Source organism: Streptomyces sp. NPDC020597 (genome assembly GCF_044335095.1).
Lineage (GTDB): Bacteria > Actinomycetota > Actinomycetes > Streptomycetales > Streptomycetaceae > Streptomyces.
Map to the genome: position 1 here is coordinate 1 of NZ_JBIRUL010000006.1, position 115343 is coordinate 115343.

At 70.9% G+C, this 115343-nt stretch carries 87 protein-coding genes and 6 pseudogenes; 39 read left to right on the top strand and 54 right to left on the bottom strand.

The features are described from left to right. The 6 genes and pseudogenes from ACH4ZA_RS12530 to ACH4ZA_RS12555 form a co-directional block, all read right to left on the bottom strand. Positions 1-110: pseudogene (locus ACH4ZA_RS12530) on the bottom strand (IS5/IS1182 family transposase); the annotation flags it as partial. Between the two features lie 318 nt (positions 111-428). Continuing rightward, a pseudogene (locus tag ACH4ZA_RS12535) lies at positions 429-1010 on the bottom strand (3'-5' exonuclease); the annotation flags it as partial. A gap of 104 nt (positions 1011-1114) precedes the next feature. Next, a complete protein-coding gene (locus ACH4ZA_RS12540) occupies positions 1115-2965 on the bottom strand; it encodes a DUF262 domain-containing protein (RefSeq protein ID WP_398429304.1) in 1851 nt (616 codons plus the stop codon). Between the two features lie 88 nt (positions 2966-3053). After that, positions 3054-3506 carry a hypothetical protein gene (locus ACH4ZA_RS12545; protein ID WP_398429305.1) on the bottom strand — a complete coding sequence of 151 codons (453 nt, stop codon included), beginning with the start codon at positions 3504-3506 and terminating at the stop codon, positions 3054-3056. Between the two features lie 15 nt (positions 3507-3521). Further along, entirely contained in the window at positions 3522-5162 is a 1641-nt protein-coding gene (locus ACH4ZA_RS12550) for a restriction endonuclease fold toxin-2 domain-containing protein (RefSeq protein ID WP_398429307.1), read from the bottom strand. Between the two features lie 232 nt (positions 5163-5394). After that, the gene (locus ACH4ZA_RS12555; protein WP_334492662.1) at positions 5395-5706 is read right to left on the bottom strand and encodes a hypothetical protein; all 312 of its coding nucleotides are present in this window, start codon (positions 5704-5706) and stop codon (positions 5395-5397) included. Between the two features lie 201 nt (positions 5707-5907). Between ACH4ZA_RS12555 and ACH4ZA_RS12560 the strand changes: the two genes are divergently transcribed. Continuing rightward, positions 5908-6291: a hypothetical protein gene (locus tag ACH4ZA_RS12560; RefSeq protein ID WP_398429526.1), complete on the top strand. Its 384-nt coding sequence runs from the start codon at positions 5908-5910 to the stop codon at positions 6289-6291. Positions 6292-6395: 104 nt separating this feature from the next. Here ACH4ZA_RS12560 and ACH4ZA_RS12565 read toward each other — a convergent pair whose 3' ends face one another. Then, positions 6396-7859 (bottom strand): amino acid permease, encoded by a 1464-nt coding sequence (locus ACH4ZA_RS12565; protein ID WP_334492660.1) that lies wholly within the window; start codon positions 7857-7859, stop codon positions 6396-6398. Positions 7860-8057: 198 nt separating this feature from the next. Between ACH4ZA_RS12565 and ACH4ZA_RS12570 the strand changes: the two genes are divergently transcribed. After that, entirely contained in the window at positions 8058-8756 is a 699-nt protein-coding gene (locus tag ACH4ZA_RS12570; protein WP_398429310.1) for a FadR/GntR family transcriptional regulator, read from the top strand. Between the two features lie 47 nt (positions 8757-8803). After that, complete coding sequence (locus tag ACH4ZA_RS12575) at positions 8804-10276, top strand: APC family permease (RefSeq protein ID WP_398429311.1); 1473 nt, start codon at positions 8804-8806, stop codon at positions 10274-10276. Between the two features lie 67 nt (positions 10277-10343). Here ACH4ZA_RS12575 and ACH4ZA_RS12580 read toward each other — a convergent pair whose 3' ends face one another. The 5 genes from ACH4ZA_RS12580 to ACH4ZA_RS12600 form a co-directional block, all read right to left on the bottom strand. Beyond that, on the bottom strand, positions 10344-12548 hold the full coding sequence (locus ACH4ZA_RS12580; RefSeq protein WP_398429312.1) for a bifunctional serine/threonine-protein kinase/ABC transporter substrate-binding protein: 2205 nt from the start codon (positions 12546-12548) through the stop codon (positions 10344-10346). Next, a complete protein-coding gene (locus ACH4ZA_RS12585) occupies positions 12548-14989 on the bottom strand; it encodes a bifunctional serine/threonine-protein kinase/ABC transporter substrate-binding protein (protein ID WP_398429313.1) in 2442 nt (813 codons plus the stop codon). The genes ACH4ZA_RS12580 and ACH4ZA_RS12585 overlap by 1 nt, the downstream gene beginning before the upstream one ends. Beyond that, the gene (locus tag ACH4ZA_RS12590; protein WP_398429314.1) at positions 14989-15825 is read right to left on the bottom strand and encodes a hypothetical protein; all 837 of its coding nucleotides are present in this window, start codon (positions 15823-15825) and stop codon (positions 14989-14991) included. The genes ACH4ZA_RS12585 and ACH4ZA_RS12590 overlap by 1 nt, the downstream gene beginning before the upstream one ends. Before the next feature lie 158 nt (positions 15826-15983). Further along, complete coding sequence (locus tag ACH4ZA_RS12595) at positions 15984-16400, bottom strand: MazG-like family protein (RefSeq protein ID WP_398429316.1); 417 nt, start codon at positions 16398-16400, stop codon at positions 15984-15986. A 148-nt stretch (positions 16401-16548) separates the two neighbouring features. Further along, a complete protein-coding gene (locus tag ACH4ZA_RS12600; RefSeq protein ID WP_057583229.1) occupies positions 16549-17094 on the bottom strand; it encodes a DoxX family membrane protein in 546 nt (181 codons plus the stop codon). 162 nt (positions 17095-17256) lie between these two features. Here ACH4ZA_RS12600 and ACH4ZA_RS12605 point away from each other — a divergent pair, with 162 nt between their 5' ends. Together ACH4ZA_RS12605 and ACH4ZA_RS12610 are read left to right on the top strand one after the other, a co-directional pair. Continuing rightward, complete coding sequence (locus ACH4ZA_RS12605) at positions 17257-17583, top strand: nuclear transport factor 2 family protein (RefSeq protein WP_334454986.1); 327 nt, start codon at positions 17257-17259, stop codon at positions 17581-17583. 96 nt (positions 17584-17679) lie between these two features. Further along, complete coding sequence (locus ACH4ZA_RS12610; RefSeq protein WP_398429318.1) at positions 17680-18936, top strand: D-alanyl-D-alanine carboxypeptidase family protein; 1257 nt, start codon at positions 17680-17682, stop codon at positions 18934-18936. A gap of 296 nt (positions 18937-19232) precedes the next feature. On the opposite strand, the gene ACH4ZA_RS12615 is transcribed toward ACH4ZA_RS12610, so the two are convergent. Together ACH4ZA_RS12615 and ACH4ZA_RS12620 are read right to left on the bottom strand one after the other, a co-directional pair. After that, positions 19233-19991 carry an SDR family oxidoreductase gene (locus ACH4ZA_RS12615; protein WP_057583231.1) on the bottom strand — a complete coding sequence of 253 codons (759 nt, stop codon included), beginning with the start codon at positions 19989-19991 and terminating at the stop codon, positions 19233-19235. A 146-nt stretch (positions 19992-20137) separates the two neighbouring features. Continuing rightward, positions 20138-23317 (bottom strand): DNRLRE domain-containing protein, encoded by a 3180-nt coding sequence (locus tag ACH4ZA_RS12620; protein ID WP_398429320.1) that lies wholly within the window; start codon positions 23315-23317, stop codon positions 20138-20140. Positions 23318-23892: 575 nt separating this feature from the next. Between ACH4ZA_RS12620 and ACH4ZA_RS12625 the strand changes: the two genes are divergently transcribed. Then, entirely contained in the window at positions 23893-31650 is a 7758-nt protein-coding gene (locus ACH4ZA_RS12625) for a polymorphic toxin-type HINT domain-containing protein (protein WP_398429321.1), read from the top strand. A 92-nt stretch (positions 31651-31742) separates the two neighbouring features. Here the strand turns inward: ACH4ZA_RS12625 and ACH4ZA_RS12630 are convergent, their stop codons facing one another. Next, the gene (locus tag ACH4ZA_RS12630; protein ID WP_398429323.1) at positions 31743-32228 is read right to left on the bottom strand and encodes a DUF5959 family protein; all 486 of its coding nucleotides are present in this window, start codon (positions 32226-32228) and stop codon (positions 31743-31745) included. Between the two features lie 86 nt (positions 32229-32314). Between ACH4ZA_RS12630 and ACH4ZA_RS12635 the strand changes: the two are divergent. Continuing rightward, positions 32315-32653, top strand: a pseudogene (locus ACH4ZA_RS12635) (polymorphic toxin-type HINT domain-containing protein); the annotation flags it as partial. A 374-nt stretch (positions 32654-33027) separates the two neighbouring features. On the opposite strand, the gene ACH4ZA_RS12640 reads toward ACH4ZA_RS12635, so the two are convergent. Beyond that, the gene (locus ACH4ZA_RS12640; protein WP_398429516.1) at positions 33028-33390 is read right to left on the bottom strand and encodes a small ribosomal subunit Rsm22 family protein; all 363 of its coding nucleotides are present in this window, start codon (positions 33388-33390) and stop codon (positions 33028-33030) included. Positions 33391-33416: 26 nt separating this feature from the next. Between ACH4ZA_RS12640 and ACH4ZA_RS12645 the strand changes: the two are divergent. Both ACH4ZA_RS12645 and ACH4ZA_RS12650 read left to right on the top strand, forming a co-directional pair. Continuing rightward, a pseudogene (locus tag ACH4ZA_RS12645) lies at positions 33417-33797 on the top strand (hypothetical protein); the annotation flags it as partial. Positions 33798-33849: 52 nt separating this feature from the next. Continuing rightward, the gene (locus ACH4ZA_RS12650; RefSeq protein ID WP_319279239.1) at positions 33850-34116 is read left to right on the top strand and encodes a hypothetical protein; all 267 of its coding nucleotides are present in this window, start codon (positions 33850-33852) and stop codon (positions 34114-34116) included. A gap of 592 nt (positions 34117-34708) precedes the next feature. Here ACH4ZA_RS12650 and ACH4ZA_RS12655 read toward each other — a convergent pair. The 4 genes from ACH4ZA_RS12655 to ACH4ZA_RS12670 form a co-directional block, all read right to left on the bottom strand. Further along, positions 34709-35188, bottom strand: a complete 480-nt coding sequence (locus ACH4ZA_RS12655) for a hypothetical protein (protein WP_398429324.1) — start codon at positions 35186-35188, stop codon at positions 34709-34711. Between the two features lie 575 nt (positions 35189-35763). Beyond that, positions 35764-36753: a small ribosomal subunit Rsm22 family protein gene (locus ACH4ZA_RS12660; RefSeq protein WP_398429325.1), complete on the bottom strand. Its 990-nt coding sequence runs from the start codon at positions 36751-36753 to the stop codon at positions 35764-35766. A gap of 143 nt (positions 36754-36896) precedes the next feature. Next, a complete protein-coding gene (locus ACH4ZA_RS12665) occupies positions 36897-38057 on the bottom strand; it encodes a serine hydrolase domain-containing protein (protein WP_398429326.1) in 1161 nt (386 codons plus the stop codon). Beyond that, positions 38018-39292 carry a multidrug effflux MFS transporter gene (locus ACH4ZA_RS12670; protein ID WP_319279245.1) on the bottom strand — a complete coding sequence of 425 codons (1275 nt, stop codon included), beginning with the start codon at positions 39290-39292 and terminating at the stop codon, positions 38018-38020. Before ACH4ZA_RS12670 ends, ACH4ZA_RS12665 begins: the two co-directional genes overlap by 40 nt. Before the next feature lie 87 nt (positions 39293-39379). Here ACH4ZA_RS12670 and ACH4ZA_RS12675 point away from each other — a divergent pair, with 87 nt between their 5' ends. The 3 genes from ACH4ZA_RS12675 to ACH4ZA_RS12685 all read left to right on the top strand — a co-directional run bounded on the left by ACH4ZA_RS12675 (position 39380) and on the right by ACH4ZA_RS12685 (position 42060). Continuing rightward, on the top strand, positions 39380-40381 hold the full coding sequence (locus tag ACH4ZA_RS12675; RefSeq protein WP_398429328.1) for a Gfo/Idh/MocA family protein: 1002 nt from the start codon (positions 39380-39382) through the stop codon (positions 40379-40381). A 178-nt stretch (positions 40382-40559) separates the two neighbouring features. Further along, positions 40560-41192 carry a TetR/AcrR family transcriptional regulator gene (locus tag ACH4ZA_RS12680; protein WP_398429330.1) on the top strand — a complete coding sequence of 211 codons (633 nt, stop codon included), beginning with the start codon at positions 40560-40562 and terminating at the stop codon, positions 41190-41192. 130 nt (positions 41193-41322) lie between these two features. Next, complete coding sequence (locus ACH4ZA_RS12685) at positions 41323-42060, top strand: bifunctional DNA primase/polymerase (protein WP_398429331.1); 738 nt, start codon at positions 41323-41325, stop codon at positions 42058-42060. A 57-nt stretch (positions 42061-42117) separates the two neighbouring features. Here ACH4ZA_RS12685 and ACH4ZA_RS12690 read toward each other — a convergent pair whose 3' ends face one another. Genes ACH4ZA_RS12690 through efeO form a run of 4 tightly spaced genes read right to left on the bottom strand, consistent with a single transcriptional unit; the run spans position 42118 to position 46397 of the window. Then, entirely contained in the window at positions 42118-43143 is a 1026-nt protein-coding gene (locus ACH4ZA_RS12690) for a hypothetical protein (RefSeq protein WP_319279249.1), read from the bottom strand. After that, positions 43079-43975: an iron uptake transporter permease EfeU gene (efeU, locus tag ACH4ZA_RS12695; protein ID WP_319279250.1), complete on the bottom strand. Its 897-nt coding sequence runs from the start codon at positions 43973-43975 to the stop codon at positions 43079-43081. The genes ACH4ZA_RS12690 and efeU overlap by 65 nt, the downstream gene beginning before the upstream one ends. Positions 43976-43977: 2 nt before the next feature. Then, on the bottom strand, positions 43978-45231 hold the full coding sequence (efeB, locus tag ACH4ZA_RS12700; protein WP_398429332.1) for an iron uptake transporter deferrochelatase/peroxidase subunit: 1254 nt from the start codon (positions 45229-45231) through the stop codon (positions 43978-43980). Positions 45232-45257: 26 nt separating this feature from the next. Then, on the bottom strand, positions 45258-46397 hold the full coding sequence (gene efeO, locus ACH4ZA_RS12705; protein WP_398429334.1) for an iron uptake system protein EfeO: 1140 nt from the start codon (positions 46395-46397) through the stop codon (positions 45258-45260). A 257-nt stretch (positions 46398-46654) separates the two neighbouring features. On the opposite strand from efeO, the gene ACH4ZA_RS12710 reads away from it, so the two are divergent. Continuing rightward, on the top strand, positions 46655-47299 hold the full coding sequence (locus ACH4ZA_RS12710) for a PhzF family phenazine biosynthesis protein (protein WP_319279253.1): 645 nt from the start codon (positions 46655-46657) through the stop codon (positions 47297-47299). Between the two features lie 105 nt (positions 47300-47404). Continuing rightward, a complete protein-coding gene (locus ACH4ZA_RS12715; protein WP_319279254.1) occupies positions 47405-47611 on the top strand; it encodes a hypothetical protein in 207 nt (68 codons plus the stop codon). Positions 47612-47690: 79 nt separating this feature from the next. Here the strand turns inward: ACH4ZA_RS12715 and ACH4ZA_RS12720 are convergent, their stop codons facing one another. Then, on the bottom strand, positions 47691-48338 hold the full coding sequence (locus tag ACH4ZA_RS12720; RefSeq protein WP_398429336.1) for a heme oxygenase (biliverdin-producing): 648 nt from the start codon (positions 48336-48338) through the stop codon (positions 47691-47693). Between the two features lie 145 nt (positions 48339-48483). Further along, positions 48484-49341: a type I methionyl aminopeptidase gene (map, locus tag ACH4ZA_RS12725; RefSeq protein WP_319279258.1), complete on the bottom strand. Its 858-nt coding sequence runs from the start codon at positions 49339-49341 to the stop codon at positions 48484-48486. Between the two features lie 57 nt (positions 49342-49398). Between map and ACH4ZA_RS12730 the strand changes: the two genes are divergently transcribed. Beyond that, positions 49399-49632, top strand: a complete 234-nt coding sequence (locus ACH4ZA_RS12730) for a hypothetical protein (protein WP_319279259.1) — start codon at positions 49399-49401, stop codon at positions 49630-49632. Positions 49633-49903: 271 nt separating this feature from the next. Here the strand turns inward: ACH4ZA_RS12730 and ACH4ZA_RS12735 are convergent, their stop codons facing one another. Further along, positions 49904-50500, bottom strand: coding sequence for a hypothetical protein (locus ACH4ZA_RS12735; protein ID WP_319279260.1), 597 nt, complete (start codon positions 50498-50500; stop codon positions 49904-49906). Between the two features lie 102 nt (positions 50501-50602). On the opposite strand from ACH4ZA_RS12735, the gene npdG reads away from it, so the two are divergent. Next, the gene (gene npdG, locus ACH4ZA_RS12740) at positions 50603-51331 is read left to right on the top strand and encodes an NADPH-dependent F420 reductase (protein WP_319279261.1); all 729 of its coding nucleotides are present in this window, start codon (positions 50603-50605) and stop codon (positions 51329-51331) included. 117 nt (positions 51332-51448) lie between these two features. After that, positions 51449-51667 carry a hypothetical protein gene (locus tag ACH4ZA_RS12745; protein ID WP_319279263.1) on the top strand — a complete coding sequence of 73 codons (219 nt, stop codon included), beginning with the start codon at positions 51449-51451 and terminating at the stop codon, positions 51665-51667. On the opposite strand, the gene ACH4ZA_RS12750 is transcribed toward ACH4ZA_RS12745, so the two are convergent. Continuing rightward, complete coding sequence (locus ACH4ZA_RS12750; RefSeq protein WP_319279264.1) at positions 51657-52457, bottom strand: site-2 protease family protein; 801 nt, start codon at positions 52455-52457, stop codon at positions 51657-51659. The genes ACH4ZA_RS12745 and ACH4ZA_RS12750 overlap by 11 nt on opposite strands. Positions 52458-52644: 187 nt before the next feature. Between ACH4ZA_RS12750 and ACH4ZA_RS12755 the strand changes: the two genes are divergently transcribed. Continuing rightward, positions 52645-56544: an AfsR/SARP family transcriptional regulator gene (locus ACH4ZA_RS12755; RefSeq protein ID WP_398429338.1), complete on the top strand. Its 3900-nt coding sequence runs from the start codon at positions 52645-52647 to the stop codon at positions 56542-56544. A gap of 66 nt (positions 56545-56610) precedes the next feature. Here the strand turns inward: ACH4ZA_RS12755 and ACH4ZA_RS12760 are convergent, their stop codons facing one another. The 3 genes from ACH4ZA_RS12760 to panB form a co-directional block, all read right to left on the bottom strand. Beyond that, the gene (locus ACH4ZA_RS12760) at positions 56611-57429 is read right to left on the bottom strand and encodes an ABC transporter permease (protein WP_319279266.1); all 819 of its coding nucleotides are present in this window, start codon (positions 57427-57429) and stop codon (positions 56611-56613) included. Continuing rightward, a complete protein-coding gene (locus tag ACH4ZA_RS12765) occupies positions 57426-58454 on the bottom strand; it encodes an ATP-binding cassette domain-containing protein (RefSeq protein ID WP_398429339.1) in 1029 nt (342 codons plus the stop codon). The genes ACH4ZA_RS12760 and ACH4ZA_RS12765 overlap by 4 nt, the downstream gene beginning before the upstream one ends. 219 nt (positions 58455-58673) lie before the next feature. Then, positions 58674-59549 (bottom strand): 3-methyl-2-oxobutanoate hydroxymethyltransferase, encoded by an 876-nt coding sequence (panB, locus tag ACH4ZA_RS12770; RefSeq protein ID WP_319279270.1) that lies wholly within the window; start codon positions 59547-59549, stop codon positions 58674-58676. 180 nt (positions 59550-59729) lie between these two features. On the opposite strand from panB, the gene ACH4ZA_RS12775 reads away from it, so the two are divergent. From ACH4ZA_RS12775 to ACH4ZA_RS12795, 5 genes are all read left to right on the top strand, one after another. Continuing rightward, positions 59730-61322, top strand: coding sequence for an MFS transporter (locus ACH4ZA_RS12775; RefSeq protein ID WP_319279272.1), 1593 nt, complete (start codon positions 59730-59732; stop codon positions 61320-61322). A gap of 97 nt (positions 61323-61419) precedes the next feature. Beyond that, positions 61420-62046, top strand: a complete 627-nt coding sequence (locus ACH4ZA_RS12780; RefSeq protein WP_319279274.1) for a TetR/AcrR family transcriptional regulator — start codon at positions 61420-61422, stop codon at positions 62044-62046. A 180-nt stretch (positions 62047-62226) separates the two neighbouring features. Next, entirely contained in the window at positions 62227-63288 is a 1062-nt protein-coding gene (locus ACH4ZA_RS12785; RefSeq protein ID WP_319279276.1) for an endonuclease/exonuclease/phosphatase family protein, read from the top strand. 108 nt (positions 63289-63396) lie between these two features. Continuing rightward, positions 63397-64620, top strand: coding sequence for an MFS transporter (locus ACH4ZA_RS12790; RefSeq protein ID WP_398429341.1), 1224 nt, complete (start codon positions 63397-63399; stop codon positions 64618-64620). A gap of 217 nt (positions 64621-64837) precedes the next feature. After that, positions 64838-65446 carry a DJ-1/PfpI family protein gene (locus ACH4ZA_RS12795; protein WP_319279278.1) on the top strand — a complete coding sequence of 203 codons (609 nt, stop codon included), beginning with the start codon at positions 64838-64840 and terminating at the stop codon, positions 65444-65446. A 63-nt stretch (positions 65447-65509) separates the two neighbouring features. Here ACH4ZA_RS12795 and ACH4ZA_RS12800 read toward each other — a convergent pair whose 3' ends face one another. From ACH4ZA_RS12800 to ACH4ZA_RS12815, 4 genes are all read right to left on the bottom strand, one after another. Further along, positions 65510-67264, bottom strand: coding sequence for an NAD+ synthase (locus tag ACH4ZA_RS12800; protein WP_398429342.1), 1755 nt, complete (start codon positions 67262-67264; stop codon positions 65510-65512). A gap of 103 nt (positions 67265-67367) precedes the next feature. Next, positions 67368-69311: a protease pro-enzyme activation domain-containing protein gene (locus ACH4ZA_RS12805; protein ID WP_398429343.1), complete on the bottom strand. Its 1944-nt coding sequence runs from the start codon at positions 69309-69311 to the stop codon at positions 67368-67370. A 422-nt stretch (positions 69312-69733) separates the two neighbouring features. Then, positions 69734-70333: a DUF305 domain-containing protein gene (locus ACH4ZA_RS12810; RefSeq protein ID WP_319279281.1), complete on the bottom strand. Its 600-nt coding sequence runs from the start codon at positions 70331-70333 to the stop codon at positions 69734-69736. Between the two features lie 11 nt (positions 70334-70344). Continuing rightward, the gene (locus tag ACH4ZA_RS12815; protein ID WP_319279282.1) at positions 70345-71007 is read right to left on the bottom strand and encodes a DUF3105 domain-containing protein; all 663 of its coding nucleotides are present in this window, start codon (positions 71005-71007) and stop codon (positions 70345-70347) included. A 142-nt stretch (positions 71008-71149) separates the two neighbouring features. Between ACH4ZA_RS12815 and ACH4ZA_RS12820 the strand changes: the two genes are divergently transcribed. After that, positions 71150-71596, top strand: coding sequence for an RrF2 family transcriptional regulator (locus tag ACH4ZA_RS12820; RefSeq protein WP_398429344.1), 447 nt, complete (start codon positions 71150-71152; stop codon positions 71594-71596). A 65-nt stretch (positions 71597-71661) separates the two neighbouring features. Here ACH4ZA_RS12820 and ACH4ZA_RS12825 read toward each other — a convergent pair whose 3' ends face one another. After that, the gene (locus ACH4ZA_RS12825) at positions 71662-72882 is read right to left on the bottom strand and encodes a globin domain-containing protein (RefSeq protein ID WP_398429345.1); all 1221 of its coding nucleotides are present in this window, start codon (positions 72880-72882) and stop codon (positions 71662-71664) included. Between the two features lie 323 nt (positions 72883-73205). On the opposite strand from ACH4ZA_RS12825, the gene ACH4ZA_RS12830 reads away from it, so the two are divergent. Further along, positions 73206-74567: a glutamine synthetase family protein gene (locus ACH4ZA_RS12830; protein WP_057583457.1), complete on the top strand. Its 1362-nt coding sequence runs from the start codon at positions 73206-73208 to the stop codon at positions 74565-74567. Positions 74568-74797: 230 nt separating this feature from the next. On the opposite strand, the gene ACH4ZA_RS12835 is transcribed toward ACH4ZA_RS12830, so the two are convergent. After that, positions 74798-77569, bottom strand: a complete 2772-nt coding sequence (locus ACH4ZA_RS12835) for a DEAD/DEAH box helicase (RefSeq protein ID WP_398429346.1) — start codon at positions 77567-77569, stop codon at positions 74798-74800. 275 nt (positions 77570-77844) lie between these two features. Here ACH4ZA_RS12835 and ACH4ZA_RS12840 point away from each other — a divergent pair, with 275 nt between their 5' ends. Then, on the top strand, positions 77845-79050 hold the full coding sequence (locus ACH4ZA_RS12840; RefSeq protein ID WP_398429348.1) for a hypothetical protein: 1206 nt from the start codon (positions 77845-77847) through the stop codon (positions 79048-79050). Between the two features lie 150 nt (positions 79051-79200). Next, positions 79201-79287, top strand: a pseudogene (locus ACH4ZA_RS12845) (glutamine synthetase); the annotation flags it as partial. Positions 79288-79438: 151 nt separating this feature from the next. On the opposite strand, the gene ACH4ZA_RS12850 reads toward ACH4ZA_RS12845, so the two are convergent. Further along, entirely contained in the window at positions 79439-79873 is a 435-nt protein-coding gene (locus ACH4ZA_RS12850) for a VOC family protein (RefSeq protein ID WP_319279289.1), read from the bottom strand. A gap of 152 nt (positions 79874-80025) precedes the next feature. On the opposite strand from ACH4ZA_RS12850, the gene ACH4ZA_RS12855 reads away from it, so the two are divergent. Beyond that, complete coding sequence (locus ACH4ZA_RS12855; RefSeq protein ID WP_398429349.1) at positions 80026-83022, top strand: bifunctional [glutamine synthetase] adenylyltransferase/[glutamine synthetase]-adenylyl-L-tyrosine phosphorylase; 2997 nt, start codon at positions 80026-80028, stop codon at positions 83020-83022. A gap of 415 nt (positions 83023-83437) precedes the next feature. Here the strand turns inward: ACH4ZA_RS12855 and ACH4ZA_RS12860 are convergent. Both ACH4ZA_RS12860 and ACH4ZA_RS12865 read right to left on the bottom strand, forming a co-directional pair. After that, positions 83438-84280: pseudogene (locus tag ACH4ZA_RS12860) on the bottom strand (phosphatase PAP2 family protein); the annotation flags it as partial. A 285-nt stretch (positions 84281-84565) separates the two neighbouring features. After that, positions 84566-85600 carry a LacI family DNA-binding transcriptional regulator gene (locus tag ACH4ZA_RS12865; RefSeq protein WP_319279295.1) on the bottom strand — a complete coding sequence of 345 codons (1035 nt, stop codon included), beginning with the start codon at positions 85598-85600 and terminating at the stop codon, positions 84566-84568. 401 nt (positions 85601-86001) lie between these two features. Between ACH4ZA_RS12865 and ACH4ZA_RS12870 the strand changes: the two genes are divergently transcribed. From ACH4ZA_RS12870 to ACH4ZA_RS12905, 8 genes are all read left to right on the top strand, one after another. Further along, entirely contained in the window at positions 86002-87276 is a 1275-nt protein-coding gene (locus ACH4ZA_RS12870; RefSeq protein WP_319279296.1) for an extracellular solute-binding protein, read from the top strand. A gap of 123 nt (positions 87277-87399) precedes the next feature. Further along, positions 87400-88404, top strand: a complete 1005-nt coding sequence (locus ACH4ZA_RS12875; protein ID WP_319279298.1) for a sugar ABC transporter permease — start codon at positions 87400-87402, stop codon at positions 88402-88404. Between the two features lie 13 nt (positions 88405-88417). Then, positions 88418-89326, top strand: a complete 909-nt coding sequence (locus ACH4ZA_RS12880) for an ABC transporter permease subunit (RefSeq protein WP_319279300.1) — start codon at positions 88418-88420, stop codon at positions 89324-89326. A 155-nt stretch (positions 89327-89481) separates the two neighbouring features. Beyond that, a complete protein-coding gene (locus tag ACH4ZA_RS12885) occupies positions 89482-91221 on the top strand; it encodes a glycoside hydrolase family 13 protein (protein ID WP_398429351.1) in 1740 nt (579 codons plus the stop codon). A gap of 96 nt (positions 91222-91317) precedes the next feature. Further along, complete coding sequence (locus ACH4ZA_RS12890; protein WP_398429353.1) at positions 91318-91509, top strand: hypothetical protein; 192 nt, start codon at positions 91318-91320, stop codon at positions 91507-91509. Between the two features lie 109 nt (positions 91510-91618). Next, complete coding sequence (locus tag ACH4ZA_RS12895; protein ID WP_398429355.1) at positions 91619-93010, top strand: alpha-amylase family protein; 1392 nt, start codon at positions 91619-91621, stop codon at positions 93008-93010. Positions 93011-93116: 106 nt separating this feature from the next. Continuing rightward, the gene (gene pulA, locus ACH4ZA_RS12900; RefSeq protein WP_398429356.1) at positions 93117-98528 is read left to right on the top strand and encodes a pullulanase-type alpha-1,6-glucosidase; all 5412 of its coding nucleotides are present in this window, start codon (positions 93117-93119) and stop codon (positions 98526-98528) included. 190 nt (positions 98529-98718) lie between these two features. Next, the gene (locus tag ACH4ZA_RS12905; RefSeq protein WP_319279307.1) at positions 98719-99081 is read left to right on the top strand and encodes an isomerase; all 363 of its coding nucleotides are present in this window, start codon (positions 98719-98721) and stop codon (positions 99079-99081) included. A gap of 4 nt (positions 99082-99085) precedes the next feature. Here the strand turns inward: ACH4ZA_RS12905 and ACH4ZA_RS12910 are convergent, their stop codons facing one another. Beyond that, complete coding sequence (locus ACH4ZA_RS12910) at positions 99086-99775, bottom strand: TetR/AcrR family transcriptional regulator (protein ID WP_319279309.1); 690 nt, start codon at positions 99773-99775, stop codon at positions 99086-99088. A gap of 141 nt (positions 99776-99916) precedes the next feature. Further along, on the bottom strand, positions 99917-101848 hold the full coding sequence (locus ACH4ZA_RS12915) for a hypothetical protein (protein WP_398429358.1): 1932 nt from the start codon (positions 101846-101848) through the stop codon (positions 99917-99919). Between the two features lie 133 nt (positions 101849-101981). Between ACH4ZA_RS12915 and ACH4ZA_RS12920 the strand changes: the two genes are divergently transcribed. Continuing rightward, positions 101982-102410 (top strand): hypothetical protein, encoded by a 429-nt coding sequence (locus ACH4ZA_RS12920; RefSeq protein WP_057583313.1) that lies wholly within the window; start codon positions 101982-101984, stop codon positions 102408-102410. A 126-nt stretch (positions 102411-102536) separates the two neighbouring features. On the opposite strand, the gene ACH4ZA_RS12925 is transcribed toward ACH4ZA_RS12920, so the two are convergent. From ACH4ZA_RS12925 to ACH4ZA_RS12965, 9 genes are all read right to left on the bottom strand, one after another. Beyond that, the gene (locus ACH4ZA_RS12925; RefSeq protein ID WP_398429360.1) at positions 102537-104123 is read right to left on the bottom strand and encodes a DUF1996 domain-containing protein; all 1587 of its coding nucleotides are present in this window, start codon (positions 104121-104123) and stop codon (positions 102537-102539) included. A 176-nt stretch (positions 104124-104299) separates the two neighbouring features. Further along, positions 104300-104956: a response regulator transcription factor gene (locus ACH4ZA_RS12930; RefSeq protein WP_319279316.1), complete on the bottom strand. Its 657-nt coding sequence runs from the start codon at positions 104954-104956 to the stop codon at positions 104300-104302. Then, positions 104941-106227, bottom strand: a complete 1287-nt coding sequence (locus tag ACH4ZA_RS12935) for a sensor histidine kinase (RefSeq protein WP_398429362.1) — start codon at positions 106225-106227, stop codon at positions 104941-104943. The genes ACH4ZA_RS12930 and ACH4ZA_RS12935 overlap by 16 nt, the downstream gene beginning before the upstream one ends. Positions 106228-106279: 52 nt before the next feature. Then, a complete protein-coding gene (locus tag ACH4ZA_RS12940; RefSeq protein ID WP_398429364.1) occupies positions 106280-107320 on the bottom strand; it encodes an NAD-dependent epimerase/dehydratase family protein in 1041 nt (346 codons plus the stop codon). Between the two features lie 66 nt (positions 107321-107386). Beyond that, positions 107387-107986 carry a winged helix-turn-helix domain-containing protein gene (locus ACH4ZA_RS12945; RefSeq protein WP_398429366.1) on the bottom strand — a complete coding sequence of 200 codons (600 nt, stop codon included), beginning with the start codon at positions 107984-107986 and terminating at the stop codon, positions 107387-107389. Positions 107987-108069: 83 nt separating this feature from the next. After that, positions 108070-108192: a hypothetical protein gene (locus ACH4ZA_RS12950; RefSeq protein WP_266728206.1), complete on the bottom strand. Its 123-nt coding sequence runs from the start codon at positions 108190-108192 to the stop codon at positions 108070-108072. Between the two features lie 165 nt (positions 108193-108357). Next, complete coding sequence (gene glnII / locus ACH4ZA_RS12955; RefSeq protein WP_319279323.1) at positions 108358-109389, bottom strand: glutamine synthetase; 1032 nt, start codon at positions 109387-109389, stop codon at positions 108358-108360. Between the two features lie 393 nt (positions 109390-109782). Further along, the gene (locus ACH4ZA_RS12960; protein WP_319279324.1) at positions 109783-110508 is read right to left on the bottom strand and encodes a hypothetical protein; all 726 of its coding nucleotides are present in this window, start codon (positions 110506-110508) and stop codon (positions 109783-109785) included. A 157-nt stretch (positions 110509-110665) separates the two neighbouring features. Beyond that, positions 110666-111025, bottom strand: a complete 360-nt coding sequence (locus tag ACH4ZA_RS12965; RefSeq protein WP_319279326.1) for an arsenate reductase family protein — start codon at positions 111023-111025, stop codon at positions 110666-110668. Between the two features lie 284 nt (positions 111026-111309). Between ACH4ZA_RS12965 and ACH4ZA_RS12970 the strand changes: the two genes are divergently transcribed. Further along, positions 111310-111624: a hypothetical protein gene (locus tag ACH4ZA_RS12970; protein WP_319279327.1), complete on the top strand. Its 315-nt coding sequence runs from the start codon at positions 111310-111312 to the stop codon at positions 111622-111624. Positions 111625-111817: 193 nt separating this feature from the next. Here ACH4ZA_RS12970 and ACH4ZA_RS12975 read toward each other — a convergent pair whose 3' ends face one another. Further along, positions 111818-113002 carry a winged helix DNA-binding domain-containing protein gene (locus tag ACH4ZA_RS12975; protein WP_398429368.1) on the bottom strand — a complete coding sequence of 395 codons (1185 nt, stop codon included), beginning with the start codon at positions 113000-113002 and terminating at the stop codon, positions 111818-111820. A gap of 288 nt (positions 113003-113290) precedes the next feature. Between ACH4ZA_RS12975 and ACH4ZA_RS12980 the strand changes: the two genes are divergently transcribed. Next, on the top strand, positions 113291-113575 hold the full coding sequence (locus tag ACH4ZA_RS12980) for a hypothetical protein (RefSeq protein ID WP_319279330.1): 285 nt from the start codon (positions 113291-113293) through the stop codon (positions 113573-113575). A 51-nt stretch (positions 113576-113626) separates the two neighbouring features. Here the strand turns inward: ACH4ZA_RS12980 and ACH4ZA_RS12985 are convergent, their stop codons facing one another. Then, the gene (locus ACH4ZA_RS12985) at positions 113627-114241 is read right to left on the bottom strand and encodes a hypothetical protein (protein WP_319279331.1); all 615 of its coding nucleotides are present in this window, start codon (positions 114239-114241) and stop codon (positions 113627-113629) included. Positions 114242-114246: 5 nt separating this feature from the next. Then, complete coding sequence (htpX, locus tag ACH4ZA_RS12990; RefSeq protein ID WP_398429371.1) at positions 114247-115167, bottom strand: zinc metalloprotease HtpX; 921 nt, start codon at positions 115165-115167, stop codon at positions 114247-114249. Positions 115168-115343 lie beyond the last annotated feature (176 nt).

Consider the following 115343-nt stretch of genomic DNA (forward strand, 5'->3'; position numbering starts at 1 on the left):
GTGTCCTGCGTTCCGCCACCCTGTGGCCGCACCTTCGACGGAGGGATCAGCGGCTTCGCGATCTCCCACAGCCCGTCCGGAACAATCCAACTCCAGGTTCCCCGCCCCATGCCGAGTTCAACGACGCCTCACCACATAGGACACCGTCTAAGTAGAGGGTCAGGATCCTTTTTTCTCAGGTCGCAGGGCTGAGGGTGAAGAGGGCCCGGCCTGTTCAGCACAAGCGGGCAGTTCCGCCCAGGCGTCGGGCCCTGGAGCACTCCCCCGAGCGGCGGTGGCCGTCGGCCCCCGGAAGCCCAGGACGAGGGGACTGCTGCTCAGCGCAGTCCGAGTGGCCACGAAAGATGATCGCAGCCAGGAGCTCTCGGCCCCGCGCCCCGCAAGATCCACGACCGTGAATTGCCGAACATGCCACGCGAGGTGTCTCCTCAGGCGAGAAGACGTTGCAGGAACGGGCTCGGATTGCCGTGCCAGAAGATGTCGAGACTGTCCCGTGCCCGGGTCGCCGCTACGAAAAGCAGGGAACGCGCCCGCTGTTCCTCCCTGCGGTAGCGGGCAGGGTCCGCCTGGCGGAGCTGGTTGACCTGCTCGCGAGGGACCAGGCCGTCGCTGACCCTGGCGATGATCATGCGCTGGTACTCCAGCCCTTTGAAACGGAACATGGTCCCGATGTGGATCCCGGGCTCGCCCCGGGCACCGTCGGCGCCGATCTCCAAGGCTCGGATGCCGTGTTCCCCCAACGTGCTTCCCAGTTCGCTCGCCATGCGGTTGGTGGGGACACAGATGGCGATCTGCTCGTGCGCGATCCGTTCGTCCGGATCGGCGTCCCAGGCCAGGATGTGCGCGGCGATCGCCTCACGTTCCGACTGCCAGTCCGAGGACGGGTGCATGCCGGGCGTACCGCCGCTGAGCACGGAACGGTACCCGGCGAGCGTCTCCGAACTGCCGTCGAGGTCGTCGTAGGTCTCCTCGCCGAGTACCTCCAGTGCGGAGCGCAGGATCTGTCGCGTCGGGTCCGGCCGGTGAAAGACGGCGAATCGGGTGGATGACAAGCTAGCCGATCAGGCCGACCGACAGGCCGGAACCTCCTGGCCGAACCCGTGGAACGCCCACGTCACCTGTTGTCGAGCTCCAGCGTCACCGGGGCGGCGAGCAGCTGGTCTGCCAGCGGCCAGATACTCAGAGCCAACGATGCGAGATGGGCGCCTCGTGCGCTGATGCGATGCTCGTTCCAGGCAGAGGCCCAACCGTTGATCTCGGCGGTCGGCGGCGGATTGAGCAGTGTGCCGTGGGTGAGTCGAAGGAGGCTGTGCTCGCCGAGCCACTTCCGTTTGTCGTCCCAGGCCATGTTGCCCAGCGCGGGATTCAGGCGGGCTGTGACCAGGGTCAGGTTGCCGAGGGTGTGAACCAGTTCGTCGCGGTCGGCGCCCTCGGAGGGATCGTCTTCGAGGGGAGGCCAGTTGTCGCGCCAGCTCTGCGGCATGACGTGCTCAATGGTCAGCTTCGCCCCGAGCTGCTCGCCGACAGGGACGGTGAGCTGCTCGGTGTGGTCCGTACGCAGCTCGTCCTCCAGCGCTTCGAGGAGGATGCGGACGCGGTGGCGGTAGAGGCGGGTGTAGATGGGGTCTTGTTCCAGTGCGGTACGGAACTCCGTGTCCGTGGGCCACTGGCGGTGATGGCCCTGCATGGCTGAGAGCGCCTTGATGATCACCTCGTCCGCGTGCTCGGGCTGTCGGGACGCGGCTGTGACGAGGTCACGGAAGACGTTGTTGTAGTCGCGGCTGCTCAGGTTGAGGATCGCCCGGCGGACGAGGTAGCTGTCGATCGCCCGGATGGCACGGTGCCGCCGCTCCGCCGGCAGTACGGCGTCGTCGAGGCCGTACAGGAAAAGGAGCAGGGGCATCGGGGTGGAGGTCTGCATGACCTTCATCCGGTAGAGGAAACGGCCCTCGACGCCGTGCAATGGGTGCTGGTCGATCCGGTCGTAGATCTCGGCATACCGCGCGAGTTCGGCGAAGACGTCCTCGCTGGGAGCGCTGGCCGATGTCAGCCAGTGCTCGAACTCCTTGAACAGAGAGGAAGCGGTGAACTCGCGCCCTGTGCGCATCGTGAGCCAGTAGGTCAGGAAGACGTCGAGACGGCTGCGTGTGATGCGGCCGGTCGTCTGCTCGGTGCGCCACTCGTCCTGGTCGAAAGGTGCCCAGTATGCCTTGTAGAGCCGGTCGACATCCGCTCCGGATTGTTCGGCGTTGCGGAACAGCAGGTTCTTGATCAGATCCGCATGTTCCAGAGGCGTACCGCGGCTGTTGAGTGTCTCGAAGACGACCTGCGCGTCGTCGTGCTCCTCCAGGTCGATGATGACCAGACGCAGTTGCTCTCGCATCGTCTGTACGAGCGTTCCGAGGCGTTCGTGCGGCTCAGGACATTCCGCCAGCCATGCGTCGATCTCCTGCTGAAAGTAGGCGACAGCCCCAGCGAGACGGCCGTCTCCTCCTTCTCCGAGCATCACGGAGCGGAACTCGTTGCGGTCGGCGTTGGTGGGCCACACTTTGTAGCGATGGTCCGGATGCCGGCCGCTGTCGAACAGGTCCTCGTCGTTCTCCAGGAACTTGCTCAGCAGTCGCACCGACCTCTCGTGGTCGAGTACCGTCGCCGACAGCCGGGCCGCGAACAGAAACAGCTGAAGTGTCGTCAGCCGCTGCTGGCCGTCGATGACCTGCCGGGTCTCCAGGTTCGACGATAGGTAGGGCGTCTCGTCGAAGACCACCGCGCCCAGAAAATGCGGCGCCACCGTGTCACCGGTCTGCGCGGCCCGTTCGGCCCGCTCGACGGTGCGGCGAATGTCCTCCCACAGGGCTGCCCAATTGTCGTCCCTGGTCCATACGTACGGCCGCTGGAACAGGGGCACCGTGTACCGGATATCCCTGCCGAAGATGCGCCGCAGATCGACGGTGTCCGCTCTCATGGCCCCCCACATCACTCGCGTCCTACGTCACGGTATCGATCTTCGGGCCCGGTCTCAGGCCGTCGGGGGCTTTTCCTTGGAAAGTCCGTCAAGCGCCGGCTGTGGCCAGGTGGCTGCGCAGTACAGTCGCGATCTCCGCGGCGTCGCCCGTCGACGGGACCGCCCAGGGTGTCTCGTCACCGTTCTCCATCACGAAGCTGCTCAGGAATCGCACACTCGCCGGGGACGGAACGTACGAGTCGCGGAGCCAGTGGGCGAACAAGGCGGCCGTGTCGGCGGTCACGTCGATGATGCTGACGTGGGCGTAGTCCAGAGTCGGCATGGCGGCCGTACCCGTCACGAAGACCTCCGGCGCCACCTCGATCTCGAAGTCCAGGACAGGCACATCGCGGAGACCGGAGGTGTTCGTCTCCAGGAAGGCATCGGGGAAAGCCCGCTCCAGCGCATCCCTGAACGTATCCAGGCTCGCCTGCCATGCGGCTGGAGTGTCCTCGGGGGGTGCGAAGACGAAGTTCGACCGCAAGGTGTGCTCGACTGTCACAGAAGTCCTTCACTCTCAGGGCACGTACCGCGCGGACCCGGTGACGCCGTTCATGGCGATCATCGACTCCCAGTAGGCCGCGTTGTCCTTGCCGTTGGTCACGATCTCAAGGCCGCGGATCTCCGAGTTCGCCGGGTTGGCCATCGCGCTCTTGTACCGGCGCAGCTCCGACTCGTCACTCCGGTACATGCCGTCGATCAGCGGGTCCCACTTCGGCTTCCCTTGGTCATCCACCTTCACGGGCTTGGCGAGTGTCTCGTTGACGCGCTCGATACTGCGAAAGCTGCGCTTCGCGCAGTCCGGGTCGCGGACGTGTTTCGCCTCGACGAGGTAGCCGTCGACGGGGCGTATCCCGTCCACCATGAGCCCCTGTTTGCGACCGGCCAGCGGCACCTCGCGCTCCGGGTATCCGGACACGCGCAGTTGATAGGCGTTGTCGGGGTTCGTGGGGCCGCCGCCGCCGGCGAAGCCCCCCGTGTTGAGAGAGTTCAGCCAGGTACGGAATGGTGGCTGCTCTCCCGGTGTGAGCAGACGGGTCGTGCCGGGCGCCGGAAAGATGGGGTCCTGCCCGGGGATGGAGGGGTCGACCCTGTTTATCGCGGGAAGGATGGCCGGCGCCTGGCCGTGGAAGGAGGCGACGACCAGCGGCACGGGTACGGGAACAGGCACCGGAAGAAGGGGCGGCACGGGAAGTCCGGGAGGCGCATCCGACCCCTGGGGGAGTTTGACTCGCTTCTCGGAAGAGTCCAGGGCATGGGCGACGTCGCCGAGCTGGTGGATCCAGGGATCGCCGAGCACCGCGTCGAGGAGCCCTCCGTCGTCGCCGTTACCGCCGAACATCGGCTGGTCCCACGGCATCTCGACGTGGAAAGGGTCCAGATCGTTCTGGGTGATCTTCCGCTTCGCCGCCTCGACGTGATCCGCGTACCGGTCACAGGCCTTGGCGAGCTGGTTGCACGCCGCCACGAGGTTGGCGACCAACGTCTCGTCAGGCTGGGCGCGCTCGGGTGGTTCCGCGAAGCCGACGAACCCTCGGAAGTAGGCGCGGAACGCGTCCGCGGCCTCCCCGGAATGAGCCTGGTCGGCCGTGTGTGCGTACGCCTGGGCGTCTTCCAGGAAGCGCACCATCATCTTCCCGCCCGCGCGCCAGGACGCGGCGACGTCCCGCAGTTTCTCCGGCGAGCCGCGGAAGCGGTCGCTCATGCCGGCTGGGGCGTACTGGTCGTACCAAGCGGTGTCGCCGACGGCTTCCGGCAGCTCCTGCCCCAGCCCGAGGAAACTCTCGGTGCAGTCTGCTCCGGGGTCGCCCATGCCGGCGGTCAGGTCCACCTGTTTGTTCAGAATCGAGGAGGCGATCCGACTCTCGCGTGCCATGAACTCGCGGGCGTTACGCATCAGGCCCTTGCCGGTCTCGCCCATCACGTAGGCGCTGAAGCCCATCTTGTCGAGCGTGGTGGAGGCGGCCGACTTGTACACGGCGGCGAACGCCCGCCCGGCGTCGTCGTCCCCGGCCATGCCGCGCTGCCGGTCGAGTTCGTGGAAGAGGGCGACAGTGGTGTCCCGCGTCCCTACCATGACCGTGCCCACCATTCCCATGGACGCCTTGATCATGCCCTCGGCCATGACCTTCAGGTCCAGCGGCAGTCCCACGCTCATCTCCGTCCGGTCCGGTGAACAGGCCCGTGAACACGAGCAACTGACCACCAGTTCTATCGCACGGATGTGCCTTCTGATGCGCGGCCCCTTGTGGTGCGCGACCAACCTGACGACGGACCGCGTCGTTCAGGAAACCGTCGCCTCCATGTACTGGCGACGCGGTGGAACGTGCCGTCGCGCTTTCAGTACGACGGCTGCATCGGAAGTCGCCGGGCCGGCCTGTGACCGGCCTCTAACCGCCCACGACCCACCGTGCCCCCGCGACCGTGCTCAGCAGCAGGGACGGGAGTAGCCACCACCAAGGCAGGGCTCTGCGCGCCGACGGCGACAGCCACAGGGCCGCGGCGGTTCCGGCTGCCGCGATGGTGAGGACGCAGGCCAGGACGATTCCGGCGTACGCGTCGTCGTCCCAGGGGCCGGACGGCGTGATGGTCAGCGCGGTCCAGCAGAAGTACGCGGCGACGAGGGTGAGCAGGGTGAGGGGGACGGCGAGGACCAGACGAAGGCAGCCGCGGTCGCCGTCCGCGGGGGAATGGGTGGTCATCAGTGCAGTGCGTTCCTTGCGTCGTTCAGATCGTTCGCGAACCCGCGCCCGTAGGCCTGGGCGTTGTCGGTCTGTTGTACCGCGCGGCAAGGCCTTGATGCCGTCCCGGGGGCGACCGCTGACCACCAACGGAACAGGCCCCCGGCAGGACGGCAGCTCAGGTTCTAGCGATCGTCGCAACACCCCAGTTCAAGGGGTGCGATGTTCGAGATCCGGCGGACCCGGACGGTGGCTCAGGGCCGCAGGAAGCTGACCCGTGAGCGGGAGGAATACTTCCGGCTCGTGCAGCAAGGCGAGTTACGCGGAGGCGGCCAAGGCCGTTGGCATCAACCTCCGTACGGGAAAGCGATGGCGCAACGGCCGGAACCCCTCCGGCGGCAGAAGGCGGCAGCACCGGCCAGACCGGTTCTGCCGCCTTCTGGTGCGTCCCGGTACCTGCGGGAAGCCGACCCGATCTACATAGCCGACCGGCTCCTTGAGAAGGCGACGATTCGCGCGATCGCCGCCCAGCTCAACGGCCGACCACGCAAAACGCTCGGCTGGGAAACCCCAGCCGAGCGTCTGCATAAACTGCTCGCCGTCTGACACAACCGATCATGTGTTGCGACGATCCCTGGAAACCGCCCAGTCCGGCGAGGGCCTGAACCAAAGAGGACGAGTCCCGGTGTCTGGTGTCCGGGTTCGGTCAGTCAGGACAGGGGAGTCTTGCCGGCGGTCTCCTGTGCCTCGGTCCTGCCCGACAGGCGTGCGCGTACCACCGCGAAGAGCACCACGCCCGCGGCCACCGCCGTCGACAGGACCACCTGGTCGCGGCCGCCGCCGTCGGCCGTGTCGGTGAGCATGTAGCCGAGGACGAAGGTGATCAGGGCGATGGTCGCCCAGGTCAGGTAGGGGTAGAGCCACATCCGGACGACCAGCTTCTCCGGGGACTCCCGCTCGATGATCTTCCGCATCCGCAGCTGGGAGAAGCAGATCACCAGCCAGACGAACAGGGCGATCGCGCCGGAGGAGTTGAGCAGGAACTGGAAGACCGTGTCGGGCCAGAGGTAGTTGAAGGCGACGGCGACGAAGCCGAAGACCACCGAGGCGAGGATGGCCGCGCGGGGCACGCCGCGGCCCGTGGTCTGTCCGAAGGCGGCCGGGGCGTCGCTTCGGCGTCCCAGCGAGAAGGCCATGCGCGAGGCGGTGTACAGGCCCGAGTTGAGGCAGGACAGCACCGACGTCAGCACGATGGTGTTCATGATCTGCGCGGCGTGCGGGATGCCGATGGAGCTCAGGGCGGCGACGTACGAGCCGTCCTTGAGGATCGCCGGGTCGTCCCAGCGCAGCAGTGACACCACGATCAGGATCGAGCCCAGGTAGAACACCGCGATCCGCCAGATCACGCTGTTGGTGGCCTTGGTGACGGCGGCTCGCGGGTCGGCGGTCTCGCCCGCGGCCAGGGTGACGATCTCGCTGCCCATGAAGGAGAAGACGACCATCAGGACGCCGGTGAGGATCGCGCCGGGGCCGTTGGGGAGGAAGCCGCCGTGTGCGGTGAGGTTGGAGAAGCCGCTCGCCGGGTGGTCCGAGCCGGGCAGCAGCCCGAAGATCGCCAGGCCGCCGAGCGCGATGAACGCGGCGATGGCGACGACCTTGATGCCGGCGAACCAGAACTCGAACTCGCCGTAGGAGCTGACCGAGACCAGGTTGGTGGCCGTCAGGACGATCATGACGATCAGGGCCCAGCCCCACTGCGGCACCGCGGGGACCCAGCCGGCCAGGATCTTCGCCCCGGCCGTCGCCTCGACGGCGAGCACCACGACCCAGAAGAACCAGTACAGCCAGCCGATGGTGAAGCCGGCCCAGCGGCCCAGCGCGCGGTCCGCGTAGGCCGAGAACGAGCCGGAGGTGGGGTTCGCGGCGGCCATCTCGCCGAGCATGCGCATCACGAGGACGACGAGGACGCCGACGAGCGCGTACGAGATGAGGATGCCGGGGCCGGCGGCGGCGATGCCGGAGCCGGAGCCGACGAACAGGCCGGCGCCGATGACACCGCCGATCGCGATCATCGACAGGTGGCGGTTCTTGAGTCCGGCCTGAAGGCCGCCGGAGCCGCCGGAGTCCGGACCGCCGGACTCGGCGGGAGGGGTTTTGGGGACGGTTGTGGTCATCTCGACATCCATGGGGAGGGTACGGACAGGGAGGACGGACCAGGAGCGTCTGGAAATTAGTTCAGTACGATCGAAAAACACAAGACTTGTTTAACTGTTCACCTTGCTCTATTTTTCGTGCAGCGCGGAACCCTCTCTTCCGGGAGCCCTCTGTGGACCACACCGTGACCCCGCTCGCCAGGCCGTTAAGGTGGCGCCGTGGTGAATGCACCGGGCAAGTTCGGCCCCTACAGCGGCTGGGACACACGCGTCCTGGCCGGCCGGGGCCCCACAGGAGCGGAGCTCGTCCGGTCCCGGATCGCCCTGCGGGTGCGGCTGAGGTCCGTCTCGCCGGGGGACCGGCTGCCGGACGCGGGGGTCCTCGCCGAGGAGCTCGGGATCAGTGAGATCACCGTGCGCCGCGCACTGGAGGTCATGTGCCAGGACGGCCTGCTCGACCGCCGTCGGGGCCGGGCCGGAGGCACCTTCGTCGCGGCCGAGTGGGACGCGGTCGTCGCCGTGATGTACGACGCCGACGAGGCGGCCGCGCTGGACTCCTTCCATCTGCTGCTCGAGTGCGGGCTCGTCGCGCACACCGTGGGCGAGCTGCCCGACGGCCGGCTCGACGGGCTGCGGGCGCTGGTCGAGGAGATGGACGCGCCCGGCGACCCGGCCCGGCTGCTCGAACTGGAGACCCGCTTCCACCTCGACCTCGCCGAGACGCTCGGCGGCGCCGGGATCAGGGAGTTCGCCGCCGACCTGCTCGGCAAGCAGTGCCTGCTGGGGCCCGCGCCGGACCCCGCGGTCGTACGGGCCCGCAACCGCTGCCACCTGGACCTGCTCGACGAACTCGGCCGCGGCGCGATGGACCCGGCGGTACGAGCCGTGAAGGCACACCGGCACGCCGAACCGCACTGACCGCACAGAGCCGAACCGAACCGACCTCTCGGAAGGGAGTTGCCGCCATGACCGAGTCCGGATCAGCCGGGCCGTCGCCGACGTCGGGCCCCGCCGACGGCACGCCCCAGCGGCTGCGCGGCGGCGTCCTCGGCATGGCGGACATCGCCGCGGCCACGATGGCCAACGTCGGCCCGGCCATGAGCTTCTTCTTCGGCTTCGCCTTCCTCGCCACCACGGCGGGCGTGGCCTCCCCGCTGACCATCATGGCGGCGGGCGCGGCGGTCGCCCTGTTCGGCAACACGCTGGCCGAGTTCTCCCGGGCGCACCCCTCGGCGGGCAGCTTCACCACCTTCGTGGGCAAGACCTTCGGGCCGGTCAGCGCCGTGACCACGGCGCTGCTCGCCGGACTCGGCTACATCATCGCGATGGCCTCCGTCATCGCGATCTCCGGCGGGTTCATGCAGATCACCCTGAACCACTACACCGGCGTCGACCTGCCGTGGATCATCTGGACGGTGCTGCTGACCGGCCTGTCGGTGGTGCTGATGCTGCGCGGGATCGTGGTCTCCACCAAGTGGGCCGGCTACTTCTTCGTCGTCGAGATGCTCGTCCTGGTCGTCGTCTCGGTCGCCGCGCTCGTCGAGCACCGCGGCGACCTCTCCGCCGCCCCGTTCCTGCCCTCCCACCTCACCCACGGCGTCAAGGGGCTCGCGGCGGGCTTCCCGCTGGCGGTGTACCTGTTCATCGGCTGGGAGAACTCGGCGGCGCTGGCCGAGGAGACGGAGAACCCGCGGCGCAACGTCGGCCGCGCCGTGTTCTCGTCCGTCGCGATCATGACGGTGAGCTACATCCTCTTCGCCTACGCCACCGTCACCGGCTTCGGCTACGACGTCCAGCGGCTCGGGGACTCCCGCATCCCCTTCATCGACGTCGCCCAGCACACGCTCGGGGCGCTCGCCGTCCTCGCCTACGTCGGCGGCCTGACCTCCACCCTCGGCGCGCTGATCGCCGGCATCAACTCCCAGTCCAGGCTGGTGTTCAACGCGGGGCGCGAGGGGTTGCTCCCGTCCTTCTTCGGTTACGTGCACCCCACGCGCCGCACACCGAACAACGCGATCGTCACCTTCGCCGCGACCGCGCTGCTGATCATCGTCGGCTGGGGTCTGGGGCATGTGCTCGGGGCCGAAGGCGGTCAGATGAACCCGGTGGTGTTCTTCGCCGAGTCGTCGACCCTGGGCGCCATCCTGATCCTGCTGGTCTACCTCGCGTCCAACATCGCGCTGCCGCTGTACTACCGCAGGTACCGTCCGCAGGAGTTCCGGATCGTGCGGCACGTGGTGCTGCCCGCGGCGGGCGCCCTCGCCGTGCTGGTCCCGCTGTACTACCTCGCCAAGCCGGGACAGCCCGCCCCGTACAGCTGGTTCCCGTACGCGGCGCTGGCCACCCTCGTCGCGGCCGTCTGCTACGCGACGCTCCTGGTCCGGCGCGACCCGGGCCTGGCCGACCGGGTGGGCTCGGTCGTCGCCGACGAGGAGTGAGCGCCGCGTCGACGGCCGCCCCCTGCCCCCTCGTCCGGTCCGGCGGGAGGGTGAGGGGTGCCCCCGGTCACGACACCGCCGCCTCCTTGTACTGCCCGAGGTAGTGGAACGCGCCGCCCGCGACCTCGTAGAGGAACATCGCGTCGTCGTTGTAGCCGTGCGACGGGCGGTAGGCGACGGTACGGGTGATCCCGGTGTGCTTGACCTCTTGCAGGCGGTGGGCGATCGCGACGCGCTCCCGCAGGGCTGCGCCGTCCTGCGCGCAGGACGCCGCCAGGAACATCACGGCGTCGTAGGCCTCGGCCGCGTACCAGCCCGGGGCGGCGCCGAACCGGGTGCGGTAGGCGGCGGAGAAGGCGCGGGCGGACGGGCGGATGGTGGGGTCGGTGAACGAGGTCGCGAAGACCCAGCCGGCCGCGGCCGCCCCGGCGGCGGCGAGGAATCCGGGGCCGAAGGCCTGTTCCGTCGCCATGCGGGCGCCGGTGAACCCGGCCGCCTTCAGGGCGGAGGCCAGTCCCGCGGTCCGTGCCGCGTCGCCCGTGCACACGACCGCGTCCGCCCCCGCGGCCAGCACCGACGCGGCCAGCGCCTTGTAGTCGATCCTCCCGGCGGGGACGCTGGTCAGCGTTGCCTGCCGGCGCGCGCTCCGCAGTCCCTTCTGGGTCAGGTCGCACAACTTCCAGGCGGTGTCGCCCTGCGCCCGGTCGTCCACCAGGAACACCTTGCGCGCGTCGACGTGGTTGCTGAGGTAGCGGACGCAGGGGGCGGCGAGGAGCGTCCTTTCGACGTGCAGCGCCGCGTGGGAGCGGAACTGGCTGTAGCCGATCGACCTGCCGTCGAGACCGACGTCCACCGAGACGGTGACCACCGGCATCGTCGCCTTGGTGTACGCGGCCTCGGTGCTCAGGAAGCACGCGTCACTGGTGGGCCCCAGAACCGCGAGGACGCCGGCGTCCTTCACCAGCCGCCCGGCCAGGCTCGCGGCCCGGGTCGGGTCGCCGCCGTCGTCGTACGGGACCAGCTTCAGGCGAAGGGGACGGACGCTCTGGGCGTTGACCTGCTCGACGGCCAGCCGGGCCCCGTTGAGCTGGGCGTTCCCGCTGTCCTTCGCGGGTCCGGTCAGGTCGCCCTGGAACGCGACGACCAGTTCGGGACGCGGGCGCGCCACAGGCGGCGTCGGCGTACCGCGGCGGGTGCTCCACCACCAGGCTCCACCGCCACCGGCCGCCAGGACCCCGGCCGTCGATCCGAGGCGCAGGAAGCTGCGACGGCGGATTCCGGGCGCGACGGACGGTGCTGTCCTGACGGCTGTCATCGTCGCGGCGTCCGGGGACACCGTGCTCGCCGGCGCGGACACCTGGGTCGGCTCGACGGCGTCGAGGGCGAGCACGGCGGCGGACCGGTCGCTGATCAGGCGGGCGACCGGCTCGGGCAGCCACCCCGCCTTCCCGCCCGGGCCGGGTCCGACGCCCGCCTCGAGTTCCGCTCGCAGGCGGGCGAGGTCGGGGCGGTCGGCCGGGTCCTTGTGCAGGCAGGATGTCAGCAGGGGCGCCAGGGCGTCCGGGAACGCGGCCGGGTCCGGCTCCTCGTAGACCGTGCGCAGCAGCACGCCCGCCGCCCCGCCGTCGCCGAAGGGCCGCACCCCGGTCGCGGCGAACGCGAGCACGCACGCCAGTGAGAACACGTCGCTGGGCGGGCCGATCTCCCCGCCGCGCGCCCTTGCCTGCTCGGGCGAGAGGAAGCCGGGCGAGCCGACGATGACGCCGCTGGAGGTGAGCGCCGTGGCCTCGGGGGCGCGGGCGATGCCGAAGTCGATGAGCCGCGGCCCGTCCGGGGCCAGCAGCACGTTGCCCGGCTTCACGTCACGGTGCACGAGCCCCGCCGCGTGGACCGCTTCGAGGGCTTCGGCGAGCCGGATCCCCAGGACCCGCACGGAGGCGACGGACAGCGGCCCGAAGACCTCCACCGTCTCGGAGAGCGACGGGCCCGGCACGTACGACGTCGCCAGCCACGGCGTCTCCGCGTCGGCGTCGGCGTCCAGCAGCGGCACCACCCAGGGGCTGTGCACCTGCCGGGCGGCCTGCGCCTCGCGGCGGAACCGGGCCCGGAAGCCGGGCTCCTCCGCGTATGCGGCACGCACCGTCTTGACCGCGGCGACCGCCCCGCCCGGTGCGCGGGCCAGGAAGACGACGCCCATGCCGCCGACGCCCAGCCGTCGCAACAGTCGGTAGCGGCCGAGCCGGGACGGGTCGCCGGTGCGCAGCGGCTCCATCAGACGGTGAGCGGCGCGGGGCCGTCGTACACGAAGCCGCCCTTCTCGACCCGCCAGAGGAAGCCGCCGGTGCCGTCGATGGCCATCAGGCCGGACCTGGCCAACTGGGGGGTGGTCAGATCGAAGCCGAACTGCTTGGTGATGCCCTGGTACTTCCCCGTCAGCACGGCTTCATGGAGGTTCTCCCGGGTGCGGCTCTTCGCCGGCAGCCCGGACAGGGCCTTCAGCAGCATCCCGGTCACGTCGTAGGACTCCGCCGCGTACCGGGGCGGCGCCTCCTTGAAGCGCGTGCGGTAGGCGGTCGCGAACTTCGCCGCCTCGGGCTTGCGGGTCGCGTCGATGACCGGAGCCACCATCGCCCAGCCCTCGGCGTCCTGCTGAGCCGCGGTCAGGAACCGGGCGTCGAGCAGCGCCGGGCCGGACACCCGCGCTCCCTGGAAGGACCGTTGCCGCAAAGCCGCGGCGATCAGTGCCCCCCTGTCGGGCAGTCCGGCGAAGAACACGGAGTCGGCGCCGGCCGAGAGCACCGCGTCCACCACGTTGCCGAAGTCGTCGCGCATCGCGCTGACCACCTCCGGCACGGCGGGCAGCTGTGCGTTGTTGAGCTGCGTGCTGAGGGACGTGGCGAGGTCCGTCCCGTAGTTACCGGCCGGACGGTCGACGACGAGGCCGACCTTGCGTGAACGGCCGGTGCCGCGAAGGTAGTTGCTCATGTACAGGGCGAGCACCGAGTCGGGCAGCCGACCGAGCAGGAACGAGCTGAAACCCTGGATGACGAGGCTCATGCTGCCAGGGGACACGGCGACGGCAGGCAGCCCCCGGGCGGCGTACTTCCCGAGCGCCGCCTGCGCCGTGGCGTCGGTGGTGGGACCGACCACGGCGAGGACCGACGGGTCGGCCGCGAGTTCCGCGGCGAGCCGGGTCGAGGTCGCCGGGTCGCCCTTGTCGTCGACGGCCCTGACCTTCACGGTGAAGGGGGCGTCGCCGCGCGCGTTGAACTCCGCGACGGCCAACCGCAGTCCGCGCTCCTGCGCCCGGCCCGTCGCCTGCTGCGGGCCGCTGAGGTCGCCGTGCAGCGCGAAGGTGTGCACGGGTCGCCGTGCGGCGGCGGGCGTGGCGCTCTTCGCGTCGTCGTCCCGGGTGGCCGCCCACCAGGCGGTGCCGCCCGCGCCCGCCGCGACCGCCACGGCTGTACCGGCGAGCAGCAGGAAGCGGCGTCGGCCGGGCGGGCGGGCGTCCTGCGGCCCGGGCGTCGAGACCGTCCTGTCGCCGGTGACCTGGCCGGGGGGTGTGTCCTGCACGTCGGCGGCGGGGTCCGGCAGGCCTTCCGGCGCCTCGCCGGACCGTGCCGGGGAGGACGCTGTGACCTGGGTGTGCTCGATGTCCGGCAGCGCGAGCGCGGCGGCCGACCGCTCGGCGATCAGCCTGGTGACCGGCTCGGGCAGCCATCCCGAAGCCCGCTCGTCCTCCGGCTCGTCCTGCGGCTCGGGCTTCCGCTCTCCCTGCGGCGCCCTTTGCAGGGCGATCCGCGGGTCGCTCGGGGGTCCACCCTGCGGGTCGCCGTCGGAGTCGTCCCGGGGGTCGCCGTCGGAGTCGTCCCGCGGGTCACCGGGCGGCCCGTCCTGCGGTTCGCTTCCGGTCGTCAGCCGGCGCACCAGCTCCGCGGCGTCCGGACGCCGGGCCGGGTCCTTCTCCAGGCAGGCTTCCACCACTTCGCGCAGCGCCGCCGGGATCCCGTCCAGGTCCGCCGGGTCGTGCGCCGCCCGGTACAGCAGGGCGTCCACCGCTCCGGTGCCGAACGGCGCACGGCCGGTCGCCGCGAACGCCAGGACGCAGCCGAGGGAGAACACGTCGCTCGCCGGGCCGATGTCGTCGCCACCGGGGCCCGTGGCCTGCTCGGGCGAGAGATAGCCGGGGGTGCCGACGACCAGGCCGGTCGCGGTGAGCGCCGTGTCCTCCGGCGCGCGGGCGATGCCGAAGTCGATGAGACGGGGTCCGTCGTGGGCGATCAGCACATTGCCCGGCTTCAGGTCCCGGTGCACCAGTCCCGCCCGGTGCACCTCGCCCAGCGCCTCGGCCAGCCGCGCGCCGAGCAGCCGCACCCCGGCCTCCGACAGCGGACCGTACCCGGACACTGCCTCGCCCAGCGACGGACCCGGCACGAACGCCGTCGCCAGCCAGGGCGCCTCGGCGTCCGCGTCGGCGTCCACCAGCGGCACCGCCCAGGGGCTGTCGACCCGCCGGGCGACCTCCACCTCGCGGCGGAACCGCTCCTTGAAGCCCGGTTCCTCGGCGTACTCGGCGAGCAGGACCTTCAGCGCCACCAGCGCGCCGCCCGGCGTGCGCGCCAGGTACACCACGCCCATGCCGCCGGCGCCGAGCCGGCCGAGCAGACGGTGGTCCGCGATGTGCGCGGGGTCGGAAGAACGCAGCGGTTCCATCAGCTCTTCCCTCCGAGCTCGGACTCCACGCGGCTGAGCATCGTGGTGGTGCCGTGCGACGCGTACTGCACCAACTCGTCGGGCTTGTATCCCGTGGCGCCCATCACCGACACAGCCACGGTGACCGTGCCGAGCCGGGTGACGAACCAGCGGTACGTCTGCGCGCTCGCTCCCGTGACGTAGGAGCCGATTTCGACCACCTGGTCGTCGGAGTAGGTGTTGCTGCCCTGGCCGTAGGGGCTGGCGTTCGACAGGAGCCCGGATATCTGCTCGTCGGTGCGGACCTGCTGCACCGGGCAGCGCAACGGCTCTTCCAGGGTGGTGGACAACTGCTGGTCGGCGTCGCGGACCGTGGCGTGCACGGTGATCGCCGCGGTCACCTTCAACGTTCCCTTGCCGCCGGCGCCCGGCAGTTCGCTGTAGCGGGACAGCGAGGCCAGGACGGTCTTCGGGAGAGGCCGACGCTGCCAGCGGCACTGCGTGTCCAGCACGGCGACCGTGCGGGGGGTGCTCGCGGCGGGCTGCTGAGCCCGGAAGCCGTCGCCCCAGGCCTGCGGCTGCAACACGACCGCCTGCGCCAGTCGCTCGGCCTGACGCCCCGTCCGGGGCACCTTGGCGGGGTCCGCCGCGAACGGGGTCGGCGTGGCCGCACTCCCGCCCGCCGAGGAGGCGGACGCGGTGGCAGAGGGCGAACCGGACACGGCCGGCGCCGAGGGGCTCGGTTCGGCCGCCTTGCCGTCCCCGGAGCCGCAGCCCGCGAGCAATGCCGCGGCCGCGGCCGCCGACGCCGTGGCTCTCAGCCAAGTCGACCTGCGTCTGCCCGTGTTGTCGTCCATGCCCGCCCCTCCGCCTGAGCGCCCCCGCTTCGCGTGCGGTGATCGTACAGAGGTACGCGATACGCGGGCGGGCGGTTCCGTGAACGGAGTCCGGCCTTGGTAACGGGCTCGCCCGTGACGGCGGCGGAGAGCCGACAGAAGGCGCGACGCCTCCGTGGTCACGCCGGCCGGTCGCCCGCGCCGCCGAGGGACCGTTCCGCCACTCGCGCCAGATGAGCCGCGAACACCGCCGGGGCCTCCGGCGTCAGGGTGCGCAGCGCGACCAGCGCAGTGATGATCACGTCGCACAGCTCACCCTGGACGTCGTCCCAGGTGTGGGTGACGCCCTTGCGCCGGTTCTGCCCGGTCGCGCCGATGACCGCCTCGGCGACCTCGCCGACCTCCTCCGACAGCTTCAGCACGCGCAGCAGCAGCCCGTCGAGGCCGTCGTGCACGCGCCCGGCGTCCAGCCAGGCACGGAGGGCGTCGACGGTGGCCCAGAGTTCGGCGGCTTCGCCGGTATGCGAGGGCGGGGAGGCGGGATCCCGCCGGGGCGCGGGTCCGGGCTGGGGGCGGGGCGGCGGCTCGGTGCTCATGGGCGCAGCCTCTCAGGCCGTGGCCGTGGCCGTGGCCGTGCCGTTGCCCACGTCTGAGCGCTGCCGCTGCCGGTGCCGCTGCCGGTGCCGGTACCAGTGCCAGTACCGATGCCGGTGTCGTGGCAGATGCACCTTTCCGGACAGGGCGCTACTCCTCGAACAGCGCCTCCTGCTCGCCCTCCTCCCGCTTGCGCAGCCGCTGGTTGCGCAGGCCCACGACGACCGCGGTGACCGCCGCCGTCACGCCGAGCGCCGCCGGGACCATCCAGCTGCGGTCGACGGTGTGCCCGAGGGCGTGGTCGAGGGAGAGGCGGCCCGGGCCGGTGACGGCGAGGCCCGCGGCGGCCAGGCCCAGGGAGGCGGCGTGCTCGTAGCCGCCGCTCGTCGCGAAGAAGCCGTTGGGGGTATGGACGGCGGACGCACCGGCCATCGCGCCCGCGGCCGCAGCGCCGGCCGCCGGGGTGGCGAGGCCCAGCGCCAGCAGCGTGCCGCCGCCGGCCTCCGCGAGGCCCGCCGCGGTGGCGCTCGCCTTGCCGGGCGCGTAGCCGACGGACTCCATGAACTGGCCGGTCCCTTCCAGGCCGTGTCCGCCGAACCAGCCGAACAGCTTCTGCGCGCCGTGCGCCGCCAGGACTCCGCCGGTGCCCAGCCGGAGCAGCAGCAGGCCGAGGTCACGTCGCTCGTAACAGGTCACGGTGTCTCCCTGAGGGGGAAGCGGGAACAACGACAGGAACACCCCCACGCGTTTCCACCGTCGCACCTCTCACACCCGTCCGGCCCGTCCTGCACGCCGTTCGGGTGGCGGGGCCCGGACCCCGGGTGGCGGGGCCCGGACCGCGGTGTGAGTGTGGCCCGTATGGCGATTCAGATCGACAGACTCAGCGACCCGGCGGTCCGGGCTTTCGTCGCCGCCGTCAACGCCCATGACGAGGAGGCCTTCCGCCGCCTCCTCACGCCCGACGCGACCATGTCGGACGACGGCTCCGACCGCGACCTCGGTGAGTGGGTGGACCGGGAGATCTTCTCCTCGCACGGGCACCTGGACGTCACCAGGGAGTCGGACGGCGGCCGCGCTCTCGTCGCCGACTACCGCAACGACACCTGGGGCGAGATGCGGACCCGGTGGAGCTTCGTCGTCGCGGACGACGGCCGCATCTCCCGGTTCGAGACCGGCCAGGCGTAGCAGGCGCGGGACGCGGGAACTCCGCGTCCCCCGGGCGAAGGAGCGTGTGGGGACTCGGGGTGCGTGGGGGGCCGAGAATGCGTGTACGGTCCCGCAGTGCACGCATTCTCGGGCCCCTCCCCGCACCAGCCTCCGCAGCACCAGCCCTCGCAGCGGTCCCCGCACAAGCCTGCGCACCAGCCGTCAGCCCCGCCGTCGGCCGCGCCCTTCTCCCGGCGTTCCCTGCTGGCGGCAGCGGCTGCCGCGCCCCTCGCAGCCGCGCCGATCCTCGCCGCGCCGGCAGCCGCGGCGACGCGCGGTGTGGTCGGCGGGGCCCGGCTGGCCGCAGGCGGCGTCCAGGCCGGCGCGGGGGCCGCCGCACTGCCGAGGAAGCTGACGGCCCGCGCCTGGCTGGTCGCCGACCACGACAGCGGCGAGGTGCTCGCCGCGTACCGCGCGCACCTGCGTCTCGCACCCGCGTCCACGCTGAAGATGCTGTTCGCGGACACCCTGCTGGACCGGTTCCCGCGCACCGAGCGGCGCACCGTGACCGACGCGGACCTGGCCGGCGTCCCGTCCGGCTCCAGCCTCGTCGGCCTCCGGGCCGGCGTCACGTACACCGTCGAACAGCTGTGGCTGGGCGTCTTCCTGCGCTCGGGCAACGACGCCGTGCAGGTGCTCGCCCGGATGAACGGCGGGGTCGCGAAGACGGTCGCCGAGATGCAGGCGAGGGCGGCCGACCTCCAGGCGCTGGACACCCACGTCGTCAGCCCCGACGGGTACGACCAGCCGGGCCAGTTGTCCTCCGCCTACGACCTCGCCCTGTTCGCCCGGCACGGCCTGCGCGACGCCGGCTTCCGCGCCTACTGCGCCACCAGGACCGCCCGCTTCCCGGACGAAGGCGGGCGGACCCGCGTGATCGAGAACACCGACCGGCTGCTGTCGGGCTCCTCCGGGGTGACGCCGTACCCGGGTCTGATCGGCGTGAAGAACGGCTTCACCAGCAACGCGGGCAACACCTTCGCCGGCGCCGCGACCCGGGCCGGCCGCACGCTGATCGTCACCGTGCTGCATCCCGAGAGCGGCCACAACGCCGTCTACGAGGAGACGGCCGCACTGCTCGACTGGGGCTTCGCACAGGGGAGTTCGGCGCGGCCCGTGGGGACGCTCGTCGAGGCGTCGAGCGAGGGCGGGAAGAAGGCGACGGCCGCGGCGGCACCGCCGTATCCAGGGGTGCGGCAGGCCTCGTCGGCGGGCGGCGGGCCGAACGGGTGGGGGATGCTCGGCGGGGCCGGAGGAGCGGTGGCGCTCGCGGTGGGCGGGGCCTACGCCCTGCGCAGACGCCGCACCCGGCAGGCCGCGCAGGACAGTTGACGGTGTGGCAGCCGTCCCACGGCACCGGTGCGTACCTCGCGGTCCCGGCGAGGTCCACCCCCACCCGGTGCCATGGGACGGCTGCCCTCCCCCCTCGGGATGGCTCGTCGGTCCTTCGGTCCTTCGGTCCTTCTGCCCTGCGGTCCTTCGGCGCGGAATCCTCGTGCACCAAGTGTGAAGTTTCCGTGCAGAAGAGTTGAGCATAGGTCCGCCACCGGCCGCAATGGTGCGGACCGAGGAATTCCGATTGTGCAGGTTGAGGAGTTGACGATCCGTGGGGCGGCGTCCGGCGCCGCTCAGCCCCGTCCCACGTAGGGCATCGCCGTCGCGAGCACCGTCGCGAACTGCACGTTGGCCTCCAGCGGCAGCTCCGCCATGTGCCGCACCGTGCGGGCCACGTCGGCGACGTCCATCACCGGCTCGGGCGCGATCTCGCCGTTCGCCTGCAACGCGCCCGTCCCCATCCGCGCCGTCATCTCCGTCGCCGCGTTGCCGATGTCGATCTGCCCGACGGCGATGCCGTACGCCCGGCCGTCCAGCGAGAGGGACTTCGTCAGGCCGGTGAGGGCGTGCTTGGTCGCCGTGTAGGGCGCGGACAGCGGACGCGGCGTGTGCGCCGAGACCGAGCCGTTGTTGATGATCCGGCCGCCCTGCGGGCGCTGCTCCTTCATCTGCCGGTACGCCGCCTGCGCGCACAGGAACGCCCCGTTGAGGTTGGTGTCCACGACGTGCCGCCAGGCCTCGTAGGGCAGGTCCTCGAACGGCACACCGCCCGGGCCGAACGTGCCCGCGTTGTTGAACAGCAGGTCCAGCCGCCCGAACCGCTCGCGCACGGCGGCGAAGAGGTCGGTCACGTCCTGCGGGCGTGAGACGTCCGTCCGCACCGCGAGACTCGTGCCCTGCGGCGTCAGCGCGGCCGTCTCCTCCAGGGCTTCGGCCCGCCGTCCCGCCAGCGCCACCGACCAGCCCGCCCGCAGCAGTTCGCCGGCCACCGCCCGCCCGATGCCGGAGCCGGCGCCGGTCACCACCGCGATCCTCGTGTTCTTCCCGTCCATGGCCCCGCAGCGTACGGGAGAAGACGGCAGGGAGACCGACGGGAGACGCCCCCCGCCGGTGGCCCGGAAGAACGGCCCGGCCCCGGCTCCCCCGTACGGAGGGAGTCGGGGCCGGGTCTGCGCAAGGACGGCAGCCGAAGAACTGCTCAGCCGAAGGCCTTGTACGCGTTCCAGTCCTGCGACAGGACGACCTTGACGGGTGGGTTGGTGTTGGTGCGGGAGGGGTTGTAGATGCGGGTGAAGCCGTCGGAGCCCAGGCGGGCCCAGATGTCGGGGATGCCGTCCTTGTTGACGTCGGGGATGCCGACGGCGGTGGGCACGTTGGCCTCCGTCCAGCTGGTGCCGTACGGCTCGTCCTTGCCGGTGAGGGAGTCGCTGCCCAGCATGAGGGACGGCAGGTCGACGCTTCCGGCGACGGTGCCCGGCTTGCCCTGACGGAGGTACATGGTTCCGTTGTCGAGGTTGCGCCACAGCAGGTCGGGCGTCTTGTCGCCGTTGACGTCGGCGACGTTGACGATGTCGCGGCGGGCCCAGGCGTCGACGTTCATCAGGGTCGCTGTGTGGAAGGTGGCTCCGGTGTAGCCGGAGAGCGCCCAGAACTGGGCGCCGGACCGCAGCACGAGGTCGGGCAGCTTGTCGCCGGTGATGTCGCCGACGGCCTTGATCTGGGTCCAGGTCGAGGGCGCGGGCGCGTTCGCGGGCAGGCGGATGTCGATGCGCTGGGTGACGTCGAAGCTGCCGTAGCCGTCGCCGGGGTAGAGCCAGAACTTGCCGTCGGGGGAGACCGCGAACAGGTCGGTCGAGCCGTCGCCGGGGTAGGTGTCCTGGTAGTGGGCGATCAGGGCGGCCTTGCCGGTGGCCGGGTCGAACCAGTGGCCCTGCGGGTCCGGCTGCTTGGCGGCGTCGTAGGAGGCCTCGAGGCAGTTGTACAGGTCGCCGTTCTCACCGCCGACGCAGGTGCGCAGGTTGCCCTCGGCATTGACGACCAGCAGGTCGGGGGTGTTGTCGCCGCCGGTGTCCATCGGGCCGTCGGCGTTGTCCCGCGGAGGCATGAAGAAGGTGTAGTCGGTGCGCTTGCTGGGGTTGCCGGTGGAGTCGTAGGCGTAGACCTGGAGGGTGTTGGGCCCGGCGTGGGCCGGGGCGAACGCGGGCAGGGTCGCCTTGCCGCTCGTGGCGGGCAGGTCGGCGGGGCTGTTGCCCTCGATGGACCAGCGGAACTTCGACGCGCCCTCGGAGGTGAAGGTGACGGCGCCGGTCGTGCCGAACTTGACCGAAGCCCAGGTCTGCGCTTCGGGCGTGGCCTCGGGGAAAACGTCGCTGTCCACGGTGGGCGGCGGCGGGCCAGAGCCGTCGACGGTGACGGTGCAGCGGTTGCCGCTGGTCGGGTAGTAGGCGGACACCGCTGTCGGGGAATTGCTGTCCTCAGCGCGCACGTCCCAGTGGTAGACGCCCTTGTCGACCAGGGTGCTGGAGGCGATCGTCAGGGTGCCCTTGCCGCTGGTCAGGCTGGTGACGAGGGTGCCGGCCGGGGTGGCCGCGCCGTGCTTCCAGAACCGGAAGCGCAGGCCCTTGAGATTGCCGTCGGGGTCGGTGGACTTCGCCGACAGGACCAGGTTGGTCTTGCCGACGGTGGCGCCGGCGGTGGTGGTGTTGCAGGTGCCGCCGGGGACGCTGGAGACGCTGGACGGCGTGGCGGGCGGGCGGTTGTAGGCGACTTCGAGGGTGGCGCTGGTCGCCTGGAACTTGCGCCAGGTCTGGGTGTCGTTCTCGCTGGAGGCGCGCATGCCGAGGGTGAGGCTCGACGCCCCGCCGTCGGCGGCCTTCTGGGCGGCGGTCTTGACGTTGAACGCTTCGTATTCGTCTGGGCAGGAGCTGGAGGACCAGCCGTGTGCGAAGGACTTGCGCTGGACTTCGCTGGACCAGCTCGGCTGCTTGTTCCAGGTGGTGCCGGAGGAGATCGCGCCGGTCGTCCAGAGCTGGAACTCGCGGTCGGTGCAGGACCAGGAGTGGTTGTTGAGCACCTTGAAGGTGGCGCTGGTGATGGCCGCGCCCTTGAGGGCGGCGTCGTACTTCATCCGCCAGAAGGAGCGGGCGGTGCCACCGGTGTCGTTCTCGTGGCCGACGCGGGCGTCGGAGGTGCCGGAGGAGAAGTTGGTGCCGTTCCAGAAGCTGGTGTTGGGGTACGGCTTGTAGGCCACGGTCCACCCCGCCCAGCCGGTCTTGAGCGGCGGGTCGACGAACACCGGGTACTTCACGTCCGGGTCGGCGAACAGACCGGTCTGTGCGGCGTGCAGGTCGAGGCGGGCGGCGCCGGTGCCGTCGCCGGCGAGTTGCATGGGCATCGGGGCGCTGTGCGCGCCGGGCTCGACGCCGCTCAGGCCGGACAGCTTCAGCACGTCGGCCGGCGTGGCGACCGAGGTGCGCGGCGTGCCCTGGCCCGCGTCGAACTCGGGGTCGCGGCCGCTGGAGTCCCAGGCGAACGGGGTCGCGATGGAGCCGATCTCCTGACCGGAGCCGTCCTGCACCGCGATGCGGCCGGCGCTCGCGTCATGGCGGAAGACGGCCGTCCTCGAGCGCAGCCCGTAGGCCACGGTGGCCAGCGCGTTGTTCTGCGCGGCCTCCTTGTTCTTGACGATCAGGAGCTGGGCGAAGCCGCCCTCTTCCCGGGCGACCAAAAGCAGGTCGACGCCCGGCAGCACCTCGGAGTACAGGGCGCGGGGGCCGTCGAGCACCGGCTCGGGCAGCTGACCGGGCCAGGTGTAGGCGACGGTGTGCCCGGCGACGTCCACCTCGGCCAGCACCGTCGCCTGCGCCTGCGGGCCGTCGGCCAGCGGCGAGCGCGCGAAGGAGCGGTCGGCGCGGTCGGCGCCCTTGCCGGGGGTGCCGCTGGAGAAGCGGACCGGCTGGGCGGGGTTGATCGGCTGGACGCCCAGGCCGCGGGCGGCATTCCGCACCCGCCGCAGCCGGTTGTCGATCGCCGCCCACGTGCCGTTCGCGGTCTTCGCCCGCGTCGCCGTGGCCGTGATCTTCATGCGCAGCCGGCCGTCCGGCTGCGCCCAGGTCTGGGATGTGGCGGTGGTGGCGGTGTCGACGAGGACCGGCTTGCGGGTGCGCCGGGCCTCGGCCTGGGCGGCGCTCTCGTCGCGCGGGCCGAGGCCGGCCTGTCTGGCGTCGGACGCCTTGCGGGCGTCAGGAGGTGAGGGATCGTCAGGGTGCCACCACGGCAACAGCGCGACGGTGAGGGCGGCCAGTACGAGGCCGAGGGTGAGAGCCAGCCTGGTGCGCGTGCGCACGAAGGGGCTGAGGAAACGAGGCGGCGCGGACACGGCGGCGTCTACTCCCGTGTGGACCAGGCGGATAGGGACAGCACGAACAGCCCCGGTCGGCTGGCCGCGGGGCATGGGCGCGCACACCGTCACACGAACCGCGCAGCAAATCCACGTATAAGGATTTTATGAAGTCGTGATGATGCGATGGTGAGTGCTTGACCGGCGCTTGACCGTGCAGCCATTTGCGGCTTTCGATCACCGAAAGTGCGGTCATAGGTACGGGTAATCGCGATCTTGACGACTTATCCCTTTAGGTGACGATCAGTCAACTCTCATCCCGTGAGGCGGATCACATCACGCTCCGGGAGCCCCCGGTGACGGATCTTGAATGATGCGGGGGGCATGACAGAAGGTTTGGGACTCCTCTGTCGTTTTTCTTGCATGCTTTGGTGGGGTCGACGCGTATGCGTGCTAAAAGTCCGCCGTCGTGGCTGGGGCGGTCGCGCCCGGTCAGGACGGAGTCACAACGACGGCGCCGCCGGCAGAGCCGTGTGGCGACCGTCCTTCTTTTGTCCTCCGCCTTGCTGGTCAGCAGTCTGAGTGCGCAGGCGTGGGCGATACCGGGCCCCGGCATGACGCGTGAAGAGGTCAAGCTCCCCGAGCTGCCGGAGAGCACGGCGCTGCCGGCGGACGAGGAGGCGGAGAAGAACCTCACCACCGCGCCCGAGGTCCCCATCGACCCGTATGCGCCGATTGCGGTGACGCCGTGGGCCGGGGACACGGGCGTCGCGACGCTGAAGGCGGACACCGCGCCCGGCACGACGGTTCCCGTGGAGGATCTGCCGATCGCGTTGGGTGTGCCCGAGGGCGGCGATCCGGCCGCGCTCGACGGCACGTGGAAGGTCGACCTGGCGGCGCCGAGCGCGTCGCAGGACGCGAACGTGTCCGGCATGATCATGAAGGTCACGCCGCCGGCCGATGCCGATCCGGCCGCGCAGGTCGCGATCGACGTCGACACGACCGGCTTCGCCGACCTCTACGGTCCGCAGGCCGCCGAGCGCTTCGGTCTGGTGCTGCTGCCGAGCTGCGTCATGGACGCGCCGGACACAGGTGACTGCGCTCCGGACGCCGGCGTGACGACGATGTCGGGCAGGACGGAGAAGCAGCCCCAGCGGCTGCGCAGCTCGGTCGAGGTCGTCCCCGCCAAGGAGGCGCCGACCAGGACGACCGCGGCGAAGAAGTCCGCGACCCGCAAGGTCCTCACCGGCGCGGTTCCGGTCTCGGGTCTGCTGGGCGGGAACGCCGGCTCGACGACGTCCGGCGCCTCGGCGCGCACGGCGTCGTTCCGCGCCGGCGACGCGCTGCCGGTGGTGGACGCCTCCGGTCCGCAGGTGGTCGGTGCGATGGACACCGGGGCCTCGGCCTCCGGCGACTTCACCGCCTCGCCGCTGCTGTCGTCCGGTTCGTGGGCGGCGGGCTCGTCGTCGGGTGCGTTCACCTACTCCTATGACGTGCAGGTGCCGGAGACCGCCGGCGGTCTGATGCCGAAGGTGTCGCTGGGCTACTCGTCGCAGTCGGTCGACGGGCGCACGTCGGCGACGAACAACCAGGCTTCCTGGATCGGCGACGGCTGGGACTACAACCCGGGTTCGATCACCCGGACGTACGCCAACTGCCGTGAGGACTCCAAGAAGGAGGGCTCCAACAACAAGACGCACCGCACCGCGGATCTGTGCTGGGGCTCGGACAACGCGACGCTGTCGCTCGGCGGGATGACGACGGAGCTGGTCTGGGACAAGGACCGGGGCACGTGGCTGACGGCCAACGGGGACGGTTCGCGGATCCAGCGGGTCCAGGACGAGTCGTCGGGCAACGGCGCGTACAAGGGCGAGTACTGGATCGTCACGACGCGTGACGGGACGAAGTACCACTTCGGCAGGAACAGACTGCCGAACTGGAGCGCGGGTCAGCCGGTGACGAACTCGACGCTGACGGTGCCGGTGTACGGCAACCACGACGGCGAGGACTGCTACAAGGCGGGCGACTGGAAGGCGTCGGCCTGCACGCAGGGCTGGCGCTGGAACCTGGACTACGTCGAGGACGTCCACGGCAACGCGATGTCGTTGTGGTGGCAGAAGGCGCAGAACTACTACGCGCGCAACTTCGACTTCAAGAAGCCCGTGGTCTACGACCGCGACGGCTGGCTGGACCACATCGACTACGGTCAGCGCGCCGGCACCCTGTTCTCGGCGACCGCTGCGGCCTCCGTCCGGTTCAAGGTCGAGGAGCGGTGTCTGCCCGAGGGGGGCCTGGCGTGCTCGGACGCGAACTTCGAGGACAAGGACCCGGGCAAGTACCGCATCTGGTACGACACTCCGGCCGACCTGAACTGCAAGCCGGTCACCACGACGTACAAGACGAAGTGCTGGAACGCGGGTCCGTCGTTCTGGAGCCGTAAGCGTCTGACGGAGATCACCACCGAGGCGCAGCGCAAGACGTCGACCACCGCGCGTCAACTGGTGGACAAGCACGCCCTCACGCAGAACTTCCCGGTCTTCAAGGCCGGTCCGAGCCCGAACACCGCCCTGTGGCTGGAGTCCGTCCGGCGCACAGGCTACGACCGCGACGGCAAGAGCGCCGCGCTCAACGCGGTGCGCTTCGAGTCCAACGCCGAGGACATGCCGAACCGGGTGATGCGTCCGAACGACCCGCGTCCGGGGTTCTCGCGGCCGCGGATCGGGCGTGTCATCAACGAGTACGGCGGCGAGACCGTCGTCACCTACAAGCCGGCCGCGGGCGACTGCGCCACCGGCACGGGCCTGCCGGGCAAGACGGACAAGGCGGGCCTGAAGGCCAACACCCGGCTGTGCTACCCGAGCTTCTGGTCTCCGGACCCGGAGGCCGAGGCCATCGACTGGTTCCACAAGTACGTGGTGGACTCCATCGAGGAGCTGCCCAACGTCGACGGCGCGTTCGCGACGAAGACGGCGTACGAGTACAAGAACCCGGGCTGGAAGCTCGCCGACGGCGAGTTCACCAAGAAGTCCACCCGCACGTACTCGCAGTTCGCCGGCGTCGAGCAGACCACGGTGATCACGGGCGCCGACAACGACGACATCAACTCCAAGCGCTCCAAGGCAGTCACCCGCTACTTCCGCGGCATGGGCGACACCGTGTCGATGAAGGACATCGCCGGGGTCGAGATCGCCAAGGACCGTGAGGCGTTCGCCGGCCGCATCGCCGAGGAACTCGACTACGACGAGGCGAACGCCGCCGACACCGACTGGGTCTCGCGCAGCGTCACCGTCCCGGTCGCCACCGAACTGGCCCACCGCGACCGCGACGACGGCCTGGATCCGCTGTACGCCTGGCGCGTCACCGAGCCCGCCGAGATCGCGTACACCAAGTCCTCCGGCACCAACAGCGACGACACCCGCACCGAGCGGGTCGTCAGGACGAACACCACCTACGAGCCGACATACGGTCTGCCCACCCTGGTGGAGTCGCTCGGCGACACCGGCAAGACCGGTGACGAGTCCTGCACCAGGTCCGAGTACGTCCACCAGACCGCCAAGAACCTCATCGGCCTGTCCAGGCAGGTCCTGGTCTCCCCGACCACCTGCGCGGCCGCCGATTTCGCCGACCTGTCCACGCTCACCGGCGGCACCCGCACCGCGTACGACGGGCAGGCCTACGGCGCCGCCCTGAGCTCCGGCACGCTCGGCGAGGCCACCGAGTCCTGGTCGCTGAACGGCGCCGGCACCGGCTGGCAGACCAACGGCACCACGGAGTTCGACGACGTCGGCCGGGTCACCCGGATGACTGACCGCGACTACAAGACCGCCGGCACCCTCACCTACAAGCCGAACTTCGGACAGGTCTTCCAGGTCGTCCAGTCCAACGCCGTCGGCCACTCCGAGACCCGCGACGTCGAACCGGGCCGCGGCACGACCCTGAAGACGACCGACGCCAACAACCACGTCACGCAGGCCGAGTTCGACCCGCTCGGCCGTCTTCTGAAGGCCTGGGCGGCGGACCGGGCGCCCTCCGACTCGGCCGTGCCGGACTTCCGGGCCGTCTACACCATCCCGGAGTACAAGAAGGGCGAGGACCGCAAGCCCTCCTACGTCACCACCTACTCGCGCGGGTACAACGACCGCATCGAGACCTCCGTCACCCTCTACGACGGTCTCGGCCGCGAGCGCCAGACACAGGAGGAGGCGGACGGCGGCGGCAACCTCATCACCGACACGCTGTACAACAGCTCCGGTGAGGTGTGGCAGACCAACAACGCCTACCTGACCCACGAGGCCAAACCGGGCGAGCTGTTCACCCCGGTCAGCGACACGGCCGTCCCGAACATCACACGCTACTCCTACGACGGTTCCGGCCGTGTGCTGGAGGAGATGCCGGTCCTCAAGGTCGCGGACCCGCTGACCGGCGAGTCCAGGTCGGAGCCGGTCCCGGCGCGGGCCACCCGCTACGAGTACGGCCTGGACTGGTCCAAGGTCGACAACCCGCAGGGCACCTCCGACTACCGCGTCTACACCGACGCCCTCGGCCGCACCAAGCGGGTGGACACGTTCAACCAGGACGCGCCCGGCGGCTTCACGTCGATGAAGTACGACTACGACACGCGCGGCCAGATGGTGATGGCGTACCACACCGTCGACAGCACGCACCCGTGGACGTGGACCTACGACAACCGCGGCCGTCAGACGACCGCCACCGACCCGGACACCGGCACCACCTCGACGTGGTACGACAAGTACGACCGCGTGCTCCACACCAAGAACGCCCGCGGCATCGACGTCTGGAACAACTACGACCTGCTGTCCCGGCCCACCGAACAGCACCTGAACACCGCGGACGGCCCGCTCCTGGCCGGCTACACCTACGACCTGGCTCCCGGCGGCAAGGGCATGCCCCACACCGCCACCCGCTACACCGACAACGAGGCCTACACCCAGCAGGTCGACGGCTACAACAAGGACTACCAGCCGACCTCCACCACCCTGACCCTGCCGCAGTCCCTCAAGGACACCTGGGGTCTGGACACGACGTACAAGTACTCCTACAAGTACAGCGACGACGGAGTGCTGGAGGAGTCGACCCTCCCGAAGGCCGGCCGGTTCGCCGAGGAGAAGCTCGTCGTCCGCTACAACAAGGACGGCAAGCCGCTCTCCGTCTCCGGCAAGGACTGGTACGGCTCGGAGACCGTCTACGACCCCTACGGCCAGGTGCTGCGCTCCACGCTCGGCGCCCAGCCCTACCGGGTGTGGACGCAGAACACGTTCGACGAGTCCAGCGGCGAGCTCAAGCAGCAGTCGGTCTTCCGGGAGAAGCCCGGGGACACCTCCCTGGTCGGCCAGAACCCGAACAACCCCTGGCTGGTCTCCGACCGGTCGTACACCTACGACCCGTCCGGCAACGTCACCTCCGTCAAGGAGGGCTCCCTCGGCATCGAGGAGCGGCAGTGCTTCACCTATGACCCGCTGGGTCAGCTGAAGTCGGCCTGGACCTCCAAGGACCAGAGCGCCTGCACCGCGCCGAAGAACAGCGACGGCACGCTCAACGTCGCCGCCGGCAAGGACAACTCCGGCTACTGGCAGGAGTACGAGTACGACCTGCTCGGCAACCGCAAGAAGCTCACCGAGAAGGACCTCACCGGCGCGGCCGCCAAGGACGCCACGACCACCTACGCCTACGGCAAGGCCGACAGCACCCAGCCGCACACGCTGACCAAGGTGTCGAAGACCTACACCACGCCGGCCGGCGCACAGGTCAAGGCGGAGGCGGAGCGTCTGTACGAGCTCACCGGCGAGACCAAGACCGTCACCTCTGTCGAGAACGGCGACAAGCAGTCACTGTCCTGGACCTACGACGGGCAAGTCGACCGCATCACCGGCCAGGGCACCGGCGGCAAGACCCCGTACGTGGGCCTCGCCGACAAGTGCCTCGACCTCAAGAGCGGTGTTCCGGCCACCGCGACGGCGATCCAGCTGTACGCCTGCAACGCGTCAGAGGCACAGAACTGGCGCTTCACCCCCACCCCGGGCACGACGCAGACCGACCGCGACCGGGGCACGCTGAACGTCTACGACAAGTGGTGTGTGCAGCCGGCCGCGGGCACGGTGGGGTCCGCGGTCCAGGTGCAGAAGTGCAACGGCTCGGCCGATCAGGAGCTCAAGCGGAACACCTCCGGCCAGCTCATCCACGCCGCGTCGAACCTGTGCCTGGCGGTGCAGGGCGCGAACTCGGCGAACTCCACCCCGATCGTGCTGGCCGCCTGCGACACCGCGAAGGCCGAGCAGCAGTGGGCGCCGCAGAACGACACCCGTCACCTCTACGGCCCCGACGGCTCCCGCCTGCTGACGATCAAGGGCAAGCAGGCCACGCTGCACCTGGGCGACACCGAGGTCACCGTCCAGCGGGGCGGCGTCCTGGTCAACACCCAGCGCACCTACTCCGCCCCCGGCGGAGCGGTCATGCGCTACGCCTACGGCAACGGCCCCGAGAACCTGGTCGCGCTGACGAGCGACCATCAGGGCAGCACCTACGCCGAGATCGCCATGAGCGGCGAGATGCCGGTGCGGATCCGCAAGCAGGACCCGTTCGGCAACCAGCGCGGCGTCGACACCGCCGGCGTCAACCGGCAGACCCACGCCGGGTTCCTCGGCGCCACCGAGGACGACGCCTCCGGCTACCAGCCGCTGGGCGCCCGCCTCTACGACCCGGTGGTCGGACGCTTCCTGTCCGCCGACCCGGTCCTGGACCTCAACGACCTCCTGCAGTCCAACGGCTACGCCTACGCGCACAACAACCCGGTGACGATGTCCGACCCGACGGGTCTGGCCATCTCGCTGTCCGCCTCCGAGCGGGCCGCGGCACTGGCGGGCGCGGGTCTGTCGGCGGCGCAGGTCGCGCAGGCCCAGTCGATGATGGGCAAGTCCCTGACCTCGGTGATCCTGGCCGTGGCATGGGAGACGCTGAAGGACTTCATCGGCATCAACGACGCGATGGCGTGCTTCGGCGGTGACATGTGGTCCTGTGTCGGCATCGCCGTCGACGCGATCCCGTGGACGAAGCTCGGCAAGATCCCGTCCGTCATCAAGGCCGTCAACCGCACGATCAAGGCGATCGAGTCGTTCCGAGCGGCGAAGAAGGCGGCCGAGCTGGTCCTGAAGGCGGCGAAGGCCGCCGAGGCCGCGGCGCTGAGAGCGAAGAAACTCGCGATCGAGCGAGCCAAGAAACTCGCGGCGCAGAGAGCGAAGAAGAAGGCGGCCGAAGCAGCCAAACGAACAGCCGACAGAGCGGCGGCCGCAGCCAGAAAGACCGGCAACCGAGTCCAGAAGCAGGCCCAGTCCAAGGCAGCCCCGAAGGTCTCGTCCCACGGCGGCGGCGGAAAGGGCGGCGGCGGAGGTTCCAAGCCCGGCGGCAAGTCCGGCGGCTCCTCCAAGAGCAACGGCGGCTCCAGCGGCAGCGGCGGCTCGGGCAAGGCCGAGGGTGGCGGCTCCTGCCCGGTGAGCAACAGCTTCGTGCCGGGCACCAAGGTCCTGATGGCCGACGGCACCACGAAGCCGATCGAGCAGGTCAAGGCTGGCGACAAGGTCGTCGCGACCGACCCGAAGACGGGCGAGACCCGTGTCGAGACGGTCACGGCGGAGATCAAGGGCCAGGGCCTGAAGCACCTGGTCAAGGTCACGATCGACGTCGACGGCAAGGCCGGCACGAAGACGGCCCAGGTCACCGCGACCGACGGCCACCCCTTCTGGGTCCCGGCACTCCGTAAGTGGGTCGACGCCACGGACCTGAAGGCCGGCGAGTGGCTGCAGACCAGTGCGGGCACGTACGTCCAGGTCAGCTCGGTCCAGCGCTGGACGAGCCGCGGCGCGACAGTTCACAACCTGACCGTCGGTGACGTCCACACGTACTACGTGGCGGCGGTCGGGACGTCGGTCCTCGTCCATAACTGTGGTGGTGAGATCGACTATGGAAGCATTTCGTCTGATGGGCGACGCTCCGGAGTCACCGCGATCGTCACTCCGGAAATGGTCGATGCCGACATGGGAACCAAGGCGTCGAGGCGCATGAAACCTCCGGGCTTTGTGAGTGGAGATAATGGTGACGCCCGTGGCCACCTCCTCCCGCAGGCGCTGGGTGGATCCGGGAATACTCCGGAAAACTTCGTCAGGACGACGGCAGCCATCGACAATGGTCCGATGAATGAATTCGAGAAGCTGGTCGTGGCGCATGTCGCCCAGGGCAGGAATACCATCATGTACTCGGCAACACCACATTATCTACCGGGTAGTAATGTGCCGCATGCCATCACCCTCGAAGCCTTCGATGACAACGGGTGGTCCATGGGGCAGACTTTCTTCCAGTAGTCGTTCGAGATGAGGGAACGGCGAGGGCGGAACCTCGTGATGAGGCTCCGCCCTCGCCGTTTTTCCTGTCAGCTTGTTCAGCATCTGTTCATTCAGCCTCGGTCCCATTCATACGCGCCTGGTGACGTCACCAGCACCTCACTCGGCCAGGTCTGCCTCACAGTGTCAAGGAGTTCCTGGTGTTGTTGGATCCAGTCGCTTTCCAGGACGATGGGGATGCTCGCTGACGCGCCTGAGCCGGAAGCGTCCTGTACATGTATGAGTACGATCTCGTCATTGTCCTCGGGCCACTCGACTCTGATCGTCGGCCCGTTTCCTTGGTTGAGCCATTCGACATCCTGACCTGCGCGAAGCGCGGCGAGACATCGAGACCACTCTTCCAGATTCGCTGGATAGAAACAGATGCTTAGGCGTCCATGGATGAAGCTGGTCTCCACCAAGATCTCTGCATCCAGCAAGTCATGCAGGGGGAGTACCTCCGGCGTTCGTCGACCGAGCACGCAAACGCGAAGGCTGGAATCGTCATCCGAAAGTCTGATCAAGTCTGTGGGTCCGTCTACATGCGCCATGTCCGACATTTTACTGACGATGTCCCTGACGCGGCCTAACGGGTTGCTGTGCGGCTGCCCCAGCCTATGAGTAATGAGAGAAGAAGCTCGCAGAGACCACGAAGTCGATCGAGCAGGTCAAGACCGGCGACAAGGTCGTCGCGACCGACCCGAAGACCGGTGAGACCCGTGTCGAGACGGTCACGGCGGAGATCAAGGGCCAGGGCCTGAAGCACCTGGTCAAGGTCACGATCGACGTCGACGGCAAGGCCGGCACGAAGACGGCCCAGGTCACCGCGACCGACGGCCACCCCTTCTGGGTCCCGGAGCTCGGCGCATGGGTGAACGCCACGGACCTCAAGTCCGGCGAGTGGCTGCGGACCAGTGCGGGCACGTACGTCCAGATCACGGCGGTCGACCGTTGGACGGCCCAGAAAGCCGCCGGCCGGCGGCTACGAAATGCCCGTTTCGACCTCGATGGAAATCGCAAGCTGGCTCCTGGAAACGGACTTTCCGCGGAGGAGGTTGTAATGGCAGGTGAATGGGACTGGCTGAAAGAGCAGCCGCCGTCCAGCAAGGTGCCCGAGCCTCTGCACGCACCGACGGCGTCGCCGGCCCTCAACCTCGGTGTGCGGGTGATCGGCAGCAACATCGTCGGAAACGACGTGGTCGAACTCGCCGCGCAGTACATGGCCGAGCATGCTCGGCTCGAACTGTGGATCGGGAGTCATGACCCTCCCCTGGGGTTCCAGCAACAGTTCGAGCGAGGGCGGGCCGCTTCCGAGGGGCTGCTCGTGGCCTACGAGGCTTGGGTCGCGTTCAAGACCGCCTACCAGGCGTCCGGGAAGAAGGTCGACCAGGTGCGCGACGAGCGGGAGAGGCTGAAGGCGGCCCTGCGCACCGTCACCGAAGCCCTCGTGCGTGCCCGGGCCGAATAGCTGAGAAGGCCGGGCGGGGTTCCTGCCTGCCAGCCCGTCCTTCGCGGGTCACATGAATGACCGAGGGGCCTCACCGGAATCGATTCTGGTGAGGCCCCTCGGGTGTTTGGCGAGCTCAGGCGCAGGCCGGCTCCGGACTCACAGGCCCTCCGACGGCCAGGCGTTCCCCAGTCCGCGTCCCGCGCTGCCTTGTAGAAGTCCCCGTGCCGCTTCGTCACCGTCGTTCGGCTGAGCCGCTCCTCCGTCTCGCACAGGTCGAGGAGGGACCTGGCCCTTGCGGATCTCCGTCTCCGGCAAGGACTGGTACGGCTCGGAGACCGTCTACGACCCCTACGGTCAGGTGCTGCGCTCCACGCTCGGCGCCCAGCCCTACCGGGTGTGGACGCAGAACACGTTCGACGAGTCCAGCGGCGAGCTCAAGCAGCAGTCGGTCTTCCGCGAGAAGCCCGGGGACACCTCCCTGGTCGACCAGAACCCGAACAACCCCTGGCTGGTCTCCGACCGGTCGTACACCTACGACTCGTCCGGCAACGTCACCTCCGTCAAGGAGGGCTCCCTCGGCATCGAGGAGCGGCAGTGCTTCACCTATGACCCGCTGGGTCGGCTGTCCTGCTCCGGCCCCTCGGCGGGGAGGGCGTCTGGCGCGGCCAGTGGAGCCGATCGAGTCACAATTGATCTTCCGTCCGTATGCTTTCCTGGCGGACGGTGATGAAGTGGCCGACAGCGAGGGGCGCATGTGGGAATATCGCGCACCGTGGAACTGGACGCCGTTCGACAACGGTCCCGGCACGTTCCCTGTCTGGCCGCTGCACTTGGTCTGCCGTAATGGCGAGGAAAACCTTGACGCGAGTGCGAACGTCGCACGTGCGACCGGGTCTGGGACCCACGGCAGCGAGATCGCCCGTTGGCTCGAGTGCGCAGGGCTTGCTGAGGTGCCGCGACTTCCACCGTCGGTGTTCGGCGAAGATTTTCCGGGCTGAGGCCGGACCGCCGAGTGCTACGACGACCCGAACGCGCCAAAGCCTCAACGACGACCACGGCGGCCTCCTCCTCCAGTGCCGCCGCGACAACGACCTGGGCATGGACCTCACCGATTCCCTGCCGGCATGGCCAGTTTCCCTGGAACAGCGGGAGACGCTGTATCTGGTCTGAACTGTCTGACGGCAGGGGCGACGGCGACCGCTGATCGTGGACACGGCAGGCGGATGGAGGTGAAGGGTGATCAGTCGGTGGCTTTGGGGTGTCCGGTGCCTGCGTAGGTGATCCAGGCGGTGCGGTTGGCGTCGTCGACGAGGTACCAGATGCGGCCGCCGCCGGTGACCTCGTACTGCCAGCGCTCCAGCGTCTGCCCTTTCCAGACTGCGGAGCCGAGCTTGCCCTTGAGGCGGTGGTGGCGCTCGGGGTCGTCGGCGGCTCGCGGGGCGGATCGGATCTTGTCGAAGGCGCGGCGGAGGTTGCCTGCGGCGTGGCGAGAGAGGTGGTCTCAGCCGTTGGCCGCCTCGGTGTTGGCGAAGCGCAGGTCGAATTCGTCGCCGACCGAGGGTGGGGCCGCGCGGTCACCGCGCTTGGGGCTCACTCGGCGGTCTCGCCCTCGGGTACGGGGACAGGGCCGAGGTCGCCGTCGGGCTCGCGGGTGAGGAAGTCGTGCAGGGCCGGGTCGGCGTAGATCTCGGCACTGTGCCGCCACTGGGCGAGCAGCAGCGCGATGGGGGCCAGGTTCTCCAGCGCGGCAGCGCCGCGGGCGGTGTCCACGAGCTCGCCGAGCATCGCCTCGACGTCGTCCTCCGGGAGGAAGACCGACCAGGGCAGGGCATCAGGCAGGGCCTGTCGCAGCGCGGCGGTGTTCTCGGTGCGGACCAGCCCGGCGAGCAGGCGGGCGGTGAAGTCGACCACGGTGGAGTCCTGCGCCAGTTGGTCGGCGCGAATGAGCGCCAGGTCTCTCGCGTCGCGTCGGCGCAGGCGTAGTGCGCGGACCACGTCCAGGCGCCGGGCGGTGGCAGCGGGGTGGTGGAGCAGCTCGCTGAAGGGTACGTCCTCGTAGGCCGTCGGCATAACATCCACAGTAGCTCGGATGTCCTGGCTCGGGTAGCGGGTAGCGGGTAGCGGTCCGGGCGCTGCTCTACAGGTGGCCAGAAACGGGCTGTCGGCGCGGCGCCTCCGACGGGGAGCGAAGCCTGCCCCTCCGAGCGTCGACCTGCTGGTGCTGGAAGGATCTCCTCGGTCACCGGGAGTTTCGCGTGATTCCGGTGGACGCAACAGTTATGGACGAATCGGGTTCACTGTTCGGGGAGACCCTTCTTCTCGCTTGACGTCTTCGCCGCGACGGAAGCGAACGCAGCCCTCTACGAGGGTGAAGCCCGCGGACCGTGTGACGCAGGCCGCCTACGAACCCCATGACCTGGTCGAGGAGTGCGTAGCGCTTCACTTCGGGCAGAGACCGGTGTGTCGGGGGCATCGATCCGATGGGAACACCTTTGAGTGGCGCGTCTACCGGAGGTTGTGACTGTGACGGCGAAGGTCGAGGACGTCATGGACGTCGACGCCTGGATGGCGAGAGCCGAACCCGCCTACGAGAGGCGGAGAACGGGGTCCTTCTTCGAGCAGGGGGCTCAGGGCTCCCGGCCGGGTCAGTCGTCGGCCGGCGGCCAGGCGTCCCCCCAGTCGGCGTCCCGGGCGGCCCGGTAGAGGTCGCCGTGTCTCTTCGTCACCGTCGTGCGGCTCAGCCGCTCCTCGGTCTCGCACAGGTCGAGGAGCACCTGGCGCTTGCGGATCTGAGGACGGCGGACGACGCGGGACGGGGCCGGGGAGACCGGGAAGCGCGCGGCCGCCACATAGCTGAACTTCTCGTCCTCGTACGGCAGTGAGCCGCCCTTGACCTGTCGGTGCAGGGAGGAACGGCTGACCCGCGCCGAGAAGTGGCACCAGTCCGTGCCGGGAACGATCGGGCAGGCCGCACTGTGCGGGCAGGGCGCGGCCACCCGGAAACCGGCGCCGATCAGCCGGTCACGGGCCTCGATCACCCGGGCGTAGCCGTCGGGGGTGCCCGGCTCGACGATCACCACGGCCTGTGCGGCCGACGCGGCGGCGTCCACGAGGGCGGCGCGGTCGGCGGCGGGCAGCTCGTTGAGGACGTAGGAGACGGTGACCAGGTCCGCCGGGTCCAGGGCGAGCGCCGATCCGATCCGGGCACGCTGCCAACGGGCTTCCGCCAGCGCCGGGTTGGCGGCGGCGATCTCACGGCCGAGGGCGAGCGCGGGCTCCGCCCAGTCGAGGACGGTCACCGGGCGTGTGCCCTCCCAGACCGCGCTCACCGCCCAGGTCGCGGCGCCGGTGCCGCCGCCGACGTCCACATGGCTGCCCGGCGTCCACCGCGGGACCGCGTCCGCGAACGCCTCCAGCGCCGAGCGCACCGCCTCGAAGGTCGCCGGCATCCGGTACGCGGCGTAGGCCGCCACGTCCGCGCGGTCGCGCAGGATGGGCGCGTCGGTGGGGGTGGCGCCCCGGTAGCTGGCGATGAGCCGGTCGACGGCCTGCGCGGCCTGCCTGGGCGGCAGCCCGTCGAGGAGCTCCCCAAGCGCGGTGCGGAGGGCTTCGGCGGCGGATACGGAGACGTTCACCCGGCGATTATGAGGCACCCGGTGTCAGCGCCGCCCTCCCTGGGGCTGCCGCCCCCGGACCCCGCTTCGGCCCTGAAGGGGCCTCGTCCTCAAACGCCGGACGGGCTTACCTTGCCCAGCGCCGCCCATATCCGCAGGCGCTCCTACCGCACCGCCATCGCCATCCGCGTCCCCGCCAGTGCTCGTGGCGAGTTGTCCGGCGGGCGGCGCACCGGGTGGACCGTGTTCGCCAGGAGCACCACGAACGTGTCCGTCGCCGGGTCCAGCACCAGCGACGTCCCCGTGAAACCGGTGTGGCCGGCCGCGCCGTCGCCCGCCAGCTCGCCCATGAACCACGGCTGGTCCACCGCGAACCCCAGCCCCGGCGGCGTCAGCAGAAGCTCCACGAAGTCGGGGCCGAGGATGCGGGCGGTGCCGTACGAGCCGCCCGCCAGCAGCGTCCGGCAGAACACCGCCAGGTCGTCGCCGATGGAGAACAGCCCCGCGTGACCGGCCACCCCGCCCAGCGCCCACGCGTTCTCGTCGTGCACCGCGCCCCGCAGCATCCCCCGGTCCGCCTTCGCCCACGGCCGCCGCTGGTCCTCGGTGGCCGCCGCGCCGGGGCACGGGCCGAACCCGGTGGCCGTCATCCCCAGCGGACGGGTGATCCCCTCCTGCACGAGGACGTCGAGCGTGCGGCCGGTCAGCCGCTCCAGGAGCTGCTGGAGCAGCAGCATGTTCAGGTCGGAGTACAGGTACTCGCCCGGCTCGCCCGCCGGGGCCTCCGCGCGCAGCATCGCCATCCGCTCCGCGACGCCGGCGCGGTCGTACAGGGGCAGCTCGGGCCGCAGCCCGGAGGTGTGGGTGAGCAGCTGGCGGACGGTGACGCCGTGCTCGGCGGCTCCGCGGAAGTCCGGCAGATAGGCGCCGACGAGCGCGTCGATGCCGAGGGTGCCGCGTTCGATCTGCTGGACCGCCGCGACCGACGTGAACAGCTTGGTGAGGGACGCCAGGTCGAAGGGCGTGTCCACAGTCATCGGCACCCGCTCCCCGGCGGGCAGTTCCACGCCCGCGTCGGCCGCCGGATCGTACGCCGAGTACCGCACCGCCCATCCCGTCGCCTCCCGCACCGCGATCACCGGGCCGCGCCCGGCGACCACCACGGCGCCCGCCGCCCACGGGCGGTCCCCGGCGGTGACGTCCACGACGTCGCGGACGAGCAGCCGCGTCTCCTCGGGGTCGAGGCCGGCCCGCTCCGGTGTGCCGACGCGCAGTTTCGGGGTGCTCAGCTCTCCTCCTCCGTTCCCGCATGCCAGGGACGGCACAACATCACGAAACAGGCCGCCGCCACCAGCACCGCCGTCAACTGGACGACGGCCATCGGGACGGCGGTGTGCTCGCCGGCGACACCCACGAGCGGGGACGCGATCGCCCCGATGAGGAAGGACGACGTGCCCAGCAGCGCCGAGGCCGAGCCGGCGGAGTGCCGCACGCGCATCAGGGCGAGCGTCTGGGCGTTGGGCAGGGTGACGCCCATCGCGGACATCAGCACGAACAGCGCGACGGCCACCGGGGCCAGGCCGACCTCGCCGAACACGCCGGTCGTCAGGAGCAGCAGTGCGGTCGCGGCCACCGTCACCGTCGCCAGCCCGACGGCCAGCACCCGGTCCAGCCGCACCCGGCCCACCAGCACCTTGCCGTTGAGCTGGCCGATCAGCACCAGCCCGACCGAGTTCGCGCCGAACAGCAGGCCGAACGTCTGCGGGGAGGCCCCGTAGATCTCCTGGACCACGAACGGCGAGGCGGAGATGTACGCGAACAGCGCGGCGAAGGCGAAACCGCCCGTCAGCAGGTAGCCCGCGAAGGGCGGATCGGACAGGAGCCGGCGCATCGCGCGCAGCGCCTCGCCCACTCCGCCCTCGTGCCGCCCGGCGGCGGGCAGCGTCTCCGGCAGCCTGGTCCACACCAGCACGGCCAGCGCCAGCCCCACCGCCGCGAGCAGCACGAACACGCCCCGCCAGTCCGTGCCCCGCAGGATCTGCGCGCCGATCAGCGGCGCCACCACCGGGGCGACCCCGGAGATCAGCATCAGGGTGGAGAAGAAGCGGGCCATCGCCACGCCGTCGTACAGATCACGCACCACGGCCCGCGCGATCACGATCCCGGCCGCGCCCGCGAGGCCCTGCACCAGCCGGAACCCGACCAGCGTCTCCACCGTCGGCGCCAGCGCGCACAGCACGGTCGCCACGACGTACACCGCGAGCCCGGCGAGCAGCGGACGCCGACGCCCCCACCGGTCGCTCATCGGCCCCACCACCAGCTGTCCCAGAGCCATTCCGGCGAGGCACGCCGTCAGCGTGAGCTGCACGGTCGAGGCGGAGGCGTGCAGCGAGCGGGTGACCTCCGGCAGCGCCGGGAGGTACATGTCCATCGACAGCGGGGGAGTGGCCGTCAGACCGCCCAGCACGAGCGTGACGAGCAGTCCGGTCCGGCGTCGCTCCCGCACCGGCGGCGCCACGGCCGTGTCCGGCGCCTGGTGCACGGCCCCACCCTCCGGCATACGGTCGCCCCTCCCTCTCCTACGTCTCGGCCACCTATGCTCTCAGCTCGAACACACTGCTGGGACGGCACGAGGGCGGGGCGCGGTATGACGACGGACACGGTGCGGTGGGGCATCCTGGCGACCGGCGGGATCGCCGCCGCGTTCACGGCGGACCTGATCGACCTGCCCGACGCCGAGGTCGTGGCCGTCGCCTCGCGCACCGAGGCCTCCGCGAAGGCGTTCGCGGACCGGTTCGGCATACCCCGCGCCTACGGCGACTGGGCCGCCCTCGCCGCCGACGACGACGTCGACGTCGTCTACGTCGCCACCCCGCACGCCGCCCACCGCGTCGCCGCCGGACTCTGCCTCGAGGCGGGGCGCAACGTGCTGTGCGAGAAGGCGTTCACGCTGAACGTGCGCGAGGCCGAGGAACTGGTGGGGCTGGCCCGGTCGGGCGGCCGCTTCCTCATGGAGGCCATGTGGATGTACTGCAACCCGGTCATCCGCCGCCTGAAGGCCCTCGTGGACGACGGCGCGATCGGCGATGTCCGCACCGTGCAGGCCGACTTCGGCCTGGAGGGGCCCTTCCCGCCCTCGCACCGGCTGCGCGACCCCGCCCAGGGCGGCGGCGCCCTCCTCGACCTCGGCGTCTACCCGGTCTCCTTCGCCCACCTGCTGCTCGGCGAGCCGTCGGGCATCGCCGCCCGGGCCGTCCTGTCCGCGGAGGGCGTCGACCTGCAGACCGCGCTGGCCCTGTCCTGGGACTCCGGCGCGCTCGCCGCACTGCACTGCTCCGTCTCCGGCGGCACCGGCACCACCGCCTCGGTGACCGGCTCCCGGGGCCGCATCGACGTTCCGGCCGGCTTCTTCCACCCCGACCGGATCGTCCTGCACCGCGCCGGGCACGATCCCGAGGAGTTCGCCGCCGACCCGGCCGACGGACCCCGCACCACGTTCCGGCACGAGGCCCGCGAGGTCATGCGCGCCCTGCGGGCGGGCGAGACCGAGTCCCCGCTCGTCCCGCTCGACGGCAGCCTCGCCGTGATGCGGACCCTGGACGCCGTCCGCGAGCGCATCGGGGTGCGCTACCCCGGCGAGAACGCCTGACAGCCCCCGAGCCCGCCCGAGCCGCCCGAGCCCGCCCGAGCCGCCCGAGCCCGCCCGAGCCCGGCCGGGAAGGCCGAGCCCCCGCCGAGCCGGAACCTCCGCCGGGAAAGCCCCGCCCCGCCCCGGTGGGCGGTGGTTCCCGAGACGGACCGTCTCACCCGCTTGGTACCGTCGGGGCATGGTCACCCAGCCCGGAAAGCCGGCCCCCGACACCGCCCGCCGCAGCGAACGGTCCCGGCGCGCGATCTACGACGCCGCCCTCGCCCTCGTCGCGGAGGTCGGCTATCCGAAGACCACCATCGAGGGCATCGCCGCCCGGGCCGGCGTCGGCAAGCAGACCATCTACCGCTGGTGGGGATCGAAGGCCGACGTCCTGCTGGAAGCCTTCCTCGACCTCGGCGAACAGGCGGCGCGGGAGGCGGGGGCGGCGGAGCACGAGCCGTACGCCATCCCCGACACCGGCGATGTCGCGGCCGACCTCAAGACCGTGCTGCGCGCCACCGTCGACCAGCTCGGGGACCCCAGGTTCGAAGCGCCCTCCAGGGCGCTGGCCGCCGAGGGCGTGGTGGACGAGAAGGTCGGCCGCGAGTTCACCGAGAAGCTCCTGGAGCCGTCCCTGCGGCTCTACGCGGACCGGCTGCGCGCCGCCCAGGAAGCCGGTCAGGTCCGTGCCGACGTCGACCTGCGCATCGCCCTGGAGTTCTTCGTCTCGCCGCTCGCCCAGCGCTGGCTGCAGTACACCGGCCCGATCTCCTACGAGTACACCGACGCCCTCGTCGACCACGCCCTGCACGGCCTCGCCCCTCGGTGAGCGAGCACCACATGGGCCACTCTGGCCCCACCCGTACCACCTGCCCCGATTCACGGCTCCGGCCCCCCGATGCGCAGGATGGTGGGACCATGAGGCATGCTGTCCGCACCACGGCGAGGCGAGGGGACAGATGAGCGCGGAGTTCGGCGGCCGGACCGGCCTGTGGGGCAGGATGTCGGGGTGGCTGCGCACCAGCGGCCCGACGGAAACCGCAGGCGAGGGCGGCCGCGAGGAACTGCTGCTGGCCGCCGCCGGAGCGGGTCTGCCGCTCGCGCCCGCCGCACATCCGGCCCCCGGATACGGCTGTTCCTGCGACCGGGTCGGCTGTCCGACCCCCGGCCGGCACCCGGTGTCGTTCGCCTGGCAGACGCAGTCCACCACCGACCGCGCCCAGATCGAGCGCTGGGCCCGCCATCAGCCGCAGGCCAACTTCATCACCGCCACCGGCAGCACGCACGACGTCCTCGACGTGCCGCTGGACGCCGGCCGGGCGGCCCTCGAACGGCTGCTGGACGCCGGCGTCGACGTCGGCCCGGTCGCCGTCAGCGACGACGGACGGCTGCTCTTCTTCACCCTCACCCGCGGCACCCCCGAGGACGAGGACGAGTGGTGGCCCTGCGAGCTGGACTGCCACCCCGAGACCATGGACGAGCACCCCGGCCTGCGCTGGCACTGCCGGGGCTCCTACGTCCTCGTGCCGCCCGCCCGGCTGCCCGGCGACGACGGCCAGAGCGTGCACTGGCTGCGCGGCCCCGAGCACCCGCTGCCCGACCCGCTGACGCTCCTGGAGATCCTCACCGACGCGTGCGCCCGCCATGCCGGCGAGACGCCGGACCACAGCGCCGGCGCCTGGCCCCTGCACCGCTGAGGGCCCGGGCCGTCGCCGAGCCCGTCCCCGGCCCCCTCCGCGCCGTGCGGCGGCGCGTCACTCGCCCTTCGCCGCCGTCAGCCCCTCGAGCCGGCTGAGCAGCGACACCCTCCCGCCGGCGGAGCCCTTCGCGGGGGCCAGGGCGACCTCGTTGGCGACGAACTCCATCGTCAGCGACTGCTTGATCTCACCCGTCGTCAGCGCCCGCACGCTCTGGTTCGGGGTGGGCACCGCGGCGCCCGCCGCGGCCGTCTGCTTCACGTAGTGGTGCGTGGTGAAGAACACCAGCGCCCCGCCGTCCGTCGTGCGCAGCGCCAGCGGCGCGTAGTCGCCCTCGGTGAGCTGTTCGTCGATGTACTGCGTCGCGAGCCCCGGCCGGCTGGCGTTCTTCGTGCGGGTGGCGCGCAGCGCGCTGGTGTACGAGCCGTCAGCGAAGGGGCCGCCGCCGCTCTGCAGGTACGTGGCGTAGTCCTGGCTCAGGTCCCCGGGCGCGAGCGCCAGCCGGGAGGTGTCGGCGGGCACCGCCTGCGCCCAGCCGTCCTCGTCCTTCGCGAACGCCGGCAGCGAGCCCGGCGCCACCAGCGTCAGGTAGGTCGCCTGCCACGGCTGGGACAGCGCGTCGCGGGTGAACACCAGCAGCCAGCGCGCGTCGCCGCCCTTGTTGCCCTTGGCGTCGGCGACGAACCAGCGCGGCCAGCCGGCCTTCTCGGGGATCGTGTACGACACGTCCGACAGCACCAGCGGCTTGTGCTCGGGGTTGCCGTTCGGGTTGTTGACGCGTCCCGCCTTCAGACGCGCCGCGTCGATGGCCCGCAGGGCGCCGGCGGTGTACTCGGCGTCCAGGGAGGCGTCGTACGCCGCGTCCGCCTTGTTGTACGCGGACGTGAACCGGTCGACCGCCTGCGCGGCCTCCTTCGCCGTGGCGCCGGGGAGCACCTCGCGCTCCCCGTGGACCACCACGCAGCCGCTCGCCAGGAGCGAGACGGCGGTGAGCGAGGCCGCGGTCAGTGCGTACCGGTCACGCCTTCGGAGCCTGCGCCTGCTGGGAGCCCCGAGCGTCGTGAGGCTGCGTTCCCTGCTCATCAGGTGACTTCACCTTCCCCTTCCCGGAGGCGAACCCTACCGGGGCGAGGAACAGCGCGAGCGTCGGGATCAGGTAGAGCAGCCACACCGTGACCTGGACGACCGTCGGATCGGGCTGGAAGTTGAACACGCCCTTCAGCAGCGTCCCGTACCAGCTGTCGGGCGGGATCGTGTCGCTGACGTCGAAGGCCTTGTCCGTCAGACCCGGGAACCAGTCGGCCTCCTGGAGGTCGTGGACGCCGTAGGCGAGCACGCCGGCGGCCACCACGACGAGCATGCCGCCCGTCCAGGTGAAGAACTTCGCCAGGTTGATCCGCAGCGCTCCGCGGTAGAACAGCCAGCCGAGCAGGACGGCCGTCGCGAGGCCCAGTGCCACGCCGATCAGCGGGCGCGGGGTGCCGTCGCCGGCCGCGTGCACCGACGCCCACACGAACAGGGCCGTCTCCAGGCCCTCCCGGCCCACCGCGAGGAACGCGGTGGCGACCAGCGCGCCGGTGCCCATGGCGAGGGCCGCGTCCAGCTTGCCGTGCAGCTCCGCCTTCAGGTGCCGGGCGGTGCGCCGCATCCAGAACACCATCCACGTCACCAGGCCGACCGCGACGATCGACAGCGATCCGCCGAGCGCCTCCTGCGCCTCGAACGTCAGCTCCTGCGAGCCGAATTCGAGGACGCTGCCGAAGGCCATGGCGATGAGCACCGCGACGGCGATGCCGGCCCACACCGGCTTCAGGGCGTCCCGGCGGCCGGTCTTGACCAGGTAGGCGATGAGGATGCAGACGACGAGGCTGGCCTCGAGGCCCTCGCGCAGTCCGATCAGGTAGTTGGAGAACACGGCTACGCCTCCTTGGAGAACAACGTCCGGCCCCACCAGTCGTCCTTGTCGCGGACGCCGGGCGGGACGGCGAAGACGGCCGAACCCACGTGCTGGATGTACTCGTTGAGCGCGTCGGTCGCCAGATGGCGCTGGATGCGGATGAATCCGTTGCTCACGTCGCGCATGTAGGCGAGGAAGAACAGCCCCGCCTCCAGCCGGCCCAGACCGTCGGTGCCGTCGGTGAAGGAGTAGCCGCGGCGCAGGATCGTCGACCCCTGGTTGGAGTCGGGGTGCGCGAGCCGGACGTGCGCGTCGGGCTTCATCGCCTTCAGGAACGGCTCGTCGTGTTCCTTCGCCTTGCCCACCGGGGCGCCTTCGCCCTTGTCGCGGCCGAAGATGTCCTCCTGCTCCTGCAGCGAGGTGCGGTCCCAGGTCTCGATGTGCATCCGGATGCGCCGGGCGACGAGGTAGGAGCCGCCCGTCATCCAGTCGGGACCGTCCTTCTCGCCGACCCACACGAACTTCTTCAGCCGGTCGGTCTCGGTGCCCGCGATGTTGCGGGTGCCGTCCTTGAAGCCCATCAGGTTGCGCGGGGTCTGCGCGTCGGGCGTGGTGGAGGAGGTCTTGCCGAAGCCGAGCTGCGACCAGCGGATGACGACCTTGCCCATGCCGATCCGGGCCAGGTTGCGGATCGCGTGCACGGCGACCTGCGGGTCGTCCGCGCAGGCCTGCACGCACAGGTCGCCGTTGCTGCGGGCCGCGTCGAGCGCGTCCCCGGCGAAGGCGGGCAGGTCGACGAGTGCGTCGGGCCGCCGGGCGGCGAGGTCGAACTTGGTGAACAGGGACGGCCCGAAGCCGACGGTCAGCGTCAGCCGGGACGGCTTGAGGCCCAGCGCCTCGCCGGTGTCGTCCGGCGGCGCCTCGGGAAGGCCTCCGAACGCGCCCTCGCCGACCGCCTTCCCGGCCGTCATCCGGCGGGCCGCCTCGGTCCAGTCCTTCAGCAGCTGGACGAACTCGGCGCGGTCCGTGGTCGTCACGTCGAAGGCGGCGAAGTGCAGGCGGTCCTGCACGGGCGTGGCGATGCCCGCCTGGTTGGCGCCGTGGAAGTCGACCGCGGCGCCCGCGTCGGCTGCCACCGGTTCGACGTCGTTGCCGGTGCGGGTCATCGCGACCGCGCCGCCCGCCGCGGCGGCGCCGAGCGCGAGCCCGGCCCCGCCCCAGCCGATCAGTGACCGTCGCGACGGGCTGGCGCCCTGGATGTCCGACTCCGTCATGTCCTAACCCCTCGGATGCTGTTCGGTTACTTGGCGACGGCGGCGGCGAGCTTGGACAGGGGCTCCGCGAGCGCGTTGACCCCGTCCGACAGCTTCTTGCGGTCGGCGGCGCCGACCTTGTCGTACGAGGTGAACTCGTAGGACGTTGCGTTCGGCCGGTAGGCGTCCAGCAGTGCGTTCAGCGCGGCGAACTGCTTGTCCAGCTCGGTGACCAGGGCCGGGTCGTTCTCCTGGGCGACCGGCTTCAGCAGCTCGTACGACTTCTGCGCGCCCTCGACGTTGGCCTTGAAGTCGACGAGGTCGGTGTGCGAGTAGCGCTCCTCCTCGCCGGTGACCTTGCCGGTGGCGACCTCGTCGAGGAGCTCCTTGGCGCCGTTGGCCATGGAGGTCGGGCTGATCTCGGCCTTGCCGACCCGCTTCTGCCAGTCGGTCAGGTCGGTCACGAGCTGGTCGGCGAGGGTCTTCTCCTCGGCGCCGATCTTCTTGTCCTGCCAGAGGGCCTTCTCCAGCCGGTGCCAGCCGGTCCACTTCTGGCCGGCTTCCAGGCCGTCGGCGCGGACGTCGACCTTCGGGTCGATGTCGCCGAAGCTCTCCGCGACCGGCTCGGTGCGCTCCCAGCCGATGCGGGAGGGGGCGTAGGCCCGCTTCGCGGCCTCGAGGTCGCCGGCCTTGACCGCCGCGACGAAGGTCGCGACCTTGGGCAGCGTCTCGTCGGCCTGGGCCTGCGCGTAGGAGCGGTAGGCGGCCACCGCCTTGTCCAGACGGGGATCGCGCTCGGCCGCGGAGCCGCCGGTGACCTTGAGGTCCTGGCGGATGCCGTCGCCCTTCATGCCCGGCTTGCACGCGATCTCGTAGGCGCCGGCCTTCACCTCGGCGGTGACCCGCTGCTTGGTGCCCGGGCCGATGTTCTCGCGCTCGCTGACGACCCTGTCGTCCGGGAAGAGGATGTAGACCTCGGTGACCTTGGAGCCCTTGTTCTCGATGGCGAGCTCGACGTGGCCCGCGGAGATCTCCTTCTTGGAGGTCTCGCACTTGGAGTCGGTGGCGGTCACCGCGATGACCCGCTCGCCGTCCTCGTCCCCGCTTTTCGAGGTGCAGGCCGTGACGGCGGTCAGGGCCGTCGCCATGGCGACGGCGGTGACGACGGAGAGTCGGGCGGCTCGCATTCGGGCTCCCAGCGGTGGCTGAAAAATCACGTGACAGGGCTCACACGGATTGGTGAGGCTCGCCTAACTTATCCAAGGCTTACCTGCGTAATACCCGTCCGGACCGTGATTCAGCTCTCATGGACGCTGTAAGAGCACGAGGTGATCACGAACTTACAAAACGGACGTCAAGAACCAGTCAAAGGAGATTCAAAGATTCCGTTTTCCGGGTCGCCGGGATCGCCGTGCGCGGCCGCCGGCAGTGCTTCAATTCCCCGGTGACTGATTACGACGTGCTCCGCGTCTTCTGCGCGCCGAACGGCGGCTACGGCAACGAACTGGGCGTGGTGCGCGAGGGCTCGGTGCTGCCCGAACGCGAGGACCGGCAGGAGCTCGCGGCCAAACTCGGCTTCAGCGAGACCGTGTTCGTCGACGACCCCGAGCGCGGCGTCATCGACATCTACACGCCCACCACGCGGCTGCCGTTCGCGGGCCACCCGTGCGTCGGCGTCGGCTGGCTGCTCGACGTGCCCGAGCTCGTCACGCCCGCCGGGGTCGTCGGCACCCGGCTCGACGGGGAGTTCACCTGGATCGAGGCGCGCGCCGAGTGGGCCCCGCCGCGCACCCTGCGTCAGTACGCCACCGCCGCCGAGGTCGACGACCTGCCCGTACCGCCGAAGGGTGAGTGGATCTACGCATGGGCCTGGGAGGACGAGCCGGCGGGCCGGATCCGCGCCCGCGGCTTTCCCGGCCGGGACGACGGCATCGAGGAGGACGAGGCGACGGGCGCCGCGGCGCTGCTGCTCACCGAGCGCCTCGGCCGGGCCCTGAACATCACCCAGGGCGCGGGCTCCCAGATCCTCACGGCCCCCCAGCCGTACGGCTGGGTGGAGATCGGCGGGCGCGTGTTCCTCGAACGTTGAGCCCTCCGGCTGGGCGTCGGCGTCCGTACGGGTGGTGTGGCGTGTGCGCGCGGAGGGGAACGGGGACCACTGGGCGTGATCGCTCAGCCCCGTGAGAGGAACACCATGCGCATCCGTTCAGTCCTCGCCGCCACCGTCCTCGGCTTCGCCCTCGCCGCCGCCGGCGCGACGGCCGCCACCGCCGACGAGGGTCCCCGCGAGCACCACCACCACTTCGGCGGGGACAAGGGCGTCTGCAGCCCGTACATCGGCGCGGTCGACACGGTCTCGGCCGACATCTTCTGGGCCGGCAAGCACTGCGACCGTTTCTGACCTGACGCCGGGCGGCCAGGCCGGGAACCACGACGGGCCCCCTCGCTCCGCGAGCGAGGGGGCCCGTCGTGCGACCGGCTCACGCCGAGAGCGGGAACTCCTCGCCCAGCTCCCGGAACACGGCGGTGTTCAGCGCGAAGGCGCGCTTGCACTCGCTCACGATCCGCTGCTTCTCCAGGTCGTCCGCGCGCACCCCGTCCAGCAGCTCCCGGTAACCGCGCTTGAACGCCGCGGGGTTGCCGATCTCCTCGAAGACGTAGAACCGGACGCCGTCGCCCCTGCGGGCGAAGCCCCACGTCCGCTCCGCCCGGTCGCGGATGATCTGCCCGCCCGAGAGGTCGCCCAGGTACCGCGTGTAGTGGTGGGCGATGTAGCCCGCGGGCCACCGCTCGGCGCACTCCCGCACCCGCGCCGCGTACGCCTCGGTCGCCGGCAGGGCCGACAGGCCCTCGCGCCAGCCGGCGCCCCGCAGATGCGCCAGGTCCCGCTCCAGCGCCGCGAGCCGGAACAGCTCCGGCCGGACGAACGGCCCGGCCGCGGGATCGGACGCCAGCCGCTCCGCACCGGCCTCCAGCGCCTCGTACACGAACCACAGCTGCTCGGTGTAGCGCGCGTAGGCGTCGACCCCGAGCCTGCCGCCGAGCAGGTCGCCCATGAAGGTCGAGGTCTCCGCCTCCACGTGCTGCTCGTGGGACGCCGTACGGATGAGAGTCGAGAACGAGTCCATGCACCCATCCTTCGGGGTAAGGCTTGCCTAAGTCAATATGTTGCCGACACTCTGTCGGTAAAGGTGGGCGAGAAAAGACCCGCTCCCGGTCGGGAACGGGTCTCGCCTCGCACCGGCGCACGGCCGGCCGGTCAGGGCAATACAACTAGGGCAGCGTCAGGATCTCCGCGCCGGTGTCCGTCACGACGAGCGTGTGCTCGAACTGGGCCGTCCGCCGACGGTCCTTGGTCACCACGGTCCAGCCGTCGTCCCACATGTCGTAGTCGTGGGTGCCGAGCGTCAGCATCGGCTCGATCGTGAACGTCATCCCGGTCTGGATGACGGTCGTCGCGTGCGGGCTGTCGTAGTGCGGGACGATCAGCCCGGAGTGGAACGACGAGTTGATCCCGTGACCGGTGAAGTCCCGCACCACCCCGTACCCGAACCGCTTCGCGTACGACTCGATGACCCGCCCGATGACGTTGATCTGCCGGCCGGGCCGCACCGCCTTGATCGCCCGCTCCAGGGACTCCCGGGTCCGCTCCACCAGCAGCCGCGACTCCTCGTCCACGTCCCCGACCAGGTACGTGGCGTTGTTGTCGCCGTGCACCCCGCCGATGTACGCCGTCACGTCCAGGTTGACGATGTCGCCGTCGCGCAGCACCGTCGAGTCCGGGATGCCGTGGCAGATGACCTCGTTCACGCTCGTGCACAGGGACTTGGGGAAACCGCGGTAGCCGAGCGTCGACGGGTAGGCGCCGTGATCGCACATGTACTCGTGCGCCACCCTGTCCAGCTCGTCGGTCGTGACGCCCGGCGAGATCAGTTTCGCCGCCTCCGCCATCGCCTGCGCGGCGATCCGGCCGGCCCGGCGCATCGCCTCGATCGTCTCCGGCGTCTGCACCTCCGGCCCGGTGTACGGCGTCGGCGCGGGCTTGCCGACGTACTCGGGCCGGCGGATGTTTCCGGGCACCGAACGGATGGGGGACAGCTCGCCCGGGACGAGCAGTGACTGGCCAGACATGCCAGTGAGTCTAACGAGCGGCCATGGGGGAACATGACGATGGCGAGAGGAGCCGTCATGCCCCTGTTCAAGAAGCGGACCGCCGGCAAGCCGGGCGAGTGGTACTACTGCCTGGAGCACAAGAAGGTCGAAGAGGGTCCCGAGTGCCCGGCCAAGGACCGCTTCGGCCCGTACGCCACCCGTGGGGAGGCCGAGCACGCGATGCAGACCGCCCGCGAGCGCAACCTCGAGTGGGAGAACGACCCCAAGTGGCACGACGCCCCCAGGGGCGGCGCGCCGGACGGCGGCTGACCAGTCGCCGCGCGCGGGCGAGGGTGCGGCCGCGCGTCGTGCGCGCAGCCGCACCGCGTGCTCGTTCGTCCGGGCGTCGTAGGTCATCAGCCCCGGCAGCCCCACCGCCAGCAGCCCCACCGCGCCCACGCACAGCAGACCGCCCGACCAGACGGACGTCCGCACCCCCGCCCAGGCCGCGACGCCGCCGCTGCGCATCTGCCCGGCCGTCGGCCCCCTTCGGCGCCCCACGGTCCGCTCCCGCCCCGGTCCGGCGGTTCGGGGCGGTCGGTCACCACGCGGGCGGCGGCGGAGCCGTCAGACGCTCGGCGAGACGGGACAGACGGTCGCACAGACGCCGGCGCCCCCGGGTCGGCGGCAGCGTCTCGCCGGCCGCCGCACTCACCAGGTGCTGCACCGTGTCCAGGTCCAGCGCGGAGCCGTCCGGGACGGCCAGCGTCTCGTGCGCCAGCGCCGTCAGCTGCGCCTCTCCGACGCCGAGCGCCAGGATCGTGACCCCGGCCCGCCGGGCGTCCGACACCCGCTCCAGCAACGGCGCGTCCGCCGACGGCGTCGCCACCAGCAGCGTCTCGCCGCGCCGCGCCGCCTCGATGCGGCCCAGGCCGACCGCCAGATGCGCCGGGTCCGACGCACGAGGACGATGACGCACCAGCGTCGGCGCCAGCTCCGGCGTGCCCGACCACGCCGCCTCGTCCACCAGATGCGCCGCCAGGTGCCAGGGCTCGTGCCGCGCCGAGCCGACCAGCAGCAGCCCGCCACCGTGCGACACCACCGATCCCCGCAGCACCGCGGCGAACCGCCGGGTGGCCCCGAGCCACTCGGTCCCGGCGAGCACCTCACGCAGCAGCGCGACCCGTACGGCGTCCATGCCGCCGCATGCTGCCGTAACCCGGCCGCCGCCGGCCGGCGATCGCCCCGCATTCACCCGACGTGGGGAAGACCGCCGTGCACCCCCACGTAAAGTCGGCCCATGACCTCTACCGACAGTGCACGAAACGCCTCCGCGGGCGCGCCGGCGAAGGCGCCCGCGAAGGACCCTTGGGACCTCCCCGACGTCTCCGGACTGGTCGTCGGCGTGCTCGGCGGCACCGGGCCGCAGGGCAAGGGCCTCGCCTACCGGCTGGCCAAGGCCGGCCAGAAGGTGATCATCGGCTCGCGCGCCGCCGACCGCGCCCACGCCGCCGCCGAGGAGCTCGGTCACGGCGTCGAGGGCGCCGACAACGCCGAGACCGCGCGCCGCAGCGACATCGTGATCGTGGCCGTCCCGTGGGACGGCCACGGCAAGACCCTGGAGTCCCTGCGCGAGGAGCTGGCCGGCAAGCTCGTCGTCGACTGCGTCAACCCGCTCGGCTTCGACAAGAAGGGCGCCTACGCGCTCAAGCCGGACGAGGGCAGTGCCGCCGAGCAGGCCGCCGCCCTGCTGCCGGACTCCCGGGTCGCCGCCGCCTTCCACCACCTGTCGGCCGTCCTGCTCCAGGACCCGGAGATCGACGAGATCGACACCGACGTGATGGTGCTCGGCGAGGAGCGCGCCGACGTCGAGATCGTGCAGGCGCTGGCCGGCCGCATCCCCGGCATGCGGGGCGTCTTCGCCGGCCGGCTGCGCAACGCCCACCAGGTGGAGTCCCTGGTCGCCAACCTGATCTCGGTCAACCGCCGCTACAAGGCCCACGCCGGGCTGCGCGTCACAGACGTATGAGCGCATGGGGGACACTGGTCGAAACCGGCCCGGCCGTGTCCCCCGAGCGGGGTGCCCACGAGCCCTGTGCCCGAGCCGCGCCCCCGAGCCGTGTCCCTTCGACAGGAGAACCGCCCCATGTCCCCCGTTCCCCCGCCCGGCCCGGCCCGGCGACTCGCCCTCTACACCCTCGTCGTCTGCGTGCTCGCCGTGGCCGCGGCCGTCGTCTCGTTCGTCCAGGGCAGCTTCCTGGGCGTCGTCTGGGTGCTGCTCGCGGGCCTGTCGTCCAACATGACCTGGTACTACATGAAGCGCGACAAGGCCCGCCGGGCCGCCGGTGCCGACGTCACGGGCTGACCGCGCAGTACTCGTCCGTGCCCTGCCAGAAGCGGTACAGCGACTGCCCGCAGTACGTGTCGAAGTCGCTGATCCCGAGGGCGCGCAGCACCGCGTCGACCATGTCGAAGAACACCCCGTTGACCGCCGGCACCCACAGCAGCGCGAACACGAACAGCAGCCCGAACGGCGCGAACGGCTCCACCTGCCGCTTCACGTTGTACGACAGCCAGGGCTCGACGACCCCGTAGCCGTCCAGCCCCGGTACCGGCAGGAAGTTCAGGATCGCCGCCGTGACCTGGAGCAGGGCGAGGAAACCGAGCGCGTACCGGAAGTCGTCCGGCACGCCGTCCAGCGCGTCCAGCCAGAAGGGCGCCGTGCACACGACCGCGAACAGCACGTTGGTCAGCGGACCCGCCGCCGAGATCAGACTGTGCCGCCACCGCCCGCGGATCCGCCCGCGCTCGATGAAGACGGCGCCGCCCGGCAGGCCGATCCCGCCCATGATCACGAACAGCACCGGCAGCACGACGCTGAGCAGGGCGTGCGTGTACTTCAGGGGGTTGAGCGTCAGGTATCCCTTCGCGCCGACCGAGATGTCCCCGCTGTGCAGCGCGGTACGGGCGTGCGCGTACTCGTGCAGACACAGCGACACGATCCACGCCGCCGTCACGAACAGGAACACCGCCACACCCGGCTGCTCGGCGAAACCGGACCAGGTGGCCCAGCCCGTGACCGCGGTGACGGCGAGGATCCCCAGGAAGACGGGACTGATCCGCCGTTCGCTGCGGCGGGACGTGGCGGTGGTCATGAAGCCCCCTGGATCGGTTCGCGCGTCCGGCACGCGCGGGTGGAACTGCCCGACCGTACCCGGACGGGACGTACAGGAGAAACGTCCCGTCCATGCCCACGGTTCCGGCCCGGCCGGCCTCCCGTGCGGCGGCCGCCCGCGCCACCCCGACGCAACCCCGTGACCGACCACGATCCCACCGGAGAGAATGAACCCCGTGCGCTATCGCATCCTCGGCACCACCCAGGCACTCCGTCCGGACGGAAGCTCCGTCGCCGTCGGCGGAGCGCGGCTGCGCGCGCTGCTCACCGTGCTGGCCCTGCGGGCCGGCCGCAGCGTTCCCGCGGGGCTGCTGGTGGAGGAGGTCTGGACGGGTGACCCGCCCGCCGACGCGCCGGGCGCGCTGCAGGCCCTCATCGGGCGGCTGCGGCGGGCCCTGGGGGCGGCCGCGATCGATTCCGCCGAGGGCGGTTACCGGCTGGCCGCCGCCCCCGACGACGTCGACCTGCACCGTTTCGAGCGGCTGACCGGCGACGGCGTCCGCGCCCTCGCCGACGGCGACCCGGCGAAGGCGGCCGTCCTCCTGGACGACGCGCTCGCCCTCTGGCACGGGCCGGCCCTCGCCGACCTGCCCGACCGGACCGCCGAGGCCGGCCGCTGGGAGGCCCGCAGGCTCGACGCGCTGCGCGCCCGCCACACCGCCGCGATCGCCCAGGGCCGGGCCGGGCAGTCGCTGCCCGAACTCACCGCCCTGTGCGAGGCCCACCCCCTGGACGAGCCCCTCCAGGCCCTGCGCCTGCGCGCCCTGCGCGACGCGGGCCGTGCCGCGCAGGCGCTGGTCGCGTACGACGAGGTGCGCCGACTGCTGGCCGACCGCCTCGGAGCCGATCCGGGCCCCGAACTCCGCTCACTGCACGCGGAGTTGCTCAACCCCGGGACCGCCACCGCCACCGCCGCCCCGACCGGCCCCGGAGGCCCCGGGCCCGCACGCGATGCCGGCGTCCCGGCCGCTCCGGAGCGCTCCCGAGACCCGCGCACCCCGGGCGGTCCGGACAGCCACGGCGGCCCGAGTACGGGTGTCCCGGGCGGTCCGGACAGCCACGGCGGCCCGAGTACGGGTGTCCCGGGCGATCCGGACAGCGACCGCGACCGGGGTGTCCCGGGTGATCCGGGGGGCTCCCGCGACGCCGGGCTTTCTCGCGCCTCCGGCGGTTCCCGCTTTCTTCGCGGCCTCGACCGTCCCGACGGGGCCGACCGCTCCGGCGACCTCGGCGGCACGGGCGGCGCCGGTGGCACGGGCGGTGTCGGTGGTTTCCGCGGGCTTGGCGGGACCGGCGGGACCGGGGGCGGAACGGAGCGGCACGGTGTTCCCGGGGTTCCTGAGCCCCGTGCGAAGGCTGTGGACGTCGAGGGACCGGGGGGCCCGGACAGCGGGGCCTTCGGTCGCCCGGGGGCTGCCGGCCCGAGTTCCTTGGGAGCGGGCGCCGTGGCCCCGGAGCCGCAGGCCCCCGGCAACCTCCGCGCCCGGCTCACCTCCTTCGTCGGCCGGGAGGACGACATCGCGGCCATCCGGCAGGACCTGGCCGGCGCCCGGCTCGTCACCCTGCTCGGGCCCGGCGGGGCCGGCAAGACACGGTTGTCGCAGGAGGCCGCCGAAACCGTCCGGGACCTCGCGAGCGACGGCGTGTGGCTGGCCGAACTCGCGCCCGTCGCCGCCCCGGACGCGGTCCCGCAGGCCGTGCTCACCGCCCTGGGAGCCCGCGAGACCGTGCTGTACGGCGCCGGCGCCGAGGAACTGCGGGCCGCGGGCGAACGCCACGACGACCCCGTGGAGCGCCTGGTCGAGCACTGCGCCCGGCGCCGCATGCTGATCGTTCTCGACAACTGCGAGCACGTGGTGGAGGCGGCCGCCCGGCTCGTCGAGGAACTGCTGGCGCGCTGCCCGGGAGTGACGGTGCTCGCCACCAGCAGGGAGCCGCTCGGCGTGCCCGGCGAGAGGCTGCGGCCGCTCGATCCGCTGCCCGAGCCGGTCGCCCTGCGGCTGCTCGCCGACCGGGGCGCGGCCGCCCGGCCGGGCTTCCGCACCGAGGACGACCCCGAGGCCTGCGCCGAGATCTGCCGGCGTCTGGACGGTCTGCCCCTCGCCCTCGAACTGGCCGCCGCCCGGCTGCGCATGCTGACGCCGCGCCAGATCGCCGACCGTCTCGACGACCGCTTCCGCCTCCTGACCTCTGGCAGCCGCACCGTGCTGCCGCGTCAGCAGACCCTGAGGGCCGTCGTCGACTGGTCCTGGGACCTGCTCGACGCGGACGAACGCGACGTCCTGGCCCGGCTGTCGGTCTTCGCGCGCGGCTGCGACCTCGACGCCGTGGAGGCCGTGTGCGGCGCCGTCCCAGCCGGCCAGGACGGCGGCGAGGGCAACGGCGGTGAGGGCAACGGCGGCGAGGACGGCGGCGGTGACGTGCGGGACGCCCGCACGGGCCGGGCCCCCCGCGAACTCCTCGACACCCTCGCCTCGTTGGTCGACAAGTCCCTCGTCGTCGCCGCCCCCGCGCCCGGCGGGGACATGCGCTACCGGCTGCTGGAGACGGTCGCCGAGTACGCGGCCGAACGGCTGGACGAGTCGGGCGCACGGGCCGCCGCCGAGCGCGCGCATCTGACGTACTACCGCGAGTTCGCCCGTACCAACGAGCCGTTGCTGCGCGGCCCCGGTCAGCGCGAGGCCGCCGAACGCCTCCAACTGGAGTACGAGAACCTGCGCACCGCGCTGCGCCGCGCGGTCGCCGCCCGGGACGAGCAGGAGGCGCTCAGCCTGACGCTGTCCCTCGTCTGGTACTGGCAGATGCGGGACCTGCGCATCGAGGCGGGAGCCTGGTGCGCCGAGGTCATGGCCCTCGGTCCCGACCCCTTCGCCGAGCCGCTGCGCCGGGCGGCCCCGGTGTGGAGGCCCTGCACCGACTTCCCGCCGCCGCTCACCGGCGAGACCCTCCTGGAGGCCCGCCGCGGCGTCCATCTGGCCCATCTCGCCTGCCTGGAGAACCAGTCCGACCTCTGGCAGACCCAGGCGGCGCAGCGCAAGCTGGCCCGGATCGCCGAAACCTACGAGCCCGGACTCCCGCAGACCTGCCGCGCGCCCGGCCTGCTCTGGTTCTTCGCCGTGATGCTGACCGGCGACACGGACCGCATGCGCGTCATCGTCGACGCCAACGTGGACACCTGCCGCCGGACGCCCGGTTACGAGTGGGAGCTCGCCTCCTGCCTGCAGATGCGCGCCAACATCCTCGCCAACCGCGCGGACTGGGCCGGCAACGCCTTCCGCGACGCGGACGAGGCCCTGGAGATCTTCCGGCGGCTCGGCGACGTGTGGGGCGTGGTGGAGGCCCTGTCCGCGCGCGCCGAAGCCCATGAGCGGCTGGGCGACTACCGTCGTGCCGCCGACGACTACGAGAGCGCCAGGGAGCACGCCGACCAGCTCGGCGCCCGCGCCCACACCGCGGTCCTCGGCGCCCGGCTGGGCAGCGTCCTGCTGGAGGCGGGCGACGGGGAGGAGGGCGAGCGGCTGCTGCGCGCGGTGATCGACGGGCCGGCGCACGGCGGCAACGAGGCCGTCCCCGCGGCCCGCCTCTTCCTGGCCGGCTGGCTCGGCTCGACCGGGCGCATCGCCGAGGGGCGCGAACAGCTCCGGCAGCTGCGCGAATGCTTCGCGTTCGGGCACTTCGCCGTCTTCGACGCGTTCATCCTGGGCGCCGAGGCGTGGATCGAGGTGGTCGACGGCCGGTACGAGGAGGCGCTGCCGGGCATCCGCTCCGCTCTCGGGCGGGCGACCGATCCGGTGTCCCGGGCCGTCGCCCCGCACCTGCGCTCCTTCTACCTCTCCATCGCCGCGACCGCCCTCACCGGCCGGGACGGCGGCGCGGACGCCGGTGCCCGCTGTCTCGGGGCCGCCGCCGCCCTGCTGCCGCCGCGGCACGTCCCGCCGCGCCTGGAGCGCGAGGCCCGTGAACTCGCCCTGAGCCGCACCCGTGCGGCGCTCGGCGACGAACGCTTCGAGCGGGCGTACGCCGAGGGCGGCGACCTCTCCTACGAGGAGGCCGCCGCCCTGGTGTGACACGCCCGTCCCTGCCGGCCCGGGCGGGCCGGCCCCGTCGCGACGGCCCGGCGCACCGCCCGCGGCTCAGGTCTTGGTGCGGAACTTGTGGATCGCGACCGGCGCCATCACCGCGGTGAGGCCCGCCGACCAGGCGAGCGTCACCCACAGGCCGTGCGCGACCGGACCGCCCACCATGAGTCCGCGCGCCGCGTCGGCGAGCGCGGACAGCGGGTTGTACTCGGTGAAGTTCTGCAGCCAGCCGGGCATCGACCGGGTCGGCGCGAAGATCGACGAGCCGAACTGCAGCGGCATCAGCACCAGGAAGCCCATGGCCTGCACGGACTGCGCACTCTTCATGATCACGCCGAGCGTGAGGAACACCCACATCAGAGCCGAGCCGAACACCGTGGCGAGTCCCACGGCGGCGAAGAGTCCGGGCCAGTGGGTGATGTCGAAGCCCACCAGGACGGCCACCACCATGAGGATCACGCACGCGACCAGCATGCGCATCAGCTCCACGACGATCTTTGCGAAGAGCACCGAGCCCCGTCCGATGGGCAGTGACCGGAAGCGGTCCATGACCCCGGAGTTGAAGTCCGTGTTGAAGCCGGTGCCGACGCCCTGCGCCATGTTCATCCCCATCATGGCCAGCAGTCCGGGAATGACGTACTGCACGTACGCCTCCTGACCGCCGCCCAACGACTGCCCGATGGAGCCGCCGAAGACGTACACGAAGAGCAGGGTGAAGATCACCGGGAAGAGGACCGCGTCGAACATCGACTCCGGGTCCTGCCGGATCCACAGCAGGTTGCGGCGGATCAGCGCACCGGTGTGCCGCAGGTGGCTGCGCAGCGGGATGCCTCCGTCGGCTCCTGTGCTCATGTCGATCGTGGCGGCGCTCATACGGCGACCTCCTCGCGGGTCTCGGTGGGGGTGGCGTCGTTCGGGGTGGAGTCGGCGCGGTGGCCGGTGAGGGAGAGGAACACCTCGTCCAGGCTTGGCAGTTCGGTGGTGAGGGAGGTCAGCGTGACGCCGCGGGCGCTGACCGCGCCGATGACGGCCGTCAGCTGTTCGTCGCTCAGCACCGGGACCAGGATCGAGCTGCGTTCGGCGTCCACGGCGGTGGCGGCGAGCCCGGTGATGCCGAGCTCGTCCAGCCAGCCGGCCAGCGGTCGCAGCTGCAGAGGGTCTGCGGGCCGGATCCGCAGGGTGCGGCCGCCGACCCGGGCCTTCAGCTCCTCGATGCCGCCGCCGGCGATGACCTTGCCCCGGTCCACGACGGTCAGCTCGGAGGCGAGCTGCTCGGCCTCCTCCATGTACTGCGTGGTCAGCAGGACGGTGACACCGTCGCCGACCATGGACTTGACCTCGGTCCACACCTCGTTGCGGGTGCGGGGGTCCAGCCCCGTGGTGGGCTCGTCGAGGAACAGCACGCTCGGCCGTCCGATCATCGACGCGGCGAGGTCGAGCCGCCGCCGCATGCCGCCGGAGTAGGTGGCCGCGGGCCGCCTGGCGGCTTCGGTGAGTGTGAACCGCTCCAGCAGCTCGTCGGCGCGCAGCCGGGCCTCCTTGCGGGACAGGTCGAGCAGCCGGCCGATGAGGTAGAGGTTCTCCCAGCCGGGGAGCTTCTCGTCGACGGAGGCGTACTGGCCGGTGAGGCCGATCACCCGGCGCAGCTGCCGGGGCTGGGCCGCGACGTCGTAGCCGGCGACCGTCGCCCGGCCGCCGTCGGCGGCCAGCAGGGTGGACAGGATCCGGACGAGGGTGGTCTTTCCGGCGCCGTTCGGACCGAGGACGCCCATCACGGTGCCCTCGTGCACGTCGAGGTCGACCCCGTCCAGTGCCTTCGTCTCGCCGTAGTGCTTGACCAGCCCCCGGACGGTCACGGCGCTGCCCGCGCCGCTGGGGTTGTTGTGGATTCGCGTCATGCCGCAACGGTGGCAACCGCCGCCGACAGACTTCCGACAGAGCGCCGACACCGGGCCGCCGGCCCCCGCAGGGACCGGCGGACGGCCCGCAGACCGCCGACAGACGGCCTACAGACCGCCGACAGAGCGCCTACAGCGCACCGACGGGTGGACACGGCCGACGGCGTCCGTCCCGGCCCGGTGTCCACCCGGTCGGCGCGAGAGGCTCACGCGAGGGGTTCAGTGGACGCTGTGCTCGTCCAGCGGGAACGTACCGCCGACGACGTCCTCGGCGAACGCCTTCGCGGCGTCGCCCATCACCGCACGCAGGTTCGCGTACTGCTTGACGAACTTCGGCACCCGGCCCCCGGTCAGCCCGAGCATGTCGGTCCACACCAGCACCTGGGCGTCCGTCTCCGGGCCGGCGCCGATGCCGACGGTCGGGATGTGCAGCATCCGGGTGACCTCGGCCGCCAGCTCCGCCGGGACCAGCTCCAGCACCACCGCGAACGCGCCCGCGTCCTGCACGGCCTTGGCGTCCCGCAGCAGCTGCTGGGCCGCCTCCTCGCCGCGCCCCTGCACCCGGTAACCCATCGCGTTCACGGACTGCGGGGTCAGGCCGATGTGCGCCATGACCGGGATGCCGGACTCCACCAGCAGTTCGATCTGCCGGTGCGAGCGCTCGCCGCCCTCCAGCTTCACGGCCCCGACGCCGGCCTCCTTCACCAGGCGCGTGGCCGAGCGCAGCGCCTGCACCGGACCCTCCTGGTAGGAGCCGAACGGCAGGTCGCCGACGATCAGCGCACGGGAGGTGCCCCGCACGACCGCCGCCGACAGCATGGTCATCTCGTCGAGGGTGACGGGCACGGTCGTCTCGTACCCGAGGTGGCAGTTGCCCGCCGAGTCGCCCACGAGCATGACGGGGATCCCGGCCTCGTCGAAGACGGAGGCGGTCATCGCGTCGTAGGCGGTCAGCATGGGCCACTTCTCGCCGCGTTCCTTGGCGAGAGCGATGTCGCGAACGGTGATTCGGCGGGTCCCCTGGCCCCCGTACAGCGCGTTGCTGCCGTCGGTGGGCTTCTGCGAGGCATTCCGGGCAGCCGAGAGCTGCGTCATGGCAACGGCTCCTAACGTCATCTCGAGGCGCCCTCACGGCGTCCCCGGACCACTGCCCATGGTGGCACTTCGCCCGGGCGAGAGCCAGAGCGCCCGCTGTGGGTAAAACCTCAGTAAGAAACACCCCCGGGCTTTCCGATACGAGACGGGTCCGTATCGGAAACGCTTAAGCTCGGCGCCATGACTACTCCTGCCGTCCCCACCGCTCCGCGGATACCGGAAGCGGTGCACCGGCGTCGTTGGGCGATCCTCGGCGTCCTGATGCTGAGCCTGCTGATCGTGGTGCTGGACAACTCGATCCTGAACGTCGCGATCAAGACGATCTCGACGCCCGCCCCGACCGGCCTCGGCGCCACCCAGAGCGAGCTGGAGTGGGCGATCAACGCCTACACGCTGGTCTTCGCGGGACTGCTGTTCTCCGCAGGCCTCCTCGGCGACCGGATCGGCCGCAAGAAGGTCCTGCTCGGCGGACTCGCCGTGTTCGGCATCGGCTCCGCGCTCGCGGCCGAGTCCGGCTCGCCCGCCCAGCTCATCGCCTTCCGCGCGCTGATGGCCCTCGGCGCCGCCTTCGTGATGCCCGCCACCCTCGCCGTCCTGATGAACGTCTTCGAGCGCGAGGAGCAGCCCAAGGCGATCGGCATCTGGGCGGGCGGCGTCGGCCTCGCCATCGCGATCGGGCCCATCACCGGCGGCCTGCTCCTCGCGCACTTCTGGTGGGGTTCGGTGTTCCTCATCAACGTGCCGATCGTGCTGCTCGCGTTCGGCCTGATGCTGTGGCTGGTGCCCGAGTCCCGCGACCCGAGCCCGGGCCGTCTCGACCCCGTCGGCGTCGTCCTGTCGGTCGTCGGCCTCGTCCTGCTCGTCTACGGCATCATCAAGGGCGGTGAGCTGGCCGACTTCACCGACCCGACCGTGCTCGTGACCATAGGGGCCGGACTGGCGGTCCTCGCCGCGTTCGTGGTGTTCGAGAAGCGCAGCGACCATCCGTCGGTCGACATCGGGTACTTCCGGAACAAGGTGTTCTCGGCCGCGATCTCCGTCATAGCGCTCGTCTTCTTCGCGCTGATGGGCGTGACGTTCTTCTCGGTCTTCTACACCCAGAGCGTGCGCGGCTACTCGCCCCTGCAGACCGGCCTGTTGCTGCTGCCGCTGGCCGCCGCACAGCTGATCTTCGCACCGCGCGCCCGGCTCGTCGTGGACCGCATAGGCGTCAGGGCCACGACCACGGCGGCGATGCTCCTCCTCACCGCGACGCTGGTGGCGTTCGCCCTGCTGGAGGCGGACACCCCGATCTGGCTGCTGGAGGTCGTCTTCTTCTGCATGGGCGCCGGAATGGCCCACATCATGACCCCGACGAGCGTGGTCATCATGCAGGCCCTGCCCCGCGAGAAGGCCGGCTCGGCCTCCGCGCTGAGCAACACCTTCCGCCAGGTCGGCGGCGCGCTCGGCATCGCCGTCCTCGGCTCGGTGCTGTCGACCTCGTACCGCGACGGCATCCAGGGCAGTCTCGGCGCGCTGCCGGAGGGACTGCGCCACACGGCGGGCGAGTCGATCGAGGCGACGCTGGGGGTCGCGGCGGGCCTCGGCGACCGGGGCAAGGCGCTGGTCGGCCCCGCCAACGACGCCTTCCTGCACGCCATGCACGTCACGGCCCTGTGCGGGGCCGGGGTGGCGCTCGTGGGCGCGGCCGTCGTCGCCGCGTTCCTGCCGGGCCGCCCGAAGCCCGCACCCGTCGAGGCGGAGGAGGAGGAGCCGGCCCGCACCACGTCGTAGTGGCCGGCGGACGCGGATGCGGACGCGGCGGACGGCCGCCGCGTCCGCCCGCTCCGTGGGCGACAATTCCCCCAGTGCGACGAAAGGATCAGTGGACGTGAGCCCCGCCGACAGCGCAGCCGTCGAGCAGCCCGTCCGGGGGCGGCCCCGGAACGAAGCCCTTGAACGGGCCATCATCGAGGTCACGATGAAGCTGCTCGAGGACGGCGTCTCGCTCGCCGAGATGTCCATCGAGCGCATCGCCCGCACCGCCGGCGTCGGCAAGGCCACCATCTACCGGCGCTGGAGCGGGAAGGAGGCGCTGTTCGTCGACGTGCTGCGGGCCGCCGAGCCCGACGACCCCGAACTCCCCGGCACCTCCATGCGCGACGACCTGGTCGTGCTGCTGGAGGCCCTGCGACGGCGCGGACTCGCCAGCCGCTCCTCGGCGATCCTGCACAACGTCCACGCCCAGATGAAGAGCAGCCCGCAGATCTGGACGGCGTACCACAACACGGTGATAGCGCCCCGGCGCAGGCTGGGCGTCGAAGTCCTGCGCCGGGGACAGCAGAACGGCGAACTCCGCGCCGACCTCGACGTCGAACTGGTCAACGACATGTTCGTCGGCCCCATGCTCGTGCGTGCCGTTCTGCGCCCCGACGCCGATCTGCCCGAGGACCTCCCGGGGCGCATCGTCGACTCGCTGCTCGCCGGCCTACGCCCCGTCAGCTCGCCGGACGCGTAACCCGGATGTGAGCGTTCCGTCACAGACCGGGCCCTGCCCGCCGGCTCCGGAACCCGTCGCGCCGCGCCCTTCGTCCTCGACCCCGTACGGCCGTCACGGGACGGCGAGAACCAAGCCGATCATCCCCTAGGGTCGTACCCGGGGGGACGGACGGTGCACGGCAGGCAGTGAGGCGACGGTATGGCGCAGCAGGCGTACATGACGGAGACGGACGGCAACGGAGACTCGGGACACGAGCCTCGGGGAGTCCGGCTCCGGCGCCTGATCGGACGTCTGCTCGGCCGGCTGACCACGGGGTGGCGCGGGGACCCGCGCATCTGGCGGCGCGGCCTGGTCGTCGCGGGCGTGGCGCTGGCGCTCGCCCTGGTGATGCTGCTGCACTCACGCATCCCCAACCGGTTCGGCAACCTCGGCAGCCTCACGGAGACGTTCCTGCCCTGGATCGGCGTGTTCCTGCCGGTGCTGCTGGTGCTCGCGGTGGTGCGCAGGTCGGCGACCGCGCTGATCGCCGTCGTCCTGCCGGCCGTGGTGTGGACGAACCTGTTCGGCGGGCTGCTGGTCGACCGGACCGGCGCCGGCGGCGACCTCACCGTGGCCACCCACAACGTCAACGCCGACAACCCCGATCCGGCGGGCACCGCCCGGGACGTGGCCGCCTCCGGGGCGGACGTCCTGGCCCTGGAGGAGCTGACCGCCTCGGCCGTCCCGGTGTACGAGAGGGCGTTGGCGGCGACGTACCGGTACCACTCGGTGCAGGGCACGGTCGGGCTGTGGAGCAAGTACCCGCTGAGCGGCGTGCGGGCAGTCGACATCGAACTGGGCTGGACGCGCGCCATGCGGGCGGCTGTCGAGACTCCGCAGGGCGAGGTCGCCGTCTACGTGGCGCACCTGCCCTCGGTGCGGGTCAAGCTGCGGGCCGGGTTCACCGCCCGGCAGCGCGACAAGAGCGCCGACGCGCTGGGTGAGGCGATCGCCGACGAGAGGCTGACCCGGGTGGTCCTGCTCGGCGACCTCAACGGCACCATGAACGACCGCTCGCTGAACGCCGTGACCTCCCAGATGCGCTCCACGCAGGGCGCTGCGGGCAGCGGCTTCGGGTTCAGCTGGCCCGCGTCGTTCCCGATGGCGCGGATCGACCAGATCATGGTGAAGGGCGTCGAGCCGGTCACCTCGTGGACGCTGCCGAAGACGGGCAGCGACCATCTGCCGGTGGCCGCTCGTGTGAAGGTCACCACAACGTAACTGGGGCGTCGCCCGCCGGAATACCGGGCCGGGGAGACTTTGTTCCGTACTTGAACATACGAACCGTATGATGAACGGAATCCGCTCTCCCTGAAAGGCAAGTCCTTCATGCCTCTGGCCCTGCTCGCCCTGGCCGTGGGTGCCTTCGGCATCGGCACCACCGAGTTCGTGATGATGGGCCTGCTGCCCGACGTCGCGGGCGACCTGCACATCTCCATCCCGGCGGCCGGACACCTGGTCTCCGCGTACGCGCTCGGCGTCGTCATCGGTGCGCCCCTGCTGGCCGCGGCGACCGCGCGGATGTCCCGCCGCACCGTCCTGATCTCCCTGATGGTCCTGTTCGTCGCGGGCAACGCGCTCTCCGCGCTGGCCCCGGACAACGGCTGGCTGCTGGCCGCCCGCTTCCTCAGCGGCCTGCCGCACGGTGCCTTCTTCGGCGTCGGCGCGGTGGTGGCCACCAGCCTGGTCGCGCCGGAGCGCAAGGCCCGCTCGGTGTCGCTGATGTTCCTCGGTCTGACCGTCGCCAACATCGCGGGCGTCCCCGCCGCCACCCTCGTGGGCCAGCACCTCGGCTGGCGGGCGGCCTTCCTCGGCGTCAGCGTGATCGGCCTGGCGGCGATCGCCGCCCTGGCCCTGCTGATCCCGCACGACCACACCCGGGCTCCGGCCGTCGGCCTGCGCCGCGAGCTGTCCGCCCTGCGTTCGCTGCCGGTGTGGCTGGCGCTCGGCACGACGGTGGCCGGCTTCGGCGCCCTGTTCGCCGCCTACAGCTACATCACGCCCATGCTGACGGACTCCGCCGGTTACGCCGGCTCCAGCGTGACGCTGCTGCTGGCGCTGTTCGGCGTCGGCGCCACCGTCGGCAACCTGCTCGGCGGCCGGCTCGCCGACCACGCGATGCGGCCCACCCTGTTCGCCGGACTCACCTCGCTGGCCGTGGTCCTCGCCCTGTTCCCGCTGCTGATGACGACGCCCTGGGGCGGCGCGCTGGCCGTGGTCCTGCTGGGCATCGCGGCGTTCGTGACGGGCTCCCCGCTCAACCTGATGGTGATGGAGCGGGCGGCCGAGGGCCCCTCGCTGGCCTCCTCCGCCAACCAGGCCGCGTTCAACATGGCCAACGCCGGCGGCGCCTGGATCGGCGGCCTGACCCTCGCCGCGGGCTACGGTGTGACCTCCCCGGCGGTCGCGGGGGCGGCCCTGGCGGTGCTGGGCCTGGGGGTGGCCGGCGTCGCGTACGCCGTCGACGCCCGCCGCGCTCCGCGCCCCAGCGGCCGCGACCGCGTCGTCGCGACCCACGTACCGCGCCCGGCGGAGGCGGCGGCACGGCACTGACGCGACCGCCGGCCCGCCCGCCCCGCCCCGGCGGCGGGCCGGCTGTGCGGCGTTCCCCGTGACCGGTGAGCGGCGGGTGGCATGTCCCCGAGGCGTGCCACTCACCGCCGACCGGCCCTCGGCTCCCCGAGGCGTGCCACTCACGGCCGATCGGCCCTCGACCCGGCCTCCGGCGCCCCGCAGACTGGTGATCCGTCGCCGTCCCCGAGGAGTTGCGATGCAGGTAGCCGTGGTCACCTTCGACGGATTCAACGAGCTGGACAGCTTCATCGCCTCCGCCCTGATCAACCGGTGCCGCAAGGACGGCTTGGAGGCGTTCGTCACGACACCGGCGCCGGTGGTCACGTCGATGAACGGCGTCGAGGTGACCGGACAGCGCCCGATGGAGTTCGTGGCGGAAGCCGACGTCGTGCTGATCGGCAGCGGGGTGCGCACACGCGAGGTGGTCGCCGACGAACGGCTGATCTCCACGCTGCGGCTCGACCCCTCGCGCCAACTCGTCGGCGCGCAGTGCTCCGGCGCGCTGGTGCTCGCCCGGCTCGGGCTGCTGGGCTCCATGCCGGCCTGCACGGACGTCAAGAGCCGGCCCTTCGTCGAGGCCTGCGGCGTCACCGTGCTGGACGAGCCGTTCCACGCCGAGGGGAACATCGCCACGGCAGGCGGCTGCCTGGCGTCCCAGTACCTCGCCACCTGGGTGATCACCCGGGTGCTCGGGGAGGACGCCGCGCGCGACGTCCTCGGCTACGTGGCTCCGGTCGGCGAGGAACGGGAGACCGTGGAGCGCGCCCTGGGGGCGGTCGGAGCGGGCCGGGCCACCGTGCGCTGACCCGCCCCGCCGCCCCGGCCGGGTTCCGTGCGGAGCCCTGCCGGGGCGGACCCCCGATCCCGGCTACAGCGACTCGCGCCAGCCGTTGGTGATGGGGAGGCGGCGGTCCTTGCCGAAGCCCTTCGCCGAGATCTTCGCGCCCGGCGGGTACTGACGCCGCTTGTACTCGGCCGTGTCGACCATGCGCAGGGTCTTGGCGACCAGCGCGGGGTCGTACCCGGCGGCGACGATCGCGTCCGCGCCCTGGTCCCGGTCCACGTACATCTCCAGGATCGCGTCGAGGACGGGGTAGTCCGGGAGCGAGTCCGTGTCCACCTGGCCGGGGCGCAGCTCGGCGCTCGGCGGCTTGGTGATCGAGTTCTCCGGGATCGGCGGGGTCTGGCCCCGCTCGGCCGCGGCGCGGTTGCGCCACTCCGCGAGCCGGAAGATCCACGTCTTGTAGACGTCCTTGATGGGCCCGTACGCGCCGACCGAGTCGCCGTACAGGGTCGAGTAGCCGACCGCCAGCTCCGACTTGTTGCCGGGCGCGAGGACGATGTGGCCCTCCTGGTTGGAGATGGCCATCAGCATCGTTCCGCGCAGGCGCGACTGGAGGTTCTCCTCGGCCAGGCCCGTCAGGCCCAGCGACCCCATGTACGCGTCGAACATCGGCTCGATCGGCACCGTGCGGAAGTTCAGCCCGGTGCGCCGGGCCAGCTCCGCCGCGTCGCCCTTGGAGTGGTCGGAGGAGTACTTGGACGGCATCGACACGCCGTACACGTTCTGCGCGCCCACCGCGTCACAGGCGAGGGCCGCGACGAGCGCCGAGTCGATCCCGCCCGACAGACCGATGAGCACGGACCGGAAGCCGTTCTTCGCGACGTACGCCCGCAGGCCCACGACCAGCGCCGAGTAGACCTCCTCGGCGTCGTCCAGCCGCTCCGCGTACCCGCCGCTCAGCTCGGGCTCGTAACGCGGCAGCGGCTCCTCCGACAGCACCACGCGGTCGATGCGCAGTCCGTCGTCCACGACGCCCGTCGGCGCGTCGGGGGAGGCCGCGGGCAGCTCGAGGTCCAGGACCACGCAGCCCTCGGAGAACTGCGGGGCCCGCGCGACCACTTCGCCGTCCTTGTCGACGACGATCGAGTCGCCGTCGAAGACGAGCTCGTCCTGACCGCCGATCATCGCCAGGTAGGCGGTGGTGCAGCCGGCCTCCTGCGCGCGCTTGCGGACCAGCTCCAGGCGGGTGTCGTCCTTGTCCCGCTCGTAGGGCGAGGCGTTGACGGAGAGCAGGAGCCCCGCCTGTGCCGAGCGTGCGGCGGGGACCCGGCCGCCGTCCTGCCACAGGTCCTCGCAGATCGCGAGGGCCACGTCGACGCCGTGGACGCGCAGCACCGGCATGGTGTCGCCGGGCACGAAGTAGCGGAACTCGTCGAAGACGCCGTAGTTCGGCAGGTGGTGCTTGGCGAAGGTCAGCACCACCTCGCCGCCGTGCAGCACCGCCGCGGCGTTGCGCGGGGACCCGGCCGGACGGCCGAACCGCGGCTGGTCGTTCTCCGAACGGTCGAGGTAGCCGACGACGACGGGCAGCCCGCCGAAGCCCTCCTCGGCGAGGCGCACGGCGAGCCGGCGCAGCGCGGTGCGGGAGGCCTCGACGAAGGACGAGCGCAGGGCGAGGTCCTCGACGGGATACCCGGTCAGCGCCATCTCCGGGAACGCCACTAGGTGGGCCCCCTGCTCGGCGGAGTGCCGGGTCCAGCGGAGGATCGTTTCGGTGTTGCCGGCGAGGTCGCCGACACGCGAGTCGATCTGGTTCAGGGCGAGACGAAGTTGAGGCACGGGAACAGTGTAATCGTCAGAGCGACGCGATGGGGGGCGTGGGGTGTCGATCACCCCACGCCCCCCTCACGTCACGCCACGTTCAGCCAGGCCTTCGCAGTGCTCAGTGGCGGCGGTACGAGTCGACGTAACCGCTTGCGGGCGTGCCCACGCCGGTGACGTCGTCGTAGCCCTTCACCGCGGACAGCGAGCTGTCCTTGCCGAGGCTGCGGACGGAGGTCAGCAGGCCGCCGGTGGCGTCGACGCCGTTGGCGAAGTCGACGCGCGCCACGGCGAGTCCGGACCCCGTGGGGTTGTCGGTCACGTCGTGGTAGACCCGCGAGCCGTACTTGGAGTAGATCGACGGGTTGGCGAAACCGATCGCCTGGCCGCCGCGCGCCTCCTGGGCCAGCGCCTGCACGGCCGCGATGACCGGCGCGGCCAGCGAGGTGCCGCCGATGCGGTACTCGCTGTACTGCTCGGACCCGTCCGGGAAGGTCTGGGTCTGACCGACCTTGAAGCCGGTGTTCGGGTCGGCGATCGCCGCGATGTCCGGGACGACGCGGTTGCCGGCGGCGTTGTTGGCCGTGGCGAGCGCCTTCGGGACGACGCCCTTCTGGTAGTACGGCTCGGCGACCGTCTTGCTGGTGCCGCCGCCCGCGCCCGAGGTGTAGGCGCCGGGGAAGTTCGTCCAGCTCTTGCCGTCCGCGGACAGCGAGGCCTTCTCGGTGCCCCAGCCGGTCTCCCACAGGTACTTGTCGCCCTTGCCGACCGCCAGCGAGGTGCCGCCGACCGCCGTCACCCAGGCCGAGTTGGCCGGGGTGTCGACCTGCTTCGTGCCGGTGTTGGCGACCTCGTCGCCGTTGTCGCCGGAGGAGAAGTAGAAGCCGATCCCCTCGACCGCGCCGAACTGGAAGACCTGGTCGTAGGCGGCCGCCAGATCCGGCGTCTGGTTGGCCTCGATGTCGCCCCACGAGTTGGAGACGATGTCGGCCAGGTGGTTGTCGACGATCTTGCTGAGCGAGTCGAGCAGGTCGTCGTCCATGCAGGACGCCGCGCCCACGTACGTGACGTTCGCGTTCGGCGCGACCGCGTGCACGGCCTCGACGTCGAGGGTCTCCTCGCCGTACCAGCCCGACGCGTCGCACTCGTCGGCGCCCGTGTGGGTGTAGTTCTTCGGCAGCACCTGGCGCAGCTGGCCGGTCTTCCAGGCCGCGTCGCCGTGCTTCTTCGCGTACGTGGCCGCGTCGAAGGCGATCGTCGGCGAGGCGAAGGCGTCGGTGATCGCGACGCGCACGCCCTTGCCCGTGTAGGCGCCTGCACCGTATGCGGCGCGCAGCTGCTTGCCCGTGTAGCCCTCGACGGCGTACGGGATCGCCTTGCCGTACGCCTTCGGCAGCGTCGTCGCGACGTTCGAGCCGTAGTACGAGGAGAACGGTCCGGCGTTCTTGAACGCGGCGCCGGGGCCCGGGAGCTGGTCGCTGTGGGTCGCCTTGTGCGGGGCGTTGTCCAGGCCGGTGACGGTCAGCACGGCGCCGTCCAGGCTGTCCGGGACGGTGGCCGCCTTGGCCGGGGCCCGGTAGGTCTTCGACCCCTTGGCGTAGTTGTGCAGCTGGGTGCCGAACGCCTTCTCGGCGGCGGCCACGTCACCGCTCACGGAGACGTAGTGCTCGGTCGTGCCGGTCACCTTCAGACCGGCCGCCGTCAGCCACGCCTTCACGGCGGCCACCTGGGCCGCGGTCGCGCCGTAGCGGGCCTTCGCCTGCGCGGCGGAGAGGTACCTGCCGTAGGCGGCGGAGCTCGGGTCGGAGACCGCCTTCGCGTACCGCGCGAGAGAGGCGGCGTCACGTCCCGCGAGGTAGACGCGGGCGGAGACCTTTGCGCTGTCCGAGGTCGAACCCTTGTCCGCCTTGGCGGTGGCCCACGCGGGCTTGGTGCCGGCCAGCGTGTCACGGGCCGGGGCGTCCGCGGCGTGGGCCGCGGGTATGCCGAGCGCCAGCGCGCCGACGATCATGGGCAGTGTCGCTGCCATGCTCGCGGCGCGCAGCGTGGCGCGATTGGATCTCATAGGACCCCCTGTAGGTGGTTCGACGCGAGTGGATCACTCGACGTGCGGGCCACTCTTGCGACGAACACTTCATGCCAGGGGAATGCGAAGACCAAGAAGCGCCCAAGTGGCCGCTTTCTGGGACGGTTTGACGGATACGTCCGTGAAGTCGAGGGAAAACCCTACGACTTGAGCCGCCAAGGGGATCAAGAAACCCGCGCCGAGGCCGGGCCAGGGGACGCGGAGGCCCGGTCGGGGGTCGCGCGGGCCAGGGCCGACGGACCGTCGGCGGCCGGCGCACGGCACCCGTCGTGACCTGCGGCAGCGCTGTCCCGCCGACCTGTCCGCCCGGCCCGGTCAGGGCTCGGCCCCGCGCGCCCTCAGCCTCTCCGCCGACCGGTCAGGGCTTGGCCCCGCGCGCCCTCAGCCTCTCCGCCGACCGGTCAGGGCTTGGCCCCGCGCGCCTTCAGCATGTCCGCCATGAGGCCGATCTCCGACTGCTGCGCCTCGACCATGCCCTGCGCGAGTCGTTTCTCCACACCGACCGTGCACTTGTCGACGCAGCCCTGGGCCATGTGGACACCGCCCTTGTGGTGGGCGGTCATGAGCTGGAGGTAGAGGATCTCCGCCTGCTTGCCGTTGAGCGTGCCGAGCCGCTTCATCTCGGCGTCGGTGGCCATGCCGACCATGAGCGCCCCGTCCTCGCCGCCGCTCATCCCGCGCATGCCCATCCAGGTCATGGGCGGGTCGGACGACACCTTCGGCAGCCCCCACAGGTCCAGCCAGCCGATCAGCATGCCGCGCTGGTTGGCCTGGGTCTGCGCGATGTCGTACGCGAGCCGCCGCACCTCCTCGTCGGTCGTCCGGTCGCGCACGATGTACGACATCTCGACGGCCTGCTGGTGGTGCACGGCCATGTCCCGGGCGAACCCGGCGTCGGCGGAGTCGGCGGCCGGGGCGTCGCCGCCCGTCCCGCCGTCCTCGGCCACCGAGTAGGTGATCGCTCCCGCGGCGACGAGCACCCCGGCGACGGCGACGGCCACTCCCGCGTACCTCACTGCGGCAGCCCGCCCGTGCACGCCGCGCCCGGTTCGGGCGTCTGCGAGCCCTGCACGAACTTCGCGAAGAACGCGTCCACGTTCGGGTCGCTCGCCCCGGTCACCGTGCGCTGGTTGCCCCACGCGGTGAGCATGATCGGGTCGGCCTGGGCGTCGTCCGGGCTCATCAGCGTGTAGGGCGTCTTCTTGACCTTGGCGGCGAGAGCCTCGACGTCCGCCTTGGCCGCCTTGCTGTTGTACGTCACCCAGACCGCGCCGTGCTCCAGCGAGTGCACGGCGTTCATGTTGTTGAGCGCCTTGGTGTAGACGTCGCCGTTGCAGTTCATCCAGACCTGGTTGTGGTCGCCGCCGACGGGCGGTTCCGTCGGGTACTTCACGGTCTTCGCGACGTGCGTGCGCCCCAGCTTCCCCTTCCACGTCTTCACCCCGTCGGCGCCGGTGACGAACTTCCCGGAGTCTTTGGAGTCGGCGGCGGAGGCGTCGTCGCCGGACTGCGACTTCACGACGAACACGCCACCGGCGACGAGCGCGACGACGGCGAGGACGCTGCCCCCGATCACGAGGAACCGGCCTCGTCGCTCACGAGCCTGTTCGGCCCGCCGCATCTCCTCTATGCGCGCCTTGCGCGCCGCACTGCCGGTGGTGTTGGCGGAACCCATGAGGCCTGTCCTTCTGGGGAAAGGGGGAACTGACGAACGGGTCCGCTGATCGTAATCCGACGCGCGGGTTTGTCGTAGACGGGTCACGGCCCAGGTCCGAGATAATTTGAACCCGAGATGCGCATTATCTACGCTTCGTCTCATGCGGCTGTTGCGATCCACCGACCTTGCGCTGCGCGTCCTGATGCGACTCGCGGTGACGGGCGAGAACCCGCAGGTCACTCCCACGACCCGGGAGGTGGCCGCGGCGATGGAGGTCCCCTACACCCACGCGGCGAAGGTCGTCGCCGAGCTCCAGCACATGGGGCTGCTCGAGGCCCGGCGGGGCCGGGGCGGCGGCCTCGCCCTCAGCGGGCCCGGCCGCGCGGCGTCGGTGGGCGCCGTCGTCCGCGCCTTCGAGGGGGACGGCGACGTCGTCGACTGCGAGGGCGGAGCCGTGGCCTGTCCCCTGAGTTCGGCCTGCCGCCTGCGAGGCGCTCTGCGCCGGGCCCAGGAGGCGTTCTACCGCTCCCTGGACCCGCTCACGCTGGCGGACCTCGTCACGGAGCCGACGGGCCCGCTGCTGCTGGGGATTCCCGGACGGGCCTGACCCGCGCGGCGCCCCGGCCCCGGGACGCCGGGGCCCGCCGCCCCAGGTGCGGCCGCGGCGAGGCCTCAGCCCGCTGTCGCCAGCCACAGGTCGGGGCCGAACACCTCGTAGTGGACGTCCGCCGGGGCGACCCCCTTCGCGATCAGCTGCGCCCGCACCGCCCCCATGAAGGGGAGCGGGCCGCACAGGTACGCGCGCGTGCCGGGCGCGACGGGCACGTCGGCGAGGTCGGTCAGCCCGGTCCGGGCGCCCGCCGGGGCCTCCCGCTCGTACCAGAGGTGCACGGCTGCGTCCGGCAGCTTCGCCGCGTGGGCCTCGTGGTCCGCGCGCAGGGCGTGGTGCGCGGGGGAGCGGTCCGCGTGGACGACGGTGACGGGCGCGTCGTACCCGACGGCCGTGAGGTGGGCCAGCATGGCGACGATCGGGGTGACGCCGATGCCGGCCGAGGCCAGCAGCAGCGGGGCGCCGTCGGCGTCGTCGAGGACCAGGTCGCCGTACGGCTCGGAGAGCTCCAGCACGTCGCCCTCCCGCACGCGCGCGTGGAGGTGCTGGGAGACCTCGCCCTCGGGCGTGAGCGCGCCCGGCCCCGCCGTCCCGCCGCCGCTCACGCGCTTGACGCTGATCTGCCGCAGCTCCGCGTCCGGCGCCCCCGAGAGGCTGTACTGGCGTATCTGGCGGGCCCCGTCGGCGAGCCTGGTGCGCACGGCCACGTACTGGCCCGCACGGAACTCCCGGACGGGCGCCCCGTCCCGCGGTCGCAGCCGGAAGGTGACGACGTCCGCGGTCTCCTCGAAGCGCTCCACGACCTCCCACTCCCGCCACTGCGGGGCCCCCGCGGCGCCGCCCCGCTCCTCGCGGAGCCGTCGCTCGAGGGCGATCAGCGCGTTCGCCATCAGCCAGTAGACCTCGTCCCAGGCGGTCGCCACCTCGGGGGTGACCGCCTCGCCGAGGACGTCCACGATGGCGGCGAAGAGGTGCTCGTGGACGACCGGGTACTGCTCGGGCGCGACGCCCAGCGACGCGTGCTTGTGGGCGATCCGGCCGAGCATCGCGTCGGGGCGGTCCCCGGGGTGGTCGACGAGGTGACGCGCGAAGGCGGCGATGGAGCCGGCCAGGGCCTGGCGCTGAGTGCCGGCTGCCTGGTTGCCCCGGTTGAACAGGTCGCGCAGCAGCTCGGGGCGGGCGGCGAAGAGTCCGGCGTAGAACCGCTCGGTGATGTCGCCGATGGCCGCGCCCACCACGGGGAGGGTGGCGCGGACGGTGGCTGCGGACTGATCGGACAACATCGGGACTCCTCGAGCTCAAGGGGGTGAAGGGGTTCGCTCCGTACGGCCGTTCGGCACCCTAATTAAAGTTGCATTTGAGATGCAAATTAAGCGGGGGAGGGAGACGGAGGGGGTCGGGCATTACGGATGCCGGTCCGAGCAGGCAAGATGGGCGACAGAGCAGGACACCCGCCGGACACGAGGCGTTCAGATCCGGGTCGCCGAGGCGATCATGGTCGGCAACGCGCCCGAAACGGGGATGTGGTCTGATGCTCAGGTGCCCGACCGCCGCTCCACGGGACCGGAGGCAGGCGGCCTGACCAGCAAGGATGGGGAAGCGGAAGATGGACAAGCAGCAGGAGTTCGTGCTCCGGACGTTGGAGGAGCGCGACATCCGGTTCGTACGGCTGTGGTTCACGGACGTGCTGGGCTTCCTCAAGTCCGTCGCCGTGGCCCCCGCCGAGCTCGAGCAGGCCTTCGACGAGGGCATCGGCTTCGACGGCTCCGCGATCGAGGGCTTCGCCCGGGTCTACGAGTCCGACATGATCGCCAAGCCGGACCCCTCCACCTTCCAGGTCCTGCCCTGGCGCGCGGAGGCCCCCGGCACCGCCCGCATGTTCTGCGACATCCTCATGCCGGACGGCTCCCCGTCCTTCGCCGACCCGCGCTACGTCCTCAAGCGCGCCCTCGCCCGCGCCTCCGACCTGGGCTTCACGTTCTACACCCACCCGGAGATCGAGTTCTTCCTGCTGAAGGACAAGCCGACCGACGGCTCCCGGCCGACCCCGGCCGACAACTCCGGCTACTTCGACCACACCCCGCACAACATCGGCATGGACTTCCGCCGCCAGGCGATCACCATGCTCGAGTCGATGGGCATCTCGGTCGAGTTCTCCCACCACGAGGGCGCCCCCGGCCAGCAGGAGATCGACCTGCGCTACGCCGACGCGCTCTCCACGGCCGACAACATCATGACGTTCCGCCTGGTCATGAAGCAGGTCGCGCTGGAGCAGGGCGTCCAGGCCACCTTCATGCCCAAGCCGTTCAGCGAGCACCCCGGCTCCGGCATGCACACCCACCTCTCCCTCTTCGAGGGGGACCGCAACGCGTTCTACGAGTCCGGCGCGGAGTACCAGCTGTCCAAGGTCGGCCGGTCCTTCATCGCCGGTCTGCTGAAGCACGCCGCCGAGATCGCCGCCGTCACCAACCAGTGGGTCAACTCCTACAAGCGCATCTGGGGCGGCTCCGAGCGCACCGCCGGCGCGGGCGGCGAAGCCCCGTCCTACATCTGCTGGGGCCACAACAACCGCTCCGCCCTGGTGCGCGTGCCGATGTACAAGCCCGGCAAGACCGGCTCCGCGCGCATCGAGGTCCGCTCCCTCGACACCGGCGCCAACCCGTACCTCGCCTACGCCATGCTGCTCGCCGCCGGCCTCAAGGGCGTCGAGGAGGGGTACGAGCTTCCGCCGGGCGCCGAGGACGACGTCTGGGCGCTGTCGGACGCCGAGCGCCGCGCCATGGGCATCGAGCCGCTCCCGCAGAACCTCGGCGAGGCCCTGACCCTGATGGACCGCAGCGACCTCGTCGCCGAGACCCTGGGCGAGCACGTCTTCGACTTCTTCCTGCGCAACAAGCGCCAGGAGTGGGAGGAGTACCGCTCCGAGGTCACCGCCTTCGAGCTCCGCAAGAACCTGCCGGTGCTGTAGGGGCAGGTCAGAGCGGGTTTCCCGCTGGTTCGGCGAGTGGGACCGACGGTCGCTGACCGTCGGCCCCATGGCGTCTCACTGGCCCTGGGCCGTCTCCGGGCCGTCCGACGTCCGATCGGTGCCTTCGTACAGGCTGTCCACGGCCTTCCGGGCCCGTGCGTCGCTGCTCGGCATGAGGTGCGTGTAGACCCGCAGCGTGAACCCGGGATCGTTGTGTCCGAGGTAGTGACTTAAGGGGTGCTGGGAAGACTCTCTATAGTCATGACACCGCGATGCCGCGCAAGTAGATCGGCCAATTGCTCAGGCGTTTCGAGACCCTCATCTACACGAACGACCAACTCAGCCAGCACCGGAATGGGGATCAGGGAGATCGACCGTGCTCCGGCCTCGCGTGCGATATTCTGCGCGCTTCGTTCCGCCAATGCATCAAACCCCGGCCGTCCCACACACACATAGTTGATTGGATTAAGACCGGTTCCCGCACCAAGGATTTCCTTTGCCTTGTTCCATTTGATCAGGCGAGTGTCATGCTGGGAAGCGGTTACCGATACTATGATAGTGCCGTCTGGGTGGGTGACCCTAATGTCCTCCTCGCCGTGGGGCTGGCGCATGATTCTTGTTGCGGAAACTCCTATATGGTTGAGAGCATCGGTGATCGCTTGTTCAAGTCCCTCGCCCTTTGCGGTGTAGAGGTCCTCGACTATCTTTCGCGGTGTCCCGGCCTGCTCTGAACGGGCCACGTGTCCCGCCTGCTTGCGGCGCAGTGAATCCTCTAGTTCAGATACGATTGCATTCCGTAGACGAGCTACTTGCGCAGGAGTCAGGAGCCCCTCGAAATCATCATCAGATGCTTCAAGGAAAGTCTCTGGTTCATGCAATCTCTTGCCGGAAGGATTCGTGAACAACTTCAGAAGGTGTTCACGCGATACTCCTGCCACGCGAAGGCGAGCCAATGGGGCTAGCTCTGCAGGGAGTCCATAGCGGGCGGCGAGGGCCAATGCTCGGAACTTGTCCGCCAGAGCCTCGGAGACGCCACGAACTTCCGCTGCTTGGGCCAAAGTGTCCAGTAGCCAGGCTGCATACTTCCCGAGATCGCGTACTCGAGAAGCCGCCGCGCCCATATCCCGAAAATCCGACGAAATTGCTCGCTGAGGCTTTCCGGCCATCCAATCCAAGAGGCACTTAGCGCGGATCAAGGACTTTCTGTCATCCGGAGTGAGTGCCCTTCTCCCGAGTGTGACGGCTAGGTTGGAGCCGGGCGAGGATGCGGAGGCCGCAGGGGAGTGTTGAGGGCGAGGATCCACGTCAACCCCGTAGCGACGGCGAACCCAAGGGCGATCGCCGACCTCTGTACATGAAGTTACATCGAAGACGATGTCTGCATCTGTCAGTTGAGTGGCTTCCGCTTGCTTCAATGTTGCCGCGAGCCGGGATGCGCTAGATATGGAGATTCCGGCCGCGCCGAATATCTTCGCCATGGGCGTCGGGTGGAGGTGAATCTCCTCCTTTATTACAAGATCGCTGGAAACGCAGTACGTCACCGCTTCTGTTACGGCTCTACGCAATTCCTCAAAACCACCACCTACGGTCTCGTAAAACGTCGTGTACGCGAACGTAGAGGCGAGGAAGTTAATCAGCTCATCTTCGGTCTGAGCGGTACCTGCACAGATCGCTTCGAAGACGACATCCGCGAACGGTCTTTTAGGTATCTGCGATTCGATCGGTTCAATATGGCCGAGCAGGTATGCGTTGACCAGCTGCCGCATCTCAGCGTCGTGTTCTGCAATCAGGACGGAGAACCCAGCGCTGCTCTGGCCAAGGCGCCCTGCGCGGCCGGCGGCGTTGCGGTACTCGGCGACAGAGATGTTCTGGAGGCTCCAGCCGACCTTAGCTGGGACGTGGCGTGTCGTATCCCCGACGATGACGACATCGCTTGGCAGATTCACGCCCATGGCGAGTGTCGTCGTTGCGACGAGCACCCGTACTTCGCCGGACCGGAATGCCTCTTCGACGAGGCGCCGTTCAGGGTGGGTAAGGTCGGCAGTGTGGTATCCGACCTTAGCTGAGAGGCACAGCCCCAGATCATTGACTGCATCGGAGTCGTCTAGGGAATTGAAACGCTCGCTAATCTCTTGAGAGATTCCGATCGCAGGCAGTTCTGTGCGTAGGCGGCGAGCAGTTTCGACTACCTTTCGGACCGTGGACCGAAAGATAATTATCTGCTTACCTTCGCCTAGGTAGCGATGTGTGATCGCGGAAATTGCCTCTTCGCGATCATTTTGTGCCGGAATCAAAACCTCGGTGCGCGTGGCCTCGTTGCGGTCGAGCATTTCGGCGGAGCCCGAGACCGAGCAGACACTCTGAGTCAAAGGAACCGGACGCTCGGAAGAACTGACCATTGTGGCGTCGAGCCAGGTTTCCAGTCCATTTACTCCGTCCACGGATGCTGAAAGTGCAACTATCTGTGGACGCTTGTCGGCCACTAGTACTTGAGTTAGGAGCATTTCGAGCTTGGCTCCACGGGCACCGTCAGACAAAAGCTGCACCTCGTCGATCACGAGAGTTGTACAGCGCTGAATCAAATCCGGCTGATGAGCGAGGAAGATCATCAGCTTTTCGTACGTCATTACGGCGAGGTTAAAGTTGCCTGCTCGAATGTCCGCGTCAAACTCCGTCCAATCGGACGTGGAGATGACTACCGACAACAGGTGTCCGTAGCGCTCGCGGAATAGCTCGTAATGTTCATCGGCGAGGGCGCGAAATGGAACGATAAAGATCGAGTGCTGGCGCCTCGCAAAAGCCGAGGATGTGGCGGCGAGTTCACCGACAAGGGTTTTTCCCGAACTGGTGGGCGCCATGACTAGAAGATTTGTTCGACCGTCGAGCGCTCCGGCTCGGATGGCGCGTTCTTGGACATCCGTAAACGTCTGGATGTGTTGCTCCCAGACGCTGATAAGTTCAGCAGGAGCCTCGTAGGAGCTGAGCCCAGAAACGTCGAACATGTGAGGCAGGGTAGCGAAGATGGGTAATGCGTGCCTCTCTTTTTGGAGAACGCGGCTCGCGACTCGTCTAGCTGGCTCGATCACCCTTCAGTAGGGTCGCTCTCTTAGATTAGGTTGCCCTTCCCTTACTGCCGTCGACCCGGCTGTTGCTGCCCGACGGCCGGGCCTTCGCCACTGTATGTCCCAGTGTCAGTGCCGTACCGCACCATGGACTACAGACGCCCGCCACCGGCTGGGAGGCCAGACGTTCCCTGGAGCAGAGGAGCAGATCTAACGTGCACAACAACTTGATCTACCTCACCGACGGACGAGGAAAAGTCGACGCCTCTAAGCTCAGCGACACTGCGTGGGCGCGGCTCGTCGTCGACAACCGCGACTCTGTCCGCCGCCAGCTCGTGAAGTGCGCTTGGTGCTGGGATGAGGACCACGTCACCCACTGGATGAAAACCTACTCCCGCAACAGCGGTGGACGCGTGGTCTCTCATCAGCCCGGGGAGAGCGCCGACCACCCCTACCAGGCGTTAGAGAGCGACGAACACAAGGCGTACTGCGACCGCGTCGAACGCGTTGGAATGGCTGAAGGGTTCCAAGCCCAGCGTGAGTCCCGTGCCGACGATGGCCGTACGCGTTCGGATGTGCTCCTCATAGGTGCTCGCCGCCTCTCCTACGAGATGCAGCACTCCCCATTCAAGCCCGGCTATGGGGCAAGGGAACGGACCCGCCGGTCTCTCGCCGCCAAGCGGGATGCGGTTGCCTGGCACACGGACAGCTCCATCATCGCCGACGGTGCTCGCGTCGCCATGCTTCGCTCCAACCAGGCCCGTCTACCTCAGATCGAGAACCCGAGATACGAAGTCCGCATCCTCGGTGGCTACCGAAAGGTTCTCGTTTGGGACTGCACTAGCCGCGAGGGCCATCGGTGCCCCCTTGGCCGCTATGCCGGCTGCGGCGCCACCCACGTCGATTCGCAGCCCAGCGCCATCACCTTGGACGACTTCATCCGCCAGGCTCCTGCGGGACTGGTCCGGCCCGTGTGGCCGCTGGAGCGCCTCGGCTTCTGGACTACAACACACGACTACGAGATCTGGGTGGACCACTTCGGTGAAGGCAGCCGATCTGGTGGCGTCGGGGCTGGACGGCGGCGCCAGTCGGAGCAGCAGGCGGATGGGCACTCGCGTTGGACTGCGGCCAAAGACTACGGACCCGTCGTGCCACAGCCGCGCAACGGCTGCTCTCAAGCCGTGTCGGACATCCCCGATGGATTGATCAACTTGGAGCGAACGGCGATGGAGGAGCACGCGAAGCTCGCCAGCCTCGATGGCGATGCGTACGACGCGCAGTGGAAGGTCTGGCGCACGGCAGCCGAGGACTTCCATACGGCTGTCACCGAATACGCTGCCCAGGATGACGTGGGCATGTCGCGAGCTGAAGTTGAGCAGGCGGTGAAGAAGGCTGTGCGGCACCCAGAGGCGGAGAGCTGACGGGACTACGCCTCTGCGTATGGGCCGGGCCGTCTGTGGGCCGTCGAAGGGCGGCCCAGGGTGACCAACGACGACCAATGACGACTGCTCGGGCGCCTGTAGGCCCTGCATGGACGTCGATCGCGCGTGGTCGCTCCGAGGCCTCGTCACTTCCTGCGCAACAAGCGCCAGGAGTGGGAGGAGTACCGCTCCGAGGTCACCGCCTTCGAGCTGCGCAAGAACCTGCCGGTGCTGTAGGGGCAGGTCAGGGCGGGTTTCCCGCTACGACGACACACAGGGCCGGCGGTCACCGACCGCCGGCCCTGCGCGTGCCCCTCGCCCGGACCGTCTCCGGGCCGTCGGAGTTTCCGCGTTTCTGTGTTTCCGCGCTTCCGGTGTTCTCGCGGTCCTACCGCGCGGCCAGTTTTGCCAGGACCTGGTGGAGTGGCTCGGTCTCGCGGCGGCGGTACTCCTGGATCGCCCAGCCGTTGCCGTCGGGGTCCTTGAAGTACATGAAGGTCGCGCCGTCCTGCGGGGCGAACTGCTGGGGCTCGGTGACGTCCAGGCCCCGCGCGGTCAGCTCCTCGTACGCCGCTTTCGCGTCCGTCACACAGAGCTGCATGCCGTGGTACGTGCCCGGCTGCGGGGTGCCCGTCGGCACCTGGAGGCCGTCCACCAGGGCGATCGAACAGCCCGAGCCCGGCGGGGTGAGCTGCACGATCCGTACCCCCTCCATCACCTCGCCGTCGAGATCGACGTGGAAGCCCACCCTGTCGCGGTAGAACTCCTTGGCGCGGTCCACGTCCGACACCGGCAGCAGGATCACTTCGAGGGTCATGTCCATGGGTGGCTCCCTTGTCGTCCCTGTGTAGGACGTCCCGCAGGCGGTTGCGGCACGCCGTTCCCCCACAGAACCCGAAACCGGGCCGGAGCGCCACCGTGGGGCGGGGGTTACGCTCGACTTCGGACGACCTTGATCGCACGAGGAGGCCTGGGATGATGGCGCCGGGGCGCAGAAGCAGCACCTTCACGCGGCTGTTGCGGCACGGCTTCACCGATCCCTCCGCGGCCGAGCGGCTGCTGGACGGGCCCGAGCTGTACCCGGTGCGCAACGACCCCTTTCTGCTGGAGGCGCTCGCCGCCACCGCCGACCCCGACCTCGCCCTGCACGGCCTCGTCGGGCTGGTGGAGGCCCAGCCCGGGCCCGCCGCGAGACGCGAACTGCTCGACACCCTGATCGCGGCCAAACCCCTGCGGGACCGGCTGCTGGGGGTGCTGGGGGCGTCCGCCGCCCTCGCCGACCACCTCACCCGGCACCCGCGGGACTGGGAGGCGCTGGTCACCTACGAGCCCCGGGACCTGCACCCCGGAGTGGAGGAGTTCGAGCGCGGACTGGCCGACGCCGTCGACCCGGTGTCGCTGCGCGTGTCCTACCGGCGCTGCCTGCTGTCCATCGCGGCCCGCGACGTGTGCGGGACGACCGACGTCGCCGAGACCGCCGCCGAGCTCGCCGACCTCGCCACCGCCACTCTGCGGGCCGCCCTCGGCCTGGCCCGCGCGGCCGCCCCCGACGACGCCGCGCTGTGCCGGCTCGCCGTCATCGCGATGGGCAAGTGCGGCGGGCACGAGCTGAACTACGTGTCCGACGTGGACGTCATCTTCGTGGGCGAGGCCGTCGAGGGGGCCGACGAGGGCAAGGCGCTGCGGGCCGCCACCAAACTCGCGTCGCACATGATGCGGATCTGCTCCGAGACCACCGTCGAAGGGTCCATCTGGCCCGTCGACGCCAACCTGCGGCCCGAGGGGCGCAACGGTCCCCTGGTGCGGACCCTCAGCAGCCATCTCGCCTACTACCAGCGGTGGGCCAAGACCTGGGAGTTCCAGGCCCTGCTGAAGGCGCGGCCGGTGGCCGGGGACCTGGAGCTGGGCGCCGACTACGTCGCCGCCGTCGAGCCGATGGTGTGGAAGGCGGCGGAGCGGGAGAACTTCGTCGTCGACGTGCAGAACATGCGGCGAAGGGTCATCGAGAACATCCCGGTCTCCGAGGTCGAGCGCGAACTCAAACTCGGGCCCGGCGGACTGCGGGACGTCGAGTTCGCCGTGCAGCTGCTGCAGCTGGTGCACGGACGCGCCGACGGCTCGCTGCGCAGCGGCACCACGCTCGACGCCCTGCAGGCGCTCGCCACCGGCGGCTACGTCGGACGCGCCGACGCGGTGCAACTGGACGCCGCGTACCGCTTCCTGCGGTCCATGGAGCACCGCATCCAGCTCTACCGGCTGCGGCGGACCCATCTGGTCCCCGAGGACGAGACCGATCTGCGGCGGCTCGGCCGCTCCCTCGGCCTGCGCACCGACCCGGTCGCCGAGCTGGGCCGGGAGTGGAAGCGGCACGCGTCCGTCGTACGACGGCTGCACGAGAAGCTGTTCTACCGGCCGCTGCTCGACGCCGTCGCTCAACTCGCCCCGGGGGAGACCCGGTTGAGTGCGGAGGCGGCCCGCGAACGACTCGTCGCCCTGGGCTACGCCGATCCGGCCGCCGCGCTGCGCCACCTGGAGGCGCTGGCGTCCGGCGTCACCCGCAAGGCCGCCATCCAACGCACCCTGCTGCCCGTCCTGTTGGGGTGGTTCGCCGACTCCGCCGACCCGGACGCGGGCCTGCTCAACTTCCGCAAGGTCTCCGACGCCCTGGGCAAGACCCCTTGGTATCTGCGGTTGTTGCGGGACGAGGGGGCCGCGGCGGAGAACCTCGCCCGTGTGCTGTCCGCCGGACGGCTCGCCCCCGACCTGCTGATGCGCGCACCGGAGGCGGTGGCGCTGCTCGGTGACGGCGACGGCGGCGGGCTCGAGCCGCGCGGGCGCGTCCTGCTGGAACAGGAGATCCTCGCCGCGGTGCGGCGGGCCGACGGGGCGGTGCAGGCGGTCACCGCCGCGCGCGGGGTCCGCAGGCGCGAGCTGTTCCGCATCGCCGCCGCGGACATCGTCGGCTCCTACGGCACCGAGGCGCAGCCCGTCGAGGCCGACCAGGGGGCCCTTGTGGACCTGGTCGGCGGCGCCGTGTCCGACCTCACCGCCGCCACGCTGTCCGGCACCCTGCGCGCCGTCGTCCGCGAGGGCTGGGGCGAGACCCTGCCCACCCGCTTCGCCGTCATCGGCATGGGGCGCTTCGGCGGCCACGAACTGGGCTACGGCTCCGACGCGGACGTCCTCTTCGTCCACGAGCCGCGGGACGGCGTCGACGAGCGGGAGGCCGCACAGGCCGCCAACAAGGTCGTCTCCGAGATGCGCCGGCTCCTGCAGATCCCCAGCGCCGACCCGCCGCTGCTCGTCGACGCGGACCTGCGGCCGGAGGGCAAGTCCGGACCGCTCGTGCGCACGCTGAAGTCGTACGACGCCTACTACCGGCGATGGTCGCTGGTGTGGGAGTCGCAGGCGCTGCTGCGCGCCGAAGTCGTCGCGGGGGACGAGGAGTTGGGGCACAGGTTCCTCGAACTCGCCGATCCGCTGCGGTATCCGGCGGGCGGGCTCACCGAGGAGGCCGTGCGGGAGATCCGGCGGCTGAAGGCGCGGATGGAGTCGGAGCGGCTGCCCCGCGGCGCCGATCCCAAGCTGCACACCAAGCTCGGCCCGGGCGGCCTGTCCGACGTCGAGTGGACCGTGCAGCTGATCCAGATGCGGCACGGCGCGACGCATCCGGGGCTGCGCACCACCCGTACCCGGCAGGCGCTCACCGCCGCCCGCGACGCCGGGCTCATCCCGCAGGAGGAGGCGGCCACGCTGGACGAGGCGTGGGTGCTGGCCACGCGGGTGCGCAACGCGGTGATGCTGGTGCGCGGCCGCGCGGGAGACACGTTCCCCTCCGATCCGCGCGAGCTGGTCGCGGTGGGCCGGTACCTCGGCTACGGCCCCGGCCGCGTCGGCGACATGCTCGACGACTACCGGCGCACCGCCCGCCGGGCCCGGACCGTGGTGGACGAACTGTTCTACGCGGGCTAGTGCCGTGACCGGAAAGGTTTGCCGAGAAGCTGCCGGACGTCGCGAGCCGGTGGACCTTTCCGGTCACGGCGCCGGCTCCACGCGGGCCGGCCCGGCTCCGGCCTGACCCGTGGGCTGCGCGCGCCCGACCGGTACGGGCGCCGACGGGCTCGTGCGCCGGGCCGCTCAGTCTTCTGCGGGCCTCTCAGCTTTCTGGGCGGCCCTCCGCGTGGTTCTCCGCGCGGCCCTCGGCACCGGTGCCGGACGCGCCGACCCGCCCTTCCGCGCCGGAGGCCCCGGCCGCCGTTCGCGCCACGAGGGAGCCGCCCGGCGTGCGCACCGCGGGGGAGCGGCCGGGTGTCCGCGCGTCGCGGGAGCCGGCGGAGTCGGGCGGTGTCGGGGCCCTGTGGCGGAGCCGGGGACGCCGCCGTCCCGTGGGCCCGTCGTCGCGCCGCGTGTCCGGGACGGTCCTCGGCAGGGCGTACGGCAGGGCGCCGTACCAGAGGCGGGCCACGGCGAAGCCGAAGGCGAGGCAGAGGAGGCCGCCGACCGCGTCCAGCCAGAAGTGGTTGGCGGTGGCGACGATGACCACCAGGGTCGCCGTCGGGTAGAGCAGACCGAGGACGCGCACCCAGGGGAGCCTGGCCAGGGCGAACACGGTCAGGCCGCACCACACGGACCAGCCGATGTGCATGGACGGCATCGCCGCGTACTGGTTCGACATGTGTTTGAGGTCGCCGGACGCCATCGACCCCCACGTCTGGTGGACCATCACCGTGTCGACGAAGCCGCCGCGCGGCATCAGCCGCGGTGGCGCCAACGGGTAGAGGTAATAGCCGACCAGGGCCACCGCCGTGGTGGCGAACAGGACGAGACGGGTCGCCGCGTAGCGGCCCGGATGGCTGCGGTAGAGCCACACCAGGACGACCAGCGTGACGACGAAGTGCAGCGTGGCGTAGTAGTAGTTCATGCTCACGATGAGCCAGGTCACCGAGTTCACCGCGTGGTTGACCGACTCCTCCACGGCGATGCCGAGAGCTTGCTCGGCCCGCCAGAGCCAGTCGGTGTTGCGCAACGCTTCGGAACGCTGTTCCGGCACCGCGTTGCGCACGAGGGAGTACGTCCAGTAACTCACCGCGATGAGAAGGATCTCGAACCACAGGCGAGGCCGGCGGGGGCTGCGGACGCGTGCGAGACGGCGACGCCGGGTCGGGGCCGTGACGGCCTGCGGAAGGGCCTGGTCGCGGCCTTCCAGCGGCGTCACAGTCGATTCACCCATGGACCCAGAGTCTGCCAGAAAAGACCTCTTCGTCCGATCATCCCGCGGTCGGGTTCGTTTTGCACGCCTTTACGACGACGGGACCCCTTCGCCTCCTCCCGGCGTACAGGAGGATGCCCGGTTCCTCCACCCTACGGAGGACTGCGCGTCACGGGAAGTGCCCGGGCGGGCACGAAATGCGACGACCGGCGGCAACCGGTTACGTTCAGGTCGTCAGCGGTCGTCAGCGGTCGTCAGCGGTCGTCAGCGGTCGTCAGCGGTCGTGCGGCCCGGGGCGGGGCGGGATCAGACGCGGGCGCGGTCGCCCGGCGCCGAGGCGGTGGAGCCCCGCACCACCAGCTCCGGCATGAACACGAACTCGCTGTGCGGCGCAGGCGTCCCGCCGATCTCCTCGAGGAGTGTGCGGACGGCGGCCTGGCCCATCGCCGGCACCGGCTTGCGCACGGTCGTCAGCGGCGGGTCGGTGAAGGCGATCAGCGGGGAGTCGTCGAAGCCGACCACCGAGACGTCCCGGGGGACCGCGAGGCCCCGCTGCCTGGCCGCCCGTATCGCGCCCAGCGCCATCATGTCGCTGGCGCAGACGACCGCCGTGCAGCCCCGGTCGATCAGGGCCGTGGTCGCCGCCTGGCCCCCTTCCAGGGTGTACAGGGAGTGCTGGACCAGCTCGGTCTCGATGGTCTCCGGGTCGAGCCGCAGCTGCTCCTGCATGGCCCGCACGAACCCCTCGATCTTGCGCTGGACCGGCACGAAGCGCTTGGGGCCCAGAGCCAGCCCCACCCGGGTGTGCCCGAGGGAGACGAGGTGGGTCACCGCCAGGGTCATCGCCGCGCGGTCGTCGGGCGAGATGAAGGGGGCCTGGACCTTCGGGGAGAAGCCGTCGACCAGGACGAAGGGCACGCCCTGTGCGCGCAGCTGCTCGTAGCGCTGCATGTCGGCCGTGGTGTCGGCGTGCAGTCCGGAGACGTAGATGATGCCGGCGACGCCGCGGTCGACCAGCATCTCGGTCAGTTCGTCCTCCGTGGAGCCGCCCGGGGTCTGGGTGGCGAGGACGGGGGTGTAGCCCTGGCGGGTCAGCGCCTGTCCGATGACCTGGGCCAGGGCCGGGAATATCGGGTTCTCCAGCTCCGGCGTGATCAGGCCGACCAGCCCCGCGCTGCGCTGGCGCAACCGGACCGGGCGCTCGTAGCCCAGGACGTCCAGAGCGGCGAGCACGGACTGACGGGTGGTGGCGGCGACGCCGGGCTTGCCGTTGAGAACGCGGCTGACGGTCGCTTCGCTCACCCCCGCCTGCGCAGCGATGTCGGCAAGCCGTGTGGTCACAGGGGTGGACTGTACCGGTCGGGTGCCGACTTGCACACCGATCGGACGCCGCGGGCGACCTGTCGGACGGCCCGCTCCGGCCTGCTGCGTCATCGCGCTCCCTCGTGAAAGTGATGGCAAGCTCTTGCAGAGTCTTGCACAGCGGCGGCTCGCCCCGCTGTGGGGCCGCTGAACCGCGACAACAACGGTCTCACAGCGGTCGAGCAGAGGTCACGCCAGGGTCACGCGCGGATAACTTCGGTGGGTTCTTGCACTTTTTTTCTGCAAGGGGTTTCGTGCCGCTTGCAGGGCTGTTACGTTCACGTCGCTCGACGGCGGCAACGGCGCGTCGGAGCCGGCGGGAACAGCGGACGGGACCGCTTCCCGCAGCTATACGGGCTCTCACCCTCAAGGAGAAACTCATGCGGCGTGGCATAGCGGCCACCGCGCTGGTGGCGTCCCTCGCCCTCGCGGCGACGGCCTGCGGCGGAGACGACAGCGGCAGTGACGACTCGTCCGGGCCGGTCACCATCACCTGGTGGGACACCTCCAACGCCACCAATGAGGCGCCGACGTACCAGGCCCTGGTCAAGCAGTTCGAGGCGGCCAACAAGGACGTCAAGGTCAAGTACGTCAACGTGCCCTTCGACCAGGCGCAGAACAAGTTCGACACGGCCGCCGGCGCGTCCGGCGCCCCGGACATCCTGCGCTCCGAGGTCGGCTGGACGCCCGCCTTCGCCAAGAAGGGCTACTTCCTGCCGCTGGACGGCACGGACGCCCTCAAGGACCAGTCGAAGTTCAAGTCCAACCTGCTCGAGCAGGCCAAGTACGAGGGCAAGACCTACGGCGTGCCGCTGGTCACGGACACGCTCGCGCTGGTCTACAACAAGGACCTCTTCGCCAAGGCCGGCATCACCGCGGCCCCCAAGAGCTGGGACGAGCTGAAGACCGCCGCCGCCACCGTCAAGGCCAAGACCGGCGTCGACGGCTACTGGGGCTCCACCCAGGCCTACTACGCGCAGTCGTTCCTCTACGGCGAGGGCACCGACACGGTCGACGCCGACGCCAAGAAGATCACCGTGAACTCGGCGGCCGCGAAGAAGGCGTACGGCACCTGGCTCGGCCTCTTCGACGGCAAGGGCCTGCACAAGGCCGACACCACCGCCGACGCCTACGCCCACATCCAGGACGCGTTCGTCAACGGCAAGGTCGCCGCGATCATCCAGGGCCCCTGGGAGATCACGAACTTCTACAAGGGCAGCGCCTTCAAGGACAAGGCCAACCTCGGCATCGCCACCGTCCCGGCCGGTTCCACCGGCAAGGCGGGCGCCCCGACCGGCGGCCACAACCTCTCGGTCTACGCCGGTTCCGACAAGGCCCACCAGGCCGCCGCGCTGAAGTTCGTCGACTTCATGACCTCCGCCGCGTCCCAGGCGACCATCGCCCAGAAGAACTCCACGCTGCCCACCCGCGACGACGCCTACACCGCGGCCGTCAAGGCCGACCCGGGCATCGCCGGCTACCAGACGGTGCTGGCCGCCGCCCAGCCGCGGCCCGCGCTGCCGGAGTACAGCTCGCTGTGGGGTCCGCTGGACACCGAACTGCCCAAGATCGCGGGTGGCAAGGAGACCCTCGACAAGGGACTGAGCAACGCTGAGCTCGCCATCGCCAAGCTGGTGCCCGACTTCAGCAAGTGAGTCCGAGCGGCCGCCGGATCTTCCAGATCATGGAGGGGAGAGATCCGGCGGCCATCCGGCCTGTGAGCTGCGGGCCGCAGCCCCCGTCGACGATCCAGCGTGAAATCCAGAAGGTGTCGAACCATGACAGTCGCCATCGACCGCGCGACCGGCAAGCGCCGCGGTGACCGTGAGCCGGGGCCCGGGCCGGCCGGCCGCCTGAAGCGCGGCTACCAGAAGCACTGGTACGCGTACGCGATGATCGCCCCGGTGGCGGTCGTCCTCGGCGTCCTCGTGCTGTACCCCCTGGCGTACGGCCTCTACCTGACGCTGACCGACGCCAACAGCCTCAACACGGCCCGCACCATCGGCGTCAACCACATCGACGCCACCTACAAGTTCATCGGCCTCGACAACTACGCCGACATCCTGTGGGGGCCGACGGCCTACGACCGCTTCTGGTCGCACTTCCTCTGGACGATCGTGTGGACGGCGGCCTGCGTCGCCCTGCACTACGGCATCGGACTCGGCCTCGCCCTGCTCCTCAACCAGAAGCTGCGCGGGCGCACCCTGTACCGGCTGATCCTGGTGCTGCCGTGGGCGGTGCCCACCTTCGTCACCGTGTTCGGCTGGCGGTTCATGCTCGCCGACGGCGGCATCGTCAACTCCGCGCTGGACTTCCTGCATCTGCCGTCGCCGCTGTGGCTCGAGGACACCTTCTGGCAGCGATTCGCCGCGATCATGGTGAACACCTGGTGCGGTGTGCCCTTCATGATGATCTCGCTGCTCGGCGGCCTGCAGGCCATCGACGCCTCGCTCTACGAGGCCGCCGAGATGGACGGCGCGAGCGCCTGGCAGCGATTCCGGTACGTCACCCTGCCGGGACTGAGGTCGGTCAGCTCCACCGTCGTCCTGCTGGGCGTCATCTGGACCTTCAACCAGTTCGCCGTGATCTTCCTGCTGTTCGGCAACACCGCCCCGGACGCGCAGATCCTCGTCACCTGGGCCTACTACCTCGGCTTCGGGCAGCAGCCGCGTGACTTCGCCCAGTCGGCCGCGTACGGCATCCTGCTGCTGGCCATCCTGATCGTCTTCACCTCGTTCTACCGCCGCTGGCTGAACCGCAACGAGCAGCAGCTCGCGATCTGAGGCAGGAGTTCCCATGAGCAGCACCGCAGTCGAGACCTCCGCCGCCACGAGCGAGCAGCGTTCCGGGAAGACCCCGCGCCGGGCCCGCCGCCGCGGCGAGAACAGCCTCGCCGGCTCCCTCGCCTCGCACGGCGTCCTGATCGTCGCGAGCCTGATCGCGCTCTTCCCGATCGCCTGGCTCGTCTATCTGTCCCTCGGCCCGGACAAGGACGACTACCTCCACCCGGGCGGCATCTGGGGCAAGATGACGTTCGCCAACTACACGTTCGTCGTCGAGCACACCGAGTTCTTCAACTGGTTGAAGAGCTCCCTCATCGTCACGCTCGGCACGACCGCCGTCGGCGTGCTCATCGCCGCCACCACCGGCTACGCCGTGTCCCGCATGCGCTTCCCCGGCTACAAGAAGTTCATGTGGGTGCTGCTGGTCACCCAGATGTTCCCGGTCGCCGTGCTGATGGTGCCGATGTACCAGATCCTCTCGGACCTGCAGCTCATCGACAACTACCTCGGTCTGATCCTCGTGTACTGCACGACGGTCATCCCGTACAGCGCCTGGCTGCTCAAGGGGTACTTCGACACCATCCCGTTCGAGATCGACGAGGCGGGACGCGTGGACGGACTCACCCCGTTCGGCACCTTCTTCCGGCTGATCCTGCCGCTCGCCAAGCCCGGTCTCGCGGTGGCCGCCTTCTACAACTTCCTCACCGCGTTCAGCGAGGTCGCGTTCGCCTCGACGTTCATGCTCAGCGACGACAAGTACACGCTCGCCGTCGGCCTGCAGTCCTTCGTCAGCGAACACGACGCCCAGCGCAACCTGATGGCCGCCACCGCGGTGCTGATCGCGATACCGGCCGCCGTGTTCTTCTACCTCGTGCAGAAGAACCTGGTGACCGGCCTCACCGCGGGCGGCACCAAGGGCTGAGCGCCCGGCGCTTCCTCGGACTCCCGCGCGGCCTGCCGCGCGGGCGGCGGCCGCGGTGTCCTTCCGACCCCGCCGGCACCGCGGCCGCCTCGTTCCACCGCCGCCCGACCCCCGAGAAACCCATGACCACCACTCCGTTACGTACCAAGGACGTCATGAGCCAGCAGCCCTCCGCAGCCCCGGCCCCCGCCCCCACCTCGGCCGTCGCCACCGTCGCCCGGCACCGCGACTGGTGGCGGGACGCGGTGATCTACCAGGTGTACCCGCGCAGCTTCGCCGACAGCGACGGCGACGGCATGGGCGACCTGGAAGGCGTACGCTCCCGTCTCCCGTACCTGCGCGACCTCGGTGTGGACGCCGTGTGGCTGAGCCCCTTCTACGCCTCGCCGCAGGCCGACGCCGGTTACGACGTCGCCGACTACCGCGCCGTCGACCCGATGTTCGGCAACCTCCTCGACGCCGACGCGCTGATCCGCGACGCCCATGAACTGGGCCTGAGGATCATCGTCGACCTGGTCCCCAACCACTCCTCCGACCAGCACGAGTGGTTCAAGCGCGCGCTGGCGGACGGCCCCGCCTCGCCGCTGCGCGACCGCTACCACTTCCGCCCCGGCAAGGGAACGAACGGCGAACTCCCGCCCAACGACTGGGAGTCCATCTTCGGCGGCCCGGCCTGGACGCGGGTCACCGAGCCGGACGGGTCGCCCGGCGCGTGGTACCTGCACCTCTTCGCCCCCGAGCAGCCCGACTTCAACTGGGAACACCCCGCGGTCGGCGACGAGTTCCGCTCGATCCTGCGCTTCTGGCTGGACATGGGCGTCGACGGCTTCCGCATCGACGTCGCCCACGGCCTGGTCAAGGCGCCCGGCCTGCCCGATCTCGGCTCCCACGAACAGCTCAAGCTGCTGGGCAACGATGTCATGCCGTTCTTCGACCAGGACGGCGTCCACGAGATCTACCGGCAGTGGCGGCTCATCCTCGACGAGTACTCGGGAGGGAAGGGGCCCGAAGGGCCATCCGCGGAAGGGCGGGGGCGGGAGACGGGTGGGCGCATCTTCGTCGCCGAGGCGTGGACCCCGACCGTCGAGCGCACCGCGCACTACGTCCGCCCCGACGAGCTGCACCAGGCGTTCAACTTCCAGTACCTGAGCACCGCGTGGGACGCGAAGGAGCTGCGCGAGGTCGTCGACCGCACGCTGGACGCGATGCGCCCGGTCGGCGCGCCCGCCACCTGGGTGCTGTCCAACCACGACGTCACCCGGCACGCCACCCGCTTCGCCAACCCGCCCGGCCTCGGCACCCAGATCCGCACGGCCGGCGACCGGGATCTCGGCCTGCGCCGGGCCCGTGCCGCGACGCTGCTGATGCTGGCGCTGCCCGGCTCGGCGTACGTCTACCAGGGCGAGGAGCTCGGCCTGCCGGACGTCGTCGACCTGCCCGACGAGGTGCGCCAGGACCCGGCGTACTTCCGCGGCGCGGGCCAGGACGGCTTCCGCGACGGCTGCCGGGTGCCGATCCCGTGGACGCGCGAGGGGTCGTCGTACGGCTTCGGCGCGGGCGGCAGCTGGCTGCCCCAGCCGTCGCAGTGGGCGGAGCTGAGCGTGGAGGCGCAGACCGGCGACCCGGACTCCACCCTGGAGCTGTACCGCACGGCCCTCGCCGTCCGCCGCGCCCGGCCCGACCTGGGCGCCGGCGACGCGGTGGAGTGGCTCCGGGCGCCCGAGGGGGTCCTCGCCTTCCGGCGCGGGGAGTTCGTGTGCGTCGCGAACACCGGCGGCGAGTCGGTGACGACCCCGGCCTACGGCCGGCTGCTCCTCGCCAGCGGTGAGGTCGCCGAGATCGACGGGGACGCGAAGGTGCCGGCCGACACGACCGTGTGGTGGACGACGGCCTGAGCACCCCGCAGGACGAAACACCGGGCCCCGAGCGGGCCCGGTGTTTTCCTCTCCGGCTGCTGGAGAAAGATCCGCGCCGCCAACGGGGGCGGCGACGTGCACCTCATCGGCGGCCCGCGGACCATCGCCACCTTCCACGCGCTCGGCGCACTGGACCGTCTCGAACTGGTCGTGCTGCCCCTGCTGTTCGGCGGCGGCACCCAGCTGACCCCGGCGCTCAGCCCCGAGACCGGACTGACCTTCCTGAGCCAACGCGCCCTGCCCGGCAAGCCCGCCGAACAAGTGTGAAACTTCTTGCCGTTACTTTCACGACCCTTGCTGTAAACATTTCGGCGGCGGTACGTTCTCGCCGGCGCCAGGCAAAGACGCCTGGCCGTCGGGCAAGGAGAACCCCCACGTGATATCGAGATGGTCCGCAAGAGCCACCGCCACCGCCGCGGCCACCGCGCTCGCCGCCTCGGCCGCCGTCCTCACCCCCACCGCCGCCCAGGCCTCCCCGCCGGGCGCCAAGGACGTCACCGCCGTCCTCTTCGAATGGAACTTCGCGTCCGTCGCCAAGGAGTGCACCGACGCCCTCGGCCCCGCCGGGTACGGCTATGTGCAGGTCTCGCCGCCCGCCGAGCACGTCCAGGGCTCGCAGTGGTGGACCTCGTACCAGCCCGTCAGCTACAAGATCGCGGGCCGGCTCGGGGACCGAACGGCCTTCCAGAACATGGTGAACACCTGCCACGCGGCCGGAGTGAAGGTCGTCGTCGACACCGTCGTCAACCACATGGCCGCCGGCGGCGGCACCGGCACGGGCGGATCGTCGTACACGAAGTACGGCTATCCCGGCCTGTACTCCTCCTACGACTTCGACGACTGCACGTCCCAGGTCGGCGACTACCGGGACCGCTGGAACGTCCAGCACTGCGAACTCGTCGGCCTCGCCGACCTGGACACGGGGGAGGAGTACGTCCGCAGGACCATCGCCGGGTACCTGAACGACCTGCTCACCCTCGGCGTCGACGGCTTCCGCGTCGACGCGGCCAAACACATCGACACCGCCGACCTCGCCGACATCAAGTCCCGGCTGAGCAACCGGTCGGCGTACTGGAAGCAGGAGGTCATCTACGGCAGCGGAGAGGCCGTCCAGCCCACCGAGTACACCGGCAACGGCGATGTGCAGGAGTTCCGTTACGCCTACGACCTCAAGCGGGTCTTCAACAACGAGAACCTCGCCTATCTGAAGAACTACGGCGAGGGCTGGGGCTACATGAGCAGCTCGGTCGCGGGCGTCTTCGTCGACAACCACGACACCGAGCGCAACGGCTCCACCCTCGACTACAAGGACGGGGCGAACTACACCCTGGCCAACGTCTTCATGCTCGCGTACCCCTACGGCGCGCCGGACGTGAACTCCGGCTACGAGTGGTCGAACGCGGACGCCGGCCCGCCGAACGGCGGTGCTGTCAACGCCTGTTGGCGGGACGGCTGGAAGTGTCAGCACGCCTGGCCGGAGATCCTCCGCATGGTCGCCTTCCGCAACGCGGTCCGCGGTGAGCCGGTCGGCAACTGGTGGGACGACGGCGGTGACGCGATCGCCTTCGGGCGGGGCGCCAAGGGCTACGTCGCCATCAACCACGAGTCGAGCAGCCTGAGTCGCACCTTCCAGACCTCGCTGCCCGCCGGGACGTACTGCAACGTGCAGAACGACACGAGCGTGACGGTCGGCTCCAACGGCCGGTTCACCGCGACTCTCGGCGCCGACACGGCGCTGGCGATCTACGCGGGCAAGTCCCGCTGCTGAAAGTTCTTTCCAGTCGTTTCATGACTCTTGCTGTAATCCTTGCGGCGGCGATACGGTCACGCGGGGTCGGACCCGAAGAGCCGTACATCGCAAGGAGTCCACGTCAGTGAAACCGAGATGGCCGGTGCCGTCGAGGCGCCGCACCGCGCATGCCGGACGGGTCGCCGCGGTCACCGTGACCGCGCTGGCCGCAGCGCTCGTCCAGCCGCTGTCCGCCCGGGCGGCCACCCCGCCGCCACCGCCCTCCGACGCGAAGCTCGCCGCACAGCCGGCCCGGCACGACGACACCCGTGAGCAGTTCTACTTCGTCCTGCCGGACCGCTTCGCCGACGGCGACCCGAAGAACGACAGGGGCGGCCTCACCGGCACCCGCCTGACCACCGGCTACGACCCCACCGACAAGGGCTTCTACCAGGGCGGCGACCTCAAGGGCCTGACCAAGAGGCTCGACTACATCAAGGGCCTCGGCACCACGTCCATCTGGATGGCCCCGATCTTCAAGAACCGGCCCGTGCAGGGAACCGGGTCCAACGCCTCGGCCGGCTACCACGGTTACTGGATCACCGACTTCACCCAGGTCGACCCGCACTTCGGCACCGACAAGGACCTCCGGACCCTCATCTCCAAGGCGCACGCCAAGGGCATGAAGGTCTTCTTCGACGTCATCACCAACCACACGGCCGACGTCGTCGACTACAAGGAGAAGTCCTACGACTACCTCTCCAAGGGCGCCTTCCCGTATCTGACGAAGGACGGCGAGCCCTTCGACGACGCCGACTACGCGACCGCGGCCGCGGGCAGGACGTTCCCCGCCGTCGACGCGGACTCCTTCCCGCGCACCCCCACGGTCACCGGCAAGAGCGCCAAGGTCCCCGCCTGGCTCAACGACCCGACGATGTACCACAACCGCGGCGACTCGACCTACGCCGGCGAGTCCACGACCTACGGCGACTTCTCCGGCCTCGACGACCTGTGGACCGAGCGCCCCGAGGTCGTCTCCGGCATGGAGAAGATCTACCGGCGCTGGGTCGGGGACTTCGCCATCGACGGCTTCCGGATCGACACCGCGAAGCACGTGAACATGGAGTTCTGGACGCAGTGGGCGACCGCGCTCGACGCCTACGCGGCCGAGCGGGGCCGCAAGGACTTCTTCATGTTCGGCGAGGTCTACTCCGCCGACACGTCGATCACCTCGCCGTACGTCACCCGGGGCCGCCTCGACGCCACGCTCGACTTCCCCTTCCAGGAGGCGGCACGGCAGTACGCCTCCCAGGGCGGCAGCGCCCAGAAGCTCGCCTCCGTCTTCGGCGACGACTACAAGTACACGACCGACAAGGCCAACGCGTACGAGCAGGTCACCTTCCTCGGCAACCACGACATGGGCCGCATCGGGTACTTCCTGAAGCAGGACGACCCGAAGGCGACCGACGCCGAACTGCTCGCCAAGGACCGGCTCGCCAACGAGCTGATGTTCCTCAGCCGCGGCAACCCCGTCGTCTACTACGGCGACGAGCAGGGCTTCACCGGCGCCGGCGGCGACAAGGACGCCCGCCAGACGATGTTCGCCTCGAAGACCGCCGACTACCTCGACGACGACGAGATCGGCACCGACCGCACCCACGCGAGCGACGCGTACGACACGAGCGCGCCGCTGTACCGGCAGATCGCCGCACTCGCCAAGCTCCGCAAGACCAACCCGGCGTTGACGGACGGCGTCCAGGAGGAGCGGTACGCCGCCGACGGGGCCGGGATCTACGCCTTCTCCCGCACCGACGCGAGGACCGGCCAGGAGTACGTCGTCGCCTTCAACAACGCGGACGACGCCAGGTCGGCTTCCTTCGCGGTCGGTTCGGCGCGCATGACCTATCGCGGGATCCACGGCACGGACGCGACGGCCAGGACCGGCGCCGACAAGAAGATCACCGTCACCGTCCCCGCCGGGTCGGCGATCGTCCTCAAAGCGGCCGGCAAGCCCTCCAAACCCGCCACCGAGCCGACCATCACCCTCAAGGCCCCGGCCGCCGGCGCCACCGGCACGGTCGAGCTCACCGCCGGCGTGGACGGCGGACAGCTCAACCGGGTCGTCTTCGCCGCCCAGGTCGGCAAGGGGAAGTGGCAGACGCTCGGGTCGGCGGACCACGCGCCCTACAAGGTCACACAGACCGTCGGGAAGGACGTCGAGGCCGGAACCGCCCTGCGCTACAAGGCGGTTGTGGTCGACTCGACCGGGAGCACCGCGTCGGCGACGGCCGAGTCGGTCAGCGGCGCCCCGCCCGCCGGGGAGAACCCCACCGCCTCCTCCCGCGACCATGCGATCGTCCACTACAAGCGCACCGACGGCGACTACGCCGACTGGGGCCTGTACGCCTGGGGCGACCTCGCCGACGGCGAGTCCACCACCTGGCCCGCGAGCCACCCCTTCGTCGGCCGGGACGCCTACGGCGCCTTCGCCTACGTCAAGCTGAAGCCCGGCGCCTCGGACGTGGGCTTCCTGGTCATCGACAAGGACGGCGACAAGGACGTCCCGGCCGACCGCACGATCGACGTCACCAAGACCGGCGAGGTGTGGATCGAGCAGGGCTCGGCGGAGGTCCGCACCGAGCGGCCCGCCTACCCGGCGCAGGACACCGCCAAGGCCGTCCTGCACTACCACCGCGCCGACGGCGACTACGACGGCTGGGGTCTGCACACCTGGACCGGAGCCGCGAATCCCACCGACTGGTCGAGTCCGCTGAAGCCCGCGCGCACCGACGCCTACGGTGCGGTCTTCGAGGTGCCGCTCGCCGCGAACGCCACCGGCCTCAGCTACATCCTGCACAAGGGCGACGAGAAGGACCTGCCCGCCGACCAGTCGCTGAACCTGACGAGCACCGGCCACGAGGTGTGGCTGCTCGACGGTCAGGAGAAGTACCTGCTCCCGCAGCCGGCCGGATCGGCCGCCGCGCTCGACCTCGCCACCTCCAAGGCGGTCTGGATCGACCGGAACACGCTCGCCTGGAACGGCTCCGCGGCCGCCGCCTCCACCCAGCTGCTGTACAGCCACACGGGCGCCATCGCCGTCAAGGACGGCACGCTGACCGGCGCGGCCAAGTGGCTCCGGCTCACGAAGACCGCCCTCACCGACGCCCAGAAGGCGAAGTACCCGCATCTTCGGGCCTCCACCGCCTGGTCCGTCGACCCGCGGGACCGCGCCCGCGTGCGCGAGGCGCTGACCGGCCAGGTCGTGGCCTCGCAGCGGGCCGTGAACGGCGCGGTGCTGACCGCGACGGGGGTGCAGACCGCCGGCGCGCTGGACGACCTGTACGCCGGGGCCACCACCGCCCGGCTCGGACCGACCTTCCACAAGGGCCGTCCCACGCTGTCCGTCTGGGCCCCGACGGCCCAGCGGGTGTCGCTGGAACTCGGCGGCTCCACGGTGAAGATGAAGCGGAACGACGCGACCGGCGTCTGGTCCGTGACCGGCCCCGGCTCGTGGAAGAACAAGCCCTACCGGTACGCCGTGACCGTGTGGGCGCCCGCCGCCGGCAAGGTCGTCGTCAACAAGGTCACCGACCCCTACTCGGTCGCCCTCACCACCGACTCCGAACGCAGTCTCGTCGTCGACCTGGACGACGGGTCGCTGGCCCCGGGCGGCTGGTCGACGCTCGCCAAACCGAAGGCCGTCCCGCTCAAGGACGCCCAGATCCAGGAGCTGCACGTCCGGGACTTCTCCGTCGCGGACACCACCGTCCCCGCACGGGACCGGGGCGGCTACCTGGCCTTCACCGACCGCGACAGCGACGGTTCGAAGCACCTCAGGGAGCTGGCGGCGGCGGGCACGTCGTACGTTCATCTGCTGCCCGTCTTCGACATCGCCACCATCGCCGAGAAGAAGGCCGACCAGGCCGCGCCCGCCTGCGACCTCGCCAACTACCCGGCGGACTCCGAGAAACAGCAGGAATGCGTTTCCGCGGTCGCTGCGAAGGACGCCTACAACTGGGGCTACGACCCGTACCACTACACGGTCCCCGAGGGGTCCTACGCCACAGACCCGGACGGGACCGCCCGCACCGTCGAGTTCCGCAGGATGGTGAAGGCGCTCAACGAGGACGGCCTCCGGGTCGTCATGGACGTCGTCTACAACCACACGGCGGCGAGCGGGCAGGCCCGCACCAGCGTCCTCGACCGGATCGTGCCCGGCTACTACCAGCGGCTGCTCGCCGACGGCTCCGTCGCCACGAGCACCTGCTGCGCGGGCACGGCGACCGAGAACGCCATGATGGGCAAGCTGGTCGTCGACTCCGTCGTCACCTGGGCCAAGGAGTACAAGGTCGACGGCTTCCGCTTCGACCTCATGGGACACCACCCGAAGGCCAACATCCTCGCGGTGCGCAGGGCGCTGGACGCGCTGACCCCCGCCAGGGACGGCGTCGACGGCAAGAAGATCATCCTCTACGGCGAGGGCTGGAACTTCGGCGAGGTCGCCGACGACGCCCGCTTCGTGCAGGCCACGCAGCGGAACATGGCGGGAACCGGTGTAGCGACGTTCTCCGACCGCGCGCGGGACGCCGTCCGCGGCGGCGGGCCGTTCGACGAGGACCCCGGTGTGCAGGGCTTCGCCTCCGGCCTCTACACCGACCCCAACTCCTCCAAGGCCAACGGCACCCCCGCCGAGCAGCGGACGCGGCTGCTGCACTACCAGGACCTCATCAAGGTCGGACTCTCCGGAAACCTGGCTGCGTACCGATTCTCCGACGCCGACGGCAAGGAGGTCACCGGCGCCGAGGTCGACTACAACGGGGCCCCGGCGGGCTACGCCGACGCACCCGGCGACGCCCTCGCCTACGCCGACGCCCATGACAACGAGTCGCTGTTCGACGCCCTCGCCTACAAGCTGCCGGCCGGCACCTCCGCCGCCGACCGCTCCCGTATGCAGGTCCTCGCCATGGCGACCGCCGCTCTCTCCCAGGGCCCGGCGCTGTCCCAGGCCGGCACCGACCTGCTGCGTTCGAAGTCCCTGGACCGCAACTCCTTCGACAGCGGCGACTGGTTCAACGCGATCCACTGGGACTGCGCGGCCGGCAACGGCTTCGGCCGCGGACTGCCGCCGGCCGCCGACAACGCGTCCAAGTGGCCCTACGCCAGGCCGCTGTCGACGACGGTACGGGTGGGCTGCCCGCAGATCACGGCGGCCTCCGCCGCCTACCGGGACCTGCTGAGGATCCGCACCACCGAGAAGGCGTTCTCCCTCGGGACGGCCGCCCGGGTGCAGGCCCGGCTGTCCTTCCCGCTGTCCGGCGGGAAGCAGACGCCGGGAGTGATCACCATGGAGCTCGGTGACCTGGTCGTCGTGTTCAACGCGACGCCCACCGCGCAGAAGCAGACGGTCGGCGCTCTCGCGGGCGCGGGATACCGGCTGCACCCGGTGCAGTCGGCGGGCGCCGACGCCACCGTGCGGACGTCGTCGTACGACAGGGCGTCCGGCACGTTCGCCGTGCCGGCCAGGACCGTGGCGGTGTTCGCCAGGACGACCCGCTAGCGGCGCGCGCGACGCATGACCCCGGTGGAGCAGACCGAAGCCCCGGCCCGGTCTGCTCCACCGGCGCGTCCGGCAGGTTCCGCGCGCCCGCAGCCTGCGTGCGCGCGGTCCCGGAGGGCGGCGGGGACAGCACGGGACCGCCGGAGCCCCTGAGGCTAGGGTGATCCCGAGACCGAGGACAGGAGCGCCCATGCCGCAGATCACCGTCGACTACTCGAGCACCATGGAACCGGCCTTCGACCGCGCCGGCTTCGCGCGGGCCCTGCACACCTCGGTGGTCGAGATCGCCGCCGCCAAGCCGGAGGCCTGCAAGACCCTGTTCCGGCCCGCCGAGTTCACCGCGTTCGGCTACGACGACCCCGAGGAGCGGGGGCACGCCGTCGTGCACGTGACGTTGGGGCTGCTCGCCGGACGCACCGACGAGACCAAGGCGAAGCTGACCGAGACCGTGCTGGAGCTGCTGCGCGCGCATGTGGCGGACGGCGCCTTCGTGCTGCACGCCTCCGCAGAGGTGCGCGACCTGGACCCGTCGTACCGCAAGTACGAGAGCTGACGCCTCAGGAGGCGAGGGCGATGAGCCGGGCGGTCAGGTCGCCGAACGGCCCGTCGGCCGGCTCGCCGCCCAGCACGGGCCGCAGCAGCGTGCGCAGCTCGTCGTCGAAGGCGGCGCCGACGGCGGTGAGCGCCGCGAAGTCGTGCACGAGCTGGACCTCCAGCTCCTCACGCGGGATGCGCCGCCCGTCCAGCCAGATCAGCGCGGTCGACTCGGCGAGCGAGATCCAGGAGCGGACGACCAGTTCCAGCCGCGGCGGCGGATCGGTCACGCCCAGATGCGACACGATCTGTTCGTAGGCGATCTGGCGGACGGAGTCGACGAGCGCGTTCGTGGTCGACGAACCGACCGCCGGACCGCCGCGCATCAGCGCCGAGAAGCCGGGACCGTGCGCGTCGACGAAGTCGAAGAACCGGTGCATCACGCGCAGCAGCCGGGCGCCGAGCGGCCCTTCGTGCGGCTCGGTGAACCGTCCCGCCAGATCTTCCGAAGCCCGCTTCAACGCGGCCTCGTACAGGCTCAGTTTGCCGGGGAAGTAGTGGTAGACGAGGGGCCGGGAGATGCCGGCGGCCGCGGCTATCTCGTCGATGGAGACATCGTCGGGCGAGCGCTGGGCGAACAGGTCGAGGGCGACGCCGATCAGCTGCTGCCGACGCTCCTCGACTCCCATTCTGCGACGGACCCCGGTAGTCATGCGCACACCTTACCGATCGAATCCGGACGTCAACCGACCGGATCCGTGCACACGTTCCTCTTGATCCCTTACCGGTGCCGACACCGCCTCCGCGCAGGTCCGGACGCCACCGCCGCACCGCGTGCTCACCGCGCGCTGCGCTCAGCGCAGTCCGTTGATCGCGCGCCCGTTCGTGAGCCTGCCCTCCAGGCCTGCCTGCGCCCCCTGCTTCGCCGGCACCGTCAGCAGATGCCCCTGCCCCGATCCGCGCACCCCGCCCGACGTCCGGATGGACGCGGTCTGCCGGTCGCCGGCCGCGAGCAGGTACCAGCGGCCGCCCTTCGACTTCCACAGCACCCCGGCCAGCACGTGCGGATCGCGCGGACCGCACGCCGGCACGTCCCCGGCCTTCGCCACCGCCGCACCGAAGATCCCGCCCGGGGTGTGGAACTGGGCCAGCACGCTGCTCCCGTCACCGCGCCAGGTCTCGGCCCGGGTGCACACCCAGGACGCCGATCCGCTCGCGTCCGGCAGCGGCTGCCGGGTGTACGCCCACGCGTTGACCGTCCGCACGCCCTGACCGCGCGCGTCGGCCAGCGAACAGGCGAACGGCGCCCAGGTCCGCAGCGCCTGCGCGCCGGTCGCCTCCCGGGGCGCGGCCGGGCGGCCGGCGGTGAGCCGGGCGGGGACGAGTTCGGCGAGGTCGCTGTAGAGGCGTGTGCCCACCCGGTCGGTCAGCAGCAGGACGTTCCACGTCGTGCAGGCCCCGGCCCGGGCGGCCGGGCTGGCCAGCGGCGAGGTGACCCCGTCGGTCAGGGTCAGATCCATCACCCCGGCGCCCGGCTTCGTCAGGTCCCGCTCGCCGGCCTTGGTGATCCAGGGGGCCGTCAGATAGCGGACGTTGCCGTCGGCCCGGCCCAGCACCAGCGCGCCCGCGTCGGCGCCGGACGCGCCGTCTACGCGGGCGAAGTCGAGCGCCGCCCCCGCGGTGCCGTCCTTCGGCTCGGCGTAGCGGGCGATGCGCAGCCCGTCGTAGAGGATCACCACGCGCGCGTTGTCGACCACGCCCGCGTAGAGGAGCTGGGGCGGTCCCGCGGGGCCGCCGGAGGGGGTCTCCGGAGTGGACGAGACCTGGACGGTCCCGCCGGGCCGGGCCCAGACCGCGAGCGCGCGGCGCAGCAGGGCGCTGTCGCCGGTGAGCGGACCGCGCGCGGGCCACACCGAGAAGTCGGTGCGGGGAGAGGTCTTCCAGGCGGCGGGGGAGATCTTCACCAGCCGCCCGGGGTCGAGGGCCGCCTCGGCGGCGGGATTCTGCGCGTAGGCCGGAGCCGCCGCGCCGTCGGGCCCCCAGCCGTCGCCGGGCAGCGCGACGAGGGCGCCGCACACGGCGAGCGCGGCCACGGCGGCGAGGGCGGCCCTGCCGTGCTGGCGTCGGCGCGTCAGGTCGGTGGGCCGGGCCTGCAGGGTGCAGGGGTCGAACTCGGGGGAGCCGAGGAGCGGGTACTGCGCGGCCGGGACGTCGGCGGCCTCGCGCAGGGCCGCCGTCACGTCGGAGCCGCGGACGCCGGACCCGGTCAGCACCGCGCGGACGTCGCCGTCGGGCAGTTTCTCCAGTCCGCGCAGGACGCAGGCGGCACGGGCCGGCCCGGACAGGTCGGCGAGCCGTCGGTCGAGGGCCAGCTCGTCGGCGCCCCCGGAGCGGGGGAAGAGGCGCAGCCCCCACACCTGGGGCAGCAGCGGCGGCAGTTGCGCGCGCTTCGGCCACGCCCACAGCCGCGTCGGCGCCTCCGCCTCCAGCGCGGCACGGACCACCTGGAGCCGGACGTAGGCGTACCCGGGGTCGCCGTCGCGGCCTGTGGACTGGGCGGGGATGACGGGAGCCGAGGCACGACGGCGCGGCAGCGCGCGCTGGACCAGGGCGTGGGCGGTCAGGACGCGCCTGCCGCGGCCGAGCGCGGGCGGCAGCACCAGATAGGCGAGCCGGACGAGTCGCGGATAGTGCTCGACGAGGGCGGCCTCGGCCTGCTCGACGTCGACGGTCCGGCCGGCGGAGGACCGGGGTGCGGGGCGGGGGGCGACATCTCGTGACTGCACGTCCACCAGAACGAGCGAGCCGGGGGATGGTCACCCCTGTGGAGCAACGGCCGCGGACGGGGCACACCGGGTATTTTGAGCGCGCCGGGCACGGGAGCCGTATCCAGGGCGAGGCTCTTGCAGGGAGGAACAGATGAAGGTGACCCGACCGATGCTCGCCGCGGCGGCCGCGGCGGCGGCGCTGCTGCTGGCGGGATGCGGATCCGGCGACAAGGAGGCCGCCGCTCCGAAGACGGCGACCGGCAGCCTGGAGCACATCGCCGCCGAGGTGAAGTGCACCCCGGACATGCAGACCGACGCGGACGAGATCCGCCAGGCCGTCTGCAAGAACGCCGACGGCAAGTTCATCCTGGCGACCTTCGCCACCGACCGCGGCCTGCGCGAGTGGATCAACTCGGCGAAGGACTACGGCGGCCACTACCTCGTCGGCCGCAAGTGGGTGGCCGTGGGGGAGAGCAGCACGGTGACCGCGCTGCGCACCACGCTCGGCGGCGACATCGAGGAGGGCACCGACCACGGCGCGCACAAGGAGTCCGGCGGCGCCACCCACTCCAGCCACTGAGGCCCTGCGCGCAGCGGGGCGGCCGGGAACGCGGAGCACGAGGCGCACGGACCGCGGGCGAAGGACATGTGAAAACCGGCGGTGGGAGATCCCACCGCCGGTTCTCGTTTGCGTGCTAGGCCGGTGCTACTGGCACTGCTGGCCCTTGTTGACGCAGTTCGCGATCTTGTTGTTCAGCTGCGCGTTCATCACGTTGATGAAGTCGTCGTGGTCGGTGGACGGCTTGTGGAGCTGCTCCGGGAAGCCGTCGACCGCGTAGGCGTTCTTGACCTGGCCGTTCTGGATGACCGGGCGGGGAACGGCGTACACGAGACGCATGGTCAGCTGCGGGATGGCCTTGAAGCCGTTCTGGCAGTTGCCGTTGCCGTCGGCGAACGCGACGTGCGTGCGGTGGTTGGCCGAGTCGATGTTCTTGCCGTCCCAGCAGCTCTGGAAGGCGAACGTGCGGACCACGTTGCTGCCCTGGGGGCAGATCGGGTACTGCTCGGTCAGCTGGACCTTGTTCTCGAAGCCGGTGCAGCTCCAGTGCGCGTTGGCGTTGGCCAGACCGTTGGTGGTGGTCTTGGCGTCACCGGTGATGATGCGCAGGAACTGCGGCATCGCGACGACCTTGGCCTTCGGGCTGCCGACGAACTTGATCTCCGCCTGCTTGGCCTTCAGGACCTTGCCGACGTTGCCTTCCTTGCCACCGCCGTCCCGGTTCTGGTCGAACTCCTTCGTGCCGTCCTGGACACGCAGCACCGGCCAGTAGTAGGACGACTTGTCCTGCTGGTTCTGGCAGGAGGTCTGGGCGGCCGCGAACGTGTTGTTGTTGGCGAAGGCGTCGTTCGACTGGTTGCCGACGTAGTCGTGCAGGTGGTGCGCGCCGTTGGTCACGCCGGGCGCCACGATGACGTTGTCGGTGTTGAACTTGTTGTTGGCGTTGACGCCGCACCGGGTGGTGAACGTGCCGGTCGAGGCCTGGCCGTTCTTGCGGGGCTTGGCCTTGACGTTCGCCTGGACCTTCGTGATGTCGACGAAGTCCGACGCCACGGGGCCGTTGCCGGCCTGGCCGCCGATGCCGCCCTGCTGGCCGCCGCCCTGCTGGCCGCCGTTCTGCTGACCACCGTTGTTCTGCTGGCCGCCGTTGTTGTTCTGGCCGCCGTTGTTCTGCTGGCCGCCGTTGTTGTTGTTCTGGCCGCCGTTCTGCTGGCCGCCGTTGTTGTTCTGCCCGCCCTGGCCGGCGTTGGTGTTGTTCGCCGCCTGCGTGGTGCACGCCGCGAGCTGGCTCAGCGAGTTGTCGAACTGACCGCCGGCGCGCTGGATGTTGATCCGGATCCGGTCGATCGTGGCGGCCCGCTTCTCCTTGAGGGGGCCGACGATCGCGTTCTGGACGAAGCCCGGGTCTCCGGCCTGGGCCTGGCGCGACGACGCGAGCCGGGTGTAGGCCTCGGTGATCTGCTTGTCGAGGTTGGCCAGCTCGTTCGCGACGCCCTGCTTGGCCCCGTTGGGCACGCTCGTCAGCTTCTGCCCCACATCCGGGCAGGAGATCGTGGCGACCTGAGCGGCCGCGTTGGCGGCCTTGGTCTGGTTCTGACCCGAGTTGTTCGATTCATGCGCCGAAGCGTAGAAGTTCGCCCAGATCAGCCCGCCCCCGCCGAGCGCTAGGGCCGCCGATGCTGCCACGGCCTTCGTGGCCATCGACGAACGGCGTTTACGTGTGTTGCGTCCCATGGAACTCCTCTGACTTCCTTGCGGGGCAGCATCGAGGCGCCCGACAGGAGTGAAGCTGAAGCTGCTTCCTCCTTTACGCGTGACGCCTCACAGGTGTTCAGCCCGCTCAGAAATTCCTGAGAAACCCGCTGGGCGAAACAGTCCCAAAACCACCTCGCGGAACAGCAGTTGGCGGCCTAGCGGCCCCGGTCCAGATAGGCCAGCACCGCCAGTACCCTGCGGTTGTCGTCGTCGGAGACCTCCAGGCCCAACTTCACGAAGATGTTGGCGGTGTGTTTGGCGACGGCCCGCTCGGTCACGACCATTTTGGCGGCGATCGCCGCGTTCGACCGTCCCTGCGCCATCAGTTCGATAACCTCCCGTTCGCGCGGTGTGAGCCGGTCCACCGGACCCTGCCCGTCGTGCGAGCGCCGGGCCAGCAACTGCTGGATCACCTGGGGGTCCATCGCCGTCCCGCCGGCCGCCACCCGCCGCACGGCGTCCACGAACTGCTCCGCGTCGAACACCCGGTCCTTCAGCAGATAGCCGACGCCGCCGCTGCCGTCCGCGAGCAGTTCGCGCGCGTACAGCTGCTCGACGTGCTGGGAGAGGACGAGCACCGGCAGCCCGGGCCTGTCCCGGCGGGCCCGCAGTGCGCACTGCAGCCCCTCGTCGGTGTGCGTGGGCGGGAGCCGGACGTCGACCACGGCGACGTCCGGCTCCAGTTCGGCGAGGGCCCGCTCCAGCTCGGGCCCGGTCTCGACGGCGGCGGCGATCTCGAAGTCGTAGGCCTCCAGCAGCCGGACGAGACCGTCCCGCAGCAGGAAGAGGTCCTCGGCTAGGACAACACGCAAGGGATCTCCATGGTCACCATGGTGGGACCGCCGGCAGGAGAGCTGACGGCCAGGACGCCGTCGAATGTACCCAGCCGCCGTTCGAGTCCGGCCAGCCCCGTGCCCGCCCCGACGGACGCGCCGCCCCTGCCGTTGTCGGTGACGGAGACCCGGAGACTGCCGCCGGAGTGCCGCAGGTCGACCCAGATCCGGTCGGCTCCGGAGTGCTTGACCGCGTTGGTGAGCGCCTCGCTCACCGCGAAGTAGGCCGCCGACTCCACCGGCGCCTCGGCCCGCCCCGCGAGCTCCACGCGGACCTCCGTCGGGACCGGCAGCCGCAGCGCCAACGCCCGTACGGCGTCGCCCAGTCCGCGCTCGGCGAGCACCGGCGGATGGATGCCGCGCACCAGGTCGCGCAGTTCGCAGAGCGCCTCGGCCGACGACTGACGGGCCTGCGCGAGCAGTTGCTTGGCCTTCTTGGGGTTCTTGTCGACGAGCATCTCGACGGCGCCGAGGTCCATGCCCATCGCCACCAGCCGTGCCTGGGCGCCGTCGTGCAGATCCCGCTCGATGCGCCGCAGCTCGGCGGCGGAGGTGTCCACGGCGTCCCGTCGGGTCTCGGTCAGCACCCGCACCCGTTCGGCCAGTTCGGCCTGGCTGGGGGAGAGCATCGCCTTGGTGAGGCGGAAGTGGGCCCGCAAGGCGCTCACGGCGTACCGGTGCGCGACGACGAGGACGACGGCGCCGAGGGCGGCCGCGGCGAACGCCGTCGGCTGACCGCTGACCGGCACGAAGCCGTACCAGTACGGTCCGTACGCGCCGTAGGGTCCGCCCGTCATGGTCCGCCACAGCCCCAGCGGCAGCGCGAACCCCTCCAGCGGATAGAGGACGAGGACGGCTGGCGCCAGCGCGGTGACGAAACCGGCCGTCATGTCGACCGGCAGCCATCGCAGGTCCCGCCAGGTCGCGGGGTCCCGCAGCAGGGCGAAGGCACGCGTCCACGGGTTGGCGGTCTCGGGCGCCGGCCGGTACGCCGACGGGATGCTCACCCCGCCCCACCGCGCCGACAGCGTCCGTCGCCGGTCGGCGTAGGCGCGCACGCCCTTCACCACGTACGGCGTCGTGACGAGGCCGACCCCGACCGGTATCAGCGCCATGGAGACGAGGGAGAGACACAGGCCCAGGACGCTCAGCGGCAGTGACACCACGGCGAGAGCGAGCCCCCGCGCGGCGGCGAGCGCCATCCCCCTGACCCTCGAACCGACGTCGCCGCTCTTCGTGTGGGTGTTCATGCCGTCAGTCTGGCCGAGCCCGGACGGCCGGGTCACTGGCCGGAGCCCCCGGTCAGGGGGTGGTGTCAGGTACACCCTCCGCGTCCGCGGAGCCCGTCGCCGCCGCCGCGAGGACCTTCGCCTCCAGCTCCGGGTCGAGGCCCTTGCGGGTGCGGTCCGGACGCTGGGGCGCGACGCCGCCGATCGACGTCAGCCAGCTCCAGGTGTCGGCGACGGTCTCCGCCACGGGACGGCAGGACAGTCCCGCCGCCACCGCCCGTGAGACGTCCGCCGCGTGCAGGGCGTCGTGCATGTCGGTGCCCGGCGGCACCCACACGGGCAGTTCGGTCCACGGCTCGATGCCGGCGCCGAGGACGGTCTCCGGGGCCGTCCACCGCAGTTCGGCGTCCGAGCCGGTGGCCCGTGCGCACGCCTCGAGCAGTTCGCCCATCGTGGCGTGGCCCTGCGGGCTCATCAGGTTGTACGGCCCGCTCAACTCCTGCTCGACGGCGCCGAGGATCCATTCGGCGAGATCGCGGACGTCGACGTACTGCAGGGGCAGGTCGTGCGGACCGGGGGCGAGGACCGGGCCGCCGCGGGCGATCCGGGTCAGCCACCAGGGAAGCCGGCCGACGTTCTCGTACGGGCCGAGGATCAGCCCGGCCCGTACCAGGACGGAGGCGTCCGCGCCGAAGGCGTCGAGGACGGCCAGCTCGCCGCCGCGCTTGTCCTTTACGTACTCGCTCTGTTCGGCGTCGGGCGCCGCCCCCTGGACGAGGGGAGCGTCCTCGCCGTAACCGGCGGGCGGGGCCCAGGCGTACACCGAACAGCTCGACACGTACACATACCGTCGGGCGCGGCCCCGCAGCAGCCGCGCCGTCTCGTGCACCGCGCGGGGCGCCGCCGACCATGTGTCGACGACGGCGTCCCAGTCGCCGTCGGCCAGGGCGGCGAGGCCCCCGGGCGCGGTCCGGTCGCCGGTCAGCGACCGGGCGCCGGGAACGGGATCCTGCCGTCCCCGGTTGAGGACCGTCACCTCCCAGCCGCGCCCGAGGGCCGCCTCGACGACGGCCCGTCCCGCGAACTCCGTTCCACCCAGCACCAGAAGTCTCATGCCGGTGACTGTGCCCGGTGCCCGCCCGGAACGGAACCGCGCTCTGCCGTCGGCAGAGGGAACGGATCAGCGGGCGGTCGGCGGGGTGTACTTGTAGCCGACGCGGCGCACCGTCTGGATGGCCTGACGGTGCCGGGCGCCCAGCTTGCGGCGCAGCCGGGCGATGTGGACGTCGACCGTGCGGCCGTCGCCGACGTGGCCGTAGCCCCACACCGTGGTGACGAGCTGGTCGCGTGTGTGCACCCGGTTCGGGTGGGCGACGAGGTGGGCGAGCAGCTCGAACTCCAGGTACGTGAGGTCGAGTCGCTGCCCGTCGACCGCGGCGGTGCGCTGCACGGGGTCGACGCGCACGAGCGGTTCGCCGGCCGCGCCGCCGTCGGCGTGGGCCCGGTCCGGCACGGCCACCGGCAGGGACGGAGGCTGCTGGTCGGCCGGGACGAGCACCAGGTAGCCGATCATGGGCGGCTGGCCGGGCAGGCTGGGGAGCGTGTGCTGCGGGGCGGGCAGCCAGGTGGCGCCCGGCGGCAGGAAGTCCGCGACGTCCACCACCTCGTCCCGGTCGACCGCGCGGAGCCGGTGCCGGGCGGCGGCCGGGGCGGGGGAGACGGGGGAGGGAGCGGCGGGGGCGAGGGAAGGAGCGGCGGAGAGGGAACGAGTGGTCGCCATGAGAGGTCAGCTCTTTCGCGCGAGGAGTTCGTCTGAAGGGACGTACGTCGTGCGCGCTGGCCGAAGGCCGGGATGTAACGGCTTTAGAGGGCCGGCGCGTTCGTCGCGCGGCAACACACCCGGTCGAAGTCGTGGTGCTGACGGGAGGGCCAGAAGGGCTCGAGGTCATGACGACCCGTCGCGGTGTGCTTCTGGAAGGTGGCCATGGGCCCATTGAAGCAGACACCCGCCCGCAACAGGAGGGTCCTCTCACAGCTTGGACGCGACCCCGGCGTGAACTGCGCCTCAGTCGGCCCCCCGGGCGGCGGGGGACACGCGCAAGGGGCGCCCGCCGAGTCGGCGGACGCCCCTTGCGGGAGGTGTCGAGGGGATCAGACCTGGCCGGCCTTCTCCAGCGCCGAGCAGCAGGTGTCCACGATCAGGCGGGTCACCAGGTACGGGTCGACGTTGGCGTTCGGACGGCGGTCCTCGATGTAACCCTTGCCGTCCTTCTCGACCTGCCACGGGATGCGGACCGAGGCGCCGCGGTTGGAGACGCCGTAGGAGTACTCGTTCCACGGGGCGGTCTCGTGCAGGCCCGTCAGACGGTCGTCGATGCCGGCGCCGTAGTTCTTGACGTGGTCGAGCGGCTTGGAGCCCTCACCGAGCGACTCGCAGGCGGTGATGATGGCGTCGTAGCCCTCGCGCATCGCCTTGGTGGAGAAGTTGGTGTGCGCGCCGGCGCCGTTCCAGTCGCCCTTGACCGGCTTGGGGTCGAGGGTGGCGGAGATGCCGAAGTCCTCGGCGGTGCGGTAGAGCAGCCAGCGGGCCACCCACAGGTGGTCGGAGACCTCCAGCGGGGAGACCGGGCCGACCTGGAACTCCCACTGGCCGGGCATGACCTCGGCGTTGATGCCGGAGATCGCGAGGCCGGCGGCGAGGCAGTTGTCAAGGTGCGCCTCGACGACCTCACGGCCGAAGATCTCGTCCGCGCCGACGCCGCAGTAGTAGCCGCCCTGCGGGGCCGGGAAGCCGCCCTTGGGGAAGCCGAGCGGGTAGCCGTCCTGGAAGAACGTGTACTCCTGCTCGATGCCGAAGATCGGCTCCTGCGCGGCGAACTTCTCGGCGACCTCGGCGAGCGCGGCACGGGTGTTGGACTCGTGCGGCGTCATGTCGATGTCGAGGACCTCGCACAGGACGAGGATGTCGTCGCCGCCGCGGATCGGGTCGGGGCAGGTGAAGACCGGCTTGAGGACACGGTCCGAGGAGTGGCCCTCGGCCTGGTTCGTGGAGGACCCGTCGAAGCCCCAGATCGGCAGCGCCTCCAGACCGGCGGGCTCACCCCCGATGATCTTCGTCTTGGAACGGAGCTTCGCCGTCGGCTGGGTGCCGTCGATCCAGATGTACTCAGCCTTGAAGGTCACGGGCCACTTCCTTCGGGGGTGTGTCTGACGCACTTCGCGGGTGCTGCGGCGCTGCGGCACTGGGGCGCCGCCTGTTTGCCCGGAAGCTTGTCAACAGGCGATTTCCCGGTCATTGCTCGAATGTGAACCCCGTGTTACCTGGTGGTTCTGTGGCGCGGTTCACGCGGTGAGGCGCCGGGCCGCCCGTCGTCGTCGCCGGCGGGAGCGGCTGCCCCGGGCGGGCGGCGTCTCGTATGCGACGGGAGTGGACGGTCCCGCGCGGGGGAGAGGCGCGGCGGGGCCGCGTGCGCGGGTCCTGCTGCTCGTGGCCGCGAACAGCAGGACCTGTGACGCGTACGAGACGACGGCCCGGGCACGGGCCGCGGTCTCACCGGGTCTCTCGGCGGCCGAGCCTCACCCCACCTTCTCGATCAGGGCCCGGCGGATCAGGAACTTGCCGGGTTCACGGACGAGTTCGAACGCCGCGTTGTTGAGCAGGGCGCAACTCCCGGAGACCGAGGTCACCTCGACGGTCGTGGACTTGTTGTTGTCGAGGTTGGTGACCTTCAGCTTGGTCCCCGCCGGGAACTGGTTGCTCGATGCGGCCGGGGCGCCGCCCTCTCCGGAGAGGGTGACGGTGGAACCGTTGCAGACCTGCTGACCGGAGGCGGCGCCGTTTCCCGCGTTGCCGTTGTTCCCGGTGTTGCCCGCGGGGGCGGAGGCCGCCTGCGAGGGCTGAGTCGCCTGGGAACCACCGGTCTGAGTGCCACCGGTCTGGGCGCCACCGGTCTGAGTGCCGCCCGTCTGGGAGTCCTGAGCCGACTCCCCGACGGCGCACCCGGACGCCTGCTGCTGCACCTTGATCTGCGCGATGACGGCCTCGCGGTTGGTGATGCGGGCCTGGGACTGGGCGTCCGGGGCCGCCCGCTGGCCGTCGATGAACTTCTGGTTGTTGCCGAGGGCGGTGGCGAGGCCCTGACACACCGTCGAGTTCGCGGCGGACAGCGGCTTCGCGTTCTGCGGGGTCTGGGCGGCGTTCGAGGTGTTCGCCATGGCGAAGGCGCCACCCCCCGCGACCGCCGCCGCGCTGACGAGCAGCGCGATCTTCTTCTTCGTGCCGACAGTTCTCCTGCGCGACATGCGCGCCTCCTGAGAGGTAGGGGAGCGTACGCCGCTATGTACGAGATACCGAACAAGGTTGCTCAGCGATCATCGGAGTCGGTTCGAGTGGCATGCGTCACACCTGCCGCTACCGCTACCGCTACTGCCGCCGGTGGCGCTGCCGGCACGGCTGCCGCTACCGGGACAGCGCGTCGCGGACGGCCTCGTCGGTCCGGGCCACCACGGCGGTGCCGTCCTCGGCGGTGATGATCGGACGCTGGATGAGCTTCGGATGCGCGGCGAGAGCCGTGATCCAGCGCCCTCGCGTCTCCGTGTCCCGCGCCCAGTCCTTGAGTCCCAGTTCCCTGGCCGCTGCCTCCTGGGTGCGGGTGATGTCCCACGGCTCCAGGCCGAGACGGTCGAGCACGGCACTGATCTCGTCCTCGGTCGGGACGTCCTCCAGGTAGCGGCGGACGGTGTAGTCGGCGCCCTCGGCGTCGAGCAGGGTGAGGGCGCTGCGGCACTTGGAACACGCCGGGTTGATCCAGATCTCCATGCCGGTCACGGTAGCCCGGAATCCGTCTGCGGGAACAAGCCGCCCCGCGTCGTCGCACCGCCGTGTCCCCGGCCGTCCCGCCATCGCATCTGTTCGATTTTCTCGCGGCCCCGCCCGCCTCATCCGAACCTGCTGTGACATGGCCGCAAAACCCTTATCCACCTGCACTTTTGATGGACCGTTCGACCCTTCGCGATGTCAGTGCCAGGCGGTAAACTGTAAGCAGTGTTCGAGGGTTCGCCGGAGATTCCGGGCCGAGCCCAGACCGCGACAGGAGGATGCCTGTGCCCGCTGCCGCACTGAAGCCGAAGCCGCTTGCGACCCAGTCCACCGCGAAGCGTTCCGTCCAGCTCGACCTGCCCTACGGGCCGGTGCTGAAGCGGGCGTTGCCGCCCGGGCGGCCGCGCGAGTGGTACGTCATGCACAACCGTCGCCTCAAGGCCATGCGCCTCGCCATCGCCCTGCTCGACCTGGGCGTGTATATGCCGAACCAGGCCCACAACGAGCGGATCCGCAGCACGGCGGAGCTGATCGGTCTGCACCCGCCGTCGGACACGACCTGCCACATGGTGCGGGCGCTGCTGCGGTACAGCCGGTGAGCCGGGCGCCGGGCGCCGTCACGCGGGACGACGCCCGGCGCTGCCGCACCGACACGCGCCGGCCGGTGCACGTCGACCGCACGTCGACCTGTGACCGGCCGGCGCGTGACCGGCGTTGCGTGTGTGCGCGCCGGTCCGTGCCGGCCGGTGGGGGTGAGATCCGCCCCCGGCCGGTGCGGGGCCGTCGCGCCGGTCAGCTCACCAGCTCCTTCTCCAACGGGGTCCGGAATCTCGGCGTCACCCGGGCCGGGCCGAGCCACGATCCCAGCGCCGCCGCCCGCGAGGCGATCGCCGCCTCGGCCTCGCTCCCCACACCGCACGCGTCCAGGATCCGCCACACGATCTCGCCGTCGGCCCGCTGCGCCCACCCGCCCACCACCCGGCCGTTCCACCACACCGTGGGCCCCACGTTCCCGCTGTAGTCGAACAGGGCGGGGCGCAGCTCCGGTGCCAGGTACCAGTCCCGGCCCTGCCAGCCCATCGCCGTCGGGTCGAGGCCGGGCAGCAGGGCAGCCCACGGCTCCGGCGGCCCGGGCACGGCCTCGACGTCGTCGCCGAGGACGTACCCGGTGCCCTCGTCCAGCGCCACCTTGCGCGCCCCGATCGCCGTCAGGGCGCGGCGCACGTCCGTCACCCGCCAGCCCGTCCACCACTTGAGGTCGGCCTCCGTGGCCGGGCCGCACGCGGCGAGCCACTGCCGCAGCAGATCCGACTGGGCCTGGTCGGCGGGCAGTTCGGGATGCCGCGGAGCGAGGGCCCAGCGGAACTGGTTCGACGTGAACGAGCCCAGCGGACGCCCCCTGACCACCTTGCCCTCCACTCCGAGCACCTTCAGCAGCCGGGTCCCCACGCTGTGCCGGCCCTCGTAGGGCTTGCCCGCCGCGTACACGAACCGCTCCTGCAGGCGCGGCTCCTCGGCGGCCAGCTCCGCCGACGTGGCCTGCCCGAGGCGGGCCAGGCCGGCCAGCGCCGACTCCTCGACCTCCTTCAGCCAGGCCGCGTCGGGGGCGCCGGCCCTCGCCATGTCCTTCAGCAGTGCGGCCCGCTCCCGCGCGGCGACCGCGATGCCGGTCGAGGCGTGCACGACCCCCGTCGCCCCCGTCGGGAACACGAAGACCGTGTGCCGCATGCCGTGCATGCGCACCAGGGTGCGGTCGGCGTACAGCGCGCGGTCGGTCTGCGTCACCGTCTCCGCCGGGTCGGCCAGACGGGCGCCCACCGTCAGGAAGACCGTCGCCGGGTCCGAGGCGTGCAGGGCGACCAGGGCGTCGGCCACCGCCTCCGGCGTCGTGACCCGCGCCGCGGGGGCCAGCCGGTGCCGCAGTGCCAGCCTCGCCTGTCGCTCCGCCACATCGATGTGCCGCAGTCCGTCGCCCATCCCCGCCTCCAACCCCCGTGGACCCGCCGACCCGGAGCCTCGTCGCGCCCGTCCCCGGCTCGTGTGTCCGTCCCTGCCGCCATCCTCCCCGACACCACTGACAACGGGCCGCCGCCGCCCACGCCGCCCGGCCGGGCGTGCACTCCCCGGGGCCGCACCGCCGCCCATGCCGTCCTCCCCCGCAAAAAAGGAGATGCACGGTGAGTGACGGATTCCGTACGCTGAGAACGTGGCAACGCCCCCACCGCCACACTCCGTCACCATTTCCGCCCAGGAAGGAGGCACACCATGGGCACCGTCGTTCTCACCGGGGCCGTCGTCCTGGTGGTCCTGGGATTCGGCCACCCGCTCTACTGGCTCGTCGCCGTCGCCGTGCTCTTCCTGTACGTGCGGTACGGGCTCGGGGCGTCCGCGTCGGCCCCGTCGTCCACGCCCGGTCCGGCCCCCGGCCCGGCCGCCGCGCCCACCTCGTACAAGGCGTACCGTGAGCGCCGCGACCTGCAGGCCAAGTGGGAGCGCCGCTACCGCCGCGAACGCCCTCTGAGGCACCGCCGTGACGAGAGCGGCAAGTAGGCCGCCGGAGGAGAAACCGCCCGGGCGCCGCCGGAGACCGCCGGACAGCCTCTACAGGCCGGGGGCTCCCCACACCGGGAACCAGCGGCTCAGGTCCTGCTCCATCCGCAGGTCGTTCGTCAGGGCGGCCTTCACCTGCAACTCCAGTGCGTTGTCGCGCCGCTGCCCCGCGCCGGGCAGCGGCGCGAACGGGAAGTAGGCGCCCCGCTTGTACAGGTACACCAGCGCCAGCCGCTGCCCGTCCGCGGCCTGCGGACCCGCCCCCGGCTCCGCCGCCTTCTCGAACCCGGCGAGGGAACAGAGCAGTTGCGGCCCGAAGCCGTTGACCTCCATCGCGCTGTTCACCGCGTGCAGATCGTTGACCAGCAGCGTCAGCTGGTCGGGGGCACGCTCGGAGACCAGCCAGGAGTACCCGTAGCCGTCCCGCAGAAGCCGTACCGGAGGACCGGTGCGCTCGGTGTCGGCGTCGAGGAGCGCCTGCACCTCGCGGTGCGTCTGCTCGAAGGCCGAGCCTTCGACGGTCGCGAAACACACGGCGCCCTGCCCGGTCGGGGTGAACCCGGTCGCCGCCTCCAGCGTCACCGCCGCCGAGGGCAGCGCGAACAGCTGATCGAGGTCGGGTGCGACCGGCTTCGTCCGGCCGAGCAGGATGTCCAGCAGGCCCATGCGCCTCAGCCCGCCTTTCCGGGCATGGCCGCCTCGCCCAGCTCCGCGGAGATCCGGCCCAGCTGGTCGAGCCGCTGCTCCAGGCTCGGATGGGTGGAGAACAGCCGTGCCACACCGGGCTCCGTGCCCAGCGCCGGGGTGAAGTAGAAGGCGTTGAACGCCTGGGCCGTCCGCAGGTCCTTCGTCGGGATCCGGGCGATGTCGCCGGAGACCTTCGTCAGCGCGGAGGCGAGCGCCGAGGGACGGCCGGTCAGGTGCGCCGCCGCCCGGTCCGCCGCGAGCTCCCGGTACCGCGACAGCGCGCGGATCATGAGGAAGCTGAGCGCGTACACGGCCGCCGAGACGCCCATCACCGCGGCGAACACGGCCGCGGTGTTCTGGTCCCTGCGCCCGCCGCCGAACACCTGCGAGTAGAAGGCGAACCGCACGATCAGTCCGGCGATCACCCCGAGGAACGACGCGACGGTGATCACGGCGACGTCCTTGTGCGCCACATGCGACAGCTCGTGCGCGAGGACGCCCTCCAGCTCGGCCGGCTCCAGCCGCCGCAGCAGGCCCGTCGTCACACACACCACCGCGTGCTCGGGACTGCGCCCCGTCGCGAACGCGTTCGGCATGCCCAGCTCGGAGACGGCGACCACCGGCTTGGGCAGATCGGCGATCGCGCACAGCCGGTCGACCACGGCGTGCAGCTCGGGATACTCCTCCCGCTCCACGACCCGCCCGCGCATCGCGAACAGGGCGACCCGGTCGGAGAACCAGTACTGCGCGCCGAGCATCCCCGCCGCCACGACCACGACCAGCACCCAGGACTTCAGCAATACGATCAACGCGGCGACGAACGCCACGTACAACAGTCCGAGCAGGAACAACGTGACCGTCATCCGCACGGTCAGCCGCCGATCGCTCCGGAAACGACTCCGCATCTGCATCACCCCGCAGTCAGGCACTCGCCCCTCTGCCAGTGTGCACCGGCCCAGCCCCATGAACGGCCCCGTAACGACCCCAGGCGGAGCAAAACCTCCCCCGCACCGGACCGCCGTCTCAGAGCCGCCGCTCAGACGTCCGCAACCCGGGCGGTCCGCGCGCAGCGTGACGTCCG

Excerpts from the sequence above, each read along its gene's own strand:
- map (WP_319279258.1), bottom strand. The coding sequence starts at position 49,341 with ATGTCTGGCCAGTCACTGCTCGTCCCGGGCGAGCTGTCCCCCATCCGT.
- ACH4ZA_RS12755 (WP_398429338.1), top strand. The coding sequence starts at position 52,645 with ATGAACCCCGTGCGCTATCGCATCCTCGGCACCACCCAGGCACTCCGT.
- panB (WP_319279270.1), bottom strand. The coding sequence starts at position 59,549 with ATGACGCAGCTCTCGGCTGCCCGGAATGCCTCGCAGAAGCCCACCGAC.
- ACH4ZA_RS12715 (WP_319279254.1), top strand. The coding sequence starts at position 47,405 with ATGCGCATCCGTTCAGTCCTCGCCGCCACCGTCCTCGGCTTCGCCCTC.
- ACH4ZA_RS12835 (WP_398429346.1), bottom strand. The coding sequence starts at position 77,569 with ATGTTCGACGTTTCTGGGCTCAGCTCCTACGAGGCTCCTGCTGAACTT.
- ACH4ZA_RS12795 (WP_319279278.1), top strand. The coding sequence starts at position 64,838 with ATGCAGGTAGCCGTGGTCACCTTCGACGGATTCAACGAGCTGGACAGC.
- efeO (WP_398429334.1), bottom strand. The coding sequence starts at position 46,397 with ATGCGAGCCGCCCGACTCTCCGTCGTCACCGCCGTCGCCATGGCGACG.
- ACH4ZA_RS12565 (WP_334492660.1), bottom strand. The coding sequence starts at position 7,859 with ATGACCACAACCGTCCCCAAAACCCCTCCCGCCGAGTCCGGCGGTCCG.
- ACH4ZA_RS12685 (WP_398429331.1), top strand. The coding sequence starts at position 41,323 with ATGAGCGCGGAGTTCGGCGGCCGGACCGGCCTGTGGGGCAGGATGTCG.
- ACH4ZA_RS12985 (WP_319279331.1), bottom strand. The coding sequence starts at position 114,241 with ATGGGCCTGCTGGACATCCTGCTCGGCCGGACGAAGCCGGTCGCACCC.
- ACH4ZA_RS12735 (WP_319279260.1), bottom strand. The coding sequence starts at position 50,500 with ATGGACGCCGTACGGGTCGCGCTGCTGCGTGAGGTGCTCGCCGGGACC.
- ACH4ZA_RS12605 (WP_334454986.1), top strand. The coding sequence starts at position 17,257 with ATGGCGATTCAGATCGACAGACTCAGCGACCCGGCGGTCCGGGCTTTC.
- ACH4ZA_RS12790 (WP_398429341.1), top strand. The coding sequence starts at position 63,397 with ATGCCTCTGGCCCTGCTCGCCCTGGCCGTGGGTGCCTTCGGCATCGGC.
- ACH4ZA_RS12760 (WP_319279266.1), bottom strand. The coding sequence starts at position 57,429 with ATGAGCGCCGCCACGATCGACATGAGCACAGGAGCCGACGGAGGCATC.
- ACH4ZA_RS12880 (WP_319279300.1), top strand. The coding sequence starts at position 88,418 with ATGAGCAGCACCGCAGTCGAGACCTCCGCCGCCACGAGCGAGCAGCGT.
- ACH4ZA_RS12615 (WP_057583231.1), bottom strand. The coding sequence starts at position 19,991 with ATGGACGGGAAGAACACGAGGATCGCGGTGGTGACCGGCGCCGGCTCC.
- ACH4ZA_RS12585 (WP_398429313.1), bottom strand. The coding sequence starts at position 14,989 with ATGGAACCGCTGCGTTCTTCCGACCCCGCGCACATCGCGGACCACCGT.
- ACH4ZA_RS12945 (WP_398429366.1), bottom strand. The coding sequence starts at position 107,986 with ATGGCGACCACTCGTTCCCTCTCCGCCGCTCCTTCCCTCGCCCCCGCC.
- ACH4ZA_RS12680 (WP_398429330.1), top strand. The coding sequence starts at position 40,560 with ATGGTCACCCAGCCCGGAAAGCCGGCCCCCGACACCGCCCGCCGCAGC.
- ACH4ZA_RS12950 (WP_266728206.1), bottom strand. The coding sequence starts at position 108,192 with ATGGCCACCTTCCAGAAGCACACCGCGACGGGTCGTCATGACCTCGAG.
- ACH4ZA_RS12980 (WP_319279330.1), top strand. The coding sequence starts at position 113,291 with ATGGGCACCGTCGTTCTCACCGGGGCCGTCGTCCTGGTGGTCCTGGGA.
- ACH4ZA_RS12940 (WP_398429364.1), bottom strand. The coding sequence starts at position 107,320 with ATGAGACTTCTGGTGCTGGGTGGAACGGAGTTCGCGGGACGGGCCGTC.
- ACH4ZA_RS12975 (WP_398429368.1), bottom strand. The coding sequence starts at position 113,002 with ATGGGCGACGGACTGCGGCACATCGATGTGGCGGAGCGACAGGCGAGG.
- ACH4ZA_RS12850 (WP_319279289.1), bottom strand. The coding sequence starts at position 79,873 with ATGGACATGACCCTCGAAGTGATCCTGCTGCCGGTGTCGGACGTGGAC.
- ACH4ZA_RS12550 (WP_398429307.1), bottom strand. The coding sequence starts at position 5,162 with ATGAGCGTGGGACTGCCGCTGGACCTGAAGGTCATGGCCGAGGGCATG.
- ACH4ZA_RS12855 (WP_398429349.1), top strand. The coding sequence starts at position 80,026 with ATGATGGCGCCGGGGCGCAGAAGCAGCACCTTCACGCGGCTGTTGCGG.
- htpX (WP_398429371.1), bottom strand. The coding sequence starts at position 115,167 with ATGCGGAGTCGTTTCCGGAGCGATCGGCGGCTGACCGTGCGGATGACG.
- npdG (WP_319279261.1), top strand. The coding sequence starts at position 50,603 with ATGACCTCTACCGACAGTGCACGAAACGCCTCCGCGGGCGCGCCGGCG.
- ACH4ZA_RS12775 (WP_319279272.1), top strand. The coding sequence starts at position 59,730 with ATGACTACTCCTGCCGTCCCCACCGCTCCGCGGATACCGGAAGCGGTG.
- ACH4ZA_RS12965 (WP_319279326.1), bottom strand. The coding sequence starts at position 111,025 with ATGGAGATCTGGATCAACCCGGCGTGTTCCAAGTGCCGCAGCGCCCTC.
- ACH4ZA_RS12925 (WP_398429360.1), bottom strand. The coding sequence starts at position 104,123 with ATGGGACGCAACACACGTAAACGCCGTTCGTCGATGGCCACGAAGGCC.
- ACH4ZA_RS12555 (WP_334492662.1), bottom strand. The coding sequence starts at position 5,706 with ATGACCACCCATTCCCCCGCGGACGGCGACCGCGGCTGCCTTCGTCTG.
- ACH4ZA_RS12750 (WP_319279264.1), bottom strand. The coding sequence starts at position 52,457 with ATGACCACCGCCACGTCCCGCCGCAGCGAACGGCGGATCAGTCCCGTC.
- ACH4ZA_RS12630 (WP_398429323.1), bottom strand. The coding sequence starts at position 32,228 with ATGTCGGACATGGCGCATGTAGACGGACCCACAGACTTGATCAGACTT.
- ACH4ZA_RS12590 (WP_398429314.1), bottom strand. The coding sequence starts at position 15,825 with ATGGACGACAACACGGGCAGACGCAGGTCGACTTGGCTGAGAGCCACG.
- ACH4ZA_RS12690 (WP_319279249.1), bottom strand. The coding sequence starts at position 43,143 with ATGAGCAGGGAACGCAGCCTCACGACGCTCGGGGCTCCCAGCAGGCGC.
- efeB (WP_398429332.1), bottom strand. The coding sequence starts at position 45,231 with ATGACGGAGTCGGACATCCAGGGCGCCAGCCCGTCGCGACGGTCACTG.
- ACH4ZA_RS12875 (WP_319279298.1), top strand. The coding sequence starts at position 87,400 with ATGACAGTCGCCATCGACCGCGCGACCGGCAAGCGCCGCGGTGACCGT.
- ACH4ZA_RS12805 (WP_398429343.1), bottom strand. The coding sequence starts at position 69,311 with ATGAGATCCAATCGCGCCACGCTGCGCGCCGCGAGCATGGCAGCGACA.
- ACH4ZA_RS12720 (WP_398429336.1), bottom strand. The coding sequence starts at position 48,338 with ATGGACTCGTTCTCGACTCTCATCCGTACGGCGTCCCACGAGCAGCAC.
- ACH4ZA_RS12655 (WP_398429324.1), bottom strand. The coding sequence starts at position 35,188 with ATGCCGACGGCCTACGAGGACGTACCCTTCAGCGAGCTGCTCCACCAC.
- ACH4ZA_RS12910 (WP_319279309.1), bottom strand. The coding sequence starts at position 99,775 with ATGACTACCGGGGTCCGTCGCAGAATGGGAGTCGAGGAGCGTCGGCAG.
- ACH4ZA_RS12885 (WP_398429351.1), top strand. The coding sequence starts at position 89,482 with ATGAGCCAGCAGCCCTCCGCAGCCCCGGCCCCCGCCCCCACCTCGGCC.
- ACH4ZA_RS12540 (WP_398429304.1), bottom strand. The coding sequence starts at position 2,965 with ATGAGAGCGGACACCGTCGATCTGCGGCGCATCTTCGGCAGGGATATC.
- ACH4ZA_RS12830 (WP_057583457.1), top strand. The coding sequence starts at position 73,206 with ATGGACAAGCAGCAGGAGTTCGTGCTCCGGACGTTGGAGGAGCGCGAC.
- ACH4ZA_RS12920 (WP_057583313.1), top strand. The coding sequence starts at position 101,982 with ATGAAGGTGACCCGACCGATGCTCGCCGCGGCGGCCGCGGCGGCGGCG.
- ACH4ZA_RS12670 (WP_319279245.1), bottom strand. The coding sequence starts at position 39,292 with ATGCCGGAGGGTGGGGCCGTGCACCAGGCGCCGGACACGGCCGTGGCG.
- ACH4ZA_RS12675 (WP_398429328.1), top strand. The coding sequence starts at position 39,380 with ATGACGACGGACACGGTGCGGTGGGGCATCCTGGCGACCGGCGGGATC.
- ACH4ZA_RS12745 (WP_319279263.1), top strand. The coding sequence starts at position 51,449 with ATGTCCCCCGTTCCCCCGCCCGGCCCGGCCCGGCGACTCGCCCTCTAC.
- ACH4ZA_RS12870 (WP_319279296.1), top strand. The coding sequence starts at position 86,002 with ATGCGGCGTGGCATAGCGGCCACCGCGCTGGTGGCGTCCCTCGCCCTC.
- ACH4ZA_RS12765 (WP_398429339.1), bottom strand. The coding sequence starts at position 58,454 with ATGACGCGAATCCACAACAACCCCAGCGGCGCGGGCAGCGCCGTGACC.
- ACH4ZA_RS12580 (WP_398429312.1), bottom strand. The coding sequence starts at position 12,548 with ATGGAGCCGCTGCGCACCGGCGACCCGTCCCGGCTCGGCCGCTACCGA.
- ACH4ZA_RS12825 (WP_398429345.1), bottom strand. The coding sequence starts at position 72,882 with ATGTTGTCCGATCAGTCCGCAGCCACCGTCCGCGCCACCCTCCCCGTG.
- ACH4ZA_RS12730 (WP_319279259.1), top strand. The coding sequence starts at position 49,399 with ATGCCCCTGTTCAAGAAGCGGACCGCCGGCAAGCCGGGCGAGTGGTAC.
- ACH4ZA_RS12820 (WP_398429344.1), top strand. The coding sequence starts at position 71,150 with ATGCGGCTGTTGCGATCCACCGACCTTGCGCTGCGCGTCCTGATGCGA.
- ACH4ZA_RS12625 (WP_398429321.1), top strand. The coding sequence starts at position 23,893 with ATGACGCGTGAAGAGGTCAAGCTCCCCGAGCTGCCGGAGAGCACGGCG.
- ACH4ZA_RS12785 (WP_319279276.1), top strand. The coding sequence starts at position 62,227 with ATGGCGCAGCAGGCGTACATGACGGAGACGGACGGCAACGGAGACTCG.
- ACH4ZA_RS12935 (WP_398429362.1), bottom strand. The coding sequence starts at position 106,227 with ATGAACACCCACACGAAGAGCGGCGACGTCGGTTCGAGGGTCAGGGGG.
- ACH4ZA_RS12905 (WP_319279307.1), top strand. The coding sequence starts at position 98,719 with ATGCCGCAGATCACCGTCGACTACTCGAGCACCATGGAACCGGCCTTC.
- ACH4ZA_RS12560 (WP_398429526.1), top strand. The coding sequence starts at position 5,908 with ATGTTCGAGATCCGGCGGACCCGGACGGTGGCTCAGGGCCGCAGGAAG.
- ACH4ZA_RS12595 (WP_398429316.1), bottom strand. The coding sequence starts at position 16,400 with ATGAGCACCGAGCCGCCGCCCCGCCCCCAGCCCGGACCCGCGCCCCGG.
- ACH4ZA_RS12815 (WP_319279282.1), bottom strand. The coding sequence starts at position 71,007 with ATGGGTTCCGCCAACACCACCGGCAGTGCGGCGCGCAAGGCGCGCATA.
- ACH4ZA_RS12575 (WP_398429311.1), top strand. The coding sequence starts at position 8,804 with ATGACCGAGTCCGGATCAGCCGGGCCGTCGCCGACGTCGGGCCCCGCC.
- ACH4ZA_RS12960 (WP_319279324.1), bottom strand. The coding sequence starts at position 110,508 with ATGTCGCGCAGGAGAACTGTCGGCACGAAGAAGAAGATCGCGCTGCTC.